The following is an 89057-nucleotide window of genomic DNA, read 5'->3' as shown; positions in this document are numbered from 1 at the left end:
GAAGTCCGTGAGCCATGCGTCAAGAAAAGCCGCTATTGTTTATACCGTACCCGTACCGTAAACCGACACAGGTGGATGAGGAGAGAATCCTAAGGCCGGCGGAAGAAGCATTGTCAAGGAACTCGGCAAAATGACCCCGTAACTTCGGGAGAAGGGGTGCCACTGAGAAGTGGCCGCAGAGAATAGGCTCAAGCAACTGTTTAGCAAAAACACAGGTCTATGCGAAACCGAAAGGTGAGGTATATGGGCTGACGCCTGCCCGGTGCTGGAAGGTTAAGAGGAGAGGTTAGCGGAAACGCGAAGCTTTGAATTTAAGCCCCAGTAAACGGCGGCCGTAACTATAACGGTCCTAAGGTAGCGAAATTCCTTGTCGGGTAAGTTCCGACCCGCACGAAAGGCGTAATGATTTGAGCGCTGTCTCGACAATGCATCCGGTGAAATTGAAGTACCAGTGAAGATGCTGGTTACCTGCGCCAGGACGGAAAGACCCCATGGAGCTTTACTCCAGTTTGGTACTGGGGTCCGGTATTGCATGTACAGGATAGGTGGGAGGCTAGGAAGCAGTAACGCCAGTTGCTGCGGAGCCGCTGTTGGGATACCACCCTTGCAGTACTGGGCTTCTAACCAGCCGCCGTGAACCGGCGGTGGGACAATGCCAGACGGGGAGTTTGACTGGGGCGGTCGCCTCCGAAAGGGTATCGGAGGCGCCCAAAGGTTCCCTCAGAATGGACGGAAACCATTCGAAGAGTGCAAAGGCAGAAGGGAGCTTGACTGCGACACCGACGGGTGGAGCAGGTACGAAAGTAGGGCTTAGTGATCCGGTGGTATTAAGTGGGAATGCCATCGCTCAACGGATAAAAGCTACCCTGGGGATAACAGGCTTATCACTCCCAAGAGTTCACATCGACGGAGTGGTTTGGCACCTCGATGTCGGCTCATCGCATCCTGGGGCTGTAGTAGGTCCCAAGGGTTGGGCTGTTCGCCCATTAAAGCGGTACGCGAGCTGGGTTCAGAACGTCGTGAGACAGTTCGGTCCCTATCCGGCGTGGGCGTAGGATATCTGAGAGGAGCTGTCCTTAGTACGAGAGGACCGGGATGGACGGACCGCTGGTGTACCGGTTAGACTGCCAAGTCTACGGCCGGGTAGCCAAGTCCGGAAGGGATAAACGCTGAAGGCATCTAAGCGTGAAGCCCCCCTCAAGATGAGATGTCCCATTCGAAAGAAGTAAACCCCCTTGAAGACGACGAGGTAGATAGGGCAGGGGTGGAAGTGTGGTAACACACGGAGCTGACTGTTACTAATAGGGTGAGGGCTTGACCAAGAAATGAGAAAGGCGGTTGCAAAGTGGCTGCCAGACTCACGCAGAGGTAAAATGATTCCATTAGGATGTAACATGTATGTAGTTTTGAAGGTACAGAACCTTTCAAAGAGACGTGACTAGTAATAGTCACTTTTCTTCATAAAATAGGGGATTGGTCAAATGGTATGATAGGGGTCTCCAAAACCTTTGGTGGGAGTTCGATTCTCTCATCCCCTGCTTAAAAAACGGAAATGCTTGAAAAAATAGCATTTCCGTTTTTTACATTCCATAAAATAAGAATTATCATAAATTCTTATCATGTTTCATTTACAAATCATGAGTTACGCCTTCTCTAGTTTCTTTTTATTCACCAGAATCTTATATTGCTTCCAGTATATGATTGTCACCTGTCTCAGCAAGGATCCACTAACTGAATTTTTACCCCAGCAGCCTCTATTTCAGAAAGCTTGGCTGGATTAGCCTTGGTATCGGTGATTAGATAATCAATAGAACGGATATCACTGCTTGAAAAACTGTCACGCACACCGATTTTCCGGCTGTCAGCAATGACGATTACCTGCTTACTGGTATGTTGAATCAAAAGCTGGTTGATAGCGGCCTCCTCCGGTACCTGGCAGGTTACGCCGGAAGCTGCACTGATTCCTCTTACGCCGATAATACACTTTGTACCGATGATATCGGACATTGTATTACTTGCATACATTCCAGTCAGGCTGAGACGCCCTTCTGTAACCTGGCCGCCAGTTAGGATCAGGGTGGTATTAGGATGGCGCTTGCGGGTAAGAATAGATATATTATTGGTAACAATAGTGACACGTTTGCTACCAAGATATTCGATTACATAAGAGGCAGTTAAACTGCTGTTGATCAATACAATATCATTTTCCTCAATCATATCAGCTGCAGCCTTGGCAATTTTGCGTTCTGTTAATTCTAAGGAACTGGCCTTGTTAGTTGGATTCTGGATAGTTACCAGAGAGGGAGAATCAATTTTAGAAGCTCCACCGTAGGTGCGGGTGATTAGACCCTCTTTTGCCATCTGGTCAAGATCTTTGCGGATTGTAACACGGCTGACGCCAAAGCGGGAGGTCAGAGTATCCACATCTGCGAAGTCATGCTGATTAATATAAACTAATATTTCGTTCTTTCTATTTTCAATATTTTTTAAGCTATTTTTCATAAATCCCCCATATTTTTATTCATAAGTCTGATACCAATATGCAACAGAAGCAATATCATCTGCTCTTTCAAATAAATGTCCATCGTGTTTTCCCATTTGCTGGATTGTTACTTTAATGTTGCTATTAAACAAGATCGGATCCGGGATGTGGAAACGATACAACCCTCTGCTGCTGACTGTCTGGTTGACATTGGGATGGGAAAGATATGGAAAACCTGCGTAAAGAGAGGTGAAGGTTGTCTCCACAGCATGCCCATTGTGTGGAACGCCAAAAGCCCATGCGCCTTCAAAATAATCTTCAGTTCCAGTTCCGCATATGGTTGGATATTCCCAATCACCATCAATATAGAACTTTAATTCTCCCTCGCACCAGCAGTACGGTTCATACGAAGTAATTGCGAGGTAAGTTCCTATATAATGTCCGCCTGCATTTTGGAGAGAAAGGATTGTATAATCTTCTCCTAGCTTTGCAGCCCTCTTCAGACGCTGATTCCATTTTGCATGAAAATATACGGTATCCTCTGGTAAAGAGGAAAGAAGACGGAAATCAATCTGGTAAAATAGCCGGGGAATGGTCTCACTGGTGCAGTTTTGGACGGTGATCCGAAAATGTCTGCGAAATGGCATGGGAAAGTAGCAGTTAAATGAACGATTAGGATTAACAGCGATTGGAGCAGAGTTTATTGTACAGCTTTGATCGAAGCCACAGCAAAAGAAATCTCCAATAGGTGTTTCCACGGAAGGTATACTTTCCTGATCCCAATATATACGCAGAATTGTACCAGAAAGCGTGTGTGGCTGAAAACATACAGGGTCAAGCAGTGTAAACCACATATGGTCAATGAGACCACAGCCTGAAAAATCGGCAAGTGTGACTGTGGCACCTGGGGCAATATCTAAAATACAGGGATTTCCCTTTCTTCCAGGTCCTAATTCACTTGTTGAAGTACCGCCTTTTCCTTTTTCCCCAGTTGGATTCTCGGCATTGATCGCTCGGCGTTCTCCCAAAATACGGCGAGTCAGTAAATTGGTACCAGTATTCATTTTTTCTAACATGATTATCTCCTCCTAGTATACCAAAACAAATAAGATAACGCAACTAAAATTAAAACCAAATAAGAAACATAAAGAAAGTATAAAGAAAGTAAAAGCATGAGTTGCATTATGAAATTTCTAAAAGCAATTTTTCAATTACTTATACTTGTGTTTTGGAATCAATATATTTATAGAAACATAATAGCACATATCCAGGTATTTTGATATAGGAAAATGTGTAAAATTTAATAATTGTATATAAAATAATAAGGAAAAATTGTACAACATGGAAATATAGTGGTTTTATACAAAAAATGATAATATCTTTCGTTTGTTTTTTACTATTTACAAAAGTAATAAATGAATGCTATAATTTAACTACAAACAAGAAAAACAAAAATAAAACAAAAGCAGAAAGAAAGTAAAAAGAAAATAAAGGAAAACTTTAAAAATTACAATAAACTGCTTTTGAAAAAATCAAAGGAGGAAAAGAAATGAAAAGCAAAAAAATGATGGCAATGTTACTTTCCACAGTAATGTGTACGGGGCTGTTCGGAGTAAATGTGCAGGCAGATGCAGAGGATGAGGTAACCTTAACCTTTGGTTTCTGGGGGGATGACGCAGAGGCACAGATGAAGATGCGTCTGGCAGAGGCTTATATGGAAGAACATCCAAATGTAAACATTGAGTATGAGTATTGCAGTGGCGCTGATTACCTTACAAAGATCCAGACATGGTTCTCTTCTGATGAGACACCTGATGTATTTGGTATTTCAAACGACCATCTGATTGCATTTGAGGACAGCGAATTATTTGAAGACCTTACCCCATATATTGAAGAGGACAATCTTCAGGATCTTTGGGATTACGATGCTGTAAAATCAAACTACACTATCGATAATGGTCGTCTGACAGCTGTTCCGTTTGTATCCAAGACATTTGCAATGGCTTATAATAAGGACCTTTTTGATCAGGCTGGTGTAGATTATCCTACAAGCGACTGGACAGAGGAGGATATGTTGGATGCAGCAGAGAAGATCAATGCACTTGGCGATGACATTTACGGACTTCGCTGGGGCGTACGTGTTCCAGAATTCTATCGTGGGTTATATGGCGACATGTATTACAACTATGAAGAGAAGACTATGAACGTTGTAGATAATGCTTCTTTCAAGTCAGCAGTTACCATGTTCTCAGACAGCATCCTGAACGGACTTGCTCCAGATGAGACATCCGGTACAATTTCAACAGGCGGATTTGAGACTGGAAATTATGGTATGGCATTATCCGCTACATGGGACATTGCAGTATATGAGAACACAATCGGTGATTCTTTCGCATGGGATGTTGTAGAGCTTCCAATGAACACGGAATACAACACAAGATGGAAAACAACACTTCGTACAAACGGTTGGAGTATGAGCGCCAATGCAGAGAACAAAGAAGTATGTTGGGATTTCATGAAATTTCTTTCAACATCTGAAAAAGCAGCAGAAGAAGCAGCTACCATCGGTATTCCAACTCTGAAATCCTATATTGAAAGTGATGAGTACATGAATGATTACGGTGATGGAACCGCTTACAATAAGCAGGTATTTATCAATATGTTAAATGATACAGTTCCGCTTTACAATCTGGGAGCATTTGCAGAAGTTAACGATCTTGCAAAATCTGATTACGAGAGCGTTCTTGCTGGAAATATGACAGTTGATGATATGATTTCTGATCTTGATACACAGGGATCTTCCATCTTTGCATCCTATGGTGACTGATTGACTGCTTATAGAAATGACAAGGGGGACGCCAAAAGCGTCCTCTTTGTACAAACATGGACAAGAAGAAAAGAGGCGCGGGGACAGGCATGAAGAAAAAAAAAAATGAAGAATATAAGAATGCGAAATATTTCTGGTTATTTATTGTGCCATGGGTGATCGGCTTTCTGGCCTTCACACTGATTCCAATGGTGTATTCCTTTGTAATTTCATTTACAAATTGGAATGGGCATTCTGCAATTGAATTTAAGGGAATAACAAACTATATTAATATTTTTACAAAAGACAAGACATTCTGGCTGGCATTAAAAAATACGTTTGTGTACATTATCGTGTCTGTGCCTTTGAATACGGCATTCTCTATTCTACTGGCAGTACTGTTGAACAGAGATTTACCGGGAAGCAAGGTCTTTCGAGGAATCTTTTATCTGCCGACTATCTGTACAGGAGTTGCAATGTATATCACATGGACTTATCTGTTTAACGGAACAAACGGATACTTCAATGTACTTCTGAATCGTATTGGATTAGAAGGAACAAACTGGCTTGGAAACACATCCACAGCAATGGGTTCCATCATCTTTATGGAAATGTTCAATATTGGTACTGCAATGACTATTGTACTTGCAGGTCTGCAGGATGTTCCAAGAGATTTCTATGAGGCAGCAAATCTGGACGGAGCAACTGCAGTCCAGAAATTCTTCAAAATAACATTCCCGATGGTCAGCCCTGTTGTATTTTTTAACGTACTGATGGCAATTATCAAAGGTCTGCAGATCTTTACACAGCCTTATGTTATGACACAGGGAGGTCCGGCGCAGTCTACTTATGTATATGGTCTGTATCTGTATAACACCGCATTTTCATATGGAAAATTTGGATATGCGTCTTCACTGGCATGGGTATTGTTTGTCATAATCATTATTATTACTATGGTGATCATGAAAACATCAAATGCCTGGGTATTCTATCGGGAGGATGTCAAGTAATGGGAAAACATAAAAAAGAGTTAGCGGGCAATGTAATCACAGAAATAATTTTAATATTATTGGCATTAGTGTTTTTACTTCCAGTTGTCTGGATGTTTGCACAGTCCTTAAAATCAGCAGAGCAGCTTACAGATTTCAAAAAATTATTTGATTTTCCAATCACCTTCCGCGCATATGTAGATGGATGGAAAGGCGGAAGATTCCTTACCTATATTTTAAATACAGTAAAAATATCAGTTTTGTGTGTAGCAGGTACTTTAACAAGCTGTTCCCTTGCAGCCTTTGGTTTTGCAAAATTTCAGGCTAAGGGAAAGAACATTTTATTTATGGTAGTACTTTCAACTATGATGGTACCAACAACTGTTACATTGATTCCAATGTACAACTTCTACAGCAAGCTCCACTGGCTGAATACCATCACTCCTTTGGTTCTGCCGGCATTCTTTGGAGCAAGTACATACAACATTTTTCTTTTAAGACAGTTCTTTGCAGGACTCCCAAATGAGCTGGGGGAATCTGCCCAGCTTGACGGTGCTGGATGGTTCCGTATTTTTAGAAGCATTTATCTGCCGAATGCGAAGCCTGCACTTCTGGTAGTTGCCATCAACCAGCTGGTATTCTGTTGGAACGATTATATGGGTCCGTTGATCTATCTGGGAAAACCGGCCACATTTACAATCGCTCTTGGCTTAAATGCTTTCAAAGGTGAGCAAGGTGCGACAATGGACATTGGACCACTTATGGCAATGGCCTGTATTACAATTCTTCCAGTATTGCTTTTGTATCTGTTCTTCCAGAAGTACTTTGTTGAAGGCGTTGCTGCAAGTGGTATAAAGGGATAAAACTATGAAAAATGCGAAGGAATACATAGAAAAGGTATATGCCGGTGTATCTGGAAAAATAATTGGGGTATTTTATGGCCGGCCCATTGAGGGTTGGCCATATGAAAAAATACGAGAAAAATTTGATATGGTGGATCATTATGTGAACCAGGAGGTTGGAGTACCTCTTCATGTTGGGGATGATGATCTGGCTGGAACATTTACATTTCTTAATGCAGCTGAAGATTTTCAAGGAAATCCGGGGCAGCTGAAATCTGAAGATTTTGGAAGAACCTGGATGGATTATATTATTGAAAATAAGACTATTTTTTGGTGGGGAGGATTAGGGCGTTCCACAGAACATACGGCATATCTTCGGTTGAAATCGGGAATTTTGGCACCAAAGAGTGGTGCAATTGAAACAAATGGACAAAGCGTAGCAGAACAAATTGGAGCACAGATTTTTATGGATGCCTATCCAATGATGTGTCCAAATGATCCGGATAAGGCAAGATATCTTGTGAAACAATGTGCATCAGTAAGCCATGATGGAATTGCAGTGGAGTCAGCATGTCTGATCGCTGCTATGGAATCCATGGCTTTTGGTGAAAGAGATTTATATAAGCTTATAGATATTGGAACTGGATTTTCAAAAGATACAAGACTTTTAAAAATTGTAGATTCTGTTCGAAATGAAACAGAAAAAACAAAAGATTTTCGAACTATAAGAGATTGGTTGGAAGAAAAATACAGCTATCACTTTTTTCCAGGCAATTGTCATGTAATACCAAATCTAGCGCTGATTCTTGCGTCGCTGATTTTAGGCGGTGATAGCTTTGAAGAGGCAATGAGAATTTGCGTATCATCTGGTTGGGATACAGACTGTAATGGAGCAAATTTGGGCTGTTTAAATGGAATCCGTTTGGGAATTGACTCTATGCGGGAGAAATATGATTTTAGGACACCAGTTGCAGATCGCTTTTATAATATTTCGGCAAATGGAGGTGGATGTGTAACCGATGCAGTGAGAGAAACGGAACGTATATTAAAACAGCATGATCGTATATATAATGATACCACATGGCAAAAGAACCCAAGATTTTCTTTTTCTATGCCAGGATCTGTTCAGGGGTTTGAGTGGGATAGGAACTGGAAGCAGCAAAAAAATCGGATTAGAAATCAGAATGAATCGATTCCATTTGAAAACGGTTTGGTTATACCTGTAAATGAAAAAGAAGAAAAGGCAGTGTCTACTTTGACTATGTGGGATATTGCAGATATTTCAGGCGGTTACCAGTTGATTGGAAGTCCAATTTTATATTCCACACAAACAGTAGAATATGTGTGTGAGGCATTAAATACATCAGTGTTAGTAAGCCCTTATGTGATTTTTTATGATTATAGTGATCAAGAACAGATCGTTTTCGGAGAGAAAAGAACTGTGAAAGGGAAAAAATCATTCTTCTGGAAAATTCCTGAAAATAGCGGACTGATGATTAAAAGAATTGGTATTACAGCACAGGCAGAAACAGGAATTGGTGAGCTTGTGTTAAAAAGTATAGATTGGGATGGTGCACCAGAAAAACTGCAGATTAGTGGTTCTCTCAGAAACTATGATCTGGGAACACCAAATATGCAGATTAGGGCGTTCACATCATCAGCAGAGCAGTTTTCATTTGATGCAAAGCGAACTTTCACAGTGTCCCATACAGAAGAAAACGGCCTAGCTATGATTGGTACAGAAGCATGGAAGGACTATGCTGTGGAATGTACACTTACACCTGGAATCCATGATTGTTGTGGAATCATTGCCCGTGTTCGGGGACTTCGTAGATATTATGGGATGGTTCTTCAAAATGAAAATGAGCTACATCTCATTATGAGAAATGGTACCCAAGAAAAGGTTTTGGCACGATGTGCATTTGAATATGAACTGGATAAAGATTATCGTATGAAGCTATGGGTAAAAGGTGATGTAATCAAGGGTTTTGTGGATGGTGTAGAAGTAATCCATGCAAGTGATCAGACTTTTAAAGAAGGTGGATGCGGATTCCTCATAGACCGGGGTACCTGTATGGCTGATAATCTGGTTATAAGTGATCTATCAGGGGAAAGGGAGTAAGACAATGACAGAAGACAGATATTACCCAGGATATCATTTCCGTCCTTCGATAAACTGGATGAATGATCCCAATGGACCGATTTTCAAAAATGGATGGTATCATTTGTTTTTTCAGTATAATCCCAATTCTGATGTCTGGGGAGACATTCACTGGGGACATGCGAAATCAAAAGATTTGATTCATTGGGAAATGTGCCCTATCGCAATAGCACCTTCAACAGAAGCAGGAGAAGTGCATTGTTATTCAGGGTGTGCTGTGGATCGTGGTGACGAGGTCAGGATTTTTTATACTAGTATAGGAAAAGGTGAGAGAGGTCCGCAGACTGGTGCCCAGCAATGGTCTGCAAGATGCACAGAAGAAGATCTTCAGAAATGGGAAAAATGCGGAAAACCTGCACTGGATCAGAAAATAAATGGTAAGCTAACTATCACAATGTGGCGAGATCCATTTGTGTGGAAAGAAGATGAAACCTGGTATATGCTTCTTAGTGGAACTCATAAGAAAAAGGGTTGTATTGCATTATATCAATCAAATGACTTAGAGTCCTGGAAGTTTTGTTCTCTGTTTTATCAATCTGAGAAATATGAGCTGATCGAATGCCCGAACATTATGCGTTTTGGTGATAAATATGTTCTTTTGTACTCTCCTATGGAAGCAGTACATTATGTAATTGGCAGCATTGACAGGAAGAAAATGAAGTTTATTACAGAGAAAGAAGGTATTTTCGATTACAGTGTTGGAAAAAAAGGATTTTATGCACCAAATGTTTATATGAATGATCCTTTAAGGCGTTATGTGGTGTTTGGATGTTTGTTTGAAGGTGATCGATTGGAGTCTAAGCGTCCAAGAGGCTGGGCTGGCATGCAGTCTATTCCGCGAGTAGTGTTTTTACAGGAAAATGAATTGCTGATTCAGCCAGCGCATGAATGCTATATGTTGAGAAAAGAATGCTTGGGAGCATATGCAAAACAAGAAAAGATGGATGTAAAAGGGCAGCAGATTGAAATAGAATTATCCTATTGTCCAAGTGAAAAATCAGTATTGCAGATTGTCTTGCAGGCCAGCCCAGATGGAGAGGAGAGGACAGTTCTTACTCTGGATTACGGTAAAAACGATCTGTTTCTGGATCGCTCCAACTCCACTGTTTATTCTGATATCACTAAAGAAGATATTCATGCACCGATTGTTTATGAGGAACGTTCAGTTCAGTTAAGGATTTTTGTAGACCATTCATCAATTGAAATTTTTTATGATGATCGCTTAACAATGTCTGCCAGAATTTTTCCGGGAAGAGAGGATTCTGTGGAAAACTCAGTTAAGGTATCAGATGATGTCAGTGTGTTAGTTGGAAGAATATATCGTTTGGCTTGTGAAACAGAAATTTAAGAGAAATGAGGAGCGAACTTATGTATATACGATACCAGATTGGTAACCCGAGTATAAAAACTGAATCTGTAGTGCAGAAACTCGAGGTGACAGATGGGAAGATGCCTGGATGGGGTTATAACAGACAGCAAAGGTCTATGTCATACTGTTTAGGAGAAAAGGATCTGGTGTATGGTTTGGGAGAGACTGTTCGTGGAATGAATAAACGTGGATGGCGATATATCAGTAATAATGCAGATGAGACCTTTCATGAGGAAGAGAAAAATTCATTATATTCTTCCCACAATTTTTTTGTGATCATATCAGCTGGTAAAAGTATAGGAATCTATGTTGATACTCCGGGAGTAGTAGAGTTTGATATTGGTTATACAAAGTTGAATCAGATTATTCTTCGCTTTGAAGAGTTTGATGCAGACCTGTACTACAAGGAAGGCAGAAGTCCGCAGGAGGTAATTCGGGAATTTCGAGAATTAACAGGAAGAAGCTATATTCCGCCGAGATGGGCCTTTGGATATGGACAGAGCCGCTTTAGTTATATGGACGAGGACGAAATCCGTACACTGATAAAATCATACAAGAAAGCAGGTTTTCCAATAGACAGTGTGTATCTGGACATTGACTATATGGAAGAATATAAGGATTTTACAGTAAACAAAGAACGTTTTCCGAATTTTTCGGATTTTGTAAATGAGATGCAGGAAGAGCATATCCATTTAGTTCCAATTATTGATGCTGGTGTGAAAAAGGATGAAAATTACGAGGTATGCAGAGAAGGCATTGAAAAAGGTTATTTTTGCAGAAAAGAAAACGGAGAGTATTTAGTTGGTGCTGTATGGCCAGGAAAAGCTTATTTTCCAGATTTTATGAAACCAGAAGTAAGAGAATGGTTTGGTAATTGGTATCAGGTATTGCTGGAGCAGGGAATTGATGGCTTCTGGAATGATATGAATGAACCTGCTATTTTTTATACAGAGGATCATCTTAAAGAAGTATTCGAAAAAATTCATGAATATGAGAATCAGAATCTTGATATTAATACCTTTTTTGAATTTAAAGCACTACTGGATTCCATTGCTTTAAGTACAGATGACTTTAAACGTTTTTATCATGAGGTTAATGGAAAAATGATTCGTCATGATAAGGTTCATAACCTGTATGGCTATAATATGACACGGGCAGCTGGAGAAGCTTTTGAACGTCTTGTACCCGATAGACGTATTCTGATGTTTTCCAGATCTTCTTTCGTGGGAATGCACCGCTATGGTGGAGTGTGGACAGGGGATAACCGTTCCAGATGGGGACATATATTATTGAATCTCCAACAATTAACAGGCCTAAACATGTGTGGCTTTTTGTATTGTGGAGCTGATGTAGGAGGATTCAGGGCTGATGCCACAGAGGATCTGCTCCTTCGATGGACAGAACTTGGAATGTTTACGCCGCTGTTCAGAAATCATTCGGCCAAGGGAACAAGAAGACAGGAGTTTTATAGATATGAACATGTGCAAGATTTTCGAAACCTTGTTGCACTTCGCTATGCTTTGATCCCTTATCTGTATTCGGAGTTTATGAAAGCAGCGTTTGAAAACGATATGAATTTCATTCCACTTGCATTTGCATATCCAGATGATGAGAGAGCTGTACATGTAGAAGATCAAATCCTGGTGGGGGAAAGCATTATGATCGCGCCAATTTATAAGCAGAATGCAATTGGACGATTTGTTTATTTGCCAGAAAAAATGAAATTGCTTCGTTTTAGAAGCGTAGATGATTATGATGAGGAAATCCTGGAAAAAGGTGATCATTTCGTTAAGGCAGACCTTCAGGAAGTGTTGGTATTCCTTCGACCAGGACATGTGCTGCCTCTTGCAGAAGGCAAATTGGAAAGCACAGATGATATTGATATAGAAAAGATGAAGTATATTACTTTTGAGGCAGAGCAGGAACAGTACCAACTGTACTGGGATGACGGAATAAGCGTGATAAAGTGAAAACTTTAAAGAGAGGGGATGGTTATCGGAATGAATATTCTGGTAATTGATATTGGTACATCCAGCATGCGGGGGATTTTGTACCGTAAAGATGGAAAGAAGCTATATGTGAAACAGGTTAAGTATCAACCTACATATCACGCTGATGGTGGCGTAGAGCAGGAACCTCATGATTTTGAAAAGGCGTTGGTCTCAATTGCAGACACATACGCAAAAGGCCTGGAAGTTGATGGAGCTGAAATAGGTGCTGTTGTTATCACCTCACAGCGCTCATCTATCATACCTTTAGATAAAGATGGAAAGCCTGTTCATTCAGCAATCATGTGGCAGGATACCAGAAATAAGGAAATCTGCAAAAGGCTGGAAGTGGAGAATAAGCGTATTATAGAACTGAGCGGGGCGAAAGTGAATTGTGTTTTTTCAGGTGGAAAAATGAGCTGGTTCAAATCAGAATATCCGGAGAAATACAAAAAAACTTCAAGATTTGTAAACATACCGGAATATTTAATCCACTTGATGACAGGAAAATATGTTACAGATTACACCTATGGAAGCAGGTCGAATCTTATGAATATCAGAACTTGTCAATGGGATGAAGATTTGCTGGATCTGTTTGGCATAGATAAAGAACAACTTTGTGAACTGCATATGCCAGGCGAGATATGCGGATATATCCAGAGAGAGTTTGCCAATCTTACAGGGATTAAAGAAGGTATTCCAGTAATTAGTGCCGGCGGTGACCAACAGTGTGGCGCTGTCGGACATGGTGTATTTAAAAGCGGAAGTTGTTCAGTGACAACTGGTACAGGTGCATATCTAATTGCAACTGTGGATTCGGTTCCAGAGTATTTGTCAGAAGATATTATCTGCAACTATTCTGCTGTCAAAGAAAAATATATTTTAGAATGTAGCGTACTGACCTGTTGTTCTGCTTTTGACTGGTATATCAGAAATTTTTATGACTGGAAAAAGCCGGACTATGATGCAATAAACTTTGCCTTGAGTAAAAAGTATAGCAGGAGGAGTTCCTGTATGGTACTTCCTTATTTTCAGGGAAGAGGCACCCCAGACTGGAATGCAACCGCAAATGCTACCTTTCATAAGATAAATCTTGGACATGACAGAGAAGACATACTAAAAGCTTTGTTAGAAGGGATTTTTGTGGAGATTGATAATAATATGGATAACCTTCGCAAATATGTGGATATTACACAGGCAAGTATCAGTGGTGGTCTGGCAAACAGCAGAATTATGAATCAAATGCAGGCAGATGTTTATGGAATACCATTGTCGCGTCTAAAAGATACAGAAGCTACGGCAAATGGGGCATTTATGATTGGTGCCGTGAGTATGGGACTATGTGAGTCACTGGATAAAGCTTTTGAACAGATTTTGCAGTATACAGAAAAAGAAAAATATTCTGTAAATATGGAAATGCATAGAAATTATATTGAATTGAAAAAAGAAATGAAACAATTGTATAAAAAGTTATATTAACGGGAGGAAGAGGAAATGAGTAAAATTGATGAGATTACAAGACAGAGTTGGATCGAGAGTACATTTCCGGAATGGGGAACCTGGCTGGTAGAAGATATTGAAAATGAAGTAGTAAAACCCGGCAATGTGGCAATGTGGTGGCTTGGATGTACCGGTATCTGGATGAAGACTCCGGAAGATACCAATATCACAATTGACCTTTGGTGTGGAAATGGAAAACGCACACATGGGGATGGAAAAATGAAAGTAGGACATCAGATGGCAAATATGTGTGGTGCAAGAGCTATGCAACCAAACTTAAGGAATGTTCCGTTTGTTATTGATCCATTTGCTTTTAAGAAAGTAGATGCAGTTCTTGCAACACATTATCATCAGGATCATATGTCTGCTGAGTGGGCAGCACATGTAATTAAGAGTAATATGACTACCACAAATGAAAAAGGCGAAGAAATTCTGGTTCCATTCATCGGACCTGAGAAATCCGTTGAATTATGGAAAAAATGGGGCGTTCCGGAGGAACGTTGCATTGTAGTAAAACCAGGTGATGTGATCAAGATTAAAGACCTTGAGATCACTGCACTAGATTCCTTTGACAGAACCTGTATCGTAACTACAGATTCCACTGGCCCGGATAGAGAAGAGCTTACTGGAAAATGCCCTACAGATATGGATGAGAAAGCAGTAAACTATCTGATCAAAACACCAGGCGGAAACATCTATCACAGCGGAGATTCTCATTTTTCCATCTATTTCGCAAAGCATGGAAAAGATTATGATGTAGATGTGGCATTTGGTTCCTTCGGCGAGAACCCAATCGGTATGCAAGATAAGATGACCTCCACAGATATTCTTCGTATGGCTGAGAATCTCCAGTGCAAAGTTGTAGTTCCAATCCATTGGGATGTATGGACAAACTTCCAGGCAGACTGCGAAGAAATCAAACTGCTTTATGATTTCAAGAAAGATAGAAATGAGTATAAATTCCATCCGTTCTTCTGGCAGGTAGGCGGCAAATATACTTATCCAGCTGACAAAGACAAGATTTATTATCATCATAGAAGAGGCTTTGAGGATTGCTTTGAGGCTCCTCAGAATATTCCTTATAGAAGCTGTCTGTAAGAGGTACTGTAATGAAAGAATATGAAATTGGTCTCTATGAAAAGGCAATCAGAAACAGCCTTTCATGGAAAGAAAAGCTATTATGCGCAAAGGAATGTGGATATGATTATCTGGAGCTTTGTGTGGATGCATCAGATGAGCGTATTGCACGGATCTATATGAGCCGTGAGGAGAGATTCGAACTCCTTGAACTTATGTATGAGACAAAGCTTCCAATCCGTTCTATGAGTGTAAGTGCATTGACGAAATACGCACTTGGAGACCCAGATAAAAAGATTCGTGAGAAGGGAATGGAGATCCTTGAGGGCTCTATTCACTTGGCTGCAGATTTGGGCATCCGCACAGTTATGATCCCAGGCTATGATATTTATTATGGGGAATCTACCATCCAGACCAAGCAGTTTTTTTTGGAAAATATAAAAAAAGCTGCTGAGATAACGGAAAAAGAAGGGGTGCTTATTGGCTTTGAGACCATGGAGAATGATTTCATGAATACAGTGGGAAAAGCCATGAAGTATGTAAGACTGGTGGATTCAAGTTATCTGAAGGTATATCCGGATGCCGGAAATATCACTAATGCAGGGGTAAAGCTTCAACAGGATGTATGTGAGGATATGCTACTTGGTAAAGGCAATATGATCGCTCTTCATCTGAAAGAAACAAGACCGGGAGTATTCCGTGAAGTTCCATTTTTGACAGGCCACGTTGATTTTGAAGCAATTATACATATGGCGTGGAATATGGGAATCCGTCGTTATGTTACAGAATTATGGGATGTGGGACAGGATGATTGGAAGGAAGCCATATGCTTTGCAAACCAGAGTATGCGGTGTATCTTGGATAAACAGAGTGAGATGGAGGATAGGAAGATTATATGAAGTATCAAAAGAAAGTAATTTCTGATTTGAATCTGTGTTATTCACTGGCAGAGCTGACATATAAAGGACAGCACTGTTTCTTGGTTGCAGCTGAGAAACATGATCCCTGTTATCTTTTTGATGAAGCTGGCACGAAAATTGCAGAGCCATGGGCTGGTCCGGGTGGAGTAATGACAATGCAGCAGGTTCCTGAACATGATGGACAGTTTCTTGCTACTCATGAATTCTACTCTCCAAATGATTCAAAAAATGCAAGGATTATCATATGTACACCGGACGAGGAAGGAAAATGGGATGTGAGGACGCTGGTGGATGCACCTTTTGTACATCGTTTCGGTATTCTGAAAAGAAATGGAATCCATTATCTTATTATATGCTGCCTGAAGTCAGGACATGAGTATAAGGATGACTGGAGATTCCCAGGTGGAGTTTATGCGGCTGTTCTTCCGGAAAATCTGGATGATTTCGACGAAAATAACCAACTTAAGCTTGTAAAGCTGAAAGATGGAATGTTGAAAAACCATGGCTATTGCGCAACTACCATTGATGGTGTTGAGTGTGCGCTGGTCACCTGTGACGAGGGTGTTTTTCTGTTTACTCCGCCTGAGAGTCCAGTTGAACAGTGGGAGATAAAGCAGTTGCTGGATGTACCGGCTTCTGATGCTGTCATTTGTGATTTTGATTCAGACGGAAAGCTGGAACTTGGAATTATTGAAAAATTCCATGGAGATGTGCTTAGCATATATCGCATAAATGACCAGGGTAAATACGAAAAATGCTGGGAATATCCAGAAAAACTGGAGATGCTTCATGCAATTTGGGCAGGCACTCTTTGTGGAAAAAAGAGATTTGTAGTAGGAAATCGCAGAGGAAATCGTAAAACCATTGCTGTTTCATGGGAAGCTGGGGAATACCAGACAGAGATTATTGAGGAAAACACTGGAGCAGCAAATATTCTTCATTTTATGAATAAAGAAGGAAAAGATATTATCGTTGCGGCAAATAGAGAAATTAACGAAGTAGCAATGTTTATATTTGAAAAATAAATTTCAAGGTATAGGAAAAAGAGGGGTATTACCCCTCTTTTCGATACCTTGAAACCACCAATATCAGACACACAAACATGGCGGCAAACAACACCTCAATTCCCATACTGATCTGCACCTTTCCAAGAAGCTCCGGTGTCAGGGAATGATGCCGGCTTAGAATTTCATTTACCTGCTCATACCAGTACACTGGCAGAAACTTGGCGACTTTCAGAACAGATTTGTCCATTACGCTCATAGGGACGAAGACACCACAGAGAAAGCACATGGAAAGAGAAACAATATTGGCTACGCCGCTTAAAATATTGCTGTTGGGAATAAACATTCCAATCAGGTAAGAGAGTGACAGTGAAACTACTAACATAAGCAATGTATTTGCAATATAATAGCCACAAAGTTCAGAATTCAAAAAGGTATTTCCATACATCAGCACCACTCCCAGGATTCCAAGAAGCCACAGAATGGCACCGATCACTCCCATTGCCAGCAATCCCTGGAGGGACTGACGCCTCACTGAAATAGCAGAGGCTTCCATTCGTTTCTGGATATCTCCCTTTTTGAAAGCCATAAGAATATATCCCATGGTATAGCAAAGAGCTCCCAGAAAAAGATAAGGAATATAACGAAAATAATAAGTGTAAGGAACCAGATCACTGTTTGCAGAATCAGAGGAAATCTTGGTGACCGGTTTATGAACTTCGGTTTTTACTGCCTGAACGGCTTCCTCCTGGGAAAAACCGGCAGCAACATAAGTCCGGATGGTACTGATATAACTGCTGATCTGCTGGTCAACATAATAGGAGCTGTAGGATCCTGGAACCTTGGTGACCTTCAGTGGCTGATTTCCTTGAATGCAAGCCTCGTAAAAGTCATCAGGAATCTGCACAATATACTCCACATTACGGTAAAAGAGATTTTCCTGAAGTACTTCCGGATTATTTTTCATAGGAATTACATTGTGAATCGTGTTAAGATAATCCACAAATCCCTGAGCCAGAACGCCTTGATCTTCCTTTACTACTCCAATATCAATGCTGGTATTTGCATAAAGGCTGTCTTCACTTTTTCCAGCGGCCATCTGCATGACAAGAGCCACAGAAAAGAAAATACCAAGATATATAATGACCAGCGTCACATTCTGTCTTAAAATTTTCATGTAACATTTAAATACTATCATAGCTTTCCCTCCGGATCAGTAAAAATGAAGCAGTCACTAATATTATGCTCATCACTGCAAGAGTGAACAGGTTGCGGTAATAGCGGCTCATATCGTCATACACATTGATGCAGTAAAAAGCATCAGAAATAAGTGCTGCCGGATTGATCCGGTTAATAACAGGCATATTTTTTTCTACCAGATCCTTCATGGTATTGTTCATAAGTCCTGATAAAAAGCTGCAGACCATGGAAAAACCAAGAATAATACCAATCTTTCCCCCTTCTTTCATTTTTCCAAGACTACCTACAAAAATTCCAATAGAAACCCCGATCAGGGATCCGAAAAAAGAAATAAGCAGCATGGATCCGATTTTTCCCTGAAAATCCAGCTTTAAAATATAGCGAAGATAGATTAGCAACACGATCACATCGAAATAGCCAAGTAAAAAAGAAGCAATCTGCTCTGAAAGAATCAGCTTCAGTTTATGCGTTGGAGTGACGCAGCGTCGTGCGGCAAGGGCTGTAAGATTGGCCTGAAGAGTTATGGCAGAGCCAAATCCGATAAAACAGCCATAGAGGCAGGTCATTGCAATCAATGCATAGAAAAACTGTGCACTTCCGTTAATAGTCTGTCCGCCAAGTGAAACTTCAGTAAGTGTTTCCTGTTGATTTAGCATCTGCCGGATTCCGTCCCACAGACCGGATGGATGTGTGCGGACTATATTGCGGATGGTACTTTTTCCGGTTTCGTAGCCGGACAAAATGGACTGAAGGATGCTCTGGGGGATTCCGTTGGAAGCTACTGTAAGGGAAGGGGAGCTTCCCACCTGATAGATACCGGAAATTTCTTCATTTTCCAGCTTGGTAAGTGCAGCTGATTCAGATAATTCCTGAGCAGCAATCAGATGATTTCCGTTGTTTTCAATTTGATTCAGAAACATAAGAAACAACGTATCAGCGCCTTCCTCTTTTACGATTCCAACCTGTACAGTCTCGAAATCAGCATCATCAATATTTCCAAAAGCAAAATAGAACATAGTTCCAAGAAGAATTGGAAAAATAAGAGGCCAGAAAGTGGTTGCAAAGTTTTTCAGCTTTACCAGAAGGTTATATTTGATCAAATGCAGCATGGCAGTCCTCCTTAATCTCGCAGCTGTTTCCCTGTGATTTCCAGAAATACGTCATTTAAAGTAGGCAGCTCAGAGGAAACCTGACCAAAGGAAATATCCTGGCTCTGCAGGTAATTGAGAAGCCGGATTAGGTTGTGACGGGCACCTGTGCACCGTACAGTGAGAATCTGTTCCTCGTAATGCAGGTCAAATACGTGTGGAAGAGCCCGGATGTCAGCCAGATTCTCCGAGGTAAGAGGAATGGCCTCAATAGTAATGGTCTCGCCGGTTTTGATCATTTTTTTCAGCTCCTCTTTGGTGCCGGAGGCAATTACATGACCGTGATCCATAATTGCGATCCGTGTACAGATCTGCTCCACTTCTTCCATATAATGGGAAGTGTAAATGATGGTGGAACCCTGTTCATTCAGCTTCTGAATGCCTTCCAGGATTTTGTTCCGGCTCTGGGGATCAACGGCTACCGTTGGCTCATCCATAATGATCAGGCGAGGCTTATGAGCAATTCCACAGGCAATATTCAGTCGGCGGAGAAGACCGCCGGAGAGCTTCTTTGGATGCATTTTCCGGTAATCGTTAAGATCGGTAAAGGTAATGGCTTCTTCCACCAGTTCTTTTCTTTTCCTCTTATCCGGGACATAAAGCCCACAGAAATAATCAATGTTTTCATAGACAGTCAGTTCGTCAAAAACAGCCACATTCTGCAGCACGATTCCAATCTGCTGTTTTACTTTGTAATTGTCAGGACGCATTTCTTCTCCGAAAATATGAATGCTGCCTTTGTCGTATTTGAGAAGAGAAAGCATACAATTGATAGCGGTAGTCTTTCCGGAGCCATTGGGACCAAGAAGACCAAAAACCTCTCCTTCCGAAATACTCAGGTTCAGGTGATCAAGTGCCACCAGGTCCCCATATCTTTTTACCAGATTTTCTATTTGAACAATATTTGTGGACACGATTTTCCTCCTTCTGGTTTTCCCCATATAGTATCTGTATCATAAGCTTAGAGCGTGTTTGAAAAAGACTCTCTGTAAAATATCCCGCAAAGCGGGGCATACAGATTGCGGAAATGATTTTTCAAACACACTCCAGTATAAAGGAATGAAGGAAAATCGCCAAGTGCCAGATGTCACGGTCTTCACATGACAAATGTCATAAAATTACAGTTTACTCTATTCACAAAAAAACCTCGCGGAACATTACTAGAGCGTGTTTGAAAAAGCATTCCTGCAATCTGCACGCCCCACTTTGCGGGAGATTTTGCCCGAATTCGGTTGTCGTAGCCCGCTACGACGCCCTCATCCGGACAAAATCTCCCACAAATTGTGACGCACATCTTGCAGAAAGCCTTTTTCAAACACGCTCTAGTACATCGAAACTTAATATTCGATGTACTAGTAAACCGTAATGTCATAAAGCGCAGAACCTTCTTTACAGCGCAAGGTCAGTTATACTATAATGAGAGAAATGTCTGTAAGACATATTTGTAAAAAAACAGGTTAAATATTTGAAAATTACCGGTTACGGAGTGAACAGCAGTATTTGGAAAAAATGAGAAAGAAGGTGGCAGAGTGGGGTACTTTTGGGACTGTGGATTGCTGGTATTTTATAGCTTTCTGTCACTTTTTTTTCTGCCGCCAGGGGCGGGGTTTCTGATCGCTTTTTTGAGCTGTGTAAGTGTGATCTGTTGTGGATATGCGGTGCGAAAGAAGGCATTGCAGCTAATCCTTTGCATTTTGTTCGGATTTCTGGGACTGGCTGTTCCAGAGATCTTTATCTTTTATCCATGTCTTTTTTATCTGCTTTTTCATGAAAAAATGAGGGGGCTGGCAGCAGTAGCAGTGATGTTTTTTCTCTGGAAAATACCTGAAAGCAGGGAAAACATGGGACTTTTTGCAATGACCGGTGTATTTGGATTTTTACTGGCGTTTTTTATGGAGAGAAATACTGCAAAGAGTCAGATTCTGGAAGAGAAGCTGCGAAGGACCCAGGATGATTCCAAGGAGCGAAACCTGCTTTTGTCTCAGAAAAATAAAGCTTTGCAGGAAAAACAGGATTATGAGATCTATAATGCTACCTTAAAGGAACGAAACCGGATCGCCAGGGAAATCCACGATAATGTGGGACATGTACTTTCACGTTCAATCCTTATGGTAGGAGCTGCAAAGACCATAAATAAAGATCCCGGGATGACCGCCATGCTGAAAAATCTGGAGGATTCCCTGAACCATGCCATGAACAGCATCAGAAATAGTGTCCATGACCTTCACGACGAAGCAGTAAATTTAGAAGAAGTGGAAAAGAGCCTGGTTCATGAGTTTACATTTTGTTCGGTGCAGATGGTTTATGATATGACAAGAGAGGTTCCAAGGGAGGTGAAATACTGTTTTATCAGTATTACCAAAGAGGCCTTCGCAAATATTATGAAGCACAGCAACGCCACGAAGGTGCAGCTGATCCTTCGGGAGCATCCGGGACTGTACCAGCTTTGTATAGAGGATAATGGGACAGATGCTTTTTATGATCCGGAAAAATCCGGTATTGGAATTGTAAATATGAAAGAAAGGGTAAATGCCCTGGGTGGAACCATACAGATTTTTACGGATAAGGGATTCCGGATTTTTATTACAATACCCAAATGTGGTTGAGGTGGATTCCGATAAAGATACAGTAAAGCGGGCATACAGATTATGAAAAATATTTTTTGAATGTGTTCCGGAAATGAAAGAAAAGCAGGAGTAAGAAATGAAAATAATAATTATAGACGATGACTGCCTGGTGGCGGGTGCGTTGAAAACCATTCTGGAAGTGAATGAGGATGTGGAAGTGTTAGCGACTGGAGCAGACGGAAAAGAGGCCTGTGAGCTTTATGAAAGGTATGAGCCGGATGTGCTCCTTATGGATATTCGAATGGAGAAAATGGACGGTCTGGAAGCATCCCGGAGTATTTTGTCCAGGTATCCAAAGGCAAATATTCTGCTTCTTACCACTTTTTCCGATGACGAATACATAGTAAAAGCCCTGCGTCTTGGTGCAAAGGGATATCTTCTGAAGCAGGATTACGGCAGTATTCTGCCTGCACTTCGGGCAGTTTACTGTGGGCAGACAGTATTTGGGACAGAAATAGTTTCCAGGATTCCAGACCTTTTGCAGGGAGAAAAGAAGTTTGATTATGGAAAATATGACATTAATGAGAGAGAATTTGAGATGATAGAGCTGATCGCAAATGGATACAGCAATAAGGAGATTGCGGCAGAGCTTTTCTTGAGTGAAGGAACCGTGCGGAATTATCTGAGCTTGATTCTGGAAAAACTGCAGCTGCGTGACCGTACACAGGTGGCAGTTTTTTATTACCAGCATAAATAGGAGCGACAGAAGATGAACATACAGAAAATTGGAGACCGGACAGCAGAGCTTTTGAATTTATATTATAACAATGAGATAGAGCCTTTTTTGAACTCTTGTCATGAGGATGTTCTTTGGATAGGACCTGCAGACAAGCAGGTGATCCGCGGAAGAAAAAATCTGGTAGATGCTTTTCACGCTGAGAAACACGAACTGAAGTTTTCCCTGAATAATCTGACGGTGCTGCCGCTTGCCACTACAAGCAGTACGGTGGCAGAGATCATGACTTTTATGCTGGTAGATACGATCTGGCCGGACAACAGTGCAAGCCGGGTAAATCAGCGTATGCAGTTTACCTGGGTGGAGCAAAAAGGTGTGCCGAAGATACGTGTGATCTTTATTTCAAATGCAATTCAGTATGATGAGAGGGATGGCATTTATCCGGTACATTATGATGAGAATTATCGTAAGTTTGTCCTTACAGGAGAGACCAGATCAGAGCGGATTTACGTGAAAGGAATTGATAAGTCCATTCTTTACCTGAATTGGTCGCGTGTGATCTATGTGGAAAGTCTCGGCAATCATACGGTGATCCATACTCTGGATCAGGAGTTTGAGTCTACAGAAAGCCTGAAAACTCTGGAAAAACGTTATGGGAACCTGTTTCTGAAGTGCCACGAGAGTTACATGGTAAACCCGGCACATGTCCATTCTATCCGCAGATTTAAAATGACTGTAACAGGAGGACGGGAACTTCCAGTTCCGGAAAAAAAGTATACGGCAGTAAAAAAGACGCTGCAAAAAATAATTGTAGCCCGTTAGAGCGTATCTGAAAAAGGCTTTCTGCAAGATGTGCGTCACAATTTGTGGGAAATTTTGCCCGGATGAGGGCGCCGTAGCGGGCTACGGCAACCGAATTCGGACGAAATATACCGCAAAGTGGGGCGTGCAGATCGCGGGAATGCTTTTCCAACATGCTCTGTGGAAAACGTTACAAAAGTACCCAAAATGTAAAAAAACACACACGTCATAAAAGAAGTATGCTATAATGGGAGCACTTAACCGATTACGGTATAAGGAATTGCCAATTAAATGAGGAGAACCAAGTATGAGTGATTATGTGATCATAACAGATACATCTGCAGATATTCCGGCAGACATGTTAGATAAGGGTCAGATTCATCTGATTCCTATGGTATACCAGTTAAACGGAGAGGAGTGTCCGCACAGGAATCCGGGAAACTGGGACAGCAGGGCTTTTTATGACAAGCTTCGTGCAGGTGGAACCGGAAGTACTTCCCAGATTTCCCCGGCTACATATACCGATTGTTTTGAACCGTTTCTGAAAGAGGGCAAGGATATTCTTTATATTTCCCTTTCCGGAGGACTGACTTCTACATGGCAGAGCTCTCGCATTGCAGCTGCTGATCTGATGGAAGCGTACCCGGAGCGTAAGATTTCCTGCGTGGATTCTCTTGCCGCGACAGGAGGACAGGGAATCCTGGTGATCCTGGCAGCAGAAAATCAGAATAAGGGAATGTCCCTGGAGGAGAATACTTCATGGCTGGAGGAGAATCGCCTCCACATCTGCCATTGGTTTACAGTAGATGATCTTGATTTTCTGAAACGCGGCGGACGTATTTCCCCCACAATCGCCTGGATCGGCGGTAAGCTGAAGATTAAACCGATTCTTCGTATTGTGGAGGATGGAACTCTGGCAATTCCGGAGAAGGTACGTGGCTCCAAGGCTGCTATGAATACGATCGTTTCCAAGTATATCAGCTCCGGATTAAATGAGGAGCATCCTTATGTATTTATCTGTCACGGTGATGCTGCTGAGCAGGCTGAGAAAGAGAAGGCTGCTATCCTGGAAGCTGTACCACAGGCTCAGGTTATTATTATGCCAATGAGCCCGATTATTGGAATTCATACTGGTCCTGGAGTACAGGCGGTTATTTATTTTGGAAATAACAGATAACGAAAGCCTTTTTTCAGACACGCTCCAGGATAGCAAAAATTCAGAAATCATTGAGCGTTCCAAATGTATATCCCATTTCTTTCCATTTGGTCAGCAGTTCATCCAGAATCTGTCCATTTGTGGAAGAAGTATTGTGCAGCAGGACAATTGCCCCTGGGTGGATTCGTGTGAGAAGCTTATCGAAGGCTTCCTCTCTGGTTGGCTGTTTATCCTGATACCAGTCCACGTAGGCAAGACTCCAGAAGAAGGTTTTATACCCCAGTTCCTTTGCCATGGACAGATTTGCTGTACTGTAAATTCCCTGAGGCGGCCGGTAGAATTTCGTCATGGATTCTCCGGTCGTTTCTTTATATAGATTTTCCACGCCCTCCAGCTGTTTCCTGAAATCATTCAGAGAAGAAATCCCGGACATATCCGGGTGAGAGAGGGTATGATTTCCTACAATATGCCCTTCCTGAACCATTTCTTTTATCAGATCTCCATTATCTCTTATGAAATTTCCAACAACGAAAAAGGTTGCTTTTACATTGTGTTTTTTCAATGCATTAAGAAGCAGCGGTGTATTGCCATTTTCATAGCCACAGTCAAAAGTAAGATAGAGTATTTTCTCCTGGGTATCCTTTGCAAAGTAGGCGTTATAGGAAGCAAGCTCTTGGATGGAAGCATTTCCTACAGGACGTTTTCCTTCTTCCTGGAAACTGAGTCCCCAGCTTGCGCAGTCTGATGAAGTAGCGACTGCTTCCGGGGGCGAAAAATGTTGGACGATCACCCGGGCGGCAGAACCAGCCAGAAAGGACAGGGCGAAGAGAAGAGGAACGCCGGCGTAGTGGAGAAAGTCTTTGATCGCAGGGCAATTTTTCGAGCAAAAAGAGGAAATATGCGAAGAGAATTTTTCCTTCAGTGCTGGAAAAGAAAAAATGGGAAATTTCATGAAGAGAAAACCTCACGGGTATTTTTTTACAGATATATGAGAAAATAAAAGGTTTATGCCAGAGCGTGTTTGAAAAATCATGCGAATAAGGGCAAGGCAGCTGCCTGAAAATGAAAGGAAAATCCAGGCATTAATTAAGCCACCAGCATCGACGTTTACTGGTGGCTTAAATCTGATCCATATCCAATGGAATGTACCTCTCTTTCCGAATATATTATGCGTTTAAAACAATTGGAATTAAGGCTTACGTTCTTGGTGGACTGTACCTCGCTTTTCTTAAAGTGTTAAAAATTAAGATGTTTCGTTATGCTTCTGGTGGTCCGTACCTCTCTTTCTTAGATTATAAGTAATGAACTTATGTTTTCGGTGGTCTCACTCCTTTTTGTTTTTATTTTTAAGTTCCTTTTGTTTTATGAGCTTACTATAACAGATTACTTCCTGTTTGTCAATGAATAATTTGAAAAAATATTATTTTATATAAAATAAAAAGTTTATATGCGCGAAAAGAATTGAAAATTCAGACAATATTTCCGCGTATAATGTGGTATGATGAAACTATAAAGAATATGGCTTTTCAACGTGATAAAGTGCTGGGAAGCTGTATGACAGAAGATGAGGAGGAAGCGAAGATGTTAAATGCAATTCTTGATGAATTGAAACTGAATGCCCTTGTGATCACAGATCCGTATAACATGCGACATGTAAGCGGTTTTCGTGGCGGCGAGGGCGCTTTATATATTTCAGCAGCCCAGAAGGTGCTGATCACAGATTCCCGTTATACGGAGCAGGCCGGTAAGGAGAGCGATTTCACAGTAATCGAAGAGTGTCGTGGGCATAACCGTCAGACGATCTTGAAGGAGTGCATGGAGAAGGAGAATGTAAGTGGCGATTTCCATATGGGATATGAGGATCAGTCCATGCTTTGCTGTGATTTTGATAAGCTCAGAAAGGAACTGCCGGTTCAGACATGGACACCTCTTGGCAGCAGAATCGATGATCTTCGCCAGATTAAGACTGAGGAAGAACTGGAGTACCTGGCAAGAGCTGAAGAAATCGGGGACAAAGCATTTGCAGAATTTTTGAAAATCGTGAAACCAGGAATGACAGAGCTGGAAGCTGCGGCAGAGCTGGAATATCTGATGAAAAAAGAGGGAGCAGAGGATTTAAGCTTTAACACGATCATCGCTTCCGGTCTGAATTCTTCCATGCCTCACGCAATTCCAGGATATAAGAAGCTGGAGGAAGGGGATTTTGTTACCTGTGATTTTGGCTGTAAATACAAGGGATACTGCTCCGATATGACACGTACCTTTGTACTCGGAAAAGCAAGCGATAAACAGAAAGAAATTTACAATGTTGTATTAAAAGCACAGCTGGCCGGTCTTGCAGCAGTAAAGGCTGGTGTAAGCGGAGCGAGTGTGGATAAGGTTGCGAGAGATATTATTACAGAGGCTGGTTATGGTGACTGTTTTGGTCACGGACTTGGTCACAGTGTAGGTCTTTTCATCCATGAAAGTCCGCGCCTGTCTCCCTCTGACGATACCATTCTAAAAGCCAATATGATCGAGACAGTTGAACCTGGTATTTATGTACCTGGTTTCGGAGGGGTTCGTATTGAGGATATGGTAGTGGTAACGGAAGACGGCTGCCGCAATCTGGCACATTCTCCTAAGGAACTGATTGAGGTTCCTGTTGAGAAATAAAGAGCTGATTTTTATATATAGCGAATAGATAGTAATGTTGCCGACAGGCGAAATGTCTGTTTTGTGAAAGAAAATTATCTGCCTGAGTGGCATCTGAGTTCCTATTACGATTAAAATGTTAATATTGTTATTAAAATGTGGAAAGGAATAAGAAAATGCTGAAACAATTATCAATTTTTGCGGAAAATATCAAAGGGAAAATGCAGAAGGTGACTGGAATCCTCCTGGAGGAGGATATTAATATCCTTGGTTCTGTCACCAATGACAGTGCTGAATATGGAATTATACGTATGGTTGTTTCCAAACCTGAGCAGGCGTTAGAAGCGCTGACAAAGGCTGGTTTTATCTGCAAGCTTAGTGATGTTCTTGGAATCGAGGTAAAGGATGAGGTTGGTAACCTGAACAAACTGCTTCTCAGTCTCCAGGAGAGCAACATCAATATTGATTATCTGTATCTGTCTTTCAACCGTGCTACCGGACTTCCGATCATGGTTCTCCACGTACCGGATATCAGTGAGGTGGAGGCATGTCTGAGAAATAAGGGATTTAATTCCATTTCTGAGGTTCATTGAGCACTTTAGGCAGAAACAGAATCTGAAATCCTGCATAGAACTCTGAATAGTTGGAAAAACTACCGTTATCAATCTTTAGGAGGTAAGGAAATGTTACGGTATTTGCCTATTCGGAAGATTCACGCAAGACAAATTCTGGATTCCAGAGGCAATCCTACTGTGGAGGTAGAAGTGACAGTTGGAGAAGGCGTTATTGGAATCAATGGATATACAGGCCGTGCAGCAGTTCCATCCGGCGCGTCCACAGGAAAATTCGAAGCACTGGAGCTAAGAGACGGCGATAAAGGAAATTATAAAGGTCTTAGTGTACAAAAAGCAGTGGATAATGTAAACACGAAAATCTCGGAGGCAATTCTGGGAGAAAATGCACTGGATCAGACCTATATTGATTCTCTTCTGATTCAGACAGATGGTACGGACAATAAAAGCAATCTTGGGGCGAATGCCACTCTTGGTGTTTCTATGGCGGTGGCGAGGGCAGCCGCTATGGCACTTCGGATTCCGCTTTATCAGTATATCGGAGGCTGTCATGCGAACAGGATGCCAGTACCAATGATGAATATTTTGAATGGCGGGCGGCATGCGGACAATACAGTGGATCTTCAGGAGTTTATGATCATGCCAGTTGGGGCTTCCTGTTTTTCAGAGGGAATCCGCATGTGTGTGGAGATTTATCAGTCACTGAGGATTCTTTTAAAAAAGAAAAATCTGTCTACAGCAGTGGGCGATGAGGGTGGTTTTGCACCGGATCTGAAGGATTCCAGGGAGATTCTGGAATTGATCCTTGAGGCTGTGAGGAACGCCGGATATGAGCCGGGAAAAGATATTGGCATTGCCATTGATGCGGCAGCCAGTGAATTATATGACGGAGAAAAAGATGGTTACTATTTTCCTGGGGAGAGTAAGATGACTGGAAAAGAAGTAATCCGGGATTCTAATGAAATGATCCGTTATTACGAAAATCTGTTGGATGAATTTCCTGTTGTTTCTATCGAGGACGGACTGCAGGAGGATGACTGGGAGGGCTGGAAGGCTATGACGGAGCGGATTGGAAGCCGTGTACAGCTGGTTGGGGATGACCTTTTTGTGACAAACATCAAACGGCTGTCCTGTGGAATCAAGCTCGGAACAGCAAATGCAATCCTGATCAAGGTAAATCAGATTGGAACCCTGACAGAGTCTCTGGAGGCAGTAGAACTGGCTGCACGGGCGGGTTATCGCTCTGTTATTTCCCACCGCTCCGGTGAAACAGAGGATTCCTTTATTGCAGATCTGGCAGTGGCAACTGGTGCAGGGCAGATCAAGACCGGTGCACCATGCCGTTCGGATAGAAATGCCAAGTATAATCAGCTTCTGAGAATCCATGAGCAGCTTGGCAGGCTGTCGGTGTATGAGAATCCGTTTGTTTCTGCGCATCGCGAAGCGTGTTACTGGTCAGGTCATGAACATTAACATCCGTTTGTCTGACCATGAAAAAACGATAGTGTAATTTGTCCAAATTCAAGATAAAAAAGAGTTGAAATCAAATGCTGGCTATGGTACAATATCCTCTAGTTGATTAGGAGGTGTAACCACGTGCAGATTTTAAGAACGATTTTAACAATTCTTTTTGTTATAGATTGTATTGCCCTTACCGTAGTAGTCCTTATGCAGGAAGGTAAGTCACAGGGTCTTGGTGCGATTGCCGGAGCTGCAGACACATACTGGGGTAAGAACAAAGGACGTTCCATGGAGGGCGGTCTTGTTAAGGCAACTACAGTTATGGGAGTTTTGTTCTTTGTACTGGCAGTTGTATTGAACCTGAATTTCTAAGAATGAACTGGGAAACACTCTTGTTGATCTGATCGCAAGGGTGTTTTTTATGTCTTGAGGAATTAATTTTTTACACAGGCATTAAGAAGGAGAAAAATTGAGTAAAGACAGAGAATTTGACAAACGAAAAAAAATTATGATGGAGCTTCTTGGTGATCCAGTGTACCAGCCTATGCGCTTCCGGGAAATTGCAGGTCTTCTGCGCCTTTCAAAGGACGAGAAGAAGGATCTGTACCGTGTTCTGGATGATCTGGTAGCAGAGGGAAAGGCTGACCTGGATTCCAAGGGACGTTATTCCAAAGTAACTGGAAGAAAGCGCGGGAAAGAGAAGCAGCGAGGAAAAAGAGAAGAACGTGACGAGAAGTTTTCGGGTAAACGTTCCGGGAAATATGTAGAAGAAGGCTCCGAGAGACGTACCGGGAAGAAAGATGAGAAGCATTCCGATAAGAAATATAATGATAAGCAGGCTGGAAAGTATGATCACCGCAAGTCCGACGATCATTACAGCAGGGGAAAAGATAAGTACGACGATAGGAAACACGGCAGACGCTGCGAGGATGATGACCCGGAATTCCGCCTTGCCCGTCTGGAGAACGAATATCCGGACAGTCCATCTGTGGAAGGCACCTTTATCGGTCATCCCAAGGGCTTTGGATTCGTGGAAATCGAGGGGGAAGACAACGACGTATTTATTCCGGAAGATTGTACCGGAACGGCTATGCACCAGGATAAGGTTCGTGTTATAATCACAAAAGAGCCGCAGGAAGGCAAACGCCGCGAGGGAATTGTAGTAAAAGTTCTGGAAAGAGGTATGACCCAGATCGTGGGAACCTACGAGAACAGCCGTGACTTTGGTTTTGTGGTAAGCGACAATCCTAAATTTTCCAGGGATGTATTTATTCCGAGAAAAGATTCCCAGGGAATTAAGGACGGGGATAAGGTAGTGGTGGAAATCACCAGCTACGGAAGCAAGAACCGCAATCCGGAAGGTAAGATCGTAGAGAATCTGGGAAGCTGCCGTGCACCTGGAACAGATATCCTTGCCATTGTAAAAAGCTTTGGCATTCCAAGCGAATTTCCGGATAAAGTAATCCGTCAGGCTGACCGTGTGCCGGATCATGTTCTGGATGCTGACAGGGATGGCCGACTGGATCTTCGCCATCTTCAGACCGTCACCATCGACGGAGAAGACGCCAAGGATCTGGATGATGCAGTTACTTTGACAAAGGAGAATGGCATCTATCATCTTGGTGTTCACATTGCAGATGTAAGCAATTATGTACAGGGTGGAAGCGCCCTTGACCGTGAGGCGTTGAAGCGGGGAACCAGTGTATATCTGGCAGACCGCGTAATTCCCATGCTCCCGGTACGGCTTTCCAACGGAATCTGTTCTCTGAACCAGGGGCAGGATCGTCTTACTTTAAGCTGTCTTATGGATATTGATAAAAAAGGAAATATGATTTCCCATAAGATTGCAGAGACTGTGATCTGTGTAGATGAGAGAATGAATTATACAGATGTGAAAAACATTCTGGAGGATACTGACGAAGAGGCAAAGAAACGCTATGAAAAACTTGTTCCCATGTTTTTCCTGATGAAAGAGCTTTCTGAAATCCTTCGTGGAAACCGCCATCACAGAGGCTCCATTGATTTTGATTTTCCGGAGAGCAAGATTATCTTAAATGCAGTAGGAAGAGCCATTGACATTAAGCCATATGAGGCAAATGTGGCAACAAGGATTATAGAGGATTTCATGCTTATGGCAAATGAGACTGTGGCAGAGGAGTGCTGCAGGGATGATATGCCGTTTGTTTATCGTACCCATGAGACACCGGATCCCGAGAAAGTGGAGAGCCTTCTCACACTTCTTCATAATCAGGGAGTGCCGGTGCAGAAGCATGGACAGGAGATTACCCCGAAGGAAATCCAGACTATTCTGGAGAGCATTGAGGGACTTCCAAATGAGCCACAGATCAGCCGCCTTACTCTTCGAACCATGAAACAGGCGAAGTATACTACAGAATGCAGCGGCCATTTTGGACTTGCAGCGAAATATTACTGCCATTTTACTTCTCCAATCCGTCGTTATCCGGATCTTCAGATTCACAGGATTATTAAGGATAAGCTTCGGGGACGTCTGGAAAGAGAGGGAAAAACAGAGTATTATAAAGAGATTCTGGAAGATGTGGCACGCCAGTCCAGTGTGTGTGAGCGCCGTGCGGATGAAGCAGAGAGAGAATCTGACAAGCTGAAAAAAGCAGAATATATGTCTTACCATATTGGGGAAGAATTTGAAGGAATCATTTCCGGTGTTACTGGCTGGGGCTTCTATGTGGAACTTCCAAATACGGTAGAGGGACTGGTTCATGTAAATACACTGAGGGATGATTACTACACCTTTGATCAGGATGCTTACGAGTTGATCGGCGATGTGACACACAAGGTGTTTGCACTGGGACAGAAGGTGCGTGTGAGAGTTGCGGACGCAGATACCATGCTGAAGACTGTGGATTTTGTTCTGGCAGAGGATCAAGAGTGGTAATTAGAAGTTACTGTTCATTCTGCAATCAAAAACACGCTTTGCGATGCATAGAAAACAGGCTCTAGAACAGCAACCCTTTGTTTTTAGCGCCCGCCTGCAGGCGGAAATCCATATAGGGAGGAACTTATGGCAAAGAAACCAGGAATCAAACTGATTGCAAATAATAAAAAGGCATTTCACGATTATTTTATAGAAGACACTTATGAGGCGGGAATTGCCCTGGCAGGAACAGAAGTAAAATCCCTGCGTATGGGAAAATGCAGCATCAAGGAATCTTTTGTGCGGATTCAGAATGGGGAGGTTTACATCTATGGGATGAACATCAGTCCCTACGAAAAAGGCAATATTTTTAACAAAGATCCCCTTCGTATCCGTAAACTTCTCCTTCACCGCAGTGAGATCAACAAGATGGAAGCCAAACTGAAAGAAAAAGGCCTTACCCTTGTGCCGATCAAGGTCTATTTCAAGAACAGCCTTGTGAAGGTGGAAATTGGCATGGCAAGAGGTAAGAAACTGTATGACAAACGTCAGGATATTGCAAAGAAAGATCAGAGACGAGAAGCAGAGCGTGATTTCAAGGTGAAGAATTTATATTAAAAATAATGGGAGCTGGGAATTTTTATGATGAAAAATTCCCGGCTTTCGTAAATTTCTGTTAAACATTTATAGGGAATCAGCTGTGAAGATGCAGCATATAAAAAGTCAGACAGGTCAATATGGTATTTATTTAATATTCGCTGCACAGGCAGCATGAAAACAGTAAAAAGAGGTTGGCTATGGAAGAGAAAATAAAAGAGAAAACAAAAGAGAAAACACAGGAAGCAAAGGAAACAACAAAAGAAAACCGCCTGATGAAAACCGTAGAGGATTCCAGAACGGAGCAGGTTCATCTGATCATGCACCAGCACTTAAATGCCGGCGGCAGATTGTTTGGAGGAATGCTGATGCAGTGGGTGGATGAGGTGTCTGGCGTGGTTGCCATGCGTCATTGCGGGACTTACCGTGTCACAACTGCAGCTGTAGATAATCTGCAGTTTAAGGAGCCCGTTTACGAGGGCGAGATCCTTGTGATGATCGGCTATGTGACCTATGTGGGAAATACCTCCATGGAAGTGGAAATTGATTCCTATGTGGAGCGCGGTGATGGAATGCGTTACCTGGTAAACCGTGCTTTTTCTGTGATGGTAGCTGTAGATAAGAATGAGCGCCCTACCCGAATCCCCGGCCTTATTATTCGCACAGAAGCTGAGAAAGGACGCCATGAGGCAGCTCTGCTCCGCAGGGATATGCGTAAAGAGCGAAGAGACGCCGGGTTTTAAACATTGAAACATGATGTCAAAAAGTATTTGAGCCAGAGATAGAGAAAGCTGTCCCTGGCTCTTTTTGTTCACAGAAGAAGTACGTAGGATCTTCCTTCCCGGTGAAGGAACCAGAGAGAATGGGGAAAAGAAACCCGAGAGTTGCGGCGCGAAATCGTGCAAAGCATGATTTCTGTGCATCGCGAAGCGTGTTACTGTGAACGGAGTGAACAGTAACGAAAAGTTTAAAAATTGTATGAAATCATCCCGCGTTCGGTTGACAAGTCTGTCATACTCTGTAATAATAATGGAGAACAAAAAGTGGATATTAGAGGAGTTTAATTCCATTTTGTGGGAGGAATATAGATTATGAAAAAACGTTATGTGATTCTTGCAGCACTTTTGGTCACTGCTTTGGCAGCAGCCGGATGTGGTAAGAAACAGACTGAAGATACAGGTAAGGATGGCCAGGTAACCGTGGCTCCAGCTGAGAATACAGATACAGCTTCAAGTGATGACAGTTCCCTGGTAGATATGCAGAAATCTGACGATGCAGATATCAAGAATGTGATTGGTGATAAGACTTCCACAGCTTCCAAGCTGATTCTTGTGAACGGTACCGGAGCTGCTGTGAAGGGACTTTACATTCGTCCGACTACGGATGACGATGATGACTGGGGCACAGAGCTGATCAATGGATTGTTTACTTTGAATGATGGTGACAAGGCTCTTTACTATTATGAGCCGGACGAGAAGGATGCAGATGGAAATACGGTGACAAGCTATGACATCCGGATCACGTATGAGGATGAGGATTATACAGATTGCTATTTCCGTAAGCTTCCGCTGAAGACAATTTCAAAGATCACTCTTCATATGGAGGGAACTGTTGAGGATGGAATTCCTTATGCTACTTATCTGACAGGAACAAGTAAGACAGAAACTTCTACCTTGAGTGAAGTAATGGCGCGTCTTGGCCTTGATGACAGCGAAGACAGTTCTGAGGATGATTCTCAGGAAACGGATACAGCACCAACGCCTACATCTGCGCCGCAGCAGTCAGATCCTACTGCTGCACCTACATCTGCACCGCAGCCTACAAGTACTCCGGATAATAATGGCGGCAGTAATACAGCACCGAATGATTCCAGTGCAGATAAGGCGAAACAGTATATCGGACAGCCGCTTTCCAGTCTTGTTGCAGCACTGGGAGAGGCTAACGGAAGTGATTATGAGAACGAGCCGGAGACCGGAGAGACAGGATATCATTATTATGACTCTTTCACAGTTTCTACCACTGTTGATGACAGCGGAAATGAGGTTGTTGCCGGAGTATGGTAAAATAAAAGAATAAAAAATAAGGCAGGATAAAAGCATGGAAATGAAAAGAGTTTTATTAAAATTAAGCGGCGAGGCTCTTGCCGGACCGAAGAAAACAGGATTTGACGAGGCAACTGTTCTTGCAGTAGCGAAGCAGATCAAGGCAATTTCTGATGAGGGAGTACAGATCGGCATTGTGATTGGCGGTGGAAACTTCTGGAGAGGACGTACCAGTGAGACGATAGACCGCAACAAGGCAGATCAGATCGGTATGCTTGCTACTATTATGAACTGTATTTATGTATCTGACCTTTGCAGATATACAGGTATGAAGACTGAGATTTATACACCATTTGCATGTGGTGCATTTACAAAACTGTATTCCAAGGACAGTGTAGAAGAGAGCTTTGCACAGGGCAAGCTGGTATTCTTTGCAGGCGGTACAGGACATCCGTATTTCTCTACTGACACAGCTACGGTTCTTCGTGCAGTTGAGATTGAGGCCGATGCGATTCTTCTGGCGAAGGCAGTTGATGGTATTTATGACAGCGATCCGAAGGTAAATCCTGACGCTGTGAAGTACGATGAGATCTCTATTCAGGAAGTTGTTGACAAGAAGCTTGCAGCCATGGATCTTACAGCTTCTATTATGTGTCTGGAGCAGAAAATGCCGATGATGGTATTTGCTCTTGATGAGGAGAACAGCATTATCAACACCGTTCACGGAAAATTTTCCGGAACAAAGGTTACTGTATAAGCGCGTTTCTGTTCACTGGCAACATAAGAGCAGCAGACAAGAGCCTGTCTGAAAAATCATTCCGGCAGTCTGTACCATATTATACGCGCAGAAAATAGGATAATACTGCTTACCGGCAGAAAATCATAAAGAGGGAGATTAATTTTATGGATGAAAGAATTCAGAAGTATGAAGAGAAAATGAAAAAGACATTGGGCAGCTTGGAAGCAGAGCTGACTACTATCCGTGCAGGACGTGCCAATCCGCATATCCTTGACAAGCTGACAGTAGATTACTACGGAAGCCCTACACCGATTCAGCAGGTGGCAAATATCACGGTTCCGGAAGCTCGTATGATCCAGATCCAGCCATGGGAATCCAGCCTGATCAAGGGAATTGAGAAAGCAATCCTTACTTCTGATCTTGGCCTGAACCCGAATAACGATGGAAAAGTGATCCGTCTTGTTTTCCCGGAGCTTACCGAGGAACGCCGTAAAGATCTGGTTAAAGATGTTAAGAAAAAAGGCGAAGCAGCTAAGGTTGCTGTCCGCAACATCCGCCGTGATGCCAACGATGCATACAAGAAGTTGAAAAAAGAAGAGGATGTATCTGAGGACGAGATCAAAGAGTTAGAGGATAAAGTTCAGAAGCTTACAGACAAATACATCAAGGATGTAGATGCTGCAGTAGAAGCAAAAGGTAAGGAGATTATGACTGTATAAGGGCATATTACCTGAAGCGCAGAGCTGTTTGGACTAAAAATCTGCAAAACAGGATCCTTTTATAAAGAAACCGCAAAAAGAGCTCTTTAAAAAGAGCTCTTTTCTGCCCTTGTGTATGAAATTGTACGAATAATCTGAACGCTTATAACGAAAAAAGAAAAACAAAATACAAGGAGAAAAATATGAACGTACCCAATCATATTGCCATTATTCTGGACGGCAATGGCCGCTGGGCAAAGGCAAAGGGACTGCCTCGTGGCTATGGACATGTTAAGGGCTGCGCCAATCTGGAGCAGGTCTGCTATGATATTAAAGATCTGGGCGTGAAATATCTGACAGTATATGCTTTTTCCACGGAGAACTGGAAACGCTCCAGAGAAGAAGTGGACGGGCTTATGAAGCTGTTTCGTAGTTATCTTAAGAAATGTATCAAGATATCCCGGGATAATAAGATGAAAATCAAAATTATCGGCGATATTTCTGCTTTTGCACCGGATATTCAGGAAAGCATCCGTAAGCTGGAGGAGTTTTCCAAGGATTATGATGAGCTGTACTTCCAGATCGCCATGAATTACGGAAGCCGCGATGAGATTACAAGAGGAATGCGAAAGATGGCACAGGATGTGGCGGATGGAAAAGTTTCTCCGGATCAGATCACAGAGGATACGATTGGAAGCTACCTGGATACTGCAGGAGTGCCGGATCCGGATCTTCTGATACGCACCAGCGGAGAACAGAGACTTTCCAATTTCCTTATGTGGCAGCTGGCTTATACGGAATTTTATTTTACAGACGTGGCATGGCCGGATTTCCATAAAGCAGAATTAGTACAGGCTATTGAGAAATATAATCAAAGAGACAGAAGATATGGCGGTGTGAAGGAGGAGTAAGATGTTTAAAACACGTCTTTTAAGCGGTATTGTGCTGGTCGCAGTTGCGCTTCTGACTATTATCAGTGGAGGTTATGTGCTGTTTTTTACACTGCTTGGGATCTCTCTGATCGGAATGCAGGAGCTTTATAAGGTTATGAAGGTTCGGGAAGACCATTTTAATGCCCTGGAAATTGCAGGCTATTTTGGAGCTGTGATCTACTATGTGCTGATGTCGCTGGATTTTGAAAAATATGGAATGATGGGCGTGATCATTTCGTTCATGATGTTTATGTTCGTTTACGTATTTACTTATCCCAAGTTCAAGGCAGATCAGGTAATGCCGGCGTTCTTTGGGGTGGTATACGTGGCTGTGATGCTCTCCTTTATTTATCTTACCAGGAACCTTCCGGATGGAAAATTTCTGGTATGGCTGATCTTTTTATGCTCCTGGGGATGCGATACCTGCGCATATTGTGTGGGAATGCTGATCGGCAGGCACAAAATGGCACCAATCCTCAGCCCGAAGAAATCAGTAGAAGGTGGAGTAGGCGGCGTGGCAGGCGCTGCGCTTCTGGGCGCAATTTATGCAGCAGCAACTGGCGGAAAGATTGCAGAGTATGCGCTGATCTGTGCAGTCGGAGCACTGATCTCCATGGTTGGAGATCTGGCTGCTTCTGCTATTAAGAGAAATCAGGGAATCAAGGACTATGGCAAACTGATCCCGGGACACGGTGGAATCCTGGACAGATTTGACAGTGTGATCTTTACAGCTCCGGCTATTTATTTCCTGGCGAAGCTTGTGCTGGGAATCTGATTCCGGATTGGCAGCGGGAAGCATAAAGGAATAAGAAGTGTGGAAATGATAAGATGTGATTTGTCCCTGAAATGGACTGAGAGGAATTTCAAATGAAGAAAATTGCAATTTTAGGCTCAACTGGTTCCATCGGTACACAGACCCTGGATGTAGTGAGAGCTAACGGCGATATAGAGGTGCTGGGAATCAGTGCAGGAAGAAATGTGAAAATGCTGGAAGAACAGGCAAGAGAATTTCATCCTCAGCTGATTGCAGTGTGGGATGAAAATGCGGCAAAGGATCTGGCTGTCCGCCTTTCAGATATGGATGTAAAAATTGTGTCTGGCATGGAGGGACTTCTGGAGCTTGCACGTATGCCTCAGACAGATATTCTGGTTACCGCTGTTGTGGGAATGATTGGAATCCGTCCTACAATGGAGGGAATCAAGGCGGGCAAGGACATTGCCCTTGCAAACAAAGAGACATTGGTAACAGCAGGTCATCTGATCATTCCGATGGCAAAAGAGCATGGAGTTCAGATCCTTCCGGTAGACAGTGAGCACAGTGCTATTTTCCAGGCTCTTCATGGGGAAAAGCGGGCGCAGGTTGAGAAGCTTCTGATCACAGCTTCCGGTGGTCCCTTCCGTGGAAGAAAAAGAGAAGAACTGGAACATGTGACGCTTGCAGATACCCTGAAGCACCCGAACTGGGTAATGGGACAGAAGATCACAGTAGATTCTGCAACCCTGGTCAATAAAGGTCTGGAGGTTATGGAAGCCAGATGGCTGTTTGATGTGGATTTGGATCATATTCAGGTTGTTGTCCAGCCAAAGAGCATTATCCATTCGATGGTAGAGTTTAAAGATGGTGCGGTTATGGCGCAGCTTGGAACTCCGGATATGCGGCTTCCAATCCAGTACGCACTCTATTATCCGGAACGCAGATATCTGGATGGAGAGAGACTGGATTTCCATAAATTGAAAGAGATTACTTTTGAAGATCCGGATATGGATACATTCCTGGGGCTTCCAATGGCTATGGATGCTGCAAGAAAAGGCGGCAGTATGCCTACTGTGTTTAACGCAGCAAATGAGCTGGCTGTGAAGAAGTTTTTACAGGAAAAAATCGGCTTTCTGGATATTTACGACATTATTGCACAGTCTATGGAAAGACATACAGTGATCCGGAATCCGGATCTGGAGGAGATACTGGCAGTAGAAGACGAGACTTATAAATGGATTGAAAGCAGGTGGTAGGTTGAAGATTATTCTGGCATTATTGATTTTCAGTGCGATCATTCTTTTTCATGAGCTGGGGCATTTCCTTCTTGCAAAGAAAAATAAGATCGTAGTAACGGAGTTTTCCCTTGGAATGGGACCAAGGCTGCTTAGCACAGAGAAGAATGGAACCAGGTATTCTCTGAAGCTTTTGCCTCTTGGCGGTTCCTGTGCCATGCTGGGAGAAGATATGGAGGATGAGTCCAAGGGGACTTTCAATGGTGCACCAGTGTGGGGAAGAATCGCTACAGTTGCAGCAGGACCGGTATTTAACTTTATCCTGGCCTTTGTGTTTGCAGTGCTCATTGTTACGCTGGTGGGCTATGACCCGGCAGAGGTTACGCAGGTGGAGAGTGGTTCTACTGTGGCTGAAGCTGGTCTTCAGGAAGGGGATATTATCAAAGAATATCAGGGGTATCATATTGATCTGGCAAGAGATCTTTATCTGTATATGTATCTGAATAATCCACAGGAGGATGAGACCATTCATATGACTGTGGAGAGGGATGGCAAAGATGTGGAGCTGGCCTTCAAACCAGACGTACAGGTGAGATACCTTCTTGGCTTTAACAGAAAGAGTACCGATTCTCTTGAGGTGGCATCCCTGATTCCGGGAATGGGCTTATCTGAAACTGGTGTGGAGCCTGGGGACGTGATCACTTCCATTAATGGTACCAGACTGGAGAGTTCGGACGATTATACTGCATATCTTGCAGAGCATCCTCTCACAAGTGAGCCTGTGACCATTACTTATGAGCGTGATGGCCTGGAATACAACGCTGAGGTAACTCCATCGGAGTCCCGCACAGCAGTGCTTGATTTTTCTTATAATCTGGCGTACACGAAGACACAGGGATTTGAAGTGCTGAAGTATGGAACGCTGGAAGTAAAATATATGATCCGCTCTACCTTACTCAGCCTAAAAGAGCTTCTTACCGGCGGGCTGGGCGTAAAGGATTTAAGCGGTCCGGTTGGCGTAGTTGATGCAATTGGCAGCACCTATGAGGCAAGTAAGAGTGAGGGCATGCTGACTATCTGGGTAAATATGCTGTATATGGCAGCACTTTTATCTGCAAACCTTGGTGTTATGAACCTTCTTCCGCTTCCTGCACTGGATGGTGGCCGGCTTGTATTTCTGATTATCGAGGCTATCCGGAGAAAACCGGTGAACAGACAGATTGAGGGCATGGTTCATTTTGCAGGTTTGATGGTGTTGATGCTTTTGATGGTTGTAGTTATGTATAATGATATTTTGAAGATTTTTTAATCTTTTTGAAATGAAAAAGCTGTAAAAAAATGAAAGCGAAGGCTATGTGTATCAAACGGATATGCATAGCCTTTTTTTGATGCAGCAGACAATTCTGCAGCAAATTCCTATTACCCAAAAAAGCTTTTCCAGGCAGTGAGAGGAAATAACGGAAATGCAGATGAGGGGGATGGTCTGCTGCAGGCGGCAAATCTTGCAAGGGGATTCCTTTTTATAGGGAAAACTTCCGAATATGTAGTAATAAAAACTACATAATAAAGTGTCGAATAAAAGTAAAACTTGACATAAAAACAATAATGCTTTATACTAAAATAGTTTTAAAATCAAACTAAATTAAAGCATGGAGGATATTGTTTTGGATAGAGAATACAAAAGCAGTTTGAGATGTTTGAAAATTGGAGATAAGGTGGCAGAACTTCCTATTATTCAAGGGGGAATGGGCGTGGGAGTGAGCCGTAGCTCCCTGGCTGGCGCAGTGGCAGCAGAAGGAGGAGTGGGAGTTATTTCCACAGCTCAGATCGGATATGATGAGGCTGGCTTTGAAAAAGACCAGGCGGGGTGCAATCTGAAGGCAATAAGAAAGCATATATGGATGGCAAGGGAGATTGCCAAGGGAAAAGGGCTGGTCGGTGTTAATATTATGGTAGCGCTGAAACATTATAAAGAGCATGTAAAGGAAGCTGTGGAATGTGGTGCAGATGTGATCATCAGTGGCGCAGGACTTCCCATGAATCTGCCAGAGCTGGTACCGGAGTTTTGCAGAACAAAGATTGCGCCTATTGTTTCTTCAAAAAGGGCAGCAAATCTGATTCTGAAAATGTGGGCACATCGATATAACCGGACTGCAGATCTGATCGTAGTGGAAGGACCGGAGGCAGGAGGACACCTGGGATTTTCCAGGGATCAGCTGGCTCACAGGGATGAGATGGATTTTGACCAGGAAATCCGGGATATTATTGCATGTAAAAAGGAATATGAGGAAAAGTTTGGCCGGGAAATTCCAGTGGTAGTTGCTGGCGGAATTTTTGACCGGAAAGATATTGATCATGCTATGGCACTTGGGGCAGATGGTGTGCAGATCGCAAGCCGGTTTGTAGCGACAAAGGAATGCGATGCCGATGAAAGGTATAAACAGGCGTATGTAAATGCAAGGAAAGAGGATGTGCAGATTATCCAGAGCCCTGTAGGAATGCCTGGAAGGGCGCTTTGCAATCCTTTTATGAAACTGGTAGAGAATGGACGGATTCCAGTAAAGAAGTGCTATAACTGCCTGGAAAAATGTAATCCAGGACAGGTTCCGTACTGCATTACCAAGGCATTGATCGATGCGGTGGAGGGAGATGTAGAGAATGGATTGATGTTCTGTGGGGCAAATGTTGGAAGGATTGACAAAATTACTTCAGTGCATGAATTGATGCGGGAATTGGCAGAAGGCTGATGGTTAGCCGGTTCCTATATGGTGATGTTGCTGACAAACGGCATGTCCGTTTAGAGTATAAGGTTTAGATTAGAATTTTATGGCGGGAGAGAAAATCCCGCCATATTATGTTTATTGTAATTCTGCAATCCGGGTGACGCCTACGTAAATTTCCTGAATTTTGTACCAGGTGGTATAATCTACGATTCCGGTTTCCGGAAGACCGAAAATATTCTGGAATTTGCGGACAGAGGCCTGAGTCTGGGCACCATAGATTCCGTCCGGATTTACTTTTGGAAGAGCAGGGTAGGCCTGGCTGATAGCATTTAGCTGTTCCTGAAGCTGGAGTACTTTGCTGCCGGAAGCACCAATATCCAGGTCATATCCTGGCCAGGAGGAAGGAATCCCGGAGACTTCTTCTGCCACATTGATATACATATCGTTTCCGTAGAAATACCGTAGGATTTCAATAGCAGAATATCCCTGGTCTCCAAGCCGCTTGCTTCCCCACTGTGTCATCCATCCTCTGTCCCGGCACTGCACCCGCTCTCCGTCGCAGTACTGGGTAAGAATTGGCTGACGGACGTTAGGACGGGATAGATAATTCTCGAAAAGTTCGTCTACAATGCGGTCGATAGAGTCAAAGATGTTTCGTCCGCGGATCCATTTGTGGTCGTAGGCGGTGGAGGAGGTGATGGTGTAGTCTTTCCCTTTATTGCGGTACCACTCCGTGTATACCCGGTTTAGGGTAAAGGACATAATTGCCAGGATGTTGGCGCGGATAGTGTCGTCAGGCCAGGTGGCATAGATTTCGCTGCTTGCTACATTTTTGATATAGTCGCGGTAGCGGACATAATAATTAGAGGCGGAGTTATCACCTACAGGCCCATCGTGCACTACAATGTATTCCGGAATTACGACCTTGCTTAGAACAATTTCGCCAGTTTCGTGTACTGGTTTAATTTCAGATTCCTGTATTTTTGGTGGATATTCATAGAAAAGTGTATGGGGAGGAATGACAATTCTGTTTTCCGAAACAGTGTCTTGCCTGGGATTCAGAAGGACAGGCTGTTTGGCCAGAACCGCAGGCAAGACTTCTGTGCCTGCGATTTCCTCCTGGTGAAAATCCTCGGCTTTGATCTGCATGGAATATTCTGCATAAGGCTGCGCCTCCTCGGAAGCATTCAGGCTGTATTCCAGAGGAGGCGTTTTTAATTGAAGGACAGGGGTGTTGCCGGAAGAATCCGTGCGGACTTCTTCAATGACACTGTTTGGATCACCTGTATAAGAAATACGGACCAGTGCATTTTCCACAGGGCGGTTGTCTGTTTTTGAATGGACCGTTATCTGTAAGGTACCCTGGTCTACATTTTCCTGCTGTGCACATAAGGCTTTTCTGTAATACATGGACGACCTCATAAAATGCTCTTCCAGGTATTATATGCTAAAAATGCAATTGTGAAAACATAATTCAGGGATGTTTGTGGGGATGAGAATATATTATAATAGTAAAGAGGCAGCAGGACAGCGGTGCCTACGGTGAAAAAAACGAAAGAAGGAATAAAATGAAACACTTAAGAAAACAAATTGCAGGCTATCTTTTAACGCTTATTCTGCTTATGGCAGGAATCGTATTCCCTGGAAGTGGGGAAAAGGTTCTGGCATCTGGCGGCAGCATGACTGTGCATTTCCTGGATGTGGGACAGGGATTATCCATTCTGGTGCAGTCAGAGGGACAGAATCTGCTGTATGATGGTGGTCCAAGAAGCGCGTCCAGCTATGTGGTGTCCTATTTGCAGGAGCAGAATGTGTCAGAAATTGATTATCTGATTTCATCCCATTACGATGAGGATCATGTGAGCGGACTGATTGGCTGTCTGAATGCATTTCAGGTGGACAATGTGATTGGAGCAGATTATATCCATGATTCTTCCCTTTATGGCTCTTTTATGGATGCAGTGGCAGCACATGGGCTTGAAGTACAGCATCCGGCAGTGGGGGCGGAGTATACATTTGGCTCGGGAGAATTTACAATTCTTTCACCAAAGGAAATCAGCAAAGAGAGTAATGCTAATTCGGTGGCAATTAAGCTGACGAATGGAGAAAACAGTTTCGTTTTTACCGGGGATGCAGATTTTAACTGTGAGGCAGATATGGTGAATTCCGGGCTTGATCTGAGCTGCGACGTGTTAAGTGTGGGCCATCATGGATCTGCTACATCCACAAGCTGGGATTTTCTTCAGGCTGCAGTTCCGGAATTTGCAGTGATCAGCTGCGGCGCAGGAAATATGTATGGTCATCCGCATGCGGATACCATGGAAAAACTGTCAGATATGGGAATTCAGGTATATCGCTCTGATGAACAGGGAACCATTGTAGCTTCTTCGGATGGAAGTGCTATTACCTGGAGTGCAGATCCTTGCAATGATTATACTTCAGGTGATGGAGAAACAGCTGGGCAAAGTGAAGGGGAGAAGGGATTTACAGCTGAAGATAATAGCGGAACTGATGCAGCTGCAGCATCAGAAAAGTCAGAACAGATTGCTGCAGCAGATGACAGTCAGGAGGAAATGGTATGGATATCTGCTACAGGAAGTAAATATCACAGTATTCCTGACTGTGGAAATATGAATCCGGATAAGGCATATCAGGAGCCAGTCTCACAGGCTGAGGCTCAAGGATATGAAGCTTGTAAGAAGTGCTTTTGATTATATATATTTAACCGAAATTTTCCATTATATTTCGGAATATCCCTTTTTTATTTGGGAAAATTCTGGTATACTAGAGCGTGTTTGAAAAAGGCTTTCTGCAAGATGTGCGTCACAATTTGTGGGAGATTTTGCCCGGATGAGGGCGCCGTAGCGGGCTACGGCAACCGAATTCGGGCAAAATATACCGCAAAGTGGGGCGTGCAGATTGCAGGAATGATTTTTCAAACAGGCTCTAAAGTGTATGCTTAGTAGAACGTACGGAATATAAAATATAATAACTGTGTAGTTTTCGGACCGTAATCCGTGAGGGCTCCGGCAGTTATAAATAAATTGGTGGTGTAAAATTAGTGAGTGAACAGAAAAGAGTAATTTATACAAAGGAGGAACTGGCTGCGAAGGTAAAGGTTCCGGCTATCGTGGAGCAGGATCTGAAGCGCATTATCAGTGATCGCCTGGAACAATGCGGTCTGTATTACAGATGCTTTTCCAGAATCAAGACAGCTTCTTCTATGGCTCATAAATTTGCTCTGAAAGATTATGGCGCGGAGAATAAGAAACTGCAGGACCTGGTAGGTGTCCGTATTAACCTGTATTTTGATGATGATGTAGAAATCTGCCAAAATATTGTGGAAAATACCTTTGATGTGATTGGCTGGTCCACTTCGGAAAGAAGCGAGGAGGAGTTCAAACCTACGAAATTAAACGGCGTGTGCCGTCTTCCGGAATATTTGAGATCAGAGATTTCAACAGAGACCTGGGATATGTATATTGATGATACCTTCGAGATCCAGATTAAGACCATGTTTTTTGAGGGCTGGCATGAGATCGAGCATGATATGCGTTATAAAGGAGAGGAACTGTGGAAGAATTACAAGGGCTTTTCCAGATACTTTAACAGTATTCTGGCAACTTTGGAGCTTTGTGATAAATCCATGGTTACCTTGTTTGAGGATCTGGGACATTCCCTTTATAAATCAGGCAGATGGAGTGATATGATCAAGAGTCATTTCCGCCTGAAACTGGGAGAGGGACAGCTTTACCCTGAGGTGGCGAAGCTTCTGGATGAGGATTGTGACCAGCAGGTGGAGAATCTGGCCAAGCGTATTTATAAGACCAGCAAGCAGACACTGGTAGACCAGCTGCTTCATCGCAGCCGCAAGGTACCGATCAATGTAAATACGATCATTGCCCTGTTAAACGACAGTCAGTTCCATGACAGTCGTCTGACCGCTATTTTTAAGGAGCGTGATGTTTATAACGATGGGCGTGAAGAGAGCCTGGGAGAGTCCTGGCATTATGAGATGAAGCCTTTGATCCGTCACAATGTATTCCAGATGTGTACAGAGGTGGACGGGAGCAGGATGAGAGAGGAACAGCTGGCTTCTGCTACGGAGATTTTTCAGCAGGCAGCAGACTGTATATATGGCTGGATCGTGGGAAAATACGGCGGATTGTTTAAACAGATGCCACAGAAGACCAGCACCTATCATGCGGATATTCTGGCTTATCATGTGGCTGTGAATTATGATCCGGGCAACCGCCACCTGAATATGCATGTAAGACATATGGATATGGAAGTGGGCGGCCGGATCTGGTATTCCGAGGCAGGGCTTGAGGTATCCCGTCAGGAGAAAGTAATCCTGAAGGTTTGCAACGGATATGCACAGCCGGCCAGAGAGCATACTATCCAGGATCCGGGAGTAACCTTTTTCAGCTATCCGGGCTATTATAAGACAATTGTAGATAATATCGGAATTGTTAATGGAATTGAGTGCTCTAACCGAAGAAGGATCCTGCGGGAGGAGATGTTTGGAAATCTGATCACAGCGCTGAAGGATTCCGAGCGTTTATTCCCGGTCGTGGTGATCGTTTCCAGAGAGACTTCAGATGGAATGATGGATGAAGACTGGCTTGGCCAGTTCCGCGTATCTGATTTTACAAGAACGGTATGGCGTTATTCCCATGTGTTTACTGCCCATGAGTCTACCGGAAAGAAATTCTTGAAGCTTGCAGGGATTGATCTGCGCCAGATTGATGATATTCCCAGACTTTATATTTTCTGGCCAGGAGGAGACGTAGATGATTACGGTCCGGAGGATGTGACGAACTGCAGTTTTGGACGTCACCTGGAAGCGAGAGGCGACGCCCGCACCTACGATATTGTCCGCGGCGGACAGGCATTTTACCATAAGATCGTTACAGATCTGCGTGAGTGGAATATTTCCGCAGATATGTGGGAAGGATTTAAACTGGAGACAGTGACGGAATTGCCGAAATAGAATGATAGAAGTACCACTGGCAGTTGGTGAGAAAATTAAGACGACGATTTTCTTATCAGCTGTTGGTGGTGTTTCTTTTATGACTGAATATAACTTGGCGTTTAAAAGAGAAAATCTGTTAGGTTATAACGTATACTTGTACCTTCAAAAATAAAACTATTTTGTAGTGGTTAATTCGAATTTAAATGTAAAATACAAGAATAAAATGCAAAAATAAAATAAAAGCACAAGAAATAAAATAAAACGCAAGATATTCTTGTGAAAAAGCATTGACGTTTATAGAAAATATGGTATCCTATAATAGAAAGGAGTGTGAAAATATGACGAAAAGTGCAAGAATACAAGAAAAAATCATAGAAATTTTGGCTGATGGAAATTATCATACTGTTCAAGAAATTAAAAGTTTTCTACGGAAAGCAGGAATTTCTGATTATTCAGAGGGGCAGTTCTCTGGCTCATTAAATACTTTGCTTAGAAATCAATCCATTCAAAAAATGGATAGGGGGATTTATAAAATAAAACAAAATTGGGGAGGTAAAGATTTTATGAAAACTTGTTTTGTAGTATCTCCTATTGGAGAAACAGATAGTGAAATAAGGAGTAATGCAGATAAATTATTCAAATATATTATTAGTCCAGTTTGTGAAAGTTGTGGCTTTGAACCTGTACGAGTAGATCAAATTAATGATTCGGATTCAATTACACAAACTATTATTGATAAGCTTTTATCATCGGAGCTTGTCATAGCTGACATTTCGGGGCATAATCCTAATGTTTTTTTTGAAATGGGATATAGAAAATGTACAGACAAGCCGATTATTCACTTAAAAAAGAAAGGCGAAACTATACCATTTGATGTAAACACAGTAAGAACATTCGAGTATGATCTAACCGATTTAGATAATGTAGAAGAAACTAAGAAACGTTTAGAACAAACAATAGGGACCTTTTCTTTTGAGAACAAAACTAATGCATTGGGACAAGATGAAGAAAACAATAAGCAGCTTTTTTTTCAAAGTATTCTTACTATGCTGTATCAAATTCAAGATTCTATTACTGAATTAAAAGAGCAAATAAATAAAAAAGATACAGAAACGATACAAGCAATAATGCAAACAAGCTTAAATAATGCCCAAAAAGAAGAATCTACGGATGTTGTTATGATGAAAACGTTGTTACCCGAGTTGATTAAAAATCCAAAATTATTCCAAAATTTAATGCAATTTGCCGAAATGACTAATAAACCTAAGAAGCAATAAAAAAGAGATAATCATAATTGTTGAGGACGAAATTTGCTGAGGGTCTTTTGTGAGATAAATTGTACTCTATAAACTGAATAAAATTTAAAGATAAATTTGTATTTCTGTACAGACTTTAGGAACGGATTACCAAAATTATACGTATCCTAAAAACTATGTAGAAATTATAGCTATTTCACTGTAAAATGTTTATACTGCTATTATGCATGAAAACGTAGAAATGCCTTTTAACTCCTCAAGATTATGCAGAAGACTATTATATACGAGCTTTAGACATTATTTTCTCATACATTTATTCGAGGAAGATACACTAATGTTTATAGTAAAGTTCCAGAAAATACAGTTCCTGTTTGCGATTTGAACGCTTGAATGGATTATATCCAAACGAAGAAAGGATAGCTATAGCTACGTATCATTTGCTAAAGTTACGCAGAGCATGTTGTTTCATGCTTAAAATTGCTGGGTAGAGATTTTTAATGATTTTGAGGTGACGTGCATGACTAATCTCATACCTAATCGTTCTAAAATGGTTTCTGGGATATGTCGGATTAAATGATTGCTGGATGTATTTATCATTTTCATGACGATTGTAGTGAAAAGTGACAGCGTCTGCTTGTTTATCATCCTTGCGAATTCTGAATGTGGCAATGACTGTCTGTCAAAGATAACATCTGATGAATTTTTCGGCTACTTCAGAGTTACACTTGTTGTGCGTTGCATAATCCTTTTTTTTGTGGTTGATATAGTATTGGGACATCGCCTTTTTGAAGATATCTGTGAGACTAGATTGTAACAGTATGAAAAAGTTACGGAGATATTTATCAATGGTAAGAATAAAATGGAATTTTGCAAGTAAGGAGGGAGCCATAGATATGACTCCCAGGAGTTTTTATTTGACAATTATGTAGTCTATGCGATTGATGGTTTGGATACGGTTAGAATCTTTTAACAGCTTTATTGATTTATTTAACTGAGTACTAGAAATATTTGGATATAATTTTTCTAAGTAGAATAGAATATTTGTTTTTGCTAAAGGTTCGTTTTCGGAAAGGATGTTAATTATGTCCTCAGAAATAAGTGCTGTGTAATGATTGGCTTCTTCGGTGGCAATAAGTTTATCAAGTTTGTCTTGAGTATATTTATCGAGGAACATGTTATCGATTAATGCGATGAATTCATCTGTAGTACGTTCGGTCTGAGTGACTTTCATACTGTTTGAGATTTGAAATTGGTCCCCCATGGCAGTATTGAATTTTAATTCATTTTTAGAAACATATTTTAAATCAAAAATGTTGCAATCTACTAAGTGAAAACCGTAGCATTTATTATTATTAATAATACTTTGATGTTCTATTGATAGAATAAAAAAGAATGCATCAGGATTATTTATGTAAAAAGGACGTATTTTACGGAATGAAGTGAGGTTAGATCCTTTTCCTGCATTATTTCCTTTTGCAAGTGAAGCAGATTTAACATCAATTAATATATCGTATGTTATTCCATCTAATTCAAGTGATATGTAAATGTCTTCAAGACTGCTACTTTCTTTACTTGCAACAGATTTAATATTTGTATATATACTCGAAGCACGATTGAATATTTCATAAGTCCACTCATCAATAAAAGGACCTGCGATTTTATGGATATCTTTTTCGGGAACATTACAGTCTAAATTTGTGTTAATTTTAACTAAATTTGTCATAGGTGAAGATAATGCGGATTTTATAATATCAATGAGAAATTTTTGTAATCGTTGGGATGTTTCGAAGTGATGATTCATTTTGTATCCTCCTTTTTGGTTATTTCAAAGTATTATATCATAATATGTTGAAGAAAGGAATGATTTATATGGATATAAATTTGGAAGCAATTTGTGGAGATGCTATCATAGAGTTAAAAAAAATAGAGTCTAATTCTGTGGATTTGATTGTAACAGATCCACCCTATAATTTGAATAAACACTATGGCAATAATTATGATAAATTTGAATTTGATGAGTATTTAAATTTTTCTAGAGAATGGATAAAGGAGGCTGTAAGAGTATTAAAACCCGATGGTACAATGTATGTGTTTATGGGAATGAAATATATATCATATATTTATAATGTTTTGGAAAAGGAAATGGAAATGTACTTTAATTCCTGGATTACTTGGTATTATACTCAAGGAATAGGAAAAACTAAAGGCTATTCTCCTAGACACGATGATATACTTATGTTTACAAAAGATAAGAAAAGGTTCAAATTTAATTTAGATGAGATTAGGGTGCCTCAGAAGTATTATAGATCTGTTAATAATATGAGAGGAGCGAATCCTGGAAATGTATGGGAATTTTCACATATGCATTATTGCAATAAGAATAGAATGAAACATCCGACTCAGAAACCGGAAGGATTATATGAAAGAATGATATTAGCGTCATCTGATGAGGGCGATGTGGTGTTAGATCCTTTTCTTGGTAGTGGTACATTGTTACGTGTGTGCCAGAACACTAATAGAAATGGTATTGGTATTGATATAAATCCAGAATATATTCGGATGTCAAAGGAACGATTAGAAGAAAAATTTTTGGGATTTGACAGTATTGATGAGAGAATGAAAAGAGTACCAAACGATTTGAATAATGCTGAAATCAGAGAAAATTATATAAAAAATCATATTAGCTGGTTTTTGAAAAACCATCAAGATGCAATTGATGATTTTATGAAAGAGGTAAAAGAGAAGTATTATGATAAGATGAAAGAGACAAACCAATTATATTTATTTAAAACGTATACATCATATAAGTGCAGAAAGAAATAGAATGATTATGATATTTTGTTAATGGCTATAGTGTGGAAAATAGTGTGACAATACGATCCGTGCAACAGGTAGAAAATAGATAAAATGTTTCAAATTCTGTCGAATATTAACAAAAATAACATATAAAACTTTAAAAAGAAGTGATTGAGCCACTTGAATATTTTGGATAATCAAAGTTCTTGAGGGTTTGCCAAACTTGTTGAGGGTCTTTTGTGAGGGTTTCGCTATAAAAACCGGAAGTTTGCCCCTCACGAAGAGAGCCCCTCAACAAGTTTGATTACCCAATATTTTAGGAAAAGACACCCTTTGTATACCTCCTGAACATTCGGAGTCCAAAAAAGCCCGCAAAACAGGCGCTTTGCAGGCTTTTGACACTTCTTGATAAAATAAAAAAATGCGGAAGATGGGACTTGAATTAATTCCATCTTGACAGCGGAAAAATATTGATTTTATGCGGTGTTTTCAATGTGGCACTAAATACCTGTTTCAATAAAAGGGGCAGAAAAGGGGCAACTTTAAAAAATAGATACTTTTGCAATCTGTTCGTTGTCTTTCTCCGTGAGCTTTTTTGTGACATGTAAGTATATTTCTTTGGTAACCTTGCTGTTTTCGTGTCCGAGTCTCCTAGAGATGGTATCAATGCTGATACCTTGCTCCAAGAGAAGAGAGGCATGGGTATGACGCAGGGCATGTGGGGTGATAGCACGCCCTAAGACACGCTTGGAGTTTTCCCTTAAATATTTATTGTAGGAATAATAGTGTATATAAGTTCCATTCCTGGAAAAGAGAAACAGGGCTGGCTTTCCAATATTAAACATTAAGCGTCGGCGGAGCATCAGCGCATTTAATTGTTTGCATACATTTTCCAGTTCCTCCTGCATATACACATCCCTGATCGAACAAAAGCTCTTTGGAGATGTGACGATCTGGTTTATATAATCATAGTTTTTTGTTACATGGATCACCTTGTTTTTAAAATCCACATCTATACGGTCCAAGGCAATCAGCTCACCAACTCTCAGACCAGACAGCGCCATGAATTCAGTACACAGTCTCCAAAGAGTGTGATCCATTCCATCCAATAAGGCTTTGAGCTGATCTGATTCCAGGTACTTATCCTGTATTTTTTGTTTATGAGGAAGATCCTTGAAAGGTTCTATTTTCTCCAGAAAAGTAATGTCACTGATCATATCGTTACTATATCCCCAGCGGATCAGAGCGCGGAAACGAGTAAGGTGTTCATTTAAAGTGCTGTTTTCCTTTCCAGAATCACGAAACCTGCTGCGGACATACTTGGCAGTCATGTGCTCCACAATTGTACTTTCACCAAGCATTTTCATAATGGCATTGCAGGCAAAATAATTTCGGGAGTATGTAGATTGTTTAACGGTCTTTTTCTGATCTTTTCTATATTCCTCAACCAATTCTTTTAAGGTGCACTGATGATCTGGACAGGCTCCCATAGCCTGCTGGATTTTTAATTCCAAAGTCTTCTGTGCTGTTTTTCTGGACTGAGGGGTATTCTTGTCCATTGTGACAGATACACGTTTTGTTTTTCCAGTCAAATAGTCCTCATACCGCTCGCAGAATTTGAATTTGCCATTTTTCGATTCTTCAACCCACATGATATCATCCTCCTTATACGGACCATTCCGGCAGAATCACCGAGATGGTTTCTTTTTTGGTTGAGCCGGCGCAAGTGCCGGGAAAAATAAGTACAAAAATAACAGCCTGCGCGAACAAAGGTTCCGCTTGCATGGCTGCACCGAAGATGATACAATATCTTTGCTGAAAGTAGCGTACATCTTCGGATGTGCTCGCCGGTTCCTGTTGGCGCAGGAGCCGGTTTTTCTTTTATTTAGTTATTTTTAGGACTTTATTATTTACTGGCGAAGCGGTGCACCTGTATTATCGCGGAAATTTCCGAGTGCTATTTTAAAGATATCAACAATCCATCCGATGCCGAACAGTCCAAAAGTACAGGTATATAAAATACCCTTTCCAATCTTTCCGACATAATACTGATGTGCCCCAAACATCCCTAAAAAGACACATAATAGAAGAGCCGTCTTCTTTCTTTTATCACTTGTAATCGTAACATAGTTTGCCATGGAATATTCCTCCTTGTTTTGATTGGCATAAATTGCCTTTTCCTCGGTTGTTGGATTAGAAAAAGCATATTTTTGTAGTAATATTTTGCATTCTTCATTAGAAAAAGCTTTTTCAGCGGTTACTAAATCGCTAATAAGAGCTGAAAAATTTTCTTCCGAACAATATTGTTTATTGAACAGACATTGCGAATAGATAATACTTGGCAGAACTTCCGAATAGTGTTTGCGTAGGTAAAATAAGCGATTAGCAATCCATGCAATAAGAGTCGGTTGGTTTAATCGGGAATATCCATTTATGTCAAAACAAATAGTCATGCAAAAATAGCTGAATGCTTTGACATACATTTTATCGTCTTCTAAAAGTAGTGCCATATTTAAATAAGTTTCTCTTAAATCAGTATATTTAGATTGGAAAGAATACTCTAATATACGATCGTTAAAAATATTCCATATTACATCATTATCAGAATAACAGGGCGGAAAAAGTTGTCTGTGTTTATTATAAATGGACATAGGAATATTATATTTATTCAATTTGGATTTAAGCCGTTCTTCTGGCGCGAGTGTAGGACGATTTTCGCGCGAATCCCAGAAGCTATAAAGCAGTTCTTTTCCTTTATCTGTTAAAATGTAGTGTTTTTTTCCAAAAAAAGAAGAATCGAAGTTGTTAATACGGTTGATTAATTCTTGCTTATTTCCAGAGACTTTAAGGTGATGTTCATGCAAATAAGTTTTATAAACAGCTATTGTTAATAGTTTTTGATCTTCAGTGCTAGTGGATAAGCGTATTAGCCCCTCTGATATACAAAAATCGCAAAACGAGGGTCTATGAATTGTGAGATTTAGTTCTCCCTGAAAATCTTCATCTATTTTAGCATTTTTTAATCGGTTTAATGCTCGGTATTCAATATCACTAAAAGAATTTAAGCTAAAATTCGATTTTACTGTGTTCATTTAATATCCTTTTATAAACCAATAAAATGGTTTGGTTCAGCAACTGTTTTCATTACCGTAAATGTAGGCTCAAAGAAAATTATGTAATTGTCTAAAGTAGCATAAACCCCATGTATGGAATGATAACAATCCAGTGCTTCTTTTAAATATTCTTCTGTAGCATCCAGATATTCTGCCATTTCATATAAAGTACGGCATCCGGCTTCATAGGCATGCACAATCCCAATTAATCCAATTTTAAGGTTGTAACCAAAGAGACGGGCTCTGTATTCCTGTTTTCGGTTGCTGACCTCAGACTGATCAATAATGTCACCAACAGTAGTGTAGTGGTGGCCAAGCTCTTCGGCCAGTACACATGATTTTTCAGCCTGGGTTGAAATGGATTTATTGATTGCTACAGTGCTGTTACAATATAAGCCTTTTATGTTTGGACTATTAAATTCATAGTCCATTACGTCTATACCGTCCGCGCAGGCCTGGTCTTGTAATTCCTCATATGTGCTCATTGTAAACACCTCCCGCTCTAGTATATCTCAATACGTGTACAAAAATCTGTACAGCTGCTTCCCAAAAAGAAAATTGACAAATATTTTGGAGTGACATATAATATATTTAACAAGGGAGCTGGAAGGTGACTGCACTTCACCCAATCCAGCGAATATAGTTAGCTAAAAAATAGCCGTTGATCTCGCCAAAGATTAGGACGGCTATTTTTTATGTGCATATGTAAGTATGGCTACGATTAAATTAGCAAAAGTCAACATAATCATAAATGTCTCGTAATCGCTCATAAACTTCACCTCCTCCGTAAGGTGTCCGGATTAGGCAAAGAGCACGTCCCCCAGTTCCCTGGGCAAATATATTATATTGTCAATGTACATTCTGGCAGATCTGCCAATTATTTCCTTTTGTTTTTTACAAATTCTGCAAACTGGCGAATTTCATTCAATTCGTCTTCGGTGTATTCTTCGCCATCAAAATGAGCTGCAAGAGTGGTAGGTTCTTCAGACGTAAATAATAATTCTCCATCGACAAGCTTTTCCGCGTCAAGTCCTAATTCGCGTGTTATTTTAAGGACATTTGTGATGTTAGAATTTGCGATTCCTCTTTTTAAGATACTGTCTAAAGTAGTCCAAGGCATATTTATTTTCTCTGAGAATTTTTTTAAGCTTCCATATCTGGATATTATTAATTCTTTTATCTTAGATTCTAATTCTTGCATATATAATGCCTACCTTTCTTTGTATCTTTAACGCTATATTAACACTAAAATCTCGAAAAATCAATATAAATATATATAAATCAAAAATAAAATCTCAAAAATTCGAGAAAAACATATTGACAATCACGAAAAATCGTATATACTGTAAATGTAATCACGAAAAATCGTAACAAAGAGACGGAGGTGAGGAAATGTTTCCTAACTTGGAAGCTGAAATGGCAAGATCCAAGATAACCCAATTGCAGATGGCCGAAATGTTACAGGTAACACCAACGACACTTTCTTTTAAGCTAAACGGAAAGAGTTCTCTTTCATTAAAAGAATGCGTGCTCATAAAACAATTAATGTTTCCAGACAAGACACTTGACTATCTGTTTGCAACAGACGAGCAGAAGGAGGTGAGCTGAAAATAAAAAAGATAAAAGACTACAAGCAAATACAGGAAAGGAGATGAAGCAAGATGGAAATTATTGGAGCAAGTATTTTAGTGTCAGTGATCACTACTAAAATATTAGCCACCTACTATTTCAAAAAGGTAGATGGCTATGTTAAAGACATGTGCGAAATGACAACTAAGAATAATGAGAACACATTATCTATTTTACGCAAACTTCAAAGAAATTCTTGCCTAGAGGAGTGAATTGCCCTAGATATTTATGAAGATCAGCTCTCTTAGATGCGTAAAATTGTCGTGCTTTACGCGAAAATTCTAGGTAATAGTCAGTTTGCTCATAAGGCGCATAAACACTAGAGTCTGTAATTGTAGACTGAGTTTCAATTGTAACTATCCCCAGTCTGCTTAAGGAAGAAATTGAACTGCTTGCTTGTTGTATATTTACTCCAGAAAGATTGGGAATATAGACATTTGAAAGATTAATTTCAAACGTCTCTCTAAATTTATTCGCAGTAGAGCTACTCAGAACATAGTCAACAAGTGGAAAACTGTAACGTGGATTCATGCTTTTTAAAATACGTGCATCTAAAGGGCTCATTTGTTTAATTATTTCGGCGAATGAAGGGTGAACTTTTTCAACATAAGCACAGTTTACGGACTTACTGATTAAATTGACGAACATTTTGCGAAGTTCTTCTGATTCGATACAGTATTTAGAATTTTCAAGTGCTTGAGCAGTTGTTTGAATATCCGGCTCAATAAGGTTTTCGGGAGGGACATTAGCAATTGCCTGAGACAATTCGTAATTGTATATCTCCAAATCATGGGCATATTTCATGCGGCGTTTATTAGCTTGGTGAGAAATTCCTCCAAAAACTAAAAACCATGCATCAGATAGAGTTTGACCAATTGATTTTGTTGGGGCATCGGAGAGATTTTTTAAAGCATTATCAACTGAATCTGGAAGTTCAGGAATATCAAAAGGAAAAGAATTTTTTTCTGACATTATTAGTACCTTCTTTCTTATGTATTTGGCATGACAGTACCGATATTTACAGAATAGGAGTGTAAGGAAGAAAAGTCAATGAAATTTGGAGAAGTAACAGAAAAGGAGATGAGGAAGATAGAGAATACAGCATTACTGATAAATTTATTTGCAACGCTGTTGAATTCGATAGCAATAATTTGCCTTGCACTTAGCATGAGAAGATAACGGGAGGTAAATAAAAGATGGTTTACACAGAATCCATACGGGGATATCCGTACATGAGAAAAGAGCAGCTTACAAAAGAGTTCCAGATTAGTGCCGGAACTGTGCGGACAAGATTGTTTGAAATTGAAGATGAAATCAAAACAGGGCGTTATAACGATTATGCCATTATCCGGGATGGAAACATTGTCCTGATCAACGTTCTGGTGTTCATTGATTATCTTACTTATCGGCGCCAGCTTCTGGATCGCAATGCCAGAAAGTATGCTCCGGCATTTCATCCGGAAAAGCTGGTACAAATGATTGGCTGGAGCAACCGGGCTGTTGTGGAAGGAGAGACTGGGAATGAAGCGTAACATAATCATATCTGTCATCATAGGCACCCTTGCTACATACCTGCCGTTCTGGCAGTGGGACGGACTGCAGGTTGCAGGAGCACTGGCATTATCAATGCTTGCGTGGATGCTGATACAGGGCACAGAGCCAGAAGGGAAGAGAACATGAGCGTTGGTGAATTAGTTGCGCTAGGAATTTTAGTTGTAATTTGGATTCACTCATTACTGAAAAATTAATGAGCAGCAATGTAGCCCAAAAGAAGAGCCAAGCCGGAAGGGAGGAGGCCATGATTTTAGAAAAAATGATAGATGAGTTGTATGAGCTTTCGAAGAAAACTATAGCAAGCGGAATCCATATAAGTTTCGAAATAGGATTAGCTGGATATCCATGCCGGGTTTGGGTGGAGGAACCAACAGAAAGTAAAATGACTACTTATGATATTTATCGTGACGAAGCGCTGATGAAAGAATCCGTTAAAAACTACGAAGCAGCCAGGGAGCATCTTACACGGTTGTTAAAAGAAAATGGATCCTGAGAGTTGGGAGCTCATCAGGATCCGGTGTCCAAATGGACAAAAACAGTTTATCACCCTCTTATTGTAGAGGAGAAAGAGAGAAAAATCAAGTATGAGAAACAGAATTACAATTGCAAATCCCAACGGAACCGGATATAGGATCCCTGGCTGCAGAGCATCTTCTATTCGCTTGGAGTGGCAGCAGGAGCAGACCGTATTGTTTGGAACGGTGGCAGACCGTTTGGGCGAGTATGAAGACCTTGGATCTGTAGAAGAATTACGTGAATTGAAGAGGGGGAGATAAGGATGAAATTAAACAGATTAGTATCGACTTCAGGAATGGATCATGAGACCTGGCTGGAGTACCGTAAGAAAGGAATCGGCGGTTCGGATGCCGGAAGTATTTGCGGGCTGAATCCATATGCAACAGCAATCTCAGTATATCAGGATAAAATCCAGGAAGAGGTAACTGAGAAAGAAGACAATGAGTCCATGAGACAGGGGCGTGATCTTGAGGAATATGTAGCCAGAAGATTCATGGAGGAGACCGGAAAAAAAGTGCGCCGCGCCAATTCTATTTTTTATATGGAAGAAAATCCTTTTATGCTGGCCAACGTAGACCGGCTGATTATAGGAGAAAACGCGGGACTGGAGTGTAAAACAGCTTCCGCCTATTCTGCAGATAAATGGAAAGATGGACATATTCCGGAATCCTATGAAATCCAGTGCCACCACTATATGGCTGTGACCGGAGCTGATGCCTGGTATATTGCCTGTGTGATCCTTGGCAGGGAGTTCGTGTGGAGAAAGATTGAGCGTGATGAGAGTGTTATCCAGATGCTGATCGAAGTAGAAAAGGATTTCTGGAATAACAATGTACTGGCTAAAAAGATGCCGGCTCCGGATGGAAGTGAAGCTGCAGATAAGATTTTATCCGAATATTTTAAAAATTCAGATCCGGATAAAGTTGTTCCCCTGATTGGCTTCGATGAAAAGCTGAAACGAAGATCAGAGATCCTGGAACTTCAGGACAAGCTGGACCAGGAAAAGAAGCAGATTGAGCAGGAAGTTAAGCTTTTTATGGAAGATGCGGAGAAGGCTGATTCCGATAAATACTCAATTACATGGAAATCCATAGTATCGAGCAGGGTAGATTCGAAAAAGCTGAAGGCAGATTATCCGGATATCTATAAGGAATATGCCAAAGAGTCATCCAGCAGAAGATTTACTGTAAAAGAGATTGCATAACAGGAGGCAGAGAGAATGGGAGTAAAAGATGCGTTAGCAGAGAAAACAGGAAATAAAGGGGAAGTAAAGCTTACCAAGTCCATGAGCATTGCGGACATGATCAAGGCCATGAAGCCGGAGATTGAGAAAGCCCTTCCCAAGGTGATCACCCCGGAACGTTTTACCAGAATGGCGTTATCCGCCTTAAATACCACTCCGAAGCTACAGGAGTGCAGCCAGATGTCTTTCCTTGGCGCGCTTATGAATGCGGCGCAGCTCGGTCTGGAACCAAACACACCGTTGGGACAAGCATATCTGATTCCATACAAGAATCATGGAAAGCTGGAATGTCAGTTCCAGATTGGATATAAAGGTCTGATCGACATGGTTTACCGCAACGACAACATCCAGACTGTACAGGCACAGTGTGTTTACGAGAAGGATGTGTTTGAGTATGAACTGGGGCTTGAGCCGAAACTGGTGCATAAGCCTGCCATTAAAGACAGGGGAGAACTGATTCTTGTGTATGCACTTTGGAAGGCAAAGAACGGCGGATATGGCTTCGAAGTGATGAGTAAAGAAGATATTGACAATCATGCCAGAAGATTCAGCCAGAGCTTTTCCAGTGGATTCAGTCCATGGAAGACAAACTATGAGGAGATGGCAAAGAAAACCGTCATTAAGAAATGTTTGAAGTATGCGCCTTTGAAATCTGACTTTGTAATGCAGCTTTCCAATGATGAGAGTGTGAAGACCGAGCTCAGTGTAGACATGTCCGAGGTGGCAAACGAACAGGAGCCGATTGATGCTGATTACCAGGAAGTATCCCAGGAGGCTCCAGATGGTACAGAAACTGCAGAAGCCGTAAACAACCAGGGCACAGCAGAATAAACAGCAAGTGGTGCTTCCTATCATGGAAATGCGTCATTATATATCACAATACGTTGATACCTGGCAGTACCTGTTCATGCTGCCAGGTAGGAAAGGAGTAAGAAATGCAGCATATTGACATGGAAAAATTCGCAAATGGTGCGTTTACGGAACAGATCAACAGGGAGCTGAAGAAGGTGACGGAGAACATCCAGGATCCGAACACAGACGCAACTGCCAAGCGGAGGATCACTGTTGTGATCGAATTTAAGCCGAATGAGGCAAGGAATTTTGTTACTACGGGAGTACAGGCAAAATCCACCCTGGCACCGGCTCTTGGAGCTGTGACAGCCCTCAGCATGGGCAAAAACATCCGTACAAATGAAGTGGAGGCTGTTGAGATTGGCAGCCAGATCCCAGGCCAGATGACCATTGAGGAGGTAACGGATTCCTTTGATGAGAGGGAAAAAACACCGCGCCAGGTTGATCCTTCCACTGGGGAGATCATTGAACAGGCGGAACATTCAGACAATGTAATTGATTTAAGAGCTAGACAGGCATAAGGAGGAAGAAAGATGATCAAAGAAGCAATCAAGTACATCACAGATTTAAAAGCAGAAGCAATGGAACCGAAAGTTGTCACGATTGCAGGCAAGACCTATTGTGATAAGGACCTGAGCAGATATGACGATGAACCTATGGCGGAGCCAATTGAGGCGTCCAACTTAAGCAGCATGATTGATTATATCTTGAGTTGCACCAAGGAACTCAGAGAGTCCATGATCATTCATGTGATAAGTCCGACAAAAGTAGAACTGTATTCCGGTCTGAATGCAGAGAGAAAAAGAGAGCGCCTGTTTGTGTGCAGGGCTGAGACTCCACGCTTCCGCTATGATGAGTGGTACGATCAGGAGCGTTTTCTCATTGAAATGCAGGCAAACTTTGAAGAGAACACTGATCTGGAAGCTATCCTGAAAGTATCTGGAAATGTTGAGGCAAAAACAACAGCCAATTATGGTGATGACGGCGTTACCCAGAAGACAACCATTAAGCAGGGGATTGCATCAAAAGCAGATGTTCTGGTTCCGAATCCGGTTACCCTTATCCCATACAGGACCTTCCTGGAAGTGAAGCAGCCGGAAAGTGAGTTTGTTTTCCGTATCAAGGACGCTGGTGGTGCTCCGGTATTCAAGATCGTAGAAGCCGAAGGTGGTCTCTGGAAGAATGTTGCAATGAAAGAAATTCGAGATTATTTTGTGCGCAACCTTGAGAGCGAGGAAGATCTTTACAAGCGTTTAACTATTATCGCGTGATAGAACGCTTCCCTGGTCTTAAACAGGCTGGGGAAGTGGAAAGGAAGACTTATATTTATGACAGCAATTTGTTTCACAGTGCCTGGCAAACCTCAGGGAAAAGCCAGGGCGCGTACTTACTATAATGCCAAGAAAAAGGCTATGAGCAGCACAACACCGGATAAAACGGTCCTGTATGAGAATTTTATTGCTACCCGTTATATGGAGGCTGCTGGGGAACAGAGATTCTCAGATGGAGCCTATATCAAAGCGAGGATCCAGGCTTTTTATGAGATTCCCAAGAGCAGTTCAAAGGTGAAAAAGACAGCCATGCTCAGCGGGGAGCTACTTCCTACAAAGAAGCCCGATATTGACAACATCGTAAAAGCTGTTCTGGATGCCCTTAATGAGGTGGCATACCGGGATGATACACAGGTCGTGGAGCTGCAGGTAAGAAAGCAGTACAGTGAAAGACCAAGACTGGAGATCTGTCTGGAAGAACTGGAGGCTTAATCATATATGGCAAGGCGGAAACAGGAAGGAAATCGCTTTTTTCGCCTGGATGTGGATTTCTTCTCAGACAAGAAGGTAAAGATCCTGAAAGCACGTTATGGGGCTGACGGGGTTACCTTATATCTGTATATCCTATGTGAGATATACAAAGCTGGATATTATTTAAAGATTGATGAGGATTTTGAGTTCATTGTCTCAGATGATCTGAGCATGGACAGCAATAAGGTGAAGCAGGTCTTGAACTTCTTATTGGAACGGTCACTGTTTGATAACACACTTTTTCAGTCGGACAAGGTCTTGACCTCTGCCGGAATACAGCGGAGATATCAGGCAATGGTAAAAGCCAGGGCACTGAAAAATCCGATTACAGTAGAGGGTTTCTGGCTCCTTTCGGAGGAAGAAACGGAGACCTTTATTAAAGTGAACCCTTCTTTAAATAATTCCGAGAATAATCCCGATAATTCCAGGAAAAATGAAGATAATTCCGAGAAAAATGATACAAAAGGAAAGGAAAAGAAAGGAGAGTATATATATACGGCTCCGCCGGGTACATACTTTGAAGATTCTTCTCTGAATGATGCCTTCCTGTTATTCCTGAAGGTAAGACAGAACAATGGAGACAGTCTAACAAAGGAACAGGTACAGCTTCTGAGGGAAGAACTCCTGTCCATGTCTGACAAGCCAGAGGAGCTGACTGCCATTGTAAAGAAATCCGCTATGAACGGATGGAAGAGCTTCTACCCTCTGAAAAAAGCAAGAACCAGGAAGACAGAAGCGAAGGGCAGTAAAAACCGGTTCAATAACTTTCCACAGAGGGAATATGACTTTGAAGAATATGAAAAACAGCTGTTAAAGAAAAGCCAGGAAGGACAGAAAATAGTTAATGAATGATTTACAGATCTTTAAGAATGCGGAGTTTGGAGAGATACGAACGGATACATCAGGGAACGAACCAATGTTTTGTTTATCAGATGTTTGCAGGGCATTGAGTTTATCCAATGTGACAGAAGTTAAGAAAAGGTTGGGTGAAAAGGGGTTAAGCAGTATTGAAACCCTTACAAAAGGCGGAAATCAGAAACTTTTGTACATCAATGAAGCTAATCTGTATAAAACAATCTTTCAAAGCCGAAAAGAATCGGCGCAACGTTTTACAGATTGGGTGACGGATGAAGTTCTCCCATCTATCCGAAAGAACGGTGGTTACATTGCTGGCCAAGAACATCTTTCTGATGATGAGCTGATGGCCAAGGCCGTCTTGGTGGCACAGAAGAAAATCGAGGAAAGAGACAAGGTAATTGAGGCGCAGAGGTTAAAGATAGAAGCCGATAAGCCGAAAACTATTTTTGCAGATGCCGTATCAGCCAGCAATACATCAATCCTGATAGGAGACCTTGCAAAGCTCATTTGCCAGAATGGTGTACAGACAGGACAGAAACGTCTGTTTGAATGGATGAGAGAAAAAGGCTATCTGATAAAATCCGGATCCAGCCGAAACATGCCAACCCAGAAAGCCGCAGAGATGGGGCTGTTTGAGGTAAAAGAAACCACCATTACCAATCCAGACGGAAGCGTAAGAGTCACCAGAACAACAAAAGTTACCGGAAAGGGACAGCAGTATTTTATCAACAAGTTTCTGGGCTGAAAGAAGACTTAGAAGAAATGCTTAAAAATTATAGTTGTGAAGGCCAGATGGAGTTATCGGACTTCTTGAAAATATCAGAAAATCCAAGCCTACAAATGTACTGTAAGGATTGTTATTGCAAGACCTGTCTGCTTTGGTGGTCCCACAGATGTGTGTATGGAAAATGCTGGGATGATTTCCGGGCAAAAGCAAACCCGTACAATAAAGCATTCCCGGATAAACCGCCGCGTACTGGCTGGAGTAACTGGAATAAACTAGGAGAGCAGGAGCATTGGTGTAGGGGAGGTGCTTTTTATCCAGAGCGCAAGTGTGAGCACTATGTTGAATATACTGGCTGTACTATAGAAGATTGTATAGCTGCTCCTATACAACTGTTTCCGGATGGATATGTGATCTGTACGCTGAAAGATTCTATTGGCTGTGAAGCATGTATTGTTAGATCAGAGGGAAAAAAGATAAATGATTATGCCTGTGAATTTATGACGGACACAGGATGTGAGAGGATGTTTACCGCGAAAAGCCTGATCCTACAGTCAATAATGGAAGGTAACGATATCGAGCCTTGCAGAGAGCAATGCTGCATGGGATGTAAAGCAATATGCGGATTCCGCTGCGGACAAGCGACATAAAGTAAACGAAAGGAGCCAGCCTCCGGCCGGAGTAAGGGTATACCGGGCTTCTTGAAAAGATGGAAAATGAATTATCCACGGAAGAGTGGAAACAAAAGAAGAAAGAGCAGAGAGCTATATTTACGGCACGTCAAAGGCTGCCTTATGAGGTTAAGCTTAAAAGACAGGCAATCAAAGCCTGGCAGTTCTATGAGGAAATCCTTAGCAGAGACATGAATGTACATGTAAGCGTGGGAGGATTGGATAGTATAACCCTGTATATCTGGTTGTGCAGTATCGGGATCGAACCTCATGCAATATCTATTTCTGGGGTGGAGGATAAGAGCATCCAGAAGGTGCACAGAGCTATCGGAGTTGAGATTGTACGGTCATACAAGAGCAAGGTACAAGTGCTTAATGAAGTCGGATTTCCGGTTATCAGCAAAAAGATAGCTGGCAGAATCAATACTCTGCAACACCCAACAGAAAATAATAAAACTGTCCGTCATGCCATTATAACAGGTGAATGCGGAGAGCAGGGGCATTTTGCCAAGAATAGCCGGATGCAGCTACCGAAGAAATGGCTGGAACTATTCGGCGGCTATGAGAATGAGAACGAAGGTGTGAATTATGGCAAGCCAGATCCGGACATTCCGGTATCAAATGACTGCTGCAATTGGCTGAAAGAAAAGCCTTGTGATGACTGGGCGAAAAAACATAACAGTGTGCCATATCTGGGGATGATGGCAAGTGAAGGCGGACAAAGGGAAGAGGCCTTGATAGACCATGGCTGTAATTATTATGGCAAGACAGTGATCAGATCCGCGCCGTTTGCAATATTCATGAGATCGGATATTTTAAGACTGGCACTTGAAATGGACAAATGGTATCACGCTCATTTGGATTTCTTTGAAGCAAGATTCCATGCGCAACCTTATGGAAGGAATCAAGATGGAAGCCTTAAGGAGTATGTTCCATTGTTATCTATTGTTCCGGAAATCTACGGAGAGATTGTTACTGATCCAATCGCAGTTCTTCGAACCACAGGCGCACAGCGGACCGGATGCTCCATGTGTGGGTTTGGAATTCACCTGGAACAGCGTCCCCACAGGTTTGATAAACTTCGGGAAAGAAATCCGAAAGAGTGGGAGTTCTGGATGTATCGCTGCTGTACAGATCCGAAAACCGGTGAGAAATATGGCTGGGGACGTGTGTTAGATTACATAGGTGTTGAGTGGGAAAATCCTCCAGAAGTACAGATGACAATATTTGATTTTCCGGAGTATCTACCAGAAACGAAAGAAAGGAGCTAAACATGGCAGAAAAATATAAAACCTGTAAACACAGTACAGGCAGAGTGGGTGAGCTGATTGTATACGTCCACCCGACCTGTCCGAGGCTGTCAATGATAAAAGGCACCTTGTGCAGCAGTAAGATTCGCTGTCGGGAGTGCAAGAGCTGGGAGGAGAGAAGATGACGCTGAACGAATTAACAAATAATCAGAAACGCAAAGAGTTTCTGGACAAATATACAGGATGGAACTTGTGGCTTGCTGTGCCGGAAATAAGCGAAAAGTATTATTCTTATCCGCTTCCGGACAATACAATGATCATCGTCAAAGAAACCGAACATGCAAAAGGTGATGACTGGTGGAAGAAAGACGAGCGCGGCGGCTATTACGTTACCACAGAATACTATCTCCTGGAAGGTGATTGGAAAAGATTTGCAGACTGCAAAAAGAGTATGACACAGATTATTGAGCATCTGAGAGAGGTGAAACAATGATAGACGTAATCGTTGCAATGGGTGTTGGCGTGCTAATCGGAGCCTTTGGCGTGATCGCCTGGGCATTAAGTGCCGTAAACAAGGATAGAGGTGAAAAAGATGACAGAGACCAAGCAGGGAAAGGCAACGGACCGGAAAGCCACTGAGGCGGTGAACACGATTAGAATTTACTGTAAAAACAATGACATTCACGACTGCGTATTTAACTGTGCGATACGGCAGGTATGCAGAGGATATTTTCGCAATTTGAACGTACCGATGCTGTGGCCAGAAGTGGAGGTGCCAGATGATTGATGAGAAGAGAGTGCTGCAGGTTGCCAAGGAATTAAGCATGAACCCGGACAAGGCCAGGAAGCTCCTGGAGGATGCCAGATCAGAACCGGCAATTCTGGCGCGGGTACATAGATACGAACTGCTTGTGGGAGGTGACAGAGGTGGACAAGACGGTGCTGGAGCAGTATGTGGAGCTGAAGGAAGAAATCAAAGACCTACATAACCGCATAGACCGGGACAGGCGCAGACTGGTCAAGATCGAGAATGAGGGTGTTGTATCTGATACCGTAAAAGGAACCAGAAAGGATGGCACTATCGGTCCGATCAAGATAACCGGCTACCCTTTTCCGGAAGTTGACCAGGTGAAGGGCATGATTAAAAAGCGGGTAGCAAAGCTTCACATACTGGAAGACGAACTGCAGGACGCACTGAATGCAGCAGATGATTTTATCCGAGAAATTCCACAAAGCGATCTGAGAATGATGTTTCGTTTTTATTACCTGGATGACATGACATGGGTGGCGGTAGCAGCAAATATGAACAGCCGGTTTCCAAAACGGAAATATACAGAAGACAGCTGCAGAAAGCGTCATGACCGATATCTTGAAAAAATATTATAAAATTTTCAAAATGTCCGGTCATGTCCGCTTCGGCTATGGTAGTATGTATACTGGGATTGACGAAAAGATTTCATTAAGCTCCTTATTAAGTGATTGCCAGGTGTCACAGCCTGGCAGTTGATTCTGGCAGATATCAGCCAGGGAATTGCTGAGGCCACAGCAGAGCCGAAATGATATTACAGTGCAGGCTGACACATTGGTACGCGGTTCGACTCCGTGTTGTATGAGTCCGGGGCAGTCATGTGTGAGGGAGCTCACTGCACTACCGGAACACCTCCCCGATCGGGAGGGAGCATGAGCCGTTAAGCCGAGCCGCAGGTTCGAGTCCTGGTGTTCCGATTGGCTCCTCATAATATTATTCCTAGAAAGACATCTGACTATTTGTGGTTGGATGTCTTTCTATTATTTTTAGTGGAAATGTAAATGATTTTATGATATGATTAAAAATGTAAAAAAAATTTCTGAAAACGAGTTGACAAATTGACCAAGTTGGGTTAATATATATTTGCAAGGGGAGCTCCTAGAGAGGCAAATTAGAAAGGATTGGGGTGAAACGCTATGGTAAACAATTTCGGAAAGTTCTGCCGAAAACTTCGGATAGATAAGGGTGAACTTTTATACGATATGGCGACAAAATTAGAAGTTTCATCTGCTTTTTTATCAAAAGTTGAAAATGGCAAGAAAAAACCACCCAAAGAGTGGAGGGAAATTCTCATCAGAGAATATGAGTTAGATTCAGATAAGATTAAAGAATTGGATCAATGCATGTATGAAGCTCAAAATTACGATAGCATTGATATTAGCAATTGGAATGATAATGACAGGATGATGATGCTTTCCTTTGCAAGAAAATTCAATTCTTTTGACAGGAACAAATTGAAAAAGTTTTTGGAAAACGAGGAGGGTGATGATGAATGAATGTTGCTGCTGAAGCACTATCAAGGTCCAAAATTCGAAAACTAGTAAGGGAATTTAGAAAGGCAATAGGCTGTGAGAAAATGGAATATTTTCCAATTGTGCAGTTTATAGAGTGGATTCTGGCTAACCCTGAAAGTGGAATGGACTTTGAAATTGTGGATCCAGGAGAAATGCAGGATACATATGGAACCACTAATACTGAGAAAAATGTCATGCGTATACGAAGCGATGTATATGAAGGAGCCGTAAAGGGAAGATCGCGCGATCGTTTTACGTTGTGTCATGAGTTGGGACATTATATTTTACATCAACCGGAATTTATGTCATATGCGCGAGGTGATATCCCGAGATATCGCCAACCGGAATGGCAGGCAAATACATTTGCTGGAGAGTTGATGGCTCCCTATGATCTTGTTAAAGATATGAGCATTGAAGAGATAATGAAAAAATGTGGAATGTCCAGACAAGCAGCAACAATTCAATATAATGAATATCACAGATGATGTGTCAAACCGAAAGGTTTTATACATACAAAAAACCAAGCACCATGAGATGCTTGGCTCTTGCGAAAAAAGTAAACACAGTGTTCAACTGGTTACAATTCCTTCTAGACAATTGAATTGTACCACTGGATTTACCTTTTGGCAAGAGTGAATTGCGAAAGGAGGATAAATCTATGTGGATTTTCCGCGCATGGATTACCGGGAAAGATGGCGAAAAAATTTACGCCAAAGATCACGGTAAGAAAGCTTTTAGATTCTGGGTAGGTCCTGGACCTGAACCAGATAAAAAGAAGAATCAGTAATTAAATAATCAATAATTTAAATGTTCAATGAAGCGTATTTACCAGTTGGACGCTTCTACTTTAAAGAAAGGTAAAAGGTAGAAGCAATGGCGAAAACAAAAAGTAGCGTTAGAGGACAGCAGCAAAAGAAAATCGTAGTAGTGAAACCATATAAACGTGGTGATGGAACTAAGGTGAGTGGTCACCGAAGATCAACACCAAATTAACTGATATTAAAAAAATATATTATGCGAGGAAATAAACATGGAAGATTATATCGAAAAACTATTTAAACAGTATCCTTTTATCTATAAAATAGGGGATAGATTTTTTGCTTTTGGAACTGGTGTTTGTTCAGAATGTCTGAAGCAAGACAGAGAGGGATTGAAATACAGATACAAACGTTATTGTGATAACGTTGATGTAGAAATGGATAGAGAGACTGCTTGGAAAATATTTCGCAAGTTAAATGTTATCGGGGAAATTATAATACAAGAAGAAGGGCCATGTTACAATCCTGAAGAAAAAATAAAAGAGTTTAATTTTAATGAAGAAGAAATGGCAGAGTTGGAAGCACAAATTGATCAGTACGTGAAAAATTGGGTAAATCATGGATTGGCAGATTGGGCTACTGGCAGATATACTTCAGTATAGGTAAAAGTAACAGCTAAATAATTAACAACACACGCACCAACAAGGCAGCCTCCCCGGGGGCTGCTTTTGTTGTACCCAAAAACGACGAATAGAGGTGATGAGACATGGCCAGAGCGCCGGATCCAAGAATTGAACAGGCAAGGGCCATGTGTCTGAAAGGCATGAAATTAGTTGAGATTGCAAGTCAACTGAATCTGCCGGAAGGTACTGTTCGAAGTTGGAAAAATAGATATAAATGGGATTGCAACGTTGCAAAAGAAAAACGCAACGTTGCAAAAAGGAAAAAGGGCGGTCAGCCAGGCAATCAAAATGCAACCGGTCCGCCGGAGAATAAGAATGCAGTTAAGACAGGAGAGTTTGAGACTCTCTTTTTTGATTGCTTAGAACCAGATGAACAGAAGCTGATCCAGACAGTACAGCCAGATAAAGAGCAGCTGCTTCTGCAGGAGATTCAGCTGCTGACTGTCCGGGAACGGCGTATGTTAAAGCGGATTGAATCCCTGAAGTTCCTGGAGCAGACTTCGGATCCGGAAGATGACCAAGGGGAGGATGAGCTTGAAAAAGCACCTCCCGGAATGTCTGTTACAAAGTACAAATCTGGAATGGAGAAAGGAAAGCCAACACTCCTGAGGGAATACGAAGGAATCCTTGGTCAGATCCAGTCCATTGAGGATGCGTTGACCAGAGTCCAGGCCAGACGCCAGAGGGCAATTGAAGCCCTGCATAAATTTGGTTATGATGATGCTCATCTGGAGCTTGAAACTATGAAGTTCGAGCTGGAGCTTCTGAAACAGGATGGACAGAACGAGGATGATACAGATGACGGCTTCCTGGAAGCCATGAATGCTTCTGCCGAAAATGTCTGGGGTGATGAGGATGTATGAGAAACTGAGCAGCCTTAAGAAGCGCCTGCAGCAGATGAAGCAGAACCGGACAACCAGACAGAACGGCCAGACATTTCACTTCTCTCCATTCTCAAAGAAGCAGAAACAGGTACTGACCTGGTGGTGCAAAGAATCCCCAGTCCATGACAAAGATGGAATCATAGCAGACGGAGCTATCCGATCAGGAAAGACTGTCAGCATGTCGCTGTCTTTTGTTATGTGGGCAATGAGCGGCTTTGCAGGTCAGAACTTTGCCATGTGCGGAAAGACAATCGGCTCCTTCCGGCGAAATGTTTTGTTCTGGCTGAAGCTCATGCTTCGATCAAGAGGTTACTCTATCACGGATCACAGAGCAGACAACCTGGTAGTTGTGCGGAAGAATAGTATTGAAAACTATTTCTACATCTTTGGCGGTAAAGATGAACGTTCTCAGGATCTTATTCAGGGTATTACACTGGCTGGTGTGTTCTTTGATGAGGTTGCACTGATGCCGGAATCCTTTGTCAACCAGGCAACAGGACGTTGCTCTGTGAAAGGCTCCAAGTTTTGGTTTAACTGTAACCCGGACGGGCCGTATCACTGGTTTAAGGTCAACTGGATTGACAAGTCTACCGGATATCTGGGAAAAGAACAGGTCGAGAAGATTCGCCAGAAGGCAAAAGCAGAAGGCAAGGATCCAGGACTGAAAGCGCTTCTGTATCTGCATTTTACCATGGATGACAACCTGTCCCTGGATGAAGAGGTAAAAACCAGATACCGCAGCATGTACATTGGCGTATTCTTCAAGCGTTACATCCTGGGATTATGGGCAGCAGCCGAGGGCGTTATTTATGATATGTTTGATGAAGCCAGGCATGTCCGCGATATCAAGGATTTCTTTCAGCTTCTGATCAACGGCAACCGCTATGTTTCCTGTGACTATGGTACTCAGAATGCAACCGTCTTCCTGCTCTGGAACAAAGGCAGGGATGGAGTCTGGTACTGTATCCGGGAATATTACTATTCAGGACGTGATAAAGGCAGACAGAAAACAGATTCTGAATATGCAGATGATTTAAAAAAATGGCTGGATGGTACGAAGATAAAAGCAATCATCGTGGATCCATCTGCAGCTTCCTTCATTGCAGAGCTCCGCAAGCGCGGGTACAAAGTGCTGAAAGCCAACAATGATGTGTTGGATGGAATCCGCCTAGTGGGAATGCTGCTGAATTTGGAACTGCTGAAATTCGCCAGTTCCTGTACAGAAACCATAAAAGAATTTGCTTCCTACATCTGGGATGAAAAAGCCCTGGAACGTGGGGAGGATAAGCCAGTTAAGCAGCACGATCACAGCTGTGACGCTGTACGTTACTTTGTGAGCACAGTGCTTGGCAGCAGGGTAGCGAGACTTCGAGAAATAAGTAGGTGAGAACAATGTATATATTTACAATTCCAAGAGAAAAATTTGACGAGCTGGCACCGGACAAAAGGATCATCCGTCAGCTAATCAGTAAGCACATCAGCCAGGTTGAAGATCTGAAAAAGAACATGGCTTATTACCAGGGCAAACATAAGATCCTGGAAGATGCCAAGCGGGAAAACAGGCTGGTATGCAACCATGCAAAGGACATTTCAGACACAGCCAGCAGTTATTTTATCGGAAATCCGGTTACTTATAAGTCAGATGCTGATATAAAGGATTTGACAGATTCGCTGGAGACAGCAGGGGCAGATGAGACTGACGGTGATAATGGTCTGGATCTTTCCATCTATGGCTTGGCTTATGAATATGTGTATGTGAAGGAAAATGAGAATAATCTACTGACCAAGAACCTGTCCCCGGAAAATACGTTCATGGTAAAAGATGACAGCATAGAGGAAAACGAGCTCTTTGCTGTCTATTATTATGTCCGGAAAGATGATTCGGAGACGGGACCGGAGCATTACATAGCAACCGTGCTGACGCCGAATTACAAGTATGAGCTGGACATCCAGAACAATGAAGTACCACAGCTGACAACAGAACTGCCAGTTCCCCATTACCTGGGAGAAATCCCGATTATTGAGTATTTGAACAATAAGCTTGCCATTGGGGACTTTGAGCTTCAGATTCCTCTGATCGACGCTTACAACGCACTGATGAGCGACCGTATTACAGACAAGGAGCAGTTTATTGATGCCATTCTTGCCATTTATGGCACGTTGCTCTCAGATGAGGATGAATCTGGTACGGAAGAGGAAGATCAGAATATCAAAAAGGCAAAAGAAAGGCTGAAAAAGTACAAGGTGCTTGAAATGCCTGATACAGCTAAGGCAGAGTACCTGACCAGGACGTTTGATGAATCCGGAGTGGAAATCCTAAAAAAAGCTATTGAACAGGATATTCATAAATTTTCCCATATTCCCTGTATGTCAGATGAATCCTTTGGTGGAAATGTGTCTGGCGTGGCTATGGAGTTTAAGCTCCTGGGAATGGAGAATATCACCAAGATAAAGACCAGATATTACAGAAAAGGTTTAAGAAAGCGCATTCGGATTTTTTGCAATTATCTGGCACTCCATGGTAAGAGTGTGGATCCGGCCGGAATCACAATGACCTTTACCAGGGCACTGCCGAAGAATCTGTTGGAGATCTCCCAGATTGTGGCAAACCTGTGGGGAAAAGTAAGCAGAAAAACACTACTGTCCCAGGTACCATTTGTGGATGATGTGGACGAGGAACTGAAAGCTTTGGATGAAGAGACAGAAGAGAACCTGAAACGGCAGCAGGAGGTCTTTGGCATGCAGGAGAACACACCACCGCAAGATGGTAATCCGGATCACAAGGAACCAGGTAAATCTGAAAAGGATGATGCTGAATGAGCAACTACTGGGAAAGACGCGCCGTGTGGGACTTATACAAGAATCTGGATGATGCGGAAGCCACAGCTGATCTGATCGCAAAAGTGTACAGAAGTGCTTCTATGAATCTGACTTACGCTGCGAAAGATATATTTGAAAAGTATATGACAAAACACAAATTGTCAGAGACAGAAGCCCGCCGGTTATTGGATACCTTACAGGATAAGACTTCTCTGGATGAACTTCTGCGGACACTGAAGAATAAAGATTATTCAGAAAAAACCAAGCAGGAGCTTGTCCAGGAACTGGAATCTCCGGCATACCGCGCAAGGCTTGAAAGACTACAGGATGTTATGCAGCAGGTAGACGGGCTGATGGAAAATGTCTATCACCAGGAGCAGCAGTTTGACACCAGTTTCCTCCGTGATTTGGGAGAAAGGGCTTATTACCAGTCTATTTACAATGTCCAGAAGCGTACCGGTCTTGGCTTCAGCTTTTCCCATATCAGCCAGAAACAGGTTGATCAGGTGCTACGGATGAACTGGTCTGGAAAGCATTACTCAAAGCGTATCTGGAAGAACACAGAAAATCTGGCACAGACATTGAAAGAAGAAATGCTGGTCAGTCTTCTCACAGGCCGTACTGATCGGGAAACAGCACAGATTATTGAATACAAGTTTGGGGCGGGGGCTATCCAGGCAAGACGGTTGGTGAGGACAGAGAGCTGCTTTGTAGCTGGTGAGCTTACCGCCAGGGCTTATGAGGAGTGCAGCGTAGAGAAATACCGGTATCTCGCAACCCTGGACTTACGTACCAGTGAGATCTGTCGGAGTCTGGATGGAAAAGTCTTTTTACTGTCAGAGAGGCAAGCGGGAAAGAACTATCCGCCCATGCATCCCTGGTGCCGTTCTACAACCATTAGTATTATTGATGAAAAAACTCTCGCCCGGATGAAAAGAAGCGCCTATAACCCGGCTACAGGCCGTATAGAGAAGGTGCCAGCGAATATGACCTATGACCAGTGGTATGAGAAATACGTGAAAGGGAATGCCAAAGCTGAGGCGCAGGAGAAGGCTACTAAGAACAGTGCATCAGACCGGGAACAGTATGAACGCTATCAGAAAGCCCTGGGAAAAGAAATTCCAAAAAGTTTTGCAGGATTCCAGGAAATCAAGTATAATGAACCTGAGAAATGGAGATTCATGAAGCTGGATTACCAGAGAAGGAATGAGCTTCTGCAGCATCCAGAGTTGAAACTGCCGAATGCAGAAAACGCAATTTTGCCAGAGCCTAAGTTTACGAAATATCTGTTTGATGAGAACAGTGAGAAAGGTTATCCTAAGGGCAGAGCCTTTACAGATCGCTTGGGTTATGGAATAGATAATTGGCAGAAACTTCAGAAAGCGTTGAAAGAAGGCACAACGCAGTATCCGGCCACGTTCAAAGGAAATGAAGGATTTGGTGATAGATATGAACAGAAAATGGTTTTGTATGGCCTTAAGGACACACCAGCAAATGTAATTGTTGCATGGATCAAAAAGGCTGATGGCACAACAAAGCTGACCAGTACGTACATTAAGGAGGCGAAGTAAATGCATATAAAAGAATTTGATACAGTCCTTCTGAAAGATGGACGGAAGGCAGCAGTTGTTGAGATATTAGATGATACACATTTCCTTGTGGATGTAGGGGATTCGCCTGCTGACTGGGATACTATTAACGCAACTATGGATGATATAGAAAAGGTTATTTCTAACTAACAATTGTTAATACCGTTACAAAAACAATGATAGCACGCCATAAGACGTGTTATTTTTGTACTTATTTTTAAGAAAGAGAGGTCAAGAAAATGAAAAGAAGAGCAATCAAAAGAATTGCAGTATTAATGGCACTGGTAATCCTGGCATGTTTTATTGCCACAGGCTGTTCAGAAGCTGATCAGGTAAGCCAGAACATTTCTCAGGAAGCAGACAACTTTAACGTAACCAGAAAGCTGACAGTATTAAATGCCAGAACAGATACCATTCTGTTAGAGCTGACTGGAACATTCGCACTGAAGAACAACTCTTCAAGAGAACTGGAAGTAATTATTGAGACCGCAGAAGGAAAGTACCAGAAAGACTATGTTTATTTGAATGATTATACCATGTATGTAGTTGAAGACATTTCTGGATCGGATGTGGACAAGTACCATTATGAGATTAATTTCCTTCCGCAGTTTGGCTTCAAAGTAACTCACAATGATTAAAATTGCGCCGGCGCAAGAGGAGGTGAGAACCATGAAGGTAAAAGTAATCAAGCGTTACAGCGATATCCGTCTGCATAAGGTAATCGAACCTGGTACCGTCCTGGATGTGGACGAGGCCAGAGCAGATCACCTGGTGAAGGAAGGCATGGCTGAAATCGTGAAGGAACCAGCTAAGACCGCACAGAGAAAGGAATAGGTGATCCAATTATCTCCCTCTGGGACGCAGGGTGACGCGTCTTATTTTTATGCTCCGAAACGAGGGTAAACTAGAAAATCTGAAACGAATGGCTCGGGCCCTGTAAGGGAATAAGCTGGGCGGAAAGGATAGACATGAGAAATAGAGTTGTAAAAGCATTTTGTAAAGTACCAATGAACCTGCAGCTTTTTGCAGAAGGAGGAGACGGCGCTGGGGCTGATGGCGGCAATGGCGGTGGATCTGGCGAGGACGAAGGCGCAGGCGGTGAAGGTGGAGCTGGTTCAGACACCCCACCATCTTTTGATGACTTCCTGAAAACAGGCGGCAACCAGGCGGAGTTTGACAGACGTGTCCAGAAGGCGGTCAATACGGCAGTGACAAAAGCCCAGGAAAAGTGGCAGGCACTGGCGGATGATAAGCTTTCCGAAGCCGAGAAGCTCGCCAAGATGACAAAGGAAGAAAAAGCGCAGTACATGCAGCAGAAAAGAGAAAAGGAACTTACTGACAGAGAGGCAGCAATCACACGCAAGGAGCTGATGGCAGAAGCCAAGAACACCCTTGCCAGTGACGGGCTTCCCCAGGAACTTGCAGAGGTACTGGATTATTCGGACGCTGATACCTGCAAGAAATCCATGGAGAAAGTCAAGGAAGTGTTTCAGAGAGCTGTAGAGACTGCAGTGGAGGAAAAGCTGAAAGGCGGCAAGCCCCCGAAGAAGGCACCAGGCGGTGACGCACAGAAAGCCCTGGAAGAGCAGGTGTATAACATCATGATGGGCAATAATTAAAGGAGAGTGAATAAATTATGGCAATTAACACATTAGCAGCTGCAACCTTATTTATGACTATGCTGGATAAGGTCGCAGTACAGGAAGCAACAACCGGATGGATGGACGCCAATGCGGGACGCGTGATCTATAACGGTGGAAATGAAGTAAAGATCCCGAAAATGTCCCTTCAGGGAATGGGAGATTATGACAGGGATAACGGATATACACAGGGCTCCGTTACTCTGGGTTATCAGACAAAAACAATGACTCAGGATCGTGGGCGTCTGTTCAATCTTGATCCAATGGATATCAACGAGGCGAACTTCATTCCAACAGCGTCTGCTGTTATGGGTGAGTTCCAGAGAATGCACGTAGTTCCGGAGATTGACGCTTACCGTATCTCTAAAGTGGCTACAGAGGCAATCACAGCAGAAAAGGCAGGAATGGTGGATTATGGTTACACTCCGGGAGCCACTGGAACTTCTGCGCTCAGAGCTTTTAAAGAAGGTATCAAGGCGGTACGGGATAACTATACCGGACCTCTTGTATGCCAGGCAACTACTGATTTTATCATGGAGCTGGAACTGGAACTTGCTGGAAAAATCACTGCGACAACCTTTTCCAAAGGCGGCATTGACACACAGGTTCCTTCTGTGGACCGCGTGCCGATTATTCCAACATCCTCTAACCGTATGTATACTTCTATCAAGATCAATGATGGAAAGACAGAGGGGCAGAAACAGGGCGGTTATGAAAAGGGAGCAACCGCAAAGAATGTCAACTTCTTTATTTGCCCGGTAACCACACCAATTGCGATCACAAAACAGGATGTCATGAGAATCTTTGATCCGTTAGTAAACCAGAGATTAAACGCATGGCAGCTGGATTACCGTAGATTCCATGATATCTGGATCCTGGAGAACAAACTGGATTCCGTTTATGTGAATATCAAGGAGGCAAAAGCATGAGAGTGATCAGAGAAAATGTGGAACGCGAAGTGGATGCTTCCAAGTGCGAGCAGCTGCTCAAAGATGGCTATAAGCTGGTAGAGACTTCCGGGGATTCCAAAAAGGAATCCTCAGAGGCAAAAGCTCCTGGAGACCTTGACAGCATGGGCCTGGCAGAACTCCGGGCTGTTGCCAAGGAAAAAGGTCTTTCCGGTTATTCCAGTCTGAGCAAAGAAGAACTGCTTGGTGTCCTGAAAGGGTGATTTGCTTGACGGATGAAGAGAAAGTAAAAGCCATAGAGCGTTTGAAAATTCTTACCGGCAACAATGATGAGAAACTGATTGGAGTGTTGATTGACGAGGCAGAAGCGTTTGTTCTGGGGTATACCAACCGAATCAGACTTGTTACCGGACTTGAGAAAGCTGTGCGCGATCTTGCTGTGATTGCCTTGAACCGTCTGGGAACAGAGGGCGAGACAGGCAGAAGTGAAGGCGGTGAGTCCTATTCTTTCGACAATGCTCCCAGGCAGATTTATGATGTACTGAACCGTTTCCGGCTAGCCAGAGTGGGAGGCAGAACCTATGAGACTAAGACAAAGCAGACTTGAGACTTATTATCACAGAAAACGGATGGTAAAAAAGGACAAAGAGGGCAGCACTTACGAAGAGTACAGCGCTGCCAGTTCTTTTTCTGGGGAATCCTGGCCTGCTTCAGGGAAAGTCCAGGCGCAGCAGTATGGACAGCGACTTGGGTACATCCGTAATGTGAAAATTGATGGAGGATATGCCATCAAGCCGGATGAAAATGGACGGTTGCATTACATTCTGGATAATGGTATTGATTTGATGGAACTGGATGGAATTTGCCTGTTCGTCGGTGAGAATACTGAGCCGGATTACAGGATTGTTGCAATTAAATCATACCGTTTTCTGACGCTGGAGGTGGAACGGACATGAGCGCGGAAGGTCTGGATGAACTGGAAATAAAGCTGGATCAGCTGGAAGATGTAGATCTGAATAAAGCAATCGGGAATGCTATCCAAACTGTACGAAGCGCAGCCGTTATGAATGTACATGTGGATACAGGGGAACTCAGGCAGAGCATTTATGCAGAAGTGGAAGATAACGGCGATACGGTAACTGGTGTCTGTTGGACAAATAAACCTTATGCGACCTATCTGGAATTTGGTACCGGACCGAAAGGCCAGGAGAACCATGCAGGCATTTCACCAGAGATTACGCCAGCCTATACGCAGAATCCCTGGTGGATCCATGAAAGCCAGGTGGATAGGCGTGTGGCTGAGAAATACCACTGGTTTTACCTGGATACTCCAGATGGACGCTTTTATCTGTGCACTGGACAGCCCGCCTATCCGTTCATGTATCCGGCGTTAAAAGACAGTCAGGATCAGATCCTGGAAGGAATGAAAGCTGATTTTTCAGCTGCTATAAAGGAGAGCATTAAATGAAAAATGTAAAAGATGAAGTATTCGCGGCACTGTTCACTGTTTCAGAGCATGTGTCTGATACATACCCGAAAGAGTGGGCAGGGAATGAACCAACCATTCAGTTTACCGAAGAAGACAACAGCGTCTTTGAAGGTAGTGGAAGTGCGGAAGGAATGAGAGAAGATAAATCCAAGGTACGGTACCGCATTGATATCTGGGATCTTAAAAATACCTCACCAACTGCGGTTGCTGTAGATAAGGCTGTGTCCGCTCTTGGGTTAAAGCGTATCGGCTGTGCAGATGTTCCGGATCCATCCGGCATGAAGCATAAGCAGATGAGGTACGAAGGAATTATTGATATGGATTCAGACCAGGTATACTGGCTGAATTAAGAAAGGAGATCGAAGCATGTTAGCAAATGGTGCAAAGTTAGGATATAAAAAGAAATCTGAAGCAAGCTCCGCGTATAAAGACCTTCCGGGATTGAAAGAGATTCCGGAGCTCGGCTCAGAGCCGGAAAAAGTAGAAAATACAACTCTTACAGACCCTCATAAGATGTATGAGCTTGGAATTGGTGACTTATCAGATATGGTGTATAAGTACAAGTACGATAACACTAAGGCAGACAGCCCGTATCGTGTTATGCGTCAGGCGGCAGAGGACAAAGAAGTATTAAGTTTTGAAGAGTCAGATATAGATGGCACCAAAATCCAGTATGACGCACAGGTCTCCGTAAAACGTACTGGTGGAGGCGTCAACGGTGTGATCGAGTTCGAACTGACTATGATTGTGCAGTCTGATATTGTATACGTGGATCCGGCATAAGGAGGTAGCACATGGAGAGTTTAGGCGGATTAAATGATGTGTCCGAAAAGGACGAAATGAAAGAGGAAAAGGTTGTAAAACTGGATGAAGAGAAAAAGAAACGCAAGCCTTTCTGGTACTGGACAGTAAAAGGCAGGGATTACAGACTGAAACTGAAAGCTTCTACAATTGGCAAGCTGGAGAACAAGTATCGCCAGAATATTATGAACCTGGTGGAAGACATGCCCTCCCTGTCGGTCATGCTGACTATTATTCAGGCGGCTATGGAGCCCTGGGAGCATGGAATTGATTACCCGGATATCCAGAAGATTTACGATTCCTGGACAGAGGAAGGTGGAAACCAGGTTGATCTGTTTAAAAAGGTGGTAATCCCTACCCTGGTGGTTTCGGGTTTTTTCCCGGAGAAACAGGCTCAGAGCATCATGGAGGAGCTGGAGAACCAGTAAAGACAACCTCAGAGTTTCTGAGCGAATTGTACCCATATGCCCTTGATGCAGGTATTTCCATTGACCTGTTTTGGAATTCTTCTGTAAATGAGATCATAGACATGCTGGAAAGCTACGGCAGACGGAAAGAGCAGGAACGTAAGCTGAAAATTCAGGACGATTTCATTATAGCAGAAGTGATTGCACTTAATATCCTGGCACCTGTTGCTGGTGATATAGAAGCAATGCCCCATCCCTGGGATTATTATCCCAGTTTCTTTGAAGCAGAGAAAAAGTCCTGGGAAGAGAACCAGCTGAAACAGCAGATGGAAGACTATAGGGAACGAAGAAAAGCATATATTGCAGAAGTAAACAGACGAAGGCAGTTAGGCGTATAACCCGACTGCCAGTTTTTATGCCCTGAGGAGGTGAAATGAATGGCAGACGATAAGAATCTTGCAACCTTAAAGGTTACCGTGACAGCGGATAAGAGCCCATTGAAAAAAGCACTGGACAGTGCCAAACAGGACACTGCGAAAAGTACATCGCAGATCCAGGGGATGCTGCAGAAAATCAGAAAAACAATGTCCTCTGTTTCTTTAAAGGGAATGGTAAAAGACTTTCAGATAAAATCCGGGATAAAGGTTCCAACGCAGGAGTTTCAGGAGCTTCGGGAGGAAGCAGGCCAGGCAAGAGATGCTTTGGCTGATTTACTTGAAAAGCAGAAAAAACTGGAGGCACTTGGTGTCAAAGAACAGAGTAGGGAATGGAAATCATTGCAATATGACATCGAAAAGGCAAAGAATGCCGTTGAAGGATATAAAACTGAGATGTCAGAGATGAAAGCAAATGGTGCGGATGTAGAGAGAACGGTATCTCTTCCAAAGCAGGCAATGGGATTGGGAAAATCAGTTGTCGGCGGCATTGGTAAGGTAGCAGGTCTCGGTGCATCAGCGGTTTCGAAAGGCTGGGGTGGACTGGTAAGAATCCTTGGCGGAGTCACCTCTGCATTTTTAAAAGTAGGCGGTGTGATCAGACGTACATCTGGTTTATTCGGTGCACTGATTCAGAAATTCACAAGCGGAATTCCTATCCTAAACCGATTCACTGGTGGAGTAAAAGACAATGGCAGTTCCTTTGGCGGCGGACTGAAAAATCTGCTGAAGTATTCCTTGGGAATTCGAAGCCTGTTTGCCTTGGTGAACAAGCTACGGAGTGCACTGGTGGATGGATTCAAAAATCTGTCTCAATACAGCGGGGATACCAATAACAGCCTTTCCATGCTGATGTCTTCCTTGACTCAGCTGAAAAATGCTTTTGCAGCAGCATTTGCACCGGTACTGAATATTGTGGCACCAATCCTGAATGCAGTAATCCAGAAAATCATTTCTGTGGTAAATGCAATTGGACAGCTTACCAGTGCTTTGACCGGCGCCGGTACCTTTATCAAAGCCAAACAGCTGAACCAGAATTATGCTGCAAGTCTTGACAAGAACACAAAGAGTGCCAACAAGGCAAATGATGCAAATAAAAAGCTGCAGCGCACACTTCTTGGGTTCGACCAGATCAATAAACTGGATGATACGTCCGGTTCCAGTTCTTCTGACAGTGCCGGTACTGGCGGCCTTACTGGAAGGGACATGTTTGAGACACTGAATGTTTCAAACGAAATGAAAGCACTTGCAGCGCAGATCAAGGAAGCCTGGAGAAATGCTGATTTTACCGGAATTGGCAGAATTGTTGGACACAAGCTGAATTCAGCCTTGCAGAACATTCCATGGGATTCTATTCAGAATACCTGCAACCGGATTGCAAAGAGCACAGCTACATTCCTGAATGGTTTCATAGAGGCTACGGACTGGAATTTAGTTGGGAATACGCTATCCCAGGGAATCAACACGGTATTCGGAACTGCTAATACCTTTGCTGAGAATTTCAACTGGGGAAGCCTGGGAAATGCCGTAGGAAACGGTATCAATGGGGCTCTTGGCGGTCTTGACTGGAATCTGATCAATGAGACGGTCTTTAATATTGCAAAAGGTATTACGGATGGACTGAACGGATTTATCCAGACAACAGACTGGGGACTGGTAGGGCATTCGCTTGGAAGCGGGATTAATACAGTTATAGGTTTTATTCATACTACAATAGAGAATTTTGACTGGATCGGAACCGGTAATGCATTGTCTGAATTTGTAAACAGCGCGATCCAGACGGTTGACTTTGCTGGCATTGGAGATACATTCTCCGATGGCTTGAAAGGTCTGCTGGATTTTGGAATAACTGCTCTTGAAGGGATTGACTGGTACCAGCTGGGAGAAAAAGTCTGGGAAGGTCTTGCGGCAATTGACTGGAATGGAATCGCAGACCGTACTTTCGAACTGATCGGTGCGGCTTTTGGAGGTCTTGCGGCTTTCTTGGGAGGCGTAATCAGCGAAAAAGTGCAGGAGGCAAAGCAGTATTTCCAGAAGAAGATTGAAGAGTGCGGTGGAAATGTAGTTGAAGGTATTTTTAAAGGTATTGTTGATGGTGTGAAGGGAATCGGTACCTGGATCAAGCAGCATATCTTTGATCCATTTATCGATGGTTTCAAAAATGCATTCGGAATCCACAGTCCATCGACAGTCATGGCTGAACAGGGTGGCTTTATTATTTCAGGACTCCTGAAAGGTCTGAAGGATAATATCGGTTCTGTCTTAACCTGGATTGGAAAAATTCCAGGAAGGGTGAAGGACAAGCTGTCAGATGCCAAGGACTGGCTGGTTGAGACTGGCGGAAATGTTTTATCTGGTTTAAAAGATGGATTGAGTGAAAAATGGGACAGCATAGGGGACTGGTTTCAGGATCTTCCAAATAAGATCAGCAATGCAATCCCAGATTTGTTCAATACCGGAAAAAATGCAATCCAGAACTTTGCCAGTGGATTTGGTTCCGTACATATTCCGCTACCGCATGTTTCCGTATCCTGGAATAAACATAACGTAGGTCCTGTGAGTTTCTCTACACCAAGCTTTGGATTGAGTTGGTATGCTAAAGGCGGTTTCCCGGAAAACGGTGAGATGTTCATGGCCCGAGAGAGTGGTCCTGAGTTGGTCGGACGAATGGGAAGCAAAAATACCGTTGCAAACAATAATCAGATTATTGAAGGTATCCGTTCTGGTGTGTATGATGCTGTGGTAAATGCCCTGGAGAGCAGATCACAATCCAAAGACGAAGAGGCAGAGATCCATATTTACCTGGAAGGTGATGCAGACAAGCTGTTTAAGATTGTCCGAAAAAAGGGACAGCAGTATCAGAAATCTACTGGGAAACCAGTATTTAGTTAGGAGGTGGTCGGTTGAGTGACTTTGTAAGCAGTGGAACAACTACTACAAAAACATCTTCAGATATTGAAATTGATGGAGTACCAATGCCAGGTCTTAAGCTGAATGGTCTTACCGTGACCAAAGAAAAAATATGGTCCAAAAATACCGGACGTGCAGCCAATGGTGAGATGGTGGGAGACCTGATTGCGATTAAATATACTTTGAAATGCAGCTGGCCGCCGCTGACAAGAGAGCAGGCAGCGGTGATTGATAAAGCCGTTTCCCCTGCTTTTTTCAATGTGACTTTCCTGGATCCAGGGACAAATACCAAAGTAACAAAAAGATTTTATGCAGGCGCTCCAGCCTACCCTGTATATACCTACCGTAAAGGTGTGAAGACGTACCAGGGTGTGGCTGTGGACCTGATTCAAAAATAGGAGGAAACCAAAATGTTAAAAGGAACAAAATCAGTATCTATGAATTTCAACAGCATGATCAATGGCAGACCTGTTGTGTACATGTCTGCGCAGATCCCGGAAGCCGGGAACGCGAGTACTAGCATTACTGTCCAGGACCGTGACTTGTACGCGGCAAACAGGGCAGAATGCAGAAAAGATATTGAAGCATTTAACCAGATTGTCTATGCAGCTGAGGACGAGCGTGTAACAGGAGGTACCGCAGATGGAACTGAAAAATAAAGATATATTAAATTTTGTCAATGGTTGTGCTTCCTTAAGGGAGAAGCGGCTGCCGGTAAAGCTTGGCTATGCGATCAAGAAGAACCTGGCAGCAGTCAGTGATGCAGCCAATGCCTATGACGCAGAGCGCCAGGAACTGCTTGAGAAATACGCAGCAAAAGGCGAAGATGGAAAGTTCCTGGTTGAGAACGGGCAGTATTCCATTGAGGACAAAGAGGGCTTTGCAAAAGACCTGGATGAGCTTCTGGCGATTGAGACAGAGGTTGGGATTCATACTGTTTCTGAGGAAGAGATTGAGAAATGTGATGATCCACGTTATGATGCCCTGACAGTGGCTGACCTGGAAACACTTGAGATCATGACTGAGTAGGAGGTGGTCCTGTGTATCAGTCTTCAGAAGCTTTTGGAAACCTGGTACTACAGGATTCCCGAACTTTTAAAGCACTCATCACTTATGATGATGTATCCATAACAAATGCGAAAAGCATTAAGTTTACTGGCGGAGCAGAAGTGGAGGATGACTTTTCCCTTGGCTCCACAGTGAGCCAGTACGTTACCATCATAATTCCGGATCCGGGAAAAGCCATTGAGGGGCATGAGCTCCTGGTCCAGATCGGAATGGAAGTGAATGGTCTGGTGGAATACATCCCCATGGGATATTTCACGCCTGGAAAACCATCCAGAAATGAAGAGCAGATTGAGTTTACAGCCTATGACCGGATGATGAAAACAGAGCGTGCATTCTCTATGGATGGAGACAGTACGGATACGGCGGCGGTTCTGAAAAGAATCCAGGAAATCACAGGGGTGATGGTTGTAACAGACGGTCTTTCCGGCATTTCCATGAAAGTTCCGAAAGGTTACAGCTGCAGGGAGGTTCTTTCTTACGCAGCACAGCTTCATGGCTGTTTTGCAGTATGTAACAGAAACGGACAGATTGAACTGCACAGCTACGTGGACGGTGGCTATACGGTCAGCACAGGCAGATACTGGGATTCTTTTGAACACAACGATTACCTGTTCCGGGTGGAAAAGCTTACCTGTTACACTGGCCAGGATGAAGAGGGGAAAGAAATTTCCGTTTCATCCGGAGACGGGGCAAGGGCAGTAATCTTTTCCAATCCGTTTATGACACAGGATACCCTGGACAAAGTGATGGATACCCTGAAAAGTTTTTCCTATATGCCCGGTTCCCTACGGATGATGGGAGACCCACGGCTGGATCCGTGGGATGTTCTCACTGTGGAAGACAGAAAAGGGGGCTCCTACAAGGTTCCGCTGATGAAACTGGAAAGGGAGTATGATGGCGGTTTTACGGATTCTGTGGAGGCTGTGGGTTTATCAGAAGATGAAACAAATGCAAACTGGAAAGGTCCTACCACAAAAGAAATGGAGCGGTATTATGCACAGCTGGTGATGATCGACCACGCTATGATCAACAAGCTGGATGTGGATACTGCCAATTTGAAATTTGCAACAATCCAGAATCTGAATGCGGTCAATGCGACGGTACAGAACCTGGATGCAGAGTTTGGAAGCTTCAGGGATCTGACTGCTACAAATTTTACTGCCGCAAATGCAAAGATCAATATCCTGGATTCCAGTTATGCCAATATCAAAACCCTGCTTGCAGGTGGTGCCGGTGTGGGGGATTTGCAGAACATCCACCTTACTTCCCAGAATGCTGTGATTGACTCTGCACTGATCAGAACTGCAGTTATGCAGACGGTCACGGTCGGGGATCTTTTAAGCGGCACCATTTCCACCAATAAATTTATGATTACATCTGACGATGGCGGGATTAAGATTCAGGGTGCAACCCAGCAGTGGAGGGACACAGACGGAACTGTCCGGATGCAGGCAGGCCTGGACGCAACCGGGGATTTTACCTTTTCTTTGTTTGATAAGACCGGAAAAGGGATTCTTTTGGATTCCACAGGCGTGAAGCCTGGAGCTATTGCAGATGGTCTGATCGTGAATAAGATGGTGGCGGATAATGCAGCCATTGCCGGCACTAAGCTGGATATCCCTTCGGTGGTATCAGCTATCAATGGCAGCTCCTAGAGTATCAAGAGCAGCCGGATCTGGTTTGACGATCAGAACCAGAGCCTGAACCAGTTATATAGCCAGATGAATACCAACATTGTCAGTGCTTCTACGACTGCATCCAATGCCGCCAGTACCGCAAATGCCGCCAACAATACTGCAAATGCAGCTTCTGACGCGGCGAAGAAAGCTTTGGACACTTTGTCCGGGATTTCTACCCTGGATGCAATCGGGGCTTCCCTGGACAATGATGCGCATGTGGTCCATACCTACACGGATGGTTCCGGTGGGGATTACAGCAGCTGTCATACCACTTTTTCCGTGTATCTGGGTGATACGGATGTTTCCGATCACATTGACCAGATTACGGTGAAAGCTTCTGAAGGTGTAAGCGGTACCTGGAACCCGAAAACCAGAACGTATCAGGTCACAGCAATGACTTCTGACAACGGTTACGTGGACATTTCCGGGCTTTACGGACTGGAAGGGAAAGTTCTCCTGGTCGGTGGAAAAGGGCTTGTTGTAGGCGGTAAAACGCTTGTTGTAAAGTCAATGGGCTCCTGGATCACCAAGAGATTTTCTATCAGTAAGGCAAAGGACGGAAAGATTGGTCTCAGCTATGATCTCCGAGCCAGCAGCCAGGTGATCCGGAAACAAAAGGACGGAAAGACTCTGGTTCCGGAAAGCGTGACTTTCTCAGCATTTAAGAATGACAATGGGATCATCAGCAGCTATTCCGGAATTTTTCAGATTGAGGAATCAAAAGACAATGGAAAGACCTATGTTTTGAAGTATGGTTCTTCATCTGCTGAGATCATGAAGATATATGCTCCCTCTGGAGCTGACGTGAACATGATCCGCTGTACCCTATATGATGCGTCCGGAGCCCAGAACCTGGATACCCAGACCGTCATGCTCCTGGCAGATGCGGAAGGCCTGGCTGATGATATCAAAGCCGCCCAGAATACCGCAGACCAGGCAAAAGCTGCCATTGTCACGACAAACCAGAAAGTAGCCAACATTGAGACAAGCATGGACGGTTTGAAGATGAATCTGTCCGAGACGACTACGGACCTCCACGGTCTGGTGGGAAATTCACTTCTGTACAATGTCCGCTATCATGACAACGAAGACGGCACCACAACCGTGACTGCAGTTGTGTACCAGAATGGAAGAGAGGTCACAAAGAATTATCCGGCAGCATGGTTTTCCTGGAGAAAAAAGACTGAAAGCGGTGAGAGCTTCCTGGGATACGGCTACAGTATCAAAGTAAAGAATGAAGATTACATGTTTGGCGGTGTGGTGATCGGACGATTTACCACATACAAGACTGCAGCGCTCATAGTAGGCGGCAAACTCCTTGTGATCGGAGGGAAAGCTGTCAATCTGAATGTAGATGCGGTATAAAGAAAGGAGATTAAGCTATGGCATTACCACAAGACGGCCAGGACGCAAACAGCCTCACAAAAGTAACACAGATTCCCGCAGGGAAAGAATTGATGTTCATCGATCCCACCACGAATGAAGGTGGGATTATTACGTTGGAGGATTTGACGAAGCAGATTTTGAATGGACTCGCTTCACAGGCATTTGCCCTGGATGCGGGACAGATGACACTTCCGGCGGCGCTTAACTATTTATATGGCAAGAGCATTTTCAATGATGTAAAACAACCAGGTACTTATTCATTTCCGATAAAGCAAAACTCATGCATGCTAGTTGTATTGCAAACGTCTACTACCAATAATACTCCTGTATACGTCGTATCGAGATATTATGCAGACATTTGTATTCAATTACTTACTGGAGGAAGAGAAGATACAAAAGCAAGTGTTAAAAATGAACAACTGGTTATTACTCTTAGATATTCTTCTTGTGTTATCATATATTCGTTTTGACTTTTAAACTTTTGTAATTTTATTGTTGTTTATATTCCATCGTTCTGTGTTATTGTTAAAACCAAATAATATTATGACACCGAACGCTCCGTTTTCGTAACGATGGCCAAGCATGAGATACTGTATATTTGCAACGAAAGTTCCATAAAATACTCCATCTTTTGGAATAGTACTGTTAAGTGCATCCCTTATACAAGCATCAAGACCTCCTAGTTCGTTTACTTTAGAATCTTTGTAATAAATGTGTAGCACTGAAAATCTTTTACCAGAAATTTTATTGCCATATTATATAGTCAGCACTTTGTAGGGTAGACCTTCCTGGTACCGGAAAATATAATGGAATCAGGAAGGGAGGTATTCATTTATGACCGAAAAATTGATTCAAAATGTAATTGTAGCAATGCAGGATAGCCTTACTGACGAACAGCTTCAGAAACTGGAAAACGTTCTTGCAATCAATCTTCATGGCATGGAAGTGAGAGAGGAGTGCACACAGCTGGTTACTTCGGAACGACACTGGGAGCGAATTCTAAAGTTGTACATAGCCAGTAAACGTCTGGAAAATTGTGCAGAATCCACATTACTGGCGTACAATCGGTGTATTACACTACTATTCCAGGGAATTAATAAGAAAATCCACGAAATAACTACCAATGATCTTAGGTACTATTTGGCTGTATACCAGGAACAGAGGAAAATTTCGTTGGCTTACCTTGAAACTTTGCGGCACAATATCAGCGGATTCTTCAGTTGGGCTACGGATGAAGGCTACATAAACAGGAATCCAGCTAGAAGATTAAAACGTGTAAAAGTGCCGCAGAAAATCAAGAAACCTTACACTGCAGAAGAGCGGGAACATCTTAAAGATGTAGCGAAAACGGAAAGAGATGTGGCAATCATGGAGCTCTTATACAGTACGGCTGGGCGTATTGGCGAAGTGGTAGCTCTTAATCGGGATGATGTAGATTTTGTAAACAGAGAAATAATCATTTACGGTCAAAAGGGTAAGAAGGAGCGTAAAGTGTATCTTACAGAAGGTTGTGTTTATCATCTTAAGAAATATCTGGAGAGTAGAGACGATAACAATCCGGCATTGTTTGTGAGAGGAAGGAAGCCGTATAATCGTCTGGGAAGGCAGGCAATACAAGACATGCTCCGGAAACTTGGAGCGGAAGCAGGAGTACATGCGCATCCGCATAAATTTAGAAGAACATTACTTACGGATGCAGGTGCCAGGGGTGTGCCGCTGCAAGAAATCCAGGCTTATGCAGGACATGCGAAATCAGACACCACAATGCTGTACGTAAGTGTTAAACAGGAATCAGTAAAAGCGTCATTTATGCGTCTGATCGCATAGGAAAAGGAGAAAATAAATGTTGGAAAAGCCAGCTGAAAAGGTGGCTCGGGGAAGTGCGGCCTTTGGGAAAACGATTGTATTTTTGAGGGAAAAAGGAGTTTGCGTATAATATGGCAAAACGTCAAAATTTGCAGCTGACGATTGCGATAATGCTTGGGAACAATTTACCCAAAATACATCAGGAAAA

General features: G+C 42.6%; 104 protein-coding genes, 1 tRNA gene, 1 rRNA gene and 2 pseudogenes. 89 read left to right on the top strand and 19 right to left on the bottom strand.

Annotated features, from left to right (window positions below):
- Positions 1–1322, top strand: a 23S ribosomal RNA gene (locus AB5Z12_RS07495); the annotation flags it as partial.
- Positions 1323–1467: 145 nt separating this feature from the next.
- Positions 1468–1538 (top strand) — tRNA-Trp (locus AB5Z12_RS07490).
- 175 nt (positions 1539–1713) lie between these two features.
- On the opposite strand, the gene AB5Z12_RS07485 is transcribed toward AB5Z12_RS07490, so the two are convergent.
- Positions 1714–2502 (bottom strand): DeoR/GlpR family DNA-binding transcription regulator, encoded by a 789-nt coding sequence (locus AB5Z12_RS07485; protein ID WP_195982681.1) that lies wholly within the window; start codon positions 2500–2502, stop codon positions 1714–1716.
- Positions 2503–2517: 15 nt separating this feature from the next.
- Positions 2518–3558: a glycoside hydrolase family 172 protein gene (locus AB5Z12_RS07480; protein ID WP_195982682.1), complete on the bottom strand. Its 1041-nt coding sequence runs from the start codon at positions 3556–3558 to the stop codon at positions 2518–2520.
- A gap of 473 nt (positions 3559–4031) precedes the next feature.
- Here AB5Z12_RS07480 and AB5Z12_RS07475 point away from each other — a divergent pair, with 473 nt between their 5' ends.
- The 10 genes from AB5Z12_RS07475 to AB5Z12_RS07430 all read left to right on the top strand — a co-directional run bounded on the left by AB5Z12_RS07475 (position 4032) and on the right by AB5Z12_RS07430 (position 17159).
- A complete protein-coding gene (locus AB5Z12_RS07475; protein WP_195982683.1) occupies positions 4032–5309 on the top strand; it encodes a sugar ABC transporter substrate-binding protein in 1278 nt (425 codons plus the stop codon).
- 89 nt (positions 5310–5398) lie between these two features.
- A complete protein-coding gene (locus AB5Z12_RS07470) occupies positions 5399–6298 on the top strand; it encodes a carbohydrate ABC transporter permease (RefSeq protein ID WP_195982684.1) in 900 nt (299 codons plus the stop codon).
- Positions 6298–7140: a carbohydrate ABC transporter permease gene (locus AB5Z12_RS07465; RefSeq protein ID WP_195982685.1), complete on the top strand. Its 843-nt coding sequence runs from the start codon at positions 6298–6300 to the stop codon at positions 7138–7140. Before AB5Z12_RS07470 ends, AB5Z12_RS07465 begins: the two co-directional genes overlap by 1 nt.
- Positions 7141–7144: 4 nt before the next feature.
- Positions 7145–9241: an ADP-ribosylglycohydrolase family protein gene (locus tag AB5Z12_RS07460; protein ID WP_195982686.1), complete on the top strand. Its 2097-nt coding sequence runs from the start codon at positions 7145–7147 to the stop codon at positions 9239–9241.
- Positions 9242–9245: 4 nt separating this feature from the next.
- Positions 9246–10628, top strand: coding sequence for a glycoside hydrolase family 32 protein (locus tag AB5Z12_RS07455; RefSeq protein ID WP_195982687.1), 1383 nt, complete (start codon positions 9246–9248; stop codon positions 10626–10628).
- A 137-nt stretch (positions 10629–10765) separates the two neighbouring features.
- Positions 10766–12619, top strand: a complete 1854-nt coding sequence (locus tag AB5Z12_RS07450; RefSeq protein WP_368368594.1) for a TIM-barrel domain-containing protein — start codon at positions 10766–10768, stop codon at positions 12617–12619.
- Positions 12620–12649: 30 nt separating this feature from the next.
- Entirely contained in the window at positions 12650–14116 is a 1467-nt protein-coding gene (locus AB5Z12_RS07445) for an FGGY-family carbohydrate kinase (RefSeq protein WP_368366365.1), read from the top strand.
- A 15-nt stretch (positions 14117–14131) separates the two neighbouring features.
- Complete coding sequence (gene ulaG / locus AB5Z12_RS07440) at positions 14132–15235, top strand: L-ascorbate 6-phosphate lactonase (RefSeq protein ID WP_368357038.1); 1104 nt, start codon at positions 14132–14134, stop codon at positions 15233–15235.
- Positions 15236–15246: 11 nt separating this feature from the next.
- Positions 15247–16113, top strand: a complete 867-nt coding sequence (locus AB5Z12_RS07435; RefSeq protein WP_195409757.1) for an L-ribulose-5-phosphate 3-epimerase — start codon at positions 15247–15249, stop codon at positions 16111–16113.
- Positions 16110–17159, top strand: coding sequence for a hypothetical protein (locus tag AB5Z12_RS07430; RefSeq protein WP_195982691.1), 1050 nt, complete (start codon positions 16110–16112; stop codon positions 17157–17159). The genes AB5Z12_RS07435 and AB5Z12_RS07430 overlap by 4 nt, the downstream gene beginning before the upstream one ends.
- A gap of 28 nt (positions 17160–17187) precedes the next feature.
- Here the strand turns inward: AB5Z12_RS07430 and AB5Z12_RS07425 are convergent, their stop codons facing one another.
- The 5 genes from AB5Z12_RS07425 to AB5Z12_RS07405 are packed head-to-tail and all read right to left on the bottom strand — an operon-like array spanning position 17188 to position 20780.
- Entirely contained in the window at positions 17188–18336 is a 1149-nt protein-coding gene (locus tag AB5Z12_RS07425) for an ABC transporter permease (protein ID WP_368357039.1), read from the bottom strand.
- Entirely contained in the window at positions 18323–19447 is a 1125-nt protein-coding gene (locus tag AB5Z12_RS07420) for an ABC transporter permease (RefSeq protein ID WP_195982693.1), read from the bottom strand. Before AB5Z12_RS07420 ends, AB5Z12_RS07425 begins: the two co-directional genes overlap by 14 nt.
- 11 nt (positions 19448–19458) lie before the next feature.
- A complete protein-coding gene (locus AB5Z12_RS07415) occupies positions 19459–20400 on the bottom strand; it encodes an ABC transporter ATP-binding protein (protein ID WP_347708939.1) in 942 nt (313 codons plus the stop codon).
- A gap of 47 nt (positions 20401–20447) precedes the next feature.
- Complete coding sequence (locus AB5Z12_RS07410; RefSeq protein WP_368357071.1) at positions 20448–20531, bottom strand: DUF6783 domain-containing protein; 84 nt, start codon at positions 20529–20531, stop codon at positions 20448–20450.
- A 51-nt stretch (positions 20532–20582) separates the two neighbouring features.
- Entirely contained in the window at positions 20583–20780 is a 198-nt protein-coding gene (locus AB5Z12_RS07405) for a DUF6783 domain-containing protein (protein ID WP_347708940.1), read from the bottom strand.
- Here AB5Z12_RS07405 and AB5Z12_RS07400 point away from each other — a divergent pair.
- The 4 genes and pseudogenes from AB5Z12_RS07400 to AB5Z12_RS07385 form a co-directional block, all read left to right on the top strand.
- Positions 20718–20852 (top strand): annotated as a pseudogene (locus AB5Z12_RS07400) (DUF6783 domain-containing protein); the annotation flags it as partial. The gene AB5Z12_RS07405 and the pseudogene AB5Z12_RS07400 overlap by 63 nt on opposite strands.
- 163 nt (positions 20853–21015) lie before the next feature.
- Positions 21016–22092, top strand: coding sequence for a sensor histidine kinase (locus tag AB5Z12_RS07395; RefSeq protein ID WP_368357040.1), 1077 nt, complete (start codon positions 21016–21018; stop codon positions 22090–22092).
- A gap of 97 nt (positions 22093–22189) precedes the next feature.
- Entirely contained in the window at positions 22190–22810 is a 621-nt protein-coding gene (locus AB5Z12_RS07390; RefSeq protein WP_368357041.1) for a response regulator transcription factor, read from the top strand.
- 12 nt (positions 22811–22822) lie between these two features.
- Positions 22823–23611, top strand: coding sequence for a LytTR family DNA-binding domain-containing protein (locus AB5Z12_RS07385; protein WP_173769377.1), 789 nt, complete (start codon positions 22823–22825; stop codon positions 23609–23611).
- On the opposite strand, the gene AB5Z12_RS07380 is transcribed toward AB5Z12_RS07385, so the two are convergent.
- Entirely contained in the window at positions 23514–23720 is a 207-nt protein-coding gene (locus AB5Z12_RS07380) for a DUF6783 domain-containing protein (protein ID WP_334285445.1), read from the bottom strand. The two genes, AB5Z12_RS07385 and AB5Z12_RS07380, sit on opposite strands and share 98 nt — an antisense overlap.
- Here AB5Z12_RS07380 and AB5Z12_RS07375 point away from each other — a divergent pair.
- Together AB5Z12_RS07375 and AB5Z12_RS07370 are read left to right on the top strand one after the other, a co-directional pair.
- Positions 23640–23822, top strand: a complete 183-nt coding sequence (locus AB5Z12_RS07375) for a DUF6783 domain-containing protein (RefSeq protein WP_368357042.1) — start codon at positions 23640–23642, stop codon at positions 23820–23822. The two genes, AB5Z12_RS07380 and AB5Z12_RS07375, sit on opposite strands and share 81 nt — an antisense overlap.
- 75 nt (positions 23823–23897) lie before the next feature.
- On the top strand, positions 23898–24767 hold the full coding sequence (locus tag AB5Z12_RS07370) for a DegV family protein (protein ID WP_368357043.1): 870 nt from the start codon (positions 23898–23900) through the stop codon (positions 24765–24767).
- 40 nt (positions 24768–24807) lie between these two features.
- On the opposite strand, the gene AB5Z12_RS07365 is transcribed toward AB5Z12_RS07370, so the two are convergent.
- Entirely contained in the window at positions 24808–25698 is an 891-nt protein-coding gene (locus AB5Z12_RS07365; protein ID WP_368357044.1) for a polysaccharide deacetylase family protein, read from the bottom strand.
- A gap of 539 nt (positions 25699–26237) precedes the next feature.
- Between AB5Z12_RS07365 and AB5Z12_RS07360 the strand changes: the two genes are divergently transcribed.
- The 15 genes from AB5Z12_RS07360 (at position 26238) to AB5Z12_RS07290 (ending at position 42050) form a co-directional block, all read left to right on the top strand.
- Positions 26238–27401: a M24 family metallopeptidase gene (locus tag AB5Z12_RS07360; RefSeq protein ID WP_368368593.1), complete on the top strand. Its 1164-nt coding sequence runs from the start codon at positions 26238–26240 to the stop codon at positions 27399–27401.
- Positions 27402–27556: 155 nt separating this feature from the next.
- The gene (locus AB5Z12_RS07355) at positions 27557–27973 is read left to right on the top strand and encodes an amino acid-binding protein (RefSeq protein ID WP_118578742.1); all 417 of its coding nucleotides are present in this window, start codon (positions 27557–27559) and stop codon (positions 27971–27973) included.
- Positions 27974–28063: 90 nt separating this feature from the next.
- Complete coding sequence (gene eno / locus AB5Z12_RS07350; protein WP_368357045.1) at positions 28064–29425, top strand: phosphopyruvate hydratase; 1362 nt, start codon at positions 28064–28066, stop codon at positions 29423–29425.
- 123 nt (positions 29426–29548) lie between these two features.
- On the top strand, positions 29549–29785 hold the full coding sequence (secG, locus tag AB5Z12_RS07345) for a preprotein translocase subunit SecG (RefSeq protein WP_118578738.1): 237 nt from the start codon (positions 29549–29551) through the stop codon (positions 29783–29785).
- Positions 29786–29882: 97 nt separating this feature from the next.
- Positions 29883–32327, top strand: coding sequence for a ribonuclease R (gene rnr, locus AB5Z12_RS07340; protein ID WP_244095580.1), 2445 nt, complete (start codon positions 29883–29885; stop codon positions 32325–32327).
- A 126-nt stretch (positions 32328–32453) separates the two neighbouring features.
- A complete protein-coding gene (gene smpB, locus AB5Z12_RS07335; protein WP_148463520.1) occupies positions 32454–32924 on the top strand; it encodes an SsrA-binding protein SmpB in 471 nt (156 codons plus the stop codon).
- A 179-nt stretch (positions 32925–33103) separates the two neighbouring features.
- The gene (locus tag AB5Z12_RS07330) at positions 33104–33646 is read left to right on the top strand and encodes an acyl-CoA thioesterase (RefSeq protein ID WP_330604821.1); all 543 of its coding nucleotides are present in this window, start codon (positions 33104–33106) and stop codon (positions 33644–33646) included.
- A 348-nt stretch (positions 33647–33994) separates the two neighbouring features.
- Positions 33995–34966 (top strand): hypothetical protein, encoded by a 972-nt coding sequence (locus tag AB5Z12_RS07325; RefSeq protein WP_148463521.1) that lies wholly within the window; start codon positions 33995–33997, stop codon positions 34964–34966.
- A gap of 34 nt (positions 34967–35000) precedes the next feature.
- On the top strand, positions 35001–35702 hold the full coding sequence (pyrH, locus tag AB5Z12_RS07320) for a UMP kinase (RefSeq protein ID WP_330590253.1): 702 nt from the start codon (positions 35001–35003) through the stop codon (positions 35700–35702).
- 146 nt (positions 35703–35848) lie between these two features.
- Positions 35849–36403, top strand: a complete 555-nt coding sequence (frr, locus tag AB5Z12_RS07315; protein WP_118578734.1) for a ribosome recycling factor — start codon at positions 35849–35851, stop codon at positions 36401–36403.
- Positions 36404–36585: 182 nt separating this feature from the next.
- Entirely contained in the window at positions 36586–37293 is a 708-nt protein-coding gene (locus AB5Z12_RS07310; RefSeq protein ID WP_118578732.1) for an isoprenyl transferase, read from the top strand.
- A gap of 1 nt (position 37294) precedes the next feature.
- On the top strand, positions 37295–38089 hold the full coding sequence (locus AB5Z12_RS07305) for a phosphatidate cytidylyltransferase (RefSeq protein WP_148463522.1): 795 nt from the start codon (positions 37295–37297) through the stop codon (positions 38087–38089).
- A gap of 92 nt (positions 38090–38181) precedes the next feature.
- Entirely contained in the window at positions 38182–39324 is a 1143-nt protein-coding gene (dxr, locus tag AB5Z12_RS07300) for a 1-deoxy-D-xylulose-5-phosphate reductoisomerase (RefSeq protein WP_148463523.1), read from the top strand.
- 1 nt (position 39325) lies between these two features.
- Positions 39326–40612 (top strand): RIP metalloprotease RseP, encoded by a 1287-nt coding sequence (rseP, locus tag AB5Z12_RS07295; protein ID WP_148463524.1) that lies wholly within the window; start codon positions 39326–39328, stop codon positions 40610–40612.
- Between the two features lie 355 nt (positions 40613–40967).
- Positions 40968–42050: a nitronate monooxygenase family protein gene (locus AB5Z12_RS07290; protein ID WP_330590252.1), complete on the top strand. Its 1083-nt coding sequence runs from the start codon at positions 40968–40970 to the stop codon at positions 42048–42050.
- Between the two features lie 111 nt (positions 42051–42161).
- Here the strand turns inward: AB5Z12_RS07290 and AB5Z12_RS07285 are convergent, their stop codons facing one another.
- A complete protein-coding gene (locus AB5Z12_RS07285) occupies positions 42162–43436 on the bottom strand; it encodes a peptidoglycan-binding protein (RefSeq protein WP_118578722.1) in 1275 nt (424 codons plus the stop codon).
- Between the two features lie 158 nt (positions 43437–43594).
- Between AB5Z12_RS07285 and AB5Z12_RS07280 the strand changes: the two genes are divergently transcribed.
- Positions 43595–44737: a ComEC/Rec2 family competence protein gene (locus AB5Z12_RS07280; RefSeq protein WP_148463525.1), complete on the top strand. Its 1143-nt coding sequence runs from the start codon at positions 43595–43597 to the stop codon at positions 44735–44737.
- A 27-nt stretch (positions 44738–44764) separates the two neighbouring features.
- On the opposite strand, the pseudogene AB5Z12_RS07275 reads toward AB5Z12_RS07280, so the two are convergent.
- Positions 44765–44905: pseudogene (locus AB5Z12_RS07275) on the bottom strand (DUF6783 domain-containing protein); the annotation flags it as partial.
- On the opposite strand from AB5Z12_RS07275, the gene AB5Z12_RS07270 reads away from it, so the two are divergent.
- From AB5Z12_RS07270 to AB5Z12_RS07255, 4 genes are all read left to right on the top strand, one after another.
- Entirely contained in the window at positions 44843–44989 is a 147-nt protein-coding gene (locus AB5Z12_RS07270; RefSeq protein WP_306467796.1) for a DUF6783 domain-containing protein, read from the top strand. The pseudogene AB5Z12_RS07275 and the gene AB5Z12_RS07270 overlap by 63 nt on opposite strands.
- Before the next feature lie 98 nt (positions 44990–45087).
- Positions 45088–47019, top strand: coding sequence for a hypothetical protein (locus AB5Z12_RS07265; RefSeq protein ID WP_148463527.1), 1932 nt, complete (start codon positions 45088–45090; stop codon positions 47017–47019).
- Between the two features lies 1 nt (position 47020).
- Complete coding sequence (locus AB5Z12_RS07260) at positions 47021–47173, top strand: hypothetical protein (RefSeq protein WP_195588779.1); 153 nt, start codon at positions 47021–47023, stop codon at positions 47171–47173.
- Between the two features lie 166 nt (positions 47174–47339).
- Positions 47340–48278: a nucleoside 2-deoxyribosyltransferase gene (locus AB5Z12_RS07255; protein ID WP_148463528.1), complete on the top strand. Its 939-nt coding sequence runs from the start codon at positions 47340–47342 to the stop codon at positions 48276–48278.
- An 889-nt stretch (positions 48279–49167) separates the two neighbouring features.
- Here AB5Z12_RS07255 and AB5Z12_RS07250 read toward each other — a convergent pair.
- Positions 49168–50058, bottom strand: a complete 891-nt coding sequence (locus AB5Z12_RS07250; RefSeq protein ID WP_148463529.1) for a hypothetical protein — start codon at positions 50056–50058, stop codon at positions 49168–49170.
- A gap of 59 nt (positions 50059–50117) precedes the next feature.
- Here AB5Z12_RS07250 and AB5Z12_RS07245 point away from each other — a divergent pair, with 59 nt between their 5' ends.
- On the top strand, positions 50118–51080 hold the full coding sequence (locus tag AB5Z12_RS07245; protein WP_368368592.1) for a site-specific DNA-methyltransferase: 963 nt from the start codon (positions 50118–50120) through the stop codon (positions 51078–51080).
- A 515-nt stretch (positions 51081–51595) separates the two neighbouring features.
- On the opposite strand, the gene AB5Z12_RS07240 is transcribed toward AB5Z12_RS07245, so the two are convergent.
- The 5 genes from AB5Z12_RS07240 to AB5Z12_RS07220 form a co-directional block, all read right to left on the bottom strand.
- A complete protein-coding gene (locus AB5Z12_RS07240) occupies positions 51596–52705 on the bottom strand; it encodes a tyrosine recombinase XerC (protein WP_173772626.1) in 1110 nt (369 codons plus the stop codon).
- Between the two features lie 258 nt (positions 52706–52963).
- The gene (locus AB5Z12_RS07235; protein ID WP_243881979.1) at positions 52964–54145 is read right to left on the bottom strand and encodes an NINE protein; all 1182 of its coding nucleotides are present in this window, start codon (positions 54143–54145) and stop codon (positions 52964–52966) included.
- An 11-nt stretch (positions 54146–54156) separates the two neighbouring features.
- Positions 54157–54651 carry an ImmA/IrrE family metallo-endopeptidase gene (locus tag AB5Z12_RS07230; RefSeq protein ID WP_173772630.1) on the bottom strand — a complete coding sequence of 165 codons (495 nt, stop codon included), beginning with the start codon at positions 54649–54651 and terminating at the stop codon, positions 54157–54159.
- Between the two features lie 201 nt (positions 54652–54852).
- The gene (locus AB5Z12_RS07225; protein WP_226815750.1) at positions 54853–54936 is read right to left on the bottom strand and encodes a putative holin-like toxin; all 84 of its coding nucleotides are present in this window, start codon (positions 54934–54936) and stop codon (positions 54853–54855) included.
- 107 nt (positions 54937–55043) lie between these two features.
- Positions 55044–55367: an XRE family transcriptional regulator gene (locus tag AB5Z12_RS07220; protein WP_173772632.1), complete on the bottom strand. Its 324-nt coding sequence runs from the start codon at positions 55365–55367 to the stop codon at positions 55044–55046.
- Between the two features lie 191 nt (positions 55368–55558).
- Here AB5Z12_RS07220 and AB5Z12_RS07215 point away from each other — a divergent pair, with 191 nt between their 5' ends.
- Positions 55559–55774 carry a helix-turn-helix transcriptional regulator gene (locus AB5Z12_RS07215; protein WP_173772634.1) on the top strand — a complete coding sequence of 72 codons (216 nt, stop codon included), beginning with the start codon at positions 55559–55561 and terminating at the stop codon, positions 55772–55774.
- A gap of 189 nt (positions 55775–55963) precedes the next feature.
- Here AB5Z12_RS07215 and AB5Z12_RS07210 read toward each other — a convergent pair whose 3' ends face one another.
- A complete protein-coding gene (locus AB5Z12_RS07210; protein ID WP_173772636.1) occupies positions 55964–56767 on the bottom strand; it encodes a DUF4393 domain-containing protein in 804 nt (267 codons plus the stop codon).
- A 78-nt stretch (positions 56768–56845) separates the two neighbouring features.
- On the opposite strand from AB5Z12_RS07210, the gene AB5Z12_RS07205 reads away from it, so the two are divergent.
- The 49 genes from AB5Z12_RS07205 to AB5Z12_RS06965 all read left to right on the top strand — a co-directional run bounded on the left by AB5Z12_RS07205 (position 56846) and on the right by AB5Z12_RS06965 (position 88870).
- Positions 56846–56974: a hypothetical protein gene (locus AB5Z12_RS07205; RefSeq protein WP_270414050.1), complete on the top strand. Its 129-nt coding sequence runs from the start codon at positions 56846–56848 to the stop codon at positions 56972–56974.
- Positions 56975–56991: 17 nt separating this feature from the next.
- On the top strand, positions 56992–57327 hold the full coding sequence (locus tag AB5Z12_RS07200) for a hypothetical protein (protein WP_148463810.1): 336 nt from the start codon (positions 56992–56994) through the stop codon (positions 57325–57327).
- Positions 57317–57475: a hypothetical protein gene (locus tag AB5Z12_RS07195; RefSeq protein ID WP_173772639.1), complete on the top strand. Its 159-nt coding sequence runs from the start codon at positions 57317–57319 to the stop codon at positions 57473–57475. The genes AB5Z12_RS07200 and AB5Z12_RS07195 overlap by 11 nt, the downstream gene beginning before the upstream one ends.
- Before the next feature lie 67 nt (positions 57476–57542).
- A complete protein-coding gene (locus tag AB5Z12_RS07190) occupies positions 57543–57842 on the top strand; it encodes a hypothetical protein (protein ID WP_368368591.1) in 300 nt (99 codons plus the stop codon).
- Between the two features lie 91 nt (positions 57843–57933).
- Positions 57934–58125: a hypothetical protein gene (locus AB5Z12_RS07185; protein ID WP_148463664.1), complete on the top strand. Its 192-nt coding sequence runs from the start codon at positions 57934–57936 to the stop codon at positions 58123–58125.
- 2 nt (positions 58126–58127) lie between these two features.
- Entirely contained in the window at positions 58128–59069 is a 942-nt protein-coding gene (locus AB5Z12_RS07180) for a YqaJ viral recombinase family protein (protein WP_368357046.1), read from the top strand.
- 15 nt (positions 59070–59084) lie between these two features.
- Positions 59085–59939: a recombinase RecT gene (locus AB5Z12_RS07175; RefSeq protein ID WP_195699476.1), complete on the top strand. Its 855-nt coding sequence runs from the start codon at positions 59085–59087 to the stop codon at positions 59937–59939.
- A 104-nt stretch (positions 59940–60043) separates the two neighbouring features.
- Complete coding sequence (locus AB5Z12_RS07170) at positions 60044–60481, top strand: hypothetical protein (RefSeq protein WP_148463796.1); 438 nt, start codon at positions 60044–60046, stop codon at positions 60479–60481.
- A gap of 12 nt (positions 60482–60493) precedes the next feature.
- Positions 60494–61231 (top strand): hypothetical protein, encoded by a 738-nt coding sequence (locus tag AB5Z12_RS07165; protein WP_148463797.1) that lies wholly within the window; start codon positions 60494–60496, stop codon positions 61229–61231.
- Positions 61232–61288: 57 nt separating this feature from the next.
- Entirely contained in the window at positions 61289–61723 is a 435-nt protein-coding gene (locus tag AB5Z12_RS07160) for a RusA family crossover junction endodeoxyribonuclease (protein WP_148463798.1), read from the top strand.
- Between the two features lie 6 nt (positions 61724–61729).
- On the top strand, positions 61730–62614 hold the full coding sequence (locus tag AB5Z12_RS07155; protein ID WP_368357047.1) for a DUF4373 domain-containing protein: 885 nt from the start codon (positions 61730–61732) through the stop codon (positions 62612–62614).
- Complete coding sequence (locus AB5Z12_RS07150) at positions 62607–63365, top strand: phage antirepressor (RefSeq protein ID WP_368357048.1); 759 nt, start codon at positions 62607–62609, stop codon at positions 63363–63365. The genes AB5Z12_RS07155 and AB5Z12_RS07150 overlap by 8 nt, the downstream gene beginning before the upstream one ends.
- Before the next feature lie 95 nt (positions 63366–63460).
- The gene (locus AB5Z12_RS07145) at positions 63461–63994 is read left to right on the top strand and encodes a hypothetical protein (RefSeq protein WP_368368590.1); all 534 of its coding nucleotides are present in this window, start codon (positions 63461–63463) and stop codon (positions 63992–63994) included.
- Between the two features lie 59 nt (positions 63995–64053).
- A complete protein-coding gene (locus AB5Z12_RS07140; protein WP_368357050.1) occupies positions 64054–65286 on the top strand; it encodes a hypothetical protein in 1233 nt (410 codons plus the stop codon).
- Positions 65287–65288: 2 nt separating this feature from the next.
- The gene (locus AB5Z12_RS07135; RefSeq protein ID WP_270414058.1) at positions 65289–65450 is read left to right on the top strand and encodes a hypothetical protein; all 162 of its coding nucleotides are present in this window, start codon (positions 65289–65291) and stop codon (positions 65448–65450) included.
- Positions 65447–65758 (top strand): hypothetical protein, encoded by a 312-nt coding sequence (locus AB5Z12_RS07130; protein WP_368357051.1) that lies wholly within the window; start codon positions 65447–65449, stop codon positions 65756–65758. The genes AB5Z12_RS07135 and AB5Z12_RS07130 overlap by 4 nt, the downstream gene beginning before the upstream one ends.
- Entirely contained in the window at positions 65755–65904 is a 150-nt protein-coding gene (locus AB5Z12_RS07125) for a hypothetical protein (protein WP_173773421.1), read from the top strand. The genes AB5Z12_RS07130 and AB5Z12_RS07125 overlap by 4 nt, the downstream gene beginning before the upstream one ends.
- Positions 65858–66052 (top strand): hypothetical protein, encoded by a 195-nt coding sequence (locus tag AB5Z12_RS07120; RefSeq protein WP_173772665.1) that lies wholly within the window; start codon positions 65858–65860, stop codon positions 66050–66052. The genes AB5Z12_RS07125 and AB5Z12_RS07120 overlap by 47 nt, the downstream gene beginning before the upstream one ends.
- Complete coding sequence (locus tag AB5Z12_RS07115) at positions 66045–66254, top strand: hypothetical protein (RefSeq protein ID WP_148463790.1); 210 nt, start codon at positions 66045–66047, stop codon at positions 66252–66254. The genes AB5Z12_RS07120 and AB5Z12_RS07115 overlap by 8 nt, the downstream gene beginning before the upstream one ends.
- Positions 66193–66651, top strand: a complete 459-nt coding sequence (locus AB5Z12_RS07110) for a hypothetical protein (RefSeq protein ID WP_270414061.1) — start codon at positions 66193–66195, stop codon at positions 66649–66651. The genes AB5Z12_RS07115 and AB5Z12_RS07110 overlap by 62 nt, the downstream gene beginning before the upstream one ends.
- A gap of 624 nt (positions 66652–67275) precedes the next feature.
- Positions 67276–67569, top strand: coding sequence for a hypothetical protein (locus tag AB5Z12_RS07105; protein WP_368368589.1), 294 nt, complete (start codon positions 67276–67278; stop codon positions 67567–67569).
- A complete protein-coding gene (locus AB5Z12_RS07100; protein ID WP_368357052.1) occupies positions 67566–68072 on the top strand; it encodes an ImmA/IrrE family metallo-endopeptidase in 507 nt (168 codons plus the stop codon). The genes AB5Z12_RS07105 and AB5Z12_RS07100 overlap by 4 nt, the downstream gene beginning before the upstream one ends.
- A 173-nt stretch (positions 68073–68245) precedes the next feature.
- On the top strand, positions 68246–68374 hold the full coding sequence (locus AB5Z12_RS07095; RefSeq protein ID WP_264294261.1) for a hypothetical protein: 129 nt from the start codon (positions 68246–68248) through the stop codon (positions 68372–68374).
- A gap of 243 nt (positions 68375–68617) precedes the next feature.
- On the top strand, positions 68618–69007 hold the full coding sequence (locus AB5Z12_RS07090; RefSeq protein WP_204453336.1) for a hypothetical protein: 390 nt from the start codon (positions 68618–68620) through the stop codon (positions 69005–69007).
- Between the two features lie 104 nt (positions 69008–69111).
- Positions 69112–69891, top strand: coding sequence for a phage terminase small subunit (gene terS, locus AB5Z12_RS07085; protein WP_368357053.1), 780 nt, complete (start codon positions 69112–69114; stop codon positions 69889–69891).
- Between the two features lie 34 nt (positions 69892–69925).
- Entirely contained in the window at positions 69926–71299 is a 1374-nt protein-coding gene (locus tag AB5Z12_RS07080) for a PBSX family phage terminase large subunit (protein WP_368357072.1), read from the top strand.
- A 5-nt stretch (positions 71300–71304) separates the two neighbouring features.
- Complete coding sequence (locus tag AB5Z12_RS07075) at positions 71305–72732, top strand: phage portal protein (protein ID WP_368357054.1); 1428 nt, start codon at positions 71305–71307, stop codon at positions 72730–72732.
- A complete protein-coding gene (locus AB5Z12_RS07070) occupies positions 72729–74303 on the top strand; it encodes a minor capsid protein (protein WP_368357055.1) in 1575 nt (524 codons plus the stop codon). The genes AB5Z12_RS07075 and AB5Z12_RS07070 overlap by 4 nt, the downstream gene beginning before the upstream one ends.
- Entirely contained in the window at positions 74304–74471 is a 168-nt protein-coding gene (locus AB5Z12_RS07065) for a hypothetical protein (RefSeq protein ID WP_195699460.1), read from the top strand.
- 89 nt (positions 74472–74560) lie between these two features.
- A complete protein-coding gene (locus AB5Z12_RS07060) occupies positions 74561–74959 on the top strand; it encodes a hypothetical protein (RefSeq protein WP_204453328.1) in 399 nt (132 codons plus the stop codon).
- A gap of 31 nt (positions 74960–74990) precedes the next feature.
- Positions 74991–75155, top strand: a complete 165-nt coding sequence (locus AB5Z12_RS07055) for a hypothetical protein (protein ID WP_368357056.1) — start codon at positions 74991–74993, stop codon at positions 75153–75155.
- 134 nt (positions 75156–75289) lie between these two features.
- Positions 75290–75940, top strand: a complete 651-nt coding sequence (locus AB5Z12_RS07050; RefSeq protein ID WP_368357057.1) for a DUF4355 domain-containing protein — start codon at positions 75290–75292, stop codon at positions 75938–75940.
- 17 nt (positions 75941–75957) lie between these two features.
- The gene (locus AB5Z12_RS07045; RefSeq protein ID WP_368357058.1) at positions 75958–76890 is read left to right on the top strand and encodes a hypothetical protein; all 933 of its coding nucleotides are present in this window, start codon (positions 75958–75960) and stop codon (positions 76888–76890) included.
- Positions 76887–77132 (top strand): Rho termination factor N-terminal domain-containing protein, encoded by a 246-nt coding sequence (locus AB5Z12_RS07040; RefSeq protein ID WP_173772687.1) that lies wholly within the window; start codon positions 76887–76889, stop codon positions 77130–77132. The genes AB5Z12_RS07045 and AB5Z12_RS07040 overlap by 4 nt, the downstream gene beginning before the upstream one ends.
- Positions 77133–77137: 5 nt before the next feature.
- Entirely contained in the window at positions 77138–77476 is a 339-nt protein-coding gene (locus AB5Z12_RS07035) for a phage head-tail connector protein (RefSeq protein WP_368357059.1), read from the top strand.
- A complete protein-coding gene (locus AB5Z12_RS07030; RefSeq protein ID WP_368357060.1) occupies positions 77451–77825 on the top strand; it encodes a hypothetical protein in 375 nt (124 codons plus the stop codon). Before AB5Z12_RS07035 ends, AB5Z12_RS07030 begins: the two co-directional genes overlap by 26 nt.
- A complete protein-coding gene (locus AB5Z12_RS07025; RefSeq protein WP_368357061.1) occupies positions 77822–78337 on the top strand; it encodes an HK97-gp10 family putative phage morphogenesis protein in 516 nt (171 codons plus the stop codon). The genes AB5Z12_RS07030 and AB5Z12_RS07025 overlap by 4 nt, the downstream gene beginning before the upstream one ends.
- The gene (locus AB5Z12_RS07020) at positions 78334–78708 is read left to right on the top strand and encodes a hypothetical protein (RefSeq protein WP_204453314.1); all 375 of its coding nucleotides are present in this window, start codon (positions 78334–78336) and stop codon (positions 78706–78708) included. Before AB5Z12_RS07025 ends, AB5Z12_RS07020 begins: the two co-directional genes overlap by 4 nt.
- A gap of 16 nt (positions 78709–78724) precedes the next feature.
- Entirely contained in the window at positions 78725–79141 is a 417-nt protein-coding gene (locus AB5Z12_RS07015; protein ID WP_368357062.1) for a hypothetical protein, read from the top strand.
- Between the two features lie 11 nt (positions 79142–79152).
- Positions 79153–79587: a hypothetical protein gene (locus tag AB5Z12_RS07010; RefSeq protein ID WP_368357063.1), complete on the top strand. Its 435-nt coding sequence runs from the start codon at positions 79153–79155 to the stop codon at positions 79585–79587.
- Positions 79588–79613: 26 nt separating this feature from the next.
- Positions 79614–79964 (top strand): hypothetical protein, encoded by a 351-nt coding sequence (locus tag AB5Z12_RS07005; RefSeq protein ID WP_368357064.1) that lies wholly within the window; start codon positions 79614–79616, stop codon positions 79962–79964.
- Between the two features lie 39 nt (positions 79965–80003).
- Complete coding sequence (locus AB5Z12_RS07000; protein WP_368357065.1) at positions 80004–82892, top strand: hypothetical protein; 2889 nt, start codon at positions 80004–80006, stop codon at positions 82890–82892.
- A gap of 11 nt (positions 82893–82903) precedes the next feature.
- Positions 82904–83308 (top strand): DUF6711 family protein, encoded by a 405-nt coding sequence (locus AB5Z12_RS06995; protein WP_368357066.1) that lies wholly within the window; start codon positions 82904–82906, stop codon positions 83306–83308.
- A gap of 12 nt (positions 83309–83320) precedes the next feature.
- Positions 83321–83569, top strand: a complete 249-nt coding sequence (locus AB5Z12_RS06990) for a hypothetical protein (RefSeq protein WP_368357067.1) — start codon at positions 83321–83323, stop codon at positions 83567–83569.
- On the top strand, positions 83553–83939 hold the full coding sequence (locus tag AB5Z12_RS06985; protein ID WP_368357068.1) for a hypothetical protein: 387 nt from the start codon (positions 83553–83555) through the stop codon (positions 83937–83939). The genes AB5Z12_RS06990 and AB5Z12_RS06985 overlap by 17 nt, the downstream gene beginning before the upstream one ends.
- Positions 83940–83950: 11 nt before the next feature.
- Complete coding sequence (locus tag AB5Z12_RS06980; RefSeq protein ID WP_368368588.1) at positions 83951–85633, top strand: hypothetical protein; 1683 nt, start codon at positions 83951–83953, stop codon at positions 85631–85633.
- A gap of 66 nt (positions 85634–85699) precedes the next feature.
- A complete protein-coding gene (locus AB5Z12_RS06975; protein WP_368368587.1) occupies positions 85700–87022 on the top strand; it encodes a hypothetical protein in 1323 nt (440 codons plus the stop codon).
- 17 nt (positions 87023–87039) lie between these two features.
- On the top strand, positions 87040–87513 hold the full coding sequence (locus AB5Z12_RS06970; protein ID WP_368368586.1) for a hypothetical protein: 474 nt from the start codon (positions 87040–87042) through the stop codon (positions 87511–87513).
- 364 nt (positions 87514–87877) lie between these two features.
- Positions 87878–88870 carry a tyrosine-type recombinase/integrase gene (locus tag AB5Z12_RS06965; protein ID WP_195699444.1) on the top strand — a complete coding sequence of 331 codons (993 nt, stop codon included), beginning with the start codon at positions 87878–87880 and terminating at the stop codon, positions 88868–88870.
- Here AB5Z12_RS06965 and AB5Z12_RS06960 read toward each other — a convergent pair.
- A partial coding sequence (locus AB5Z12_RS06960; RefSeq protein WP_368368585.1) for a hypothetical protein occupies positions 88847–89057 on the bottom strand: 211 nt, incomplete at its 5' end. The genes AB5Z12_RS06965 and AB5Z12_RS06960 overlap by 24 nt on opposite strands.

Origin of the sequence: Ruminococcus sp. RTP21358st1_G6_RTP21358_211008 (genome assembly GCF_040908885.1) — a bacterium.
GTDB lineage: Bacteria > Bacillota > Clostridia > Lachnospirales > Lachnospiraceae > Blautia_A > Blautia_A faecis.
This window is presented reverse-complemented; position numbering and strand designations above follow the sequence as displayed.

What these genes read in the sequence shown, in the direction of transcription:
- AB5Z12_RS07105 (WP_368368589.1), top strand. Translation starts at nt 67,276, where the DNA reads ATGGCGACAAAATTAGAAGTTTCATCTGCTTTTTTATCAAAAGTTGAA.
- AB5Z12_RS07165 (WP_148463797.1), top strand. Translation starts at nt 60,494, where the DNA reads ATGATCAAAGAAGCAATCAAGTACATCACAGATTTAAAAGCAGAAGCA.
- AB5Z12_RS07205 (WP_270414050.1), top strand. Translation starts at nt 56,846, where the DNA reads ATGAAATTTGGAGAAGTAACAGAAAAGGAGATGAGGAAGATAGAGAAT.
- ulaG (WP_368357038.1), top strand. Translation starts at nt 14,132, where the DNA reads ATGAGTAAAATTGATGAGATTACAAGACAGAGTTGGATCGAGAGTACA.
- AB5Z12_RS07455 (WP_195982687.1), top strand. Translation starts at nt 9,246, where the DNA reads ATGACAGAAGACAGATATTACCCAGGATATCATTTCCGTCCTTCGATA.
- AB5Z12_RS07210 (WP_173772636.1), bottom strand. Translation starts at nt 56,767, where the DNA reads ATGTCAGAAAAAAATTCTTTTCCTTTTGATATTCCTGAACTTCCAGAT.
- AB5Z12_RS07175 (WP_195699476.1), top strand. Translation starts at nt 59,085, where the DNA reads ATGGGAGTAAAAGATGCGTTAGCAGAGAAAACAGGAAATAAAGGGGAA.
- AB5Z12_RS07075 (WP_368357054.1), top strand. Translation starts at nt 71,305, where the DNA reads ATGTATATATTTACAATTCCAAGAGAAAAATTTGACGAGCTGGCACCG.
- AB5Z12_RS07360 (WP_368368593.1), top strand. Translation starts at nt 26,238, where the DNA reads ATGTGGTATGATGAAACTATAAAGAATATGGCTTTTCAACGTGATAAA.
- dxr (WP_148463523.1), top strand. Translation starts at nt 38,182, where the DNA reads ATGAAGAAAATTGCAATTTTAGGCTCAACTGGTTCCATCGGTACACAG.
- pyrH (WP_330590253.1), top strand. Translation starts at nt 35,001, where the DNA reads ATGGAAATGAAAAGAGTTTTATTAAAATTAAGCGGCGAGGCTCTTGCC.
- AB5Z12_RS07010 (WP_368357063.1), top strand. Translation starts at nt 79,153, where the DNA reads ATGGAGAGTTTAGGCGGATTAAATGATGTGTCCGAAAAGGACGAAATG.
- AB5Z12_RS07230 (WP_173772630.1), bottom strand. Translation starts at nt 54,651, where the DNA reads ATGAGCACATATGAGGAATTACAAGACCAGGCCTGCGCGGACGGTATA.
- AB5Z12_RS07305 (WP_148463522.1), top strand. Translation starts at nt 37,295, where the DNA reads ATGTTTAAAACACGTCTTTTAAGCGGTATTGTGCTGGTCGCAGTTGCG.
- AB5Z12_RS07245 (WP_368368592.1), top strand. Translation starts at nt 50,118, where the DNA reads ATGATTTATATGGATATAAATTTGGAAGCAATTTGTGGAGATGCTATC.
- AB5Z12_RS07100 (WP_368357052.1), top strand. Translation starts at nt 67,566, where the DNA reads ATGAATGTTGCTGCTGAAGCACTATCAAGGTCCAAAATTCGAAAACTA.
- AB5Z12_RS07390 (WP_368357041.1), top strand. Translation starts at nt 22,190, where the DNA reads ATGAAAATAATAATTATAGACGATGACTGCCTGGTGGCGGGTGCGTTG.
- AB5Z12_RS07405 (WP_347708940.1), bottom strand. Translation starts at nt 20,780, where the DNA reads ATGTGCGTCACAATTTGTGGGAGATTTTGTCCGGATGAGGGCGTCGTA.
- AB5Z12_RS07285 (WP_118578722.1), bottom strand. Translation starts at nt 43,436, where the DNA reads ATGTATTACAGAAAAGCCTTATGTGCACAGCAGGAAAATGTAGACCAG.
- AB5Z12_RS07000 (WP_368357065.1), top strand. Translation starts at nt 80,004, where the DNA reads ATGGCAGACGATAAGAATCTTGCAACCTTAAAGGTTACCGTGACAGCG.
- AB5Z12_RS07150 (WP_368357048.1), top strand. Translation starts at nt 62,607, where the DNA reads ATGAATGATTTACAGATCTTTAAGAATGCGGAGTTTGGAGAGATACGA.
- AB5Z12_RS07040 (WP_173772687.1), top strand. Translation starts at nt 76,887, where the DNA reads ATGAGAGTGATCAGAGAAAATGTGGAACGCGAAGTGGATGCTTCCAAG.
- AB5Z12_RS07020 (WP_204453314.1), top strand. Translation starts at nt 78,334, where the DNA reads ATGAAAAATGTAAAAGATGAAGTATTCGCGGCACTGTTCACTGTTTCA.
- AB5Z12_RS07140 (WP_368357050.1), top strand. Translation starts at nt 64,054, where the DNA reads ATGGAAAATGAATTATCCACGGAAGAGTGGAAACAAAAGAAGAAAGAG.
- frr (WP_118578734.1), top strand. Translation starts at nt 35,849, where the DNA reads ATGGATGAAAGAATTCAGAAGTATGAAGAGAAAATGAAAAAGACATTG.
- AB5Z12_RS07250 (WP_148463529.1), bottom strand. Translation starts at nt 50,058, where the DNA reads ATGAATCATCACTTCGAAACATCCCAACGATTACAAAAATTTCTCATT.
- AB5Z12_RS07325 (WP_148463521.1), top strand. Translation starts at nt 33,995, where the DNA reads ATGAAAAAACGTTATGTGATTCTTGCAGCACTTTTGGTCACTGCTTTG.
- AB5Z12_RS07195 (WP_173772639.1), top strand. Translation starts at nt 57,317, where the DNA reads ATGAAGCGTAACATAATCATATCTGTCATCATAGGCACCCTTGCTACA.
- AB5Z12_RS07030 (WP_368357060.1), top strand. Translation starts at nt 77,451, where the DNA reads ATGAGACTAAGACAAAGCAGACTTGAGACTTATTATCACAGAAAACGG.
- AB5Z12_RS07050 (WP_368357057.1), top strand. Translation starts at nt 75,290, where the DNA reads ATGAGAAATAGAGTTGTAAAAGCATTTTGTAAAGTACCAATGAACCTG.
- AB5Z12_RS07055 (WP_368357056.1), top strand. Translation starts at nt 74,991, where the DNA reads ATGAAGGTAAAAGTAATCAAGCGTTACAGCGATATCCGTCTGCATAAG.
- AB5Z12_RS07330 (WP_330604821.1), top strand. Translation starts at nt 33,104, where the DNA reads ATGGAAGAGAAAATAAAAGAGAAAACAAAAGAGAAAACACAGGAAGCA.
- AB5Z12_RS07255 (WP_148463528.1), top strand. Translation starts at nt 47,340, where the DNA reads ATGACGAAAAGTGCAAGAATACAAGAAAAAATCATAGAAATTTTGGCT.
- AB5Z12_RS07270 (WP_306467796.1), top strand. Translation starts at nt 44,843, where the DNA reads ATGTGCGTCACAATTTGTGGGAGATTTTGCCCGGATGAGGGCGCCGTA.
- AB5Z12_RS07420 (WP_195982693.1), bottom strand. Translation starts at nt 19,447, where the DNA reads ATGCTGCATTTGATCAAATATAACCTTCTGGTAAAGCTGAAAAACTTT.
- AB5Z12_RS07015 (WP_368357062.1), top strand. Translation starts at nt 78,725, where the DNA reads ATGTTAGCAAATGGTGCAAAGTTAGGATATAAAAAGAAATCTGAAGCA.
- AB5Z12_RS07370 (WP_368357043.1), top strand. Translation starts at nt 23,898, where the DNA reads ATGAGTGATTATGTGATCATAACAGATACATCTGCAGATATTCCGGCA.
- AB5Z12_RS07240 (WP_173772626.1), bottom strand. Translation starts at nt 52,705, where the DNA reads ATGTGGGTTGAAGAATCGAAAAATGGCAAATTCAAATTCTGCGAGCGG.
- AB5Z12_RS07480 (WP_195982682.1), bottom strand. Translation starts at nt 3,558, where the DNA reads ATGTTAGAAAAAATGAATACTGGTACCAATTTACTGACTCGCCGTATT.
- AB5Z12_RS07025 (WP_368357061.1), top strand. Translation starts at nt 77,822, where the DNA reads ATGAGCGCGGAAGGTCTGGATGAACTGGAAATAAAGCTGGATCAGCTG.
- terS (WP_368357053.1), top strand. Translation starts at nt 69,112, where the DNA reads ATGGCCAGAGCGCCGGATCCAAGAATTGAACAGGCAAGGGCCATGTGT.
- AB5Z12_RS07070 (WP_368357055.1), top strand. Translation starts at nt 72,729, where the DNA reads ATGAGCAACTACTGGGAAAGACGCGCCGTGTGGGACTTATACAAGAAT.
- AB5Z12_RS07080 (WP_368357072.1), top strand. Translation starts at nt 69,926, where the DNA reads ATGAAGCAGAACCGGACAACCAGACAGAACGGCCAGACATTTCACTTC.
- AB5Z12_RS07045 (WP_368357058.1), top strand. Translation starts at nt 75,958, where the DNA reads ATGGCAATTAACACATTAGCAGCTGCAACCTTATTTATGACTATGCTG.
- AB5Z12_RS07470 (WP_195982684.1), top strand. Translation starts at nt 5,399, where the DNA reads ATGAAGAAAAAAAAAAATGAAGAATATAAGAATGCGAAATATTTCTGG.
- AB5Z12_RS07215 (WP_173772634.1), top strand. Translation starts at nt 55,559, where the DNA reads ATGTTTCCTAACTTGGAAGCTGAAATGGCAAGATCCAAGATAACCCAA.
- AB5Z12_RS06975 (WP_368368587.1), top strand. Translation starts at nt 85,700, where the DNA reads ATGAATACCAACATTGTCAGTGCTTCTACGACTGCATCCAATGCCGCC.
- AB5Z12_RS07135 (WP_270414058.1), top strand. Translation starts at nt 65,289, where the DNA reads ATGGCAGAAAAATATAAAACCTGTAAACACAGTACAGGCAGAGTGGGT.
- AB5Z12_RS07160 (WP_148463798.1), top strand. Translation starts at nt 61,289, where the DNA reads ATGACAGCAATTTGTTTCACAGTGCCTGGCAAACCTCAGGGAAAAGCC.
- AB5Z12_RS07220 (WP_173772632.1), bottom strand. Translation starts at nt 55,367, where the DNA reads ATGCAAGAATTAGAATCTAAGATAAAAGAATTAATAATATCCAGATAT.
- AB5Z12_RS07235 (WP_243881979.1), bottom strand. Translation starts at nt 54,145, where the DNA reads ATGAACACAGTAAAATCGAATTTTAGCTTAAATTCTTTTAGTGATATT.
- AB5Z12_RS07065 (WP_195699460.1), top strand. Translation starts at nt 74,304, where the DNA reads ATGCATATAAAAGAATTTGATACAGTCCTTCTGAAAGATGGACGGAAG.
- AB5Z12_RS07190 (WP_368368591.1), top strand. Translation starts at nt 57,543, where the DNA reads ATGAGCAGCAATGTAGCCCAAAAGAAGAGCCAAGCCGGAAGGGAGGAG.
- AB5Z12_RS07090 (WP_204453336.1), top strand. Translation starts at nt 68,618, where the DNA reads ATGGAAGATTATATCGAAAAACTATTTAAACAGTATCCTTTTATCTAT.
- AB5Z12_RS07450 (WP_368368594.1), top strand. Translation starts at nt 10,766, where the DNA reads ATGTCATACTGTTTAGGAGAAAAGGATCTGGTGTATGGTTTGGGAGAG.
- AB5Z12_RS07475 (WP_195982683.1), top strand. Translation starts at nt 4,032, where the DNA reads ATGAAAAGCAAAAAAATGATGGCAATGTTACTTTCCACAGTAATGTGT.
- AB5Z12_RS07200 (WP_148463810.1), top strand. Translation starts at nt 56,992, where the DNA reads ATGGTTTACACAGAATCCATACGGGGATATCCGTACATGAGAAAAGAG.
- AB5Z12_RS06990 (WP_368357067.1), top strand. Translation starts at nt 83,321, where the DNA reads ATGTTAAAAGGAACAAAATCAGTATCTATGAATTTCAACAGCATGATC.
- AB5Z12_RS07225 (WP_226815750.1), bottom strand. Translation starts at nt 54,936, where the DNA reads ATGAGCGATTACGAGACATTTATGATTATGTTGACTTTTGCTAATTTA.
- AB5Z12_RS07115 (WP_148463790.1), top strand. Translation starts at nt 66,045, where the DNA reads ATGATTGATGAGAAGAGAGTGCTGCAGGTTGCCAAGGAATTAAGCATG.
- AB5Z12_RS07375 (WP_368357042.1), top strand. Translation starts at nt 23,640, where the DNA reads ATGTGCGTCACAATTTGTGGGAAATTTTGCCCGGATGAGGGCGCCGTA.
- AB5Z12_RS07180 (WP_368357046.1), top strand. Translation starts at nt 58,128, where the DNA reads ATGAAATTAAACAGATTAGTATCGACTTCAGGAATGGATCATGAGACC.
- eno (WP_368357045.1), top strand. Translation starts at nt 28,064, where the DNA reads ATGTTACGGTATTTGCCTATTCGGAAGATTCACGCAAGACAAATTCTG.
- AB5Z12_RS07460 (WP_195982686.1), top strand. Translation starts at nt 7,145, where the DNA reads ATGAAAAATGCGAAGGAATACATAGAAAAGGTATATGCCGGTGTATCT.
- AB5Z12_RS07425 (WP_368357039.1), bottom strand. Translation starts at nt 18,336, where the DNA reads ATGATAGTATTTAAATGTTACATGAAAATTTTAAGACAGAATGTGACG.
- AB5Z12_RS06970 (WP_368368586.1), top strand. Translation starts at nt 87,040, where the DNA reads ATGGCATTACCACAAGACGGCCAGGACGCAAACAGCCTCACAAAAGTA.
- AB5Z12_RS06965 (WP_195699444.1), top strand. Translation starts at nt 87,878, where the DNA reads ATGACCGAAAAATTGATTCAAAATGTAATTGTAGCAATGCAGGATAGC.
- AB5Z12_RS07170 (WP_148463796.1), top strand. Translation starts at nt 60,044, where the DNA reads ATGCAGCATATTGACATGGAAAAATTCGCAAATGGTGCGTTTACGGAA.
- AB5Z12_RS07120 (WP_173772665.1), top strand. Translation starts at nt 65,858, where the DNA reads ATGACAGAGACCAAGCAGGGAAAGGCAACGGACCGGAAAGCCACTGAG.
- AB5Z12_RS06985 (WP_368357068.1), top strand. Translation starts at nt 83,553, where the DNA reads ATGGAACTGAAAAATAAAGATATATTAAATTTTGTCAATGGTTGTGCT.
- AB5Z12_RS07385 (WP_173769377.1), top strand. Translation starts at nt 22,823, where the DNA reads ATGAACATACAGAAAATTGGAGACCGGACAGCAGAGCTTTTGAATTTA.
- AB5Z12_RS07130 (WP_368357051.1), top strand. Translation starts at nt 65,447, where the DNA reads ATGACGCTGAACGAATTAACAAATAATCAGAAACGCAAAGAGTTTCTG.
- AB5Z12_RS07145 (WP_368368590.1), top strand. Translation starts at nt 63,461, where the DNA reads ATGTACTGTAAGGATTGTTATTGCAAGACCTGTCTGCTTTGGTGGTCC.
- AB5Z12_RS07155 (WP_368357047.1), top strand. Translation starts at nt 61,730, where the DNA reads ATGGCAAGGCGGAAACAGGAAGGAAATCGCTTTTTTCGCCTGGATGTG.
- AB5Z12_RS07465 (WP_195982685.1), top strand. Translation starts at nt 6,298, where the DNA reads ATGGGAAAACATAAAAAAGAGTTAGCGGGCAATGTAATCACAGAAATA.
- AB5Z12_RS07125 (WP_173773421.1), top strand. Translation starts at nt 65,755, where the DNA reads ATGATAGACGTAATCGTTGCAATGGGTGTTGGCGTGCTAATCGGAGCC.
- smpB (WP_148463520.1), top strand. Translation starts at nt 32,454, where the DNA reads ATGGCAAAGAAACCAGGAATCAAACTGATTGCAAATAATAAAAAGGCA.
- AB5Z12_RS07280 (WP_148463525.1), top strand. Translation starts at nt 43,595, where the DNA reads ATGAAACACTTAAGAAAACAAATTGCAGGCTATCTTTTAACGCTTATT.
- AB5Z12_RS07365 (WP_368357044.1), bottom strand. Translation starts at nt 25,698, where the DNA reads ATGAAATTTCCCATTTTTTCTTTTCCAGCACTGAAGGAAAAATTCTCT.
- AB5Z12_RS07310 (WP_118578732.1), top strand. Translation starts at nt 36,586, where the DNA reads ATGAACGTACCCAATCATATTGCCATTATTCTGGACGGCAATGGCCGC.
- AB5Z12_RS07430 (WP_195982691.1), top strand. Translation starts at nt 16,110, where the DNA reads ATGAAGTATCAAAAGAAAGTAATTTCTGATTTGAATCTGTGTTATTCA.
- AB5Z12_RS07185 (WP_148463664.1), top strand. Translation starts at nt 57,934, where the DNA reads ATGAGAAACAGAATTACAATTGCAAATCCCAACGGAACCGGATATAGG.
- AB5Z12_RS07435 (WP_195409757.1), top strand. Translation starts at nt 15,247, where the DNA reads ATGAAAGAATATGAAATTGGTCTCTATGAAAAGGCAATCAGAAACAGC.
- AB5Z12_RS07355 (WP_118578742.1), top strand. Translation starts at nt 27,557, where the DNA reads ATGCTGAAACAATTATCAATTTTTGCGGAAAATATCAAAGGGAAAATG.
- AB5Z12_RS07485 (WP_195982681.1), bottom strand. Translation starts at nt 2,502, where the DNA reads ATGAAAAATAGCTTAAAAAATATTGAAAATAGAAAGAACGAAATATTA.
- AB5Z12_RS07060 (WP_204453328.1), top strand. Translation starts at nt 74,561, where the DNA reads ATGAAAAGAAGAGCAATCAAAAGAATTGCAGTATTAATGGCACTGGTA.
- AB5Z12_RS07445 (WP_368366365.1), top strand. Translation starts at nt 12,650, where the DNA reads ATGAATATTCTGGTAATTGATATTGGTACATCCAGCATGCGGGGGATT.
- AB5Z12_RS07260 (WP_195588779.1), top strand. Translation starts at nt 47,021, where the DNA reads ATGATAGAAGTACCACTGGCAGTTGGTGAGAAAATTAAGACGACGATT.
- AB5Z12_RS07095 (WP_264294261.1), top strand. Translation starts at nt 68,246, where the DNA reads ATGTGGATTTTCCGCGCATGGATTACCGGGAAAGATGGCGAAAAAATT.